The sequence below is a fragment of the Novosphingobium sp. genome (assembly GCF_030699305.1).
Taxonomy (GTDB): domain Bacteria; phylum Pseudomonadota; class Alphaproteobacteria; order Sphingomonadales; family Sphingomonadaceae; genus Novosphingobium.
In genome coordinates this window covers 1-94,125 of the sequence record NZ_JAUYNB010000037.1, presented here as the reverse complement: position 1 = coordinate 94,125, position 94,125 = coordinate 1, and the positions used below count along the sequence as shown (strand labels likewise).

The window sequence follows — 94,125 nt, the reverse complement described above, 5'->3', positions numbered from 1 at the left end:
GTCGTGCGCAGTCGAGACACGCCCGCACCGCGCCAACGTGTCTCGACTGCGCTCGACACGAACGGAGCAGGTGGCTTCACCCCCCGCTACCCATAAGCCGCCCCGCGCAAATCCAGCTCCGGCACTTCGCCTGCGCCCCGCACCAGCCGGGGCCGCGTGTGGGTGGACCATTGCCACGCCCCCACCCGGATGAACGTATGATGCCGCAGCGTGCGCGCGCCCATCCGCTTGTGCGAGAGGATCGCGGGCAGGTTGTAATCGCTCACCCGGCTGAGCGAGTGCGTCAGCCCCCGCGCCGCCATCCAGTCCCCCGTCCCGGCCCACAGCGCGGCAAAGGCCCGCCCCAGCCGGAACTTCGGCGCGATCCACAGGCCGGTATCCCAGCAGCACCCCTCTGGCAGCAGAAAGCTGACCTGGACCTCATCCTCATCATAGCGCCCCGTCCCCAGCCAGATCACGCCGACCAGCTGGTCCTTGCGGTTGAACGCGCCCAGACAGGTCAGCCCCGCCGCGAACCGCAGCGCCTGCACTTCGGCCGCAGCATCGATTCGCTGCCCCCCCTGCACCGCCGCACCCAGCGCCGCCGCGTCCAGCGCCTCCACCCGGTATCCGGCGGGCATGTCCGGCAGGCGCTCGCGCGGCTGCGAGACAATCGCATAGCGGTGAAACGCAGCCACGCCCGATGCCCGCGCCGCGCGGGCGAGGACATAGGAAAACGTGCCGAGCATCCCCAGCAACTGGATCGTCTGTAGCGCCGCCAAGGCGAAGTCTCCGTTCGTGGTGCAGGAATGATGGCAAAATAGTCCTAAAGAACCGCAAACCCCGCCCCCGGTGTGCACAAACCCCGCCTTGCCCTGCACCAGCCCGCCCGGCCCATCCCCCGGCAGGCCTGCGCAAAACCCCCGAACCACGGGCGTTTCGCGCCGCCACGCAGTCCGCGCGGGGTGAGCAAGTTGATGAAAGTCATACGCGAGCCGTGCTGTGCAAACGAAACCTGCACGCCCCCTCAGCGCGCCGGTCAGCGCGGGCAGGATCGGGGCAAGGCAGGGGCGCGGCGACACGGCGAGTCCTCCGATGGACGGGACGGAACTGGCCAGCCTAGCGGGTGCGGGCGGTGTAGGAAAATGGGTTCACGCAGAGGCGCAGAGGAGCCTACCACTTGCCCCCGGCGTCCGCGATCGCCTTGATCAAGGCGCGCTTGGACGCGGTGCGGTTTTCGCCGGAATTGCGGGGCACCGCCACGTCGCCCACCACCGCGCGGCGGCGCTCTACCGCCGCGCCCAGCGCTTCAAGCGTCACGGCCGCGCGCTTCGTCTTCAAGGTCTTGAACGCCATGGCAGCCACCAGTTTCTTCGCGAATGCGGCGTTCCATATAGCCCAGATCGAGCCCGTCGCACAGCGCGAACAAAGCTCGCGCCTGACCGAGCATTTCCGGGGCGCTGCCGGATGCATATTGCCCCATCCGGTCGGCAATGATGTCTTCCGGCGCAATCACCGCGATGGCCCCATCGGGCGCGAGTTCGACGACCTGAACCATCTCGCGATCCGCCATGCCGTCGAGAAGCGTGTCCGACACCACTTCAAACCCCAGCCTCAATTCCGGATGCACCCACCCGCGCGTCGCATTTCCGGGGCCGGACGGGCGAACAAAGCCATGCTGCTGCATCAGGCTTTCCAGCACCTCCTGCCGCCCACAGGCCAAATCGAAGTCCCCGGTATTAACCGCCCCTCGCGTATAGATTTCCACCGCCGCGCCGCCCACCAGCACCGGCGGTCGATAACCGGCTGCATCCATTCCTGCACTGATCCGCGCCAGCAATCGCAGCGCAGCTTCGAATTCCGGGCGATAGGGGGACGCAGGAAACATGGGCGTGGTTATCTTAGCTATGCAAACTAAGCCACCTCGCGGAAGATCAAGAGTGGGGTAATTGCAGCGGCGGCACCGGGCCGTCCTAGAGCCAATCTTACGAGTGGCGCAATCGCATTCGATGCCTGCCCAACCATGCTGTTCATCATACCGACTGGCGCGGCATCTGCCTGAACATTGACCTGCTCGATACCTGCAAAGTCAGGATGCGCACTTAATACACCAAGTACCGCCCATTCTCCCGGCACCTGTACGCCATGCATCAGTACAAGTTCACTAGCGGGAGTAACCATGTATTCTTGTTTTAAAGGGCACCATATGAACTGCGCCGATCCATCAGAACTCACCAACGAGGCGTGGACAGCATGGGGCATGATCTGGATTAGATCGAGCACCATATCCGTTTGATCTTTCTGCTCTTTCGCCGCCGCTTTTTGGGCGGACGTCATATTACCCGTGGGTTTAGTTAGGGCCATACCGGACCGAATCATTCGCTGGAGCGAAGGCAGCTTCCAAGCTTCCTGAAACATCAACAGGTCATAAATGCTCAGCCAGCCCTTGACCAACACAAACTGACCTATCGCCGCTGTGCTGAGGTCACGCTGAATAAGTCCCTTCTCATCAATCACGTCGAGGAACATTCGAGCGTTAGCCCAAAAAGGATCGTAAGATCGCTCAATAGATTCTCCCCCAGCCTCGCCGGGGGACCGCTCAAACCCTAAGTTACCACCACCTAGCAAAGCAACCTGCGCGCCAGCTTCTAGCTTAAAGCCGCGCTTTGCCCCCTTGGTTACAGACTCCCCCTGTTTAATCTCAGTGATCAAACCACTTTGGTCGAATTGAGCAAGAAACGAACCAATCCGCCTGCCGTCATGATAAAGAAAGTCAAAGACGGAATCTGTGACCTGTTCGCCTTGCTCCACTTTTGATGCTTTTCCGCCGCTTTTCGACATACTGACGAACCTCTTCATCGTCGAGGATTGCGCGCTCAACGGCGTTCTCAACCTCGTTGGGGTCTGCTAGAATAGGACGTGCCTGCGCATCGTCAAACCCGATATTTGACAAACCTTTAGGTAATTTTTTTTCTTTCGACGTCACCCGATCAACGCCTTGCTTTTAACGCCGACAAGGGATCCGTCGGCTACCCCAACACCGCCCAGCGTCAGCGCTTTGAACGACTCGATGATTGCCGCGGGCATTTCGAGAATGGACTATGCAATCATCTGCGTCACGCTGATATGGCTATACCAACGACCGTTGATACCTTTTTGAGAAAATCGACGCCAGATTGCCGTTAGTTTCAGTACGGATGCCAACTGTGATGGACGAAGCACAGACAAAATTAGAACCCACACTTCTTCGTTCTGGATCAAGGCTGGCTAGATCGCCTTCCCCCTTCCCCTCCCGCCCCCAAACCCCCATATCCCGCCCATGGCCGAACTCATCATCCGCCGGGGCCTCGAAGAACCCGATACCTCCGGCAACTTCGTGCCGCACAAGCCTGCGCGGCCCGAAAAGGCCGAGGCGGGCAGGCCGTTTCGGATCGTGTCGGAATACCAGCCCGCCGGGGACCAGCCGACCGCGATTGCCGATCTGGTGGAGGGGATTCGGGCCGATGATCGCACGCAGGTGCTGCTGGGGGTGACGGGCTCCGGCAAGACCTTCACCATGGCGCAGGTGATCGAGGCGACGCAGCGGCCCGCGCTGATCCTGGCGCCCAACAAGATCCTCGCCGCGCAGCTGTATGGCGAGATGAAGAGCTTTTTCCCCGACAACGCGGTGGAATATTTCGTCTCGTATTACGACTACTACCAGCCGGAGGCCTATGTCGCCCGGTCGGATACCTACATCGAGAAGGAAAGCTCGGTGAACGAGGCGATCGACCGGATGCGCCATTCGGCCACCCGCGCGCTGCTGGAACGCGATGACGTGATCATCGTCGCGTCGGTGTCGTGCCTCTATGGCATCGGCTCGGTCGAAACCTATTCGGCGATGATCTTTGACATCAAGGTCGGCGAAACGGTCGACCAGCGCGAATTGATCCGCAAGCTGGTGGCGCTGCAATACAAGCGCAACGACGCGGCCTTTACGCGCGGCACGTTCCGCGTGCGCGGCGACAACCTGGAACTGTACCCCAGCCACTATGAAGACATGGCCTGGCGGATCAGCATGTTCGGGGACGAGATCGAGGCGGTGGTCGAATTCGATCCGCTGACCGGCAAGGCGGGGAACACGCTGAACTCCGTGCGGGTCTTTGCCAATTCGCACTATGTCACGCCCGGCCCGACGATGAAGCAGGCCGCCGACGCGATCCGGTTTGAGCTGACCGAGCGGCTGAAGGAGCTGGTCGCCGAGGGCAAGCTGCTGGAAGCCCAGCGGCTGGAGCAGCGCACCAATTTCGACCTGGAAATGATCGCCGCCACGGGCAGCTGCGCCGGGATCGAGAATTACAGCCGCTTCCTGACCGGCCGCTTGCCGGGCGAGCCGCCGCCGACGCTGTTCGAATACCTGCCCGACAACGCGCTGCTGTTCGTCGATGAAAGCCACCAGACCGTGCCGCAGATCGGCGCGATGTCCAAGGGCGACCATCGCCGCAAGATTACGCTGGCCGAATATGGCTTTCGCCTGCCCAGCTGCATCGACAACCGCCCGCTGCGGTTCAACGAATGGGATGCGATGCGGCCCCAGACGGTGGCGGTTTCGGCCACTCCCGGCGGCTGGGAGATGGAGCAATCGGGCGGCGTCTTTGCCGAACAGGTGATCCGCCCCACCGGCCTGATCGACCCGCCGGTGGAGATCCGCCCGGTCGAGGATCAGGTGCAGGACTGCATCGAGGAATGCCGCAAGACCGCCGCGGCCGGATACCGCACGCTGGTCACCACCCTGACCAAGCGGATGGCGGAGGACCTGACCGAGTTCATGCACGAGGCGGGCCTGCGGGTGCGCTATATGCACTCTGACGTCGAGACGCTGGAGCGCATCGAGCTGATCCGCGATCTGCGGCTGGGGGTCTATGACGTGCTGGTCGGGATCAACCTGCTGCGCGAGGGGCTCGACATCCCCGAATGCGGGCTGGTGTGCATTCTGGACGCCGACAAGGAAGGGTTCCTGCGCAGCGAAACCTCGCTGATCCAGACCATCGGCCGCGCCGCGCGCAACGTCGACGGGCGGGTGATCCTCTATGCCGACCGGATGACCGGCAGCATGGAACGCGCCATCGCCGAAACCGACCGCCGCCGCGCCAAGCAGGTGGAATACAACACCGAGCACGGCATCACCCCGGCCAGCATCAAGCGCGGCATCCACGATATCGTCGCCGACACCGCGAGCCGCGACGGGGTGCTGGTGGAAATCGACGATGGCGAGCGCAACAACCTCGTCGGCCACAACCTGCGCGCCTATATCGAGGAACTCGAAGGCCGCATGCGCGCCGCCGCCGCCGACCTGGAATTCGAGGAAGCCGGCCGCCTGCGCGACGAAATCCGCCGCCTCGAAGCCACCGAACTCGGCCTGCCGGACCACGAACACAAAGCGCCCATGGTAGGCCGCAGCAACGAAGGCAAGCCGGGGACGCGCAAGACGCGGTTCGGGAAGAAGCAGCAGAAGTGGGGGCGGTGAGGTTCTTGCCCGGTAAGCGCCGCGCTTACCGCTGACGGCGGTAACCGTCGGACAGTACACAGCCTAGAAGCTGATTGAGACCGCAGACCGCCCATCCACAGCGCATGCCAATTGCGTCAGGAAAGGCAAATTGCGGTCCAGTAATCAAGCGGTAAAGTGACTGTCATGATCCTATCTTTCGCCAATACCAACACGCAGACCGAACGGATCTGGAACGGCTTGCGCAGCAAGCTGCTGCCGCCCGACATCCAGAATCGCTCGCTCGATAAGCTGAAGGTGCTGAACCGTGCCAAGTCGATCGAGGACTTGCGCAATCCGCCCAGCAACCACCTCGAGGCGCTCAAGCGTGATCGGCTGGGCCAACATTCCATTAGAATTAATGACCAATGGCGTATATGTTTCCGTTTCAAGGACGGAAATGCTTACGATGTCGAAATCACCGATTACCACTGATCCCGAATGGCTGCATAACAGCCATGCCGGGGAGCTGCTGGTATCAGAATACATGGAGCCGCTGGGACTGGGCGAGGAAGCGCTGGCTGCCGCACTTGGCATCGTGCCCTCTCGCCTGCGTGACGTGATCTCTGGCGCAAAACCGATGGACGCCGATCTTGACCTGCGCCTTGCCCGCTATTTCGGCATGTCGGAAGGCTTCTTCCTTGGCCTGCAGGACGATTACGAACTGCTCGAAGCCAAGCGCGCGCTGAATGGCGAGCTTGAGCGGATTGTTCCCCGCGCGGCCTGAGCGCTTTACAAGTCTTAACTTTCACCCAAACCCCGCTCGCCCTGAGCTTGTCGAAGGGCTGCTTTTTGCCTTGAGCCAAGCGCTGCGGGGCAAGATAAAGCAGTGCTTCGACAAGCTCAGCACGGGCGGGTTGTGGGAGGGTGCGCCCCCCTACAGCTTCCCGAACTGCGCCTCGAACCCGGCGATGTCCCCGGCGGCGAGGTGTCTGGCCTGATCGATCCAGTTGTCGCGCTTGGGGCGGCCCGCGAAAGCGCCGAGTCTGGTGTCGAGATCCGCCAGGTCCGCTTCGGTCAGCGCGGCGATCTGGGCGTAAGTGCTGATGCCGAGGGTGGGCAGCAGCGCCTGCAGCTTGGGGCCAAGGCCCTTGATCTTCGACAGGTCATCGCCCGCCGCTGGTGCGGGCGCGGCTTCGGCGGCGGCGGCGGCGGCGGCTTCTTCCACCACGTCCTGCGCGCCGATGGCGATGGCTTCGGCAATCCCGCCCATGATCCCGCCGAACGCGGGCGGCACGATCTGGGCCGCCGGGGGCGCGTCGATCAGCGCCTGATTGCGCTGGGCGGGCGGAGCGCCTTCGTCCAGCACATCGGGGCGGCGATCCCGTTTCGGGGTGGTTGAGGCGCGGCCAAACAGCCACCAGGCCACCGCCAGCCCGATCAGCAGCGCCAGCGCAAACGCCACCCAGTTGGCTTCGATCAAGTGCATCATTCCGAACGTCCCCAGATTGCCCAGCCGATCGCCAGGCCCAGCAGATATGTCAGCAGGATAAGCAGCAGCAATTCGATCCACAATGGCATGGCCCATCCTCTATCCCGCACCGGGCGTGTCGATCAGCGTCGGCCGCAGCGACACCGGCGAAACAACCGAAAATTCAATCCGGCGATTAGCGGGATCATCCGCCTCCAGCCCGTCAACCGGGGTGGCCGAGCCAAGTCCGCGCGCGCGCAGATCGGACCGTGCAATCCCGCGCCGGACCAGCGCTTCCCGCACGGTTCGCGCGCGATCAAGGCTGAGCGCGACGTTGGCGTCTTCCAGCCCTTGCGCGTCGGTGTGGCCGGTGATCGCGATGATGCTGCCCGCGCACGGGCGCAGCGCCGCGGCCACTTCATCGAGCAGCCCTTCGCTGACCGGATCAAGCGCCGCGCTGGCTTCGGCAAAGCGGATCGTGCGGGTTTTCAGGATGCCGTCAACGTCGCGCTGGCAATGCATCGCGCCGCCGCTGGGGGCCGCGCTATCCTGGCGGCGCGCCGGATCGGGCGCCCACTGCACGCCGCCCACGCCCGGCACCGCAGCGACTGCGGCGGCGACCCGGCTGCGCTGCGTCGGGGCCAGCGTGCGGCCGCCAGTCAGCACCGGATGGCGCGTCAGCCAACCATTGGCCGTGCGGAACTGCGCCGCTACGCCCGCCCCCCCGGCCGCCGCCGCAGCCTGCGCGGTGCGCGCTTCGAGGGCGGCGATCAGCGGCTGGCCATGCGCGGTCAGGCTGGCGAAGGCCAGCGCTCCGCAAGCCGCGGCTCCGGCCAGGATCAGGGGGGGGATGCGCAAGGGCAAGGGAACGGGCACAGGCAAGGGAATAGCCGGTCTGGCGCGCAGGCTCAATCGCTGCGGGCCGGTTCATCCGCATTCGTGTTCGCCGCGACATTGCGGCGGAACAGCACCCGGTCTTCGGGGCCGAACCCCTTGTGCCAGATCACGAAGCCGTAAACGAACAGGATCGCGGGGATCCCGAACAGCAGCTCGGCCCATTCGGGCAGGAAATAGGTGGCCAGCCAGCCGACCAGCGTGGCCGGGGCGACCGCCCAGACCAGCACCCAGCGCCACGCGTTGACCGGTTCACCCAGAATCCGCGACAGGATCCACGCCTTGGCCACCGAGGCCATCCCCAGCGACAGCATCAACGCCGCCGCCACCACAGCGGCGCGGTAGTTGTCATTCAGCCCCAGCTGCGCGACCAGCATGATCCCGGCGATGGTCAGCACCGCTTGCAGCGCGATTGTCGCCAGTGAAACCCACAAGTTGCGCAGCCGCGCGACATAGACCAGCGCGGCCTCGCTCACCACGGCGGTCGCGGCGGCGACTTCGGCGGCCAGCAGGAACGCCAGCGCGCCGGTCCCGCCGACGAATTCCGGCCCGATCAGGCCCATCACGCCTTCGCCCGGAATGCCCAGCGCCAGCGCGATTCCCGCCTGCGCGGCGATGATCCAGAACCCCACCTGACAGACCTGCCGGGCAATCGCGGAAAGGTTCCCCTCCTTCAGATTCCGGGTGATGACCGGGCCAAGGATCGGCTCGAAACTGGTCTTGAGCTTCTGCGGAAGCGAGGCGATCTGCTGCGCCGCGTAATAGACCCCGACTGCCGCCGGGGTGGCGAAAATGCCCAGCAGCGCGATGTCCAGCTTGCGCGTGCCCCATTCGACCAGGTCCGCCCCGGCCAGCGGCATCGACACCACCGCCAGCCGCCCGATCCGCTGCGGGCGGGGATACCAGCCGCGCGGCAGGCCATACGTGCGCACCAGCGGCCACAGCGCCACCGCCAGCGCGGCCAGCTTGGCCAGAATGAACGACAGCGCCAGCCCGGCAGCGGGCAGGATGAACAGGAACGCCACCGCCGCCAGAGTCTGCGTCCAGGGTTCCACCACCGATCGCGCCCGCACGGTCGCCGCGACGTTGTAGCGATAGGCCAGCGCCGCCAGCGCCACATCGGTCAGCGCGCTGGCGATAATCGCCACCGGCAGCAGGCGGTCCCATTCGGAATAGTGACCGCTGGGAAACATCGGCGCGGGGAACGCCAGCAGCAAGGCGGCCGCCCCCAGTGACAGCAGCAGGGTCAGCGTCAGCCCATCGGCCACGACATGCGCGGCGTCGCGCTCATCCTCGGACAAGCGCTGGGCAAGGCCCCGGCGCTGGCCCAGCGCGCAGAGCTGGGCGACCAGTTCCACCACGACCAGCGCCGAGGCATAACGGCCCAGCGCCTCAACCCCGTAAAACCGCCCCGCGATGAACAGGAACGGCGCGGTCCCGCCCAGCCGTAGCACGAAGCCGAAGAAGTTGGTGCGCCCGCCCTTGGCCAGCGCCTGAATATCCTGTTGCCCCGCCGCGCTCACCCGGCGGGTTCCTGTTCGGGCCTGAGCGGGCGGGCGAGCAATTCGGCCACCACCGCGCGGGCCGGGGCTGCCCCGGTCAGCAGCTTGCACACCGCATCGACAATCGGCATCGCGATGCCATCGCGCCGGGCCAGATCGGCCAGCACCGGCGCGGTATGCGCGCCTTCGGCCACGCTGTTCTTGCCCGCGACCGCTTCGGCCGCGCTCAGCCCTTCGCCCAGCGCCTTTCCGAGCGAGAAGTTGCGGCTGGAGGTGGACGAACAGGTCAGCACCAGATCGCCCAGCCCGCACAGCCCGGCCAGCGTTTCCGCCCGCGCCCCGCGTGCCAGCCCGAACCGCAGCATTTCGGCATAGCCGCGCGCGATCAGCGCGGCGCGGGCGTTCTGGCCCAGCCCCAGCCCGTCGACCACGCCGCAGGCAATCGCCAGCACGTTCTTGACCGATCCGCCGATTTCCGCGCCGATCACATCATCGGAATAATACGGCCGCAGCGCGGGCCGCGAGATCACCGGGGCAAGCCGGTCCCACTGCGCCGGTCCCCCGGAACAGGCCAGCGTCACCGCCGTCGGCAACCCCGCCGCCACTTCATGCGCGAACGTCGGGCCAGACAGCACCGCCAGCTGCGCCGATGGCGCGGCCTGCGCGGCAACCTCGCCCATCAGTCGTCCGGTCCCGGCCTCTATCCCCTTGGCGCAGAGCACCAGATCGCGCTGGCTATCGGGCAAGTCCGCCAGCACGCGGGCCAGATGCTGCGCCGGGGCCACCACCAGCAGCACCGGTAGCGCCGCCAGATCGCCAATCTGGTTCGTTGCCGCTATACTCCGTGCCAGACTGGCGTTCGGCAGGAACAGGCTGTTGGTATGCTGCGCATTGATTTCGGCCACCAGTTCCGGCTCGCGCGCCCAGATCAGCACCGCGCTGCCATCGCTGGCCATACTCTGCGCCAGCGCCGTGCCCCATGCCCCTGCCCCGATCACGCCCACTTGCGCTGTCATGCTTTCACTCCTGCCCCGCGCACCGGCAGCGCATCAGGATCGAGCGGCCAGCGCGGGCGGGCCGCAAAATCGAGCGGATCGGACTGGCCCAGCCGTTCCACCCCCGCCCAGGCGATCATCGCCGCGTTATCGGTACACAAGACCAGCGGCGGGGCGATGAACGGCAGGCCAAATTCGCCCGCCAGCGTTTCCAGCGCGCCGCGCATCGCCTGATTGGCCGCCACCCCGCCCGCCACGACCAGCGCGGTGATCCCTTGTCCGGTCACGCCGGACAGCGCGATCCGGGTGCGGTCCACCACGCAATCAATCGCCGCCTGCTGGAACGATGCGGCCAGATCGGCAGCGCTGTGGGTGCCCGCCTGATGCGCGCGCAGCACGGCGCTTTTCAGGCCAGCGAAGGAAAAGTGCGGTTCACCGCTGCCGACCAGCGGGCGCGGCAGGGGGACGGCGCGCGGGTTGCCCTCACGCGCCAGCCGCTCCACCGCCGGACCGCCGGGATAGCCCAGCCCCAGGATCTTGGCGGTCTTGTCAAACGCCTCACCCAGCGCGTCGTCGATGGTGGTCGCAAGCCGGGAATAGCGCCCCACCCCTTCGACCAGCAGTACCTGGCAATGTCCGCCCGACACCAGCAGCAGCAGATAGGGATAAGCCAGCGCGGCATCCGCCAGCCGGGGCGACAGCGCGTGGCCTTCCAGATGGTTGATCGCGATCAGCGGCTTGCCCGCTGCCATCGCCAGCGCCTTGGCCGTGACCAGCCCGACCATCACCCCGCCGATCAGCCCCGGCCCGGCGGTGGCGGCAATCGCATCGACATCATCCAGCCCCAGCCCGGCGTCGGCCAGCGTCGATTCGATCAGCGGGGCCAGCCGTTCGGCATGGGCGCGTGCGGCAATTTCGGGGACGACCCCGCCATAGGGCCGGTGCGCTTCATCCTGCGAGGCGATGCGCTGCGCAAGAATGCGCCGCTCACTGTCAACCAGCGCGGCTGCGGTTTCGTCACAGGACGATTCAATTCCGAGGACAATCCCCATCGCGTCTTTCCCTTAGAGAGATTGCACAATAGGACAAGCGGCCATGCCCGTGAGTCCACAACCGTCCGCATCCCCGTCCGTCCGGCCGCTGCGCCTTGGCACCCGCCGTTCGCCGCTGGCGATGGCGCAGGCCGAGGAAACGCGCGAGCGCCTGATCGCCGCACATCCCGGCCTGACCATCGAGATCGTCCCCGTCATCGCCAGCGGCGACAAGATCCAGGACCGCCCCCTGGCCGAAATCGGCGGCAAGGCGCTGTGGACCAAGGAACTGGATCAGTGGCTGCTGAGCGGTGAGATCGACTTTGCGGTCCATTCGCTGAAGGACGTCGAAACGATCCGCCCCGCAGCCATCGCGATCGCCGCGATCCTGCCGCGCGAGGACGTGCGCGATTGCCTGATCGGCGCGGAAAGCATCCGCGCGCTGCCGCAGGGCGCGCGCGTCGGCACCAGCGCCCCGCGCCGCGCCGCGCAGTTGCTTCACGCCCGCCCGGATTGCACCGTGGTGATGTTCCGGGGCAACGTCGCCACGCGGCTGGCCAAACTGGCCGCAGGCGAAGTGGATGCCACGCTGCTCGCCCGCGCAGGCCTGAACCGGCTGGGTGAAACCGGCACCGGCCATCCGCTTTGCGCCGACGACTGGCTGCCCGCGCCGGGGCAGGGGGCAATCGCCATCGAATGCCGCGCCGCCGATGCCGCCACCCGCGCCGTGCTGGCCGCTATCGACGACGCGCCCAGCCGTCACGCGGTGTTTGCCGAGCGCGAGCTGCTGGCGGGGCTGGGCGGCAATTGCCACAGCCCGATTGCGGTGCTGACCACGGCGGACGGCGCGGACCTGATCCTGCGCGCGGCGATCTACAGCCCGGACGGCGCGGAACGGATTGAAGCCAGCCAGCGCTTTGCAGCGGGCGATCCGGCCGGACCGGCGCGGCTGGCGGCAGAGTTGCTGAACCGGGCGCCCGAAGCCGTGCGGGTCCACTTTTCCGGCCCGGCGCAAAGCTGACGCGATGGCCCCGCCATGGTCCCGCTAGTCGTCATCCGCCCCCAGCCCGGCTGCAACGCCACGGTCGCGGCGGCGGCGGCGGCGGGGCTGGATGTGCGCAGCCACCCGCTGTTCACGATTGTCCCGTGCAGTTGGCAGGCCCCTGATCCAGCCCGGTTCAGCGCGCTGCTGGCGGGCAGCGCCAACGTGTTCCGGCACGGCGGACGCGGCTTGGCAGCGCTGCGGCACTTGCCGGTCTATGCCGTGGGCGAAACGACCGCCGCCGCCGCGCGCGCCGCCGGGTTCACGGTTGCCGCCGTGGGCAGCGGCGGCTTGCAGGGCGTGATCGACACCCAGGTGCCCGCTGGCGCGCACCTGCTGCGACTGGCCGGGGATGAACGTGTGGCGCTGCACCTGACGCCAGGCCTGCTGATGGAAGAGCGCGTGGTCTATGCCAGCCAGCCCGTGCCGCTGCCTGCGGATCTGGCCGATCTGCTGCGCGCGCCCGCGATCATCGCCGCCCATTCCGCCGATGCGGTCCGCCACCTGACCGCGCAATGCGTGAGCCACGGCATTCGCCGCGCGCCGCTGCGGATCGCGGCGCTGGGCCAGCGCATCGCCGCGGCGGCTGGCGACGGCTGGGGCGAAGTCGCCGTGGCCGCAGCGCCCAGCGATCAGGCGCTGCTGGCCTTGGCCCGCCAGATGTGCCAAGACCCCGGTCCAAAGGGTCGATAGGCAGCAACAGGAGCCGCGCAGCACCATGCCTGATGATTATTTCAACCGCACTCCGGCGGCTTCGGCGCGGCGCAGCGGACCGTCGCTGCGCGCGGTGCTGGGCACTGCGCTGCTGGCCTTCATCGGCGGTGCGGCGCTGGTCGGGTGGCTGGTGTGGGATGGCCGGGTCAGCCTGGATCAGGCGGACAGCCCCGCTGCCAGCGCCCGTCTGGCGACGTTGCCGCAGCCCGGTGAAACCCTTGCGGCAACCCCGTCCGCATCCGCCCCGTCGCCAACCGCTGCGGCCAGCGAAACCGCGCTGGTCGGCGGGCTGGATCAGCGGATTGCCGCGCTGGAGCAGCGCCTGACCCGGCTGGACCTGCAAGCCGCCGCTGCCGATGGCAACACCGCCCGCGCCGAAGCGCTGCTGGTCGCCTTCGCCGCCCGCCGCGCGGTGGAACGCGGCGCGCCGCTGGGCTATCTGGCCGACCAGTTGAAACTGCGGTTTGGCGATGCCCAGCCCAACGCAGTCGGCATCGTGATCGACGCCGCGCAGAACCCGGTCACGCTCGATCAGCTGGTTGCCCAGTTCGATCAGCTCGCCCCGGTGCTGACCAACGCCCCCCGGAACGAAGGCGGCTGGGACCGCCTGACGCGCGAATTTTCAGGCCTGTTCGTGATCCGGCAAGGTGACGCTGCATCAACCCGGCCCCAGCACCGGCTGGACCGGTTGCGGGTGCTGCTGCGCACGGGTCAGGTCGACGGTGCGATCACCGATGTGCAGGCCCTGCCCGGTGCCGCTGGCGGAGCGGAATGGCTCGGCGCGGCCAAGCGCTATGTCGCGGCCCAGCGGGCGCTGGACCTGATCGAGACGACCGCGCTGCTGGAACCGAACCGGTTGCAGGACAGCGCGGGCGACCGGGTGCAGCAGTCCAGCCCGGCAGCACCGGCGGCAAACTCAAACCCGGCCCCAACCCCGGCCCCGACAACAGCGGTCAACCCGGCTCCTGCCGGGGCGATCTAGGCGCGCAGCAGTTCCGGCAATTCGCCGGACATCCCGCGCGCTTCGTCCATGAAGAACTTCTTCAGCCAGCCGGTGCGCTGGACCACGCCCATGCCCAGGCGGCGAACCGCGCTGGGCAGGCGGCCCGGAATGCCGAACAGGCGGACCAGTGCGTCGGTCGCGGCCATCGCGGTGACGCTGTCGAGACTGCGCCAGCGTTCATAGCGCGCCAGCAGCTGGGCATCGCCCGGTTCCAGCCCCAGCCGCATCCCGTCGGCCAGCACCTGCACCAGCGTGCCGACATCGCGCAGGCCCAGGTTCAGGCCCTGCCCCGCAATCGGGTGCATCCCGTGGGCAGCATCGCCCACCAGCGCCAGCCGGTCTGCCACGATCCGGCCCGCGTGATGGAAGTTGAGCGGATAGGCCATGCGCGGCGCGATCAGCCCGATCGCGCCGAAAATCCCGTCCATCCGCCGCGCGATCTCGTTCAGGAACGCCGCATCGGACAGCGCGATCACTCCGGCGGCCTGCTGTTCGCCCACGGTCCAGACCACCGCGCTGCGATGGCGGCCATCGGGCAGATCGAGCAGCGGCAGCAACGCCAGCGGTCCGGCCGGGAAAAAGATCTCCCACGCCACCCCGTCATGCGGGCGTTCATGCGTGATTGCGGTGACCATTGCGCGGTGGGAATAATCCCACTTCGCCGATTTGAGGCCGGATTCCAGCCGGGTCGGCGATTGCCGCCCTTCCGCACCGATCAGCAGATTGCCTTCGAGCACGCGCCCGTCGTTCAGCGTTACCGCCACGCCGTGCGGTCCGCGCTGGCGCGCCGCCGGTTCGACGCCGCTGTGCCAGGCGATTCCCGGTTCGGCCCGCGCGGCTTCGAACAGCGCCAGGCGGATATCGCGGTTGGCATACATCCGCCCCAGCGTGCCTTCGTGCGGTTCGGGCTTGAAATCGATCCGGCCGGGCCGCATCGCGTCGGTCACCGCGATCCCCTCGATCAGGCAGCCCAGCGGCTCCAGCCGGTCCTTCAGGCCAATGTTGCAGAACAGGTTCCAGCTGGCGGTCGAAATGGCCGAAGCGCGGCCATCGACGCCGTCCGCCGTCAGCTCTTCCGGCAGTGCCTTGTCGACGACATGGGCGGTGATCCCCTGCTTCGCCGCCGCCAGCGCCAGCGTCATGCCCACCAAGCCGCCGCCCAGAATCACGAGATCACGCTTGTCCGTCATGGTTCAACCTGCTGCTTGAGTCGGCCCCCTATGTAGGACGGCTTGGCCCCGGTTCGTAGGGCCAAGATCAAATTACCGTCTTTTGGGCAAGTCGGAAGCGGTGGCTCACTTTACCGCGCAGGTATCCGCCGCGCCGCCGTCCAGATCGAGGCAGCGCCCGTCCCATGTGCCCGCCGGAGCCTTGATGCCCACCAGCGCCGCCAGCGTGGGCGCGATATCGACCGTGGCAACCGGCGCGCCTTGCTCAAACGGGGTCAGCCCCTTGCGCCAGAACAGCATCGGCACGCGCCGGTCATAATCGAACGCGCTGCCGTGGGTGGCGATATAGGCACCCGGCATCGGTTCGGGGATCGGGGTGACCGCGCGGTCCAGCAGGATCAGCACATCGCCCGACCGCGCCGGATCGAACGAGGCGCGCACCCGGTCCACCAGGCTCCAGTCCTGGGGGTTGGCGGTGGGCACCGGCATCCGCGCGAGTTCACCGTTGGTATAGACCGCCGCGACTTGCGGGTGCGCGCGGGCAATCATGGTCAGCGCATCAATGACCCTGGCCTTGTCCGGCGCCGAAACACTGCGGCTGACATAAAAGTCACCCGAAGCGCCATCGGCATAGAGCAGCGGCCCCTGCGCAGCAGTCACGCCGGTGCGCGCGGTGATGGCCTTGGCCAGTTCGTTCGGGCGCAGGGCATCATCCACCCGCACAGCGGCGGGCAGCGCCTGCTGGTTCGACCGTTCCGGCGCGTCCAGCCCGCCGTGATCGGCCGTCAGCACCACGGCATAATCGATCCCGCGCGCGTCGAGGTGGGTCAGCAGCTTGCCGATGGCCACATCGACTTCAGCCATCTGGATGCACATTTCCAGCCCTTCGTTGCCCACCGCATGGCCGATGTAATCGGTCGCGGACAGGCTGACCGACAGCAGATCGGGCGCAGCGCCCTGGCCCAGTTTCAGTTCATCGACCAGCCGGATCGCCAGTTCCGCCGTGGCATGGTCCATCCGCGGCGAAATGCGGAACGCGTCTGCCTTGCCGGGTTCGAGCCTGAACCGTCCGGTCCCGACGGCCGACTTGCCCACTGCCACGGCCCGGTCCTGCGCGCCGCACCACGGGCGCGGGTTCAGCGCGGGCGCGCCCGATTTCAGCACTTTGGCCACCGCCGCGTTCTGCGCGACGGCCGCCGGGGACAGTTCGCGGCCCTTGAAGGTGACAAAGCTGCTGCCCTTCCACCAATATGCAGTGTCCAGCTGGTGCCCGCCCATCATTGCCACGGCGCGGTCCTTGGCTGAAACCGCCACGTTGCGGCTGGCGGGGTTGGCGCGCTTCATCCATTCGCCCAGCGTCGGCACTTTCAGCAGGCTGGCCGATACCACCGGATTGCTGGACGTGCTGGCCGGATCGGTCAGGTCTTCGGAACAATAGACCCGCTTGTCGGCCCGCGCGAGGCCCGGATCGAACCAGTTGTTGGCGATGATCCCGTTGCGCGCGGGGTGCGTGCCGGTCAGCAACGTGGAATGGCCGGGGCAGGTTTCGGTCGCCGCGTGGGACTGATAGCCAGAAGGAAACACCGCGCCTTCCTGAAGCCGCTTCAGCCCATCGGTGTAATGGCGGCGATACTGCGCGAACAGATCGGCCGAGAACTGATCGACTGCAATCGCCAGCACCAGCCGGGGCGCCGGCTGTGCAGCGGCGGGGGCCTGTGCCCTTGCCGGAGCCGCGACCGGCGCGGGAGCGGGCACTTCATCAGCCAGCGCGGGCGCGGTCAGGGCGGTGGCAAGCGCAAGGGCGGCAATCAGGCTGAAACGGCGCATCGGGTAATCCTGTTGGGGCGCGGTTTTGCCGGTGCGCCGCTGGCTGCCCGCAGATGGCCCAAGGGCGCGCTTGCGGGACGGCGGCGGCACGGGCAAAGAGCGCACGTGGACTCATCATCAAACCATATGCCCGCCGCCCGATGCACCTGCAAGCGCAGGTCTGGTCACGTGCATGGACAACCGGTTCGACCGCTTTGGCAATGGCTTGTTGCAGTGATGTTGCAACTGCTGGCGCTGGCGGCGTTTACGCCAGCGCACGCGCGCGAGCCGAACATTATCGCCAGCCTGGTGGCCGAAGGTTCGGGTCAGCCGGGCGAAACGATCACGCTGGCATTTCTGATGCAACCCAAGCCCGGCTGGCACGGGTATTGGCAGAACCCCGGCGATGCAGGGCTGGGGATGGGGCTGGAATGGACCCTGCCCACCGGCGCAAAAGCAGGCGCGCCGCAATATCCGGTGCCCGAAACCCTGCTGATCGCGGGGCTGATGAACCATGTCTATGAGCACGACTATGCCGTGCTGGTGCCGCTGACCCTGCCGGCCAATGCCGCACCGGGCCAGCGGCTGCCGATCGCGGTCGATGCCAGCTGGCTGGCCTGCACCGATGAGATTTGTGTGCCCGAACAGGGCCGGTTGACCACCACGGTCACCGTCGGCCCGGGCGCGGCGCGGGATGCCCGGTTCGATGGCTGGCGCGCGGCGCTGCCCGCGCCGCTGGGCAGCAACGCCAGTTTCGCATGGGCTGGCGGCAAAGTCCGGATCGGCATTCCCCTGCCCGCCGCCGTCCGGCTGGACCGGCCGCACGTGTTCCTCAGCGATGACCGCGTGGTCGATTACGCCGCGCCCCAGGCCTTTTTCCGGCAGGGTGACTTGCTGGTGGTGGAACTGGCCCGCGCCAGATTCGCCCCGGCCCAGCCGCCTGCGCTGAACGCGGTCTTGCGGCTGAACGGCGCGGGCGACGGGGTGACGCTGGTCGCCGCGCCCGGTCCGGTGGCGGCTGGCGGCGATCCCGTTGGCGGCGAAGCCAGCACCGCTCCGCTGGCCATGCTGCTGCTGGCGGCGCTGGCGGGGGGCATGCTGCTCAATATCATGCCCTGCGTGTTCCCGATCCTCAGCCTCAAGGCGCTGAGCCTGGCCCGCGCGGGCGAGAGCGAAGCGCAGGCCCGCGCCGAGGGGCTGGCCTATACCGCCGGGATCGTGCTGGCCTGTCTGGCACTGGGCGGGCTGATGCTGGCCTTGCGCGCCGCCGGGCAGGAAGTGGGCTGGGCGTTCCAGTTGCAGGAACCGCTGGTGGTGGCCGCGCTGCTGCTGGTGGCCGTCGCAATCACCGCCAACCTGACTGGCCTGTACGAGTTTGCGGTCCCCGGCTTTGCCAGCGCCGGATCACCGCAGGGTGCGTTCGCCACCGGCCTGCTCGCTGCATTCGCCGCCACGCCCTGCACCGGGCCGTTCATGGCCGCCGCGATGGGGGCGGCGCTGCTGCTGCCGACGCTGCCCGCGCTGCTGCTGTTCGCCGCGCTGGGGCTGGGGCTGGCGCTGCCGTTCCTCGCCATCGCCTTCGTCCCGGCACTGCGGCGGATGCTGCCGCGCCCCGGTGCGTGGATGGTCTGGTTCCGCCGCGCCATGGCGGTGCCGATGGGGCTGACCGCGCTGGCGCTGGTCTGGCTGGCGAGCCGGGTGGCCGGATCGGCCTTTGCCTTTTCCGCCGCGCTGCTGGGTTTCCTGCTGGTCTGCGCGCTGGTCCTGCTCGGGCGGCGGCAACGCCACGGCCTGGGCGGCGGCAAACCGGTGCTGGCAGGCCTGCTTGCCATTATCGGCATCGCCGCGCTGGGCCTGCCGACCGTGGTGCGTGAACCCGGCGCGGCGACTGCCGGACTCCTGCCCGCCCAGCCGTTCAGCCCGGACGCGCTGGCACGCGCCCGCGCCAGCGGCAAGCCGGTGTTTGCGTGGTTCACCGCCGACTGGTGCCTGACCTGCAAGGTCAACGAGCAAGTCGCGATCGAGCGCGAGGACACCCGCGCTGCCTTTGACCGCGCGGGCGTGGTGGTGCTGCGCGGTGACTGGACCCGGCGCGATCCGGCGATCACCCGCTATCTGGCAGCCCAAGGCGCGGCGGGCGTGCCGCTGTATGTCTGGTATCCCGCTGGCGGCGGCGCACCGCAGCAATTGCCGCAAGTGCTGACCCCCGCGATGCTGACCGAGCTGGTGAAGTAGGCACCCGGTCCCAAACCACCACCCCCGTTCGTGTCGAGCGAAGTCGAGACACGAACGGAGCAGGGGGTGGGCTGTAAGACGTGGTTACAGCGCCTGCCCGTCGTCCACCGTCAGCGTTGCGCCGGTCACGCAGGCCGATGCATCGCCGCTCAGGAACAGCAGCGGTGCATCCAGCGCGTCAACCGGGCACATCCGGCGGCGGTGGAAGCTGGCGATCTGGCGCTGGCCGCCTTCGGTCTGGAACCAGTCCCCGGCGATTTCGGTCTGGATATAGCCGGGCTGGATCGTGTTGACATTGATCCCCTGGCGCACCCATTCGCGCGCGAACTGGCGGGCCAGATGCGCCACCCCGGCCTTGGTCGCGGCATAGGCGCTGTCGCCCTGCCCGGTCAGCTCCGCCGTGATCGAACCGATCACCACGATCCGCCCGCGCCCGCTGTCCTTGAAATTCGCCGCGATCATCCGCCGCGCGCCCTCACGCGCGGTCAGGTAGACGCCGTTGAAATTGGTCGCCACGACCGCCGCCATATCGGCCGCCGAAACATGGGTAGAGCGGCCATCGTGGGCGATTCCCGCATTGCAGATCACCGTATCGACCGTGCCAAACTTGGCCTCGGCCGCATCGAAGGCCGCGATCAGCGACGCTTCATCGGTCACGTCCATCGCCAGCGGCAGCGCGGCATCGCCCAGTTCCGCAGCCAGCGCGGCCACCCGCTCCATCCGGCGCGCTCCGATCACCACTTTCGCACCCTCACGCACGAACAGCCGCGCAAAGTGCGCGCCGAACCCGGATGAGGCCCCGGTAATCAGGGCCACCCGGCCCGCCATCGAAAGCTGCATCGCGTTTCTTCCCGTTCTTGTGCTCCCGCCTGCACAAGCAGTCACCCCCGCCAGCGTCAACCCGGGATATTTGTAAGTGCAGCATACAAAAATCTGCAATGTTTGATCTTGGTCAAGGTGCAGCGGGCCGGAACGGGCGCATAACATGGTGCAAGGAAAGGATTTGCCCATGGCCAGCCAAGTTGCACCACCGATTGCACCGCCAATTCCGGGCACGCACATCTTCGATGGCGCTGCCGCGCAAAAGGGCTACGCCCTCAACGCGATGTGCTTTTCGTTCAACGAAGCCGCCAACCGCGATGCCTTCCTGCATGATGAGGACGCCTATTGCGACCGCTTCGGCCTGACGCCGCAGCAACGCGATGCCGTCGCCCAGCGCAACGTGCTGGCGATGATGGCAGCGGGCGGAAACATCTATTACCTCGCCAAGCTGGCCGGGATCTTCGGCCTCAACGTCCAGGACGTCGGCGCGCAGCAGACCGGCATGAGCGTGGACGCATTCAAACAGATGCTGCTCGACAATGCAGCAGCAATCCCCACCAGGGAGACGGCCCGTGGCTAAGGTTATCGGCGGTGTCTTTACGAGCCATGTCCCCGCCATCGGCGGTGCGATCCATCGCGGCGCGCAGAACGAACCCTACTGGAAGCCGTTCTTCGATGCCTGGCCGCCGGTGCGCGAATGGCTCGGTGAACAAGTGCCCGAAGTGGTCATCATGTTCTATAACGACCATGGCCTGAACTTCTTCCTCGACAAGATGCCGACGTTCGCTGTCGGCGCAGCGGCCAAGTACCGCAACGAGGATGAAGGCTGGGGCCTGCCGCCCTTCCCGGTTCCGCCGGGCCATCCGGACCTCAGCTGGGCGATCATCGAAAAGCTGGTCGCGGAAGAATTCGACATCACCACCTGCCAGGACATGCTGGTCGATCACGCCGCTTCGATCCCGCTCGCGCTGGCTTGGCCGGCCGGCGAAGCGCCGGTGAAAATCGTGCCGATTGCCATCAACACCGTCCAGCACCCCCTGCCCAGCGCCAAGCGCTGTCTGGCGCTGGGCCGCGCGGTGGCCAAGGCGCTGGCCGAGTGGCAGGGCGATGAAACGATCATGGTGATGGGCACGGGCGGCCTGTCGCACCAGCTGGACGGAGAGCGCGCGGGCTTCATGAACCCGGAATACGACACGTTCTGCATGGATAATCTGTCGGTCGATCCCGATGCCCTTACGCGGCATTCGGTGCATGAGATCGTCGAACTGTCCGGCACGCAGGGTGTCGAGATCCTCAACTGGATCGCCGCACGCGGGGCGCTGGGCGACAAGGTTCACGAAGTCAGCCGCAGCTATCACATTCCCATTTCGAACACGGCCGCTGCCGTCATGGTCCTCGAGACTGAAGCAGCCCGCGCCGCAGGCAAAGCAGGAGCGGAAAAAACCGCCGAACTTGCCTGAAACGCAACCAGTTCTCCCCACCTGGAGCGGCTGATCCCTCGGGACGGTCGCTCTCTTTTTTTGGCCGGTTGCCAGCGCTCAATGCCAGCAAGCCGCAGCCGCCGCAAGCGCCTTGCGGGAAATCCTCCGAACGCCGATCCCGACCGCATGGAATCGCCCTTCCCCGTGGGGGAGGGCTTTTGCGGAAACACGCACGGCAAGGTAGCGCGCCGGAACTCCGCCCGAAAGATCGCGAGAAAATCAGACGGCCGAACTGAACCGCCGCTGCGATTCCCCACGTCGTCACCCTGAACTTGGTTCAGGGTCCATCGTGCCGCCCACCTGGTGCGCGCAGGAGTAGGCGCAAGCCGCCCGGTTAGACCTGCCAATCGAGCGAAAGCGCCTGCGGCTCAATGGATGCTGAACCAAGTTCAGCATGACGATGCGTCTGATGGGCGGCCCCCTAAACCGCCGAACTGAACCGCCGCTGCGAATCCTGGCGATAGGGATCGAACAGCGCCGCGATGGACCGGGCATAGGGCAGCCCGTCCGGCAGGATCCGCAGGTGGTCCGCTTCCAGCACGGCCAGATCACGCGTCAGGAACGGGGCCAGACGGTCATCGATGCAGGCCAGCAGATCGGGATCAACCCGCGCCGCACCGCTGCACAGCAGTGCCTCGATCACCGCGCCGCGCCGCCGGTCATCCGCGCTGCGCCGCACCCCGCCGGACGCGGGCAGCAAATCCTGCGACAGCAGCATCCGGTACCGCCCGGCGTTCTTTTCATTCTGCCACAACACATCGTCAAAGCAGCTGATCGATGATGCGCCCAGCCCGATCAGGGTGCTGGCGGCGTCATCGGTGAACCCCTGGAAATTGCGCCGCACCCGGCCTTGCGCCGCAGCGCGGGCCAGCGGATCGCCGGGCAGCGCGAAATGATCAAAGCCGATCGGCACGTATCCGGCGTCCAGCAACAGGCGATAGCCGAAATCGGCCATCGCAAACCGTTCGTCCTGCCCCGGCAGCGCGCTGGCATCAATCCGGCGCTGGCGCGGCAGCATGTGCGGCACGTGGGCATAGCCGAACAGCGCGATCCGGTCCGCGCCCAGTTCCACCGTGCGGCGCAGCGTGGCTTCCAGCTGGTCCAGCGTCTGGCCCGGCAGGCCATACATCAGATCATAGTTGAGCGACGTGATCCCGGCCTTGCGCAACATGGCGGTGGCCCGCGCAATATCGCTGTCCGGCTGGACCCGCCCAATCGCCGCCTGCAATTGCGGCGCAAAGGTCTGCACCCCCATGCTGGCATTGGTCACGCCGATCCCGTGCAGCACCTGCCCCCATTCCGCTGTCAGGTTGCGCGGATCGAGTTCGATCGACAGGACCGGATCGGCCAGCGCCATGTGCAGGGTCAGCGCATCGACCAGCCGGACGAAATCGGTCGGCGCGATGGCGTTGGGACTGCCGCCGCCAAACGCGATCCGCCGCACGGCCACCCGGTCATCCAGCCGCGCGCCGGTGAGCGCGATATCGCGGTGCAACGCGTCAAGGTAACTGGCCAGCCGGTGGGTCTTGTTCGCCGCCCCGGTGTTGCAGCCGCAATACCAGCAGATCTTTTCGCAAAAGGGGATGTGAACATAAAGCGAGGCATCGCCGACCGCACCGCGCAGCGCCGCATCGGCGTCCGCTGCGCCCACCGCCGGTGAAAACTCCGCCGCTGTCGGAAAGCTGGTATAACGCGGAACCGGCGTTGCCAGCAGGTCAGGATGATAAGGCCACATTCCGCCTCTTCTGACCGGACCTGGTCGGCGAATCATTGCGACTGCTCAAATTTCCGGAGAATCGCCCGGCTTGCCGCTCCGCTTGCGCGAACAGCCAGAATGGCAGCCTTTGACGCAGCAGCTTGACTGGTCCGGCCCCGGCAGCTGCGAACCGCCCAGCGGCACTTCGACCATGCGCACCACGCCATCGCCGGTACACAGCGGCATCATCATCGTCCCGCCTGCCGCCGGTCCAGCCAGATTGAACGCCGCCGGAACCAGCGCCAGCATCGCGAACTGGACAATCGAGCGCTTCACGCAGCCGTATCCTCTTCATCATCGATCAGGATGCGCGCGGCGGCGCCATCCAGATCCTCAAACTGGCCGCGCTTCAGCGCCCAGAAGAACGTCACCAGGCCGAACAGCCCCAGCCCCAGTGCAATCGGGATCAAGACCGCCAGCCCGTTCATCGCGCGGCCCGCACCAGTCGCAGCGAATTGGCGATCACGATCAGTGAACTGGTCGACATCGCCGCGGCCGCGATCAGCGGAGTAACGAACCCGGCCATCGCCAGCGGCACCGCCAGCACGTTGTAGCCGATCGCCAGCACGAAGTTTTCCTGCACCACGCGCATCGTCCGGCGCGCAGCGCGGATCGTCCGGGGAATCGCGGTCAGGCCGTCGCCCAGAAACACGAAGTCGGCGGTCTGCCGTCCGACATCGCTGGCCGTCCCCGGCGCGATCGAGGCATCGGCAGCGGACAGCGCAGGGCCATCGTTCAGGCCGTCACCCGCCATCAGCACCTTGTAACCGTCCTCCTGCAGCTGCGCGATGGCAGCCTGCTTTTCAGCGGGGGAGGCATTGCCCCGCCCGGCCAGTCCGGTCGCCTGCGCGGCATCGGCCACGGCGTCGGCATTGTCACCCGACAGGATGGCCGGCTCGATCCCCAGCTTGCGCAGCTCGGCCAGCGCAACGCCGGTGTCCGGCCGCAGCCGGTCAGCAAAGGCGAACAGCCGGGTCGGCTGGCCCGCGATGTCGAGCGCGGTCGAAATCCCGCTTGCGGCTTCGGGCCGGTGCAGCGCCACGGGCACGCCGTTCCACAGCGCGCGCACGCCCTGCCCGGCTTCTTCCTGAACGTCAGTCAGCGCGGCCGGGGTGACCCCCCGCGCGCCGAGCGCTTCAACCAGCGCGCGCGACAGCGGGTGGCGGCTGTGCGAGGCCAGCCCCAGCGCCACTTGCCCCGCCTCAGGCGGCAAGGCATCCAGCATCGCCGGATCGGGCAGCGGGCGGCCCATGGTGAGCGTGCCGGTCTTGTCCAGCAGCGCCCGGTCTACAGTTGCCAGCCGTTCCAGCGCGCTGCCGTCCTTGACCATCACGCCCTGCTTCATCAGCGCGCCGCAGGCCACGACTTGCGCCACCGGCACGGCCAGCCCAAGCGCGCAGGGGCAGGTAATGATCAGCACCGCGATGGCGATCACCAGCGACTGGTGCAGCCCTGCGCCTGCAATCATCCAGCCCGCGAAGGTCAGCGCTGCCAATGTGTGGACCGCAGGCGCATAGAGCCGCGAAGCGCGGTCGGCGATCCGGACATAGGCCGAACGGACCTGCCCCGATGCTTCCATCAGCCGGGCGATTTCAGCCAGTGTGGTGCCCTGTCCGGCGGCGGTTACCCGCACATCGACCGGCGCATCGATATTGAGCGTGCCCGCCAGCACCGGATCGCCCACCGCAGCGGCGACCGGCGCACTTTCACCGGTCAGCAGCGACTGGTCGAACCGGCTCGCCCCGGCGATCAGTTCGCCATCGGCGGCCAGCCGTTCTCCGGCGGCGACCCGCATGATCAGTCCGGGAACGAGGTCGGTCGCGGGCAGCCATTCAAGCCCCCCTTCCCGCGATACGACCATCGCCCCCGGTGCCGCCTGGCGCAGCAAGGCATCGACTCCGGCGCGGGCGCGATCGCGCATGCCAGCGTCGAGCGCGCGCCCGACAAGCAGAAACAGCAGCAGCATCAAGGTGCCATCGAACCAGGCGTCCTGGCCGTGGGTCGCCGTCTCGTAAAGGCTGAGCACGGTGGCCAGCGAGACACCGATCGAAATCGGCACGTCCATGTTGGTGGTGCGTTTTTTCAGCGCACCCCACGCCGATGTAAAAAACGGCCGTCCGGCGTAGAGGATCGCGGGCACGCCGATCATCGCGGACAACCAGTGGAACAGGATCTTGGTCGATCCGTCCGCGCCCGACCAGATGCTGACCGACAGCAGCATCACGTTCATGCAGGCAAACCCCGCCACCGCGAGCGGAGCCAGCAGCGGCTTGACCGCCGATGGCGGCGGCGCCAGTTCCTCCCCGCGGGGCTGGCTGGCAAAGCCGACATTGCCCAGCGCGTCCATCAGCGCCGGCATCGTCACGTCCGGTGCGTGCTGCACGCGTACTTGCCGCGCGGTCAGGTTGACGCGCGCGCCGCTGACCCCCGGCACCGCGTCCAGCGCACGTTCGACCTTGGCCATGCATCCGGCGCAGTGCATCCCCGGCACGACCAGCACGGTCGTATCGTCAGGTGCTGTGCCGGGCTGGCGCGACAGGTCGTTCACCGGATATCCAGTTCCGCCCGCCATGGCTGACCAGCGGCATTGCGCGCCGAAATCCTGAGCTTCCAGCGTCCGGCGGCCAGCGGCGTTTCCGACGTGAACTGTTCCGGCCCGGTGGCGACAAACCGCAGCGCCATGTCCGGCTGGCGGCCCAGCGGATGCCGCGCGACCCCCGCCACGGTTACGCCCGGTTCGGTTGCACCGGCCAGCGTCAGGGCAATCCGCCCGTCCGCCTGCTGGCGGGCCGTGGCGGCCCAGCCCAGTGTCTTCTGCCGCTCTGCCGCGTCGAGCCATTTGTTGTAGTTCTGGCTGGCAACGTAGGAGTTAGCGACCACCACCCCGCCGAACGTCGACGTGGCAAAGCGCGCCATGATCAGGTTGACCGTGATCACCACCGCAAAGAACGAGACGATGATCGCGGTAAAGTGCCAGCCGGTCAGCGGCCCTTTGGTAAACGCTTTCATTGTCATTCCTCCGGCGCATCGAAGCGCACTTCACTGGAATCGCCGCCGCCTTCGGCATCGGTGGCCAGCAGCGTGAACGTGAACGATTGCGGCGTGGTATCGTCCGGCGCCACGACATAGACCCGCAGCGCCTTGACCTGATCGGGCGCAGCCGTAACCCGGATGATGCGCGAAGCCTTTTCGCGGGCCATGTCATCAGTCCACATCACCGCGCCAGGCAGGCCTTCCAGCGTCACCTGCATCGGCCGCGGGCGGGCCTGCATGTTGCGCAGTTTCAGCGTGTAGGCGTTGCGGATTTCCCCATCGCTCATCAGCATGAACGGCGGGTTGCGGTCTTTCTGGACCGATACGTCGATCTGGGAACGGACCCCAAGCGCGAACAGCAGGGCAACGCCGATCGCCCCCCAGACGCCCAGGTAAACCAGCGTGCGGGTGTGGAACAGCGCCTTCATGACCGGCTTGGGCGCGCCGCCGGCCCGCTCGATTTCGCAGTCTTCCAGTGTGGCATAATCGATCAGCCCGCGCGGGCGGCCGATCTGCTGCATGACCGTGTCGCAGGCATCGATGCACAACGCGCAGGTGATGCACTGGATGTCCTGCCCGTTACGGATGTCATACCCGGTCGGGCAGACGTTGACGCACTGGTTGCAGTCAATGCAGTCGCCCACGCCGCCGGGGTTCTTTTCCGCCTTCTTGACGCTGCCGCGCGGTTCCCCGCGCCAGTCCTTGTAAGTGACGATCAGCGACTTTTCATCGAGCATCGCCGTCTGGATCCGCGGCCAGGGGCACATGTAGACGCAGACCTGTTCGCGCAGGAACCCGCCGAGCAGGAAAGTCATCACGGTCAGCACGGCGACCGTGCCATAGGCCACCATCGCCGCGTCGCCGGCCCAGAAATCACGGGTCAGCGTCGGTGCATCGGCGAAATACATGATCCACGCGCCGCCGGTCCAGAAGCTGATGACCAGATAGATCGTCCACTTCAGGCCGCGCTTGAAAATCTTCTGCGGACCCCACGGCGCCGCTTCCAGCCGGAGCTGCGCGTTGCGATCCCCGTCGATGAACCGGTCCACGTGCTGGAACAGGTCGGTCCAGACGGTCTGCGGGCAGGAATAGCCGCACCAGGCCCGGCCCACCGCGCTGGTGACCAGAAACAGGCCGATGCCCGCCATGATCAGCAGCCCGGCCACGAAATAAAACTCGTGCGGCCAGATTTCGATCCCGAACATGAAGAACCGGCGGTTGCCAAGGTCCAGCAGGACCGCCTGATCGGGGGCATAGGGGCCGCGATCCCAGCGGAGCCACGGCGTTCCGTAATAGATGGCCAGAGTGACCACCATGACCAGCCATTTGAAGCGGCGGAAGCGGCCGTCTACCGCTTTGGGAAAGACGGCCTTGCGCTTCTCATACAGGTCGAGGTGGCTGGGGGCAGTTTCAGGGCTTTGCATTTCCATTATCCGCTACGGCAGGAGTGGTCGGAGCTTCCGAGAAGTCTTCACCGCCCCCCAGCGAGTGGACATAAACTGCCAGCATCTTGATCGTCACGGCGTCAAGCTTGCCCCCCCAGGCGGGCATGACACCTGCGTGCGCCTTGTAGACGCTGGCCGTAACCTGTTCCTTCTTGCCACCATAGAGCCAGATCGCGTCCGCCAGGTTCGGCGCACCGAACTGGCGCAGACCCTTGCCGTCCGTCCCGTGGCAAACCGCGCAGTTGGCCGCAAACGCGGCCGCGCCGCCCGCGTTGGCCGGAGCCTTGCCCGACAGTGACAGCACATGGCCGGCCACATCATTGATCTGCGCAGCCGTCAGAATGCCGTCCTGGCCGAAGTTCGGCATCAGGCTGGTGCGGGTCTGGTCGTTACCGGGCTGACGGATGCCATGCAGCAGCGTCAGTTCGATGTCCTTGACGTTGCCGCCCCACAGCCAGTCATCGTCGTTCAGGTTGGGATAGCCAATGCTGCCCGCTGCGCCCGAACCGTGGCACTGCACGCAGTTCACGCGGAACGCGGCCTTGCCGCCCGAAATCGCTGCGTTCAGCAGCTTGGGATCGTTCGGTATCTGCTCGATCGGAGTGGCAGCCAGCGCCGCCAGCGTGCTGGCACGGGCGCCTTCGGCAACCTTGGTTTCCTGCGCCAGTTGGCCGCGGCTGGTCCAGCCCCAGACGCCTTCAGTGGCCTTGTTCAGCATTGGCCAGGCCGGATAGACCACCATGTAGCCGATCGAAAACACGATACACAGCACCCAGGTGATGATCCACCAGCGCGGCAGCGGGTTGTTCAGTTCCTCGATGCCGTCCCATTCGTGGCCGACAGTCTCGACACCGGTCGGTTCGTCGATACGCTTATTCGCCATCGTCTTCGTCCTTGAAGATCATGTTTGCGGCCGCTTCGTTATCCTTCCGTGCGCCTGGCCGGAATGGCCAGAGCGCCAGCACCAGAAAGGTCACGACCATCGCGGCCAGCCCCCAGCTGTCGGCAAAGTGCCGCAGCGCGTCATAAGTTGAATGCGTGCTCACCGGCCCTTTTCCTTCGCCAGTTCCTCCTGGGCGGCGGCGCTGTTCACATCGACCAGCGTCCCCAGCATCTGGAGATAGGCAATCAGCGCATCCATTTCGGTCAGGCGCGACGGATCCCCGTCATAGTCACGCGCCTGCGCCTTGGGATACCGCTTGAGCAGCCCGCTCGCATCGGCGTTCGGATCGGCCTGAGCGACCAGATCCGCAGCCGCGTTGTCGACCTGTTCCTTGGTATAGGGCGTGCCGGCGCGGTAGAGCGCAGTCAGCGTGGCTGCCGGATCGCCCGCGTCCAGGTTCTTCTTCGCCAGGAACGGGTATTGCGGCATCACCGATTCAGGCACCACGCTTTGCGGGTTTTTCAGGTGCTGGACGTGCCATTCATCCGAATAACGCCCGCCCACACGCGCCAGATCCGGCCCGGTGCGCTTCGACCCCCACTGGAACGGGCGGTCGTACATCGATTCCGCGGCCAGGCTGTAGTGGCCATAGCGTTCGACCTCGTCCCGGAACGGGCGGATCATCTGGCTATGGCAGACATAACAGCCTTCGCGCACGAAGATGTCGCGGCCCGCTTGCTCCAGCGGCGTGTAGGGGCGCATCCCGTCGACCTTCTCGATCGTGTTGTCGATCCAGAACAGCGGTGCGATTTCGACGATCCCGCCGACGATCACCGCCAGAAAGGCGCCAACCCCGAGAAGCGCGACGTTGCGCTCCAGCTTCTTGTGACGGCCCCAAGCTTCCTTGGGTGCCGGATCCTTGATGGTTTCAGCAGTCATTGGAAGTCACCCTTATTCGGCAGGAACGGCGGTCAGCGGACGATCGGCATTGGCCGAATATTCCGGCTGATACAGCGGTTCTTCCTGACGCAGCCGACCAGCGATGGTCTGCCAGACGTTGTAGGCCATGATGATCCCGCCGGTGAGGTACAGCAGCCCGCCAAACGCGCGCAGCAGATACATCGGGTGCAGCGCGGCCACGGTTTCGGCAAAGCTGTTCACCAGGTAGCCGTCAGCGCCGTATTCGCGCCACATCAGGCCCTGCATGATCCCGGCCACCCACATCGCGGAGGCGTAGAACACGATCCCCAGCGTCGCGAGCCAGAAGTGCCAGTTGATCATCCGCTGCGAATACATCCGGCTGCGGCCCCACAGGCGCGGGGTCAGGAAGTAGATCGCCGAGAAGGTGATCATCCCGTTCCAGCCGAGCGCACCGGAGTGCACGTGGCCGATCGTCCAGTCGGTATAGTGCGACAGGCTGTTGACCGACTTGATCGACATCATCGGGCCTTCGAACGTGCTCATGCCGTAGAAGGCGACCGAGATGACCATCATGCGGATGATCGGATCGGTGCGGACCTTGTCCCAGGCGCCGTTCAGGGTCATCAGGCCGTTGATCATGCCGCCCCAGCTGGGCATCCACAGCATGACCGAGAACACCATGCCCAGCGTCTGCGCCCAGTCGGGCAGCGCGGTATAGTGGAGGTGGTGCGGACCCGCCCAGATATACAGGAAGATCAGCGACCAGAAGTGCACGATCGACAGCCGATAGCTGTAGATCGGGCGTTCGGCCTGCTTCGGCACGAAGTAGTACATCATCGCCAGGAAGCCGGCGGTCAGGAAGAAGCCCACCGCGTTGTGGCCATACCACCACTGCACCAGCGCGCCCTGCACGCCCGACCACAGCGGATAGCTGCGCGAACCGAACGGGTCGACCGGAACGTTGGCGTTGTTCACCAGATGCAGCATCGCCACCGTGATGATGAACGACAGGAAGAACCAGTTGGCGACATAGATGTGCGGTTCGGTGCGCTTCACCAGCGTCATGACGAACACCGCCAGATAGGCCACCCAGACCAGCGTCAGCCAGAGATCGACATACCATTCCGGCTCGGCATATTCCTTGCCCTGAGTCACACCCATGACATAGCCGGTCGCGGCCAGCACGATGAACAGCTGGTAACCCCAGAACACGAAGCGGGCGAGGCCCGGCAGCGCCAGCCGCGTGCGGCAGGTGCGCTGGACGATGTAGAACGAGGTCGCGATCAACGCCGTGCCCCCGAAGGCGAAGATCACCGCCGAGGTGTGCAGCGGCCGCAGCCGTCCGAACGTGGTGTATTCAAACCCCAGGTTGAGGACCGGGAAGGTCAGCTGGAGCGCGATGGTCAGCCCGACAAGAAACCCGACCACCCCCCAAAACGTGGTCAGGATGACGCCCCAGCGAACCAGGTCATCGTCATACTTGCTCTCGTCGGAGGCCAGTTTGCCGAAGCCGGCGGTCGCCAGCTGGTAATTGGTCCCGGTCAGCTTGATCACCAGCCCGGCGAGGGCGGCGAGTGCGAAAACAACCATGTGGATTGCAAACGCGGTATCAACCGCTTTCGCATAAGCCACAATGGCGACAAATAGCGCAACCAGCCACCAGCCAGCGCGTGCTACAACGGATTCCATGAGCCCCTATCCCCTTATCGCAGGGTTAAATCAGAAAAAACTAATATTACCAATTCTGCTTCATTTCAACCTGCTTCTGCATTGCAACATTGACCCGGATCAAATTGCGCCAGCTGCAACAAAAGTTCCCGAAAAAACGCACGAAATTGCGCGAGATCAATGTTCGCAACCGCACCATTGGCGCATTTGGATGCGACGCCGTAAATAACCTTGGTCGCATGGTGCGACCACTGCGGCGCTCGGATGAGGGATAATGAAACAGCTCACCATCGCTGCGGCTCTGGCTGCCGCCACCATGCTGGCATCGCCGGCCCACGCCGCCGACCCGGAAGGCAAGATCCAGGTCAAGCTGCTCGCCACGGGCGTGCTGCCCGATGGCAAGGTCGAATCGGTCAATGTCAACCTGACCGCGGTTCCGACTGCCGCGATCGGCACCACTGCCAACGACAACGTCGTTCCCACGCTGGCGATCGAATACTTCGCCACGCCGAACGTCTCGGTCGAAACGATCTGCTGCTTCACCCAGCATCATGTAACCGGCACCGGCGGAATCGCTGGCGCGGATATTGCTCAGCATGTGCTGATCCTTCCCGCCACGGTTACCCTGAAGTATCACTTCAATGCCGGTGGGATCAAACCCTATATCGGCGCTGGTCCGGCGATGTTCTTCTACTTCGACGAAAAGCCCGGTGCGACTGCACTGGCGCTGGGTGCCACGAAGCTGAAAATGGACAACAAGCTGGGCGTGGCCGTGCAGGCCGGCGTGGACGTGCCGCTGGGCGACTCGGGTCTGGGCATCTCGCTCGACGCGAAGCGCTATTTCATGAAGGCGAAGACCCACTTCTTCTCCGCCGGCGGCGTTGAAGTGCTGTCGACCACGCACAAGCTGGACCCGTGGGTTATCTCTGGCGGCGTTTACGCCCGCTTCTGATCCCCATGTTGGCCGGGGCAGGTCAACCTGCCTCGGCCAACAGGCTTTCACGGTCGATGATGATAACTTCGCGGCGTGACGGCAGGTCGATGATCCCATCGGCCTTGAGCCGGGTAAACTGGCGGCTGACCGTTTCGATGGTCAGCCCCAGTACATCGGCGACCTGCTGACGCGAAAACGGCAGCGCGAGACTGCGCAGCGGCAAATCGGGCGCATCGATGCAGCCCGGCTGGACCAGCCGTTCCGACATTTCGAGCAGGAAGCTGGCGACCTTTTCGCCGGCCGACTTGCGCCCCAGCAGCAACATCCAGCGGCGCGTGCGGTCCAGTTCGGCCAGCGTGCGCTGCAACAGCTTGTGTTCCAGCGCGGGATGATCGCGCGCGAACGCATCGAAATCCTTGCGGCTGAACACACAGACCCGCGCATCGGTGAGTGCGGTTACCCCGTGACCGGACGTCGCCCCGAACGGGCGGCCGATGAAATCGGATGGATAGACGACGCCGACGATCTGTTCGCGCCCGTCTTCGGTTCCTGTCGAGAGCTTGAGCACGCCTTCGATGACATTGGCGACAAGGACCGAATCCTCCCCCTCCCACATCAGTGATTCGCCGGGCGTCAAGGTGCGCCGACGCCCGATATTGTTCAGGGCTTTCAGCTCATCCACGTCAAGGGAAGAACAAATGGCGCGGTTGCGCACCAGGCAGGTATCGCAGGCGGTCATGGCGAGAGGCTATGCAGCGGCGCGCGCGGCTGCGCAAGACTAGATGACATCGGCCACGTCGGCGAGTTCAGTTCTCAGCCGGTCCAGCGCCTGTGCTTTCAGCTGGTGGACGCGCGGCACCGACACCTGCAGCGCCTGCGCGATTTCCGCGAGGTTCAGTTCCTCGACGAAATAGAGCTGGATCACCAGTTGCAGGCGCTCCGGCAGTGCGGCAATCGCGGCGGCGACACTGGTGCGCAGCTCCTCGTCCTCCAGCAGGGCCAGACTGTCGGGACGCGTGTCGGCAAACGCCATGTCGGATTCGCTGTCGATTTCGTCGATCGGCTCGAACCGGACCGGCTCGCTGGCGGACTGCAACGCGTGCAGTTCCGCTTCGGCCAGACCCATCGCTTCGGCCAGTTCCGCCGCCGTCGGATCACGGCCCAGCCGCCCGCGCAGCTGGGTCTGCTGGTCGCGCAGGTGCCGCCGCCGCTCGGTCGAACCCCGCGACAGCGGGATGTGGCGGCGGATCAGATCGACCATCGCCCCGCGCACCCGCAGCTTGGCATAGGCGGCAAACTCGTCCTCGGTCGGTCCGGAGTGGCGCTGGGCGGCCTCGGTCAAGGCGACCATTCCGGCCTGCATCAGGTCTTCCAGCTCGATCCCCGGCCGCCCGCCGCCGTGGACGTGCCAGGCGATCCGGCGGGCCATCGGCACGAACCGGCGGACCCGTTCCGTCGCATCGGGGCGATAGGCACCGGCGGCGGCAAAGCTGCGATGATCGTGTTTCATGCGGCAACACTTTCTGCTTCAGACAGGACTTGGGAGTGCGGGAGCGCGGCAGGCTGGCCAGGGGGCCGCGCAGGCGCGGGGCCGCCGATCACGGCGACCACCTCGATCGCCTGCGACACCGGCAGCTCCGCAATCGACAGCACCAGGCACGACGGCGCGCGCAGTTTGAGCAGCGCGTCCAGCGCGCGGCGGGCGCGCGGCTGGACGATCAGCGCCAGCGGCGGCGCGGGCGATCGCGGCCTGCACATCCGCACGGACGGAGCGCCCGGCAGGTTTGGCAGCAGCAGTAATGGACGGTGTCTGGCTCAAGCCGAATTCCCGGTGCGAATGATCGTCACCGGGGTTTCAGCAAGGGGCGTGCCAATTCAGCTGCGGCTGCCCGCACAGGCATAGGCGGCGCGGGACTTGCCCGGCGCGTTGTACAGCGCCGGACTGCCGGTCAGCGCGTCCAGCCGGGCCGCGACATTGGCCGCGATCAGGTTGCGAACCTGCCGGTTTACCTCGTTCAGGCGGCGCGCGGCATCAAGCATCCCGCGGCATTCGTCGTCGATCTGGCTGGCATCCGCGAACGGGCCGCAATCGTCCAGCGTGCCGCACAGCGCGACCTTGTCCTGCGCGCAGCCCATGATCGCATCCAGATCCAGCCCGGCAAGAGCCTGCCGTTCGGCCTGCAACACGGCAATCATCTGCCGCAGGTTTTCGCGCATTGCGGTGGTACCGCTCATTTTCCGCTCCTCAGCAGCAGGCCCGCTGCGATCATGGCATCGGCCGCCCGCATCGGGATCACCGGGTAGTTACCCTTGTCGATCGCCTTGCGGATTTCCGACACGCGGTCGGCATCGACCGGCGCGGCGCCCGCATCCAGTGCCGCGCTCCGCTCGACCGCGGGGGCTGCACTGGCCGGGACGGTGCCCCTGGCCGATGGACGGGTATCAGGGCGCGCCGCCCGGACATCCACCGCGCCAACGGCGCGGGCCGGTTGGAGGCCTTTCGGCCCGTATTCGATGAAAGGCATGGTGCCGCTCCTGGTTGATCGTTCAGCCCCAAGAACGGCATTGGCGGCCCGCGCTTAAGGGCGGGCGGCAAGCATTTTCCGGCTTACGGCAATTCCATTCCGACCACGCCGGGACGGATCACCCGCGCAACCGGCGGATCTCTATCCTGTTGATGCGTCAAACCGCTGCGAAGCCCCCTCCCCTGAAGCGGAGGGGGGAGACAAGCTCCTCTGCCTCTGCCACTTTGCCGCGATGCACATTGCCTTTCTGCTGTTCCCCGGCGTCACCCAGCTGGACCTGACCGGTCCGGCGCAGTTTCTCTCGCGCCTGCCAAACGCGAAAGTCGATCTGGTCTGGGACAGCCTTGATCCGGTGCCGACCGACGCGGGCTTTTCGATCCTGCCGACCGCGACTTTTGCCGATGTCCCCCGCGCGGACTTGCTGTGCGTGCCGGGCGGGATGGGCGTGGCCAGCGTGATCGACCACCCGCGCGCGCTCGATTGGGTGCGGCAGGTGGGGGCCGATGCGCAGTGGGTAACCAGCGTCTGCACCGGGGCCATGGTGCTGGGCGCGGCGGGGCTGCTGAACGGTTACAAGGCAACCACGCACTGGGCCTGGCACGATCTGCTCGCCCTGTTCGGGGCAGAGCCGGTGCAGGCCCGCACCGTGATCGACCGCAACCGCGCGACCGGCGGCGGAGTGACGGCGGGGATCGATTTTGCGCTGACGCTGATGGCCCGGATCGCCGGGGATGATGTGGCCCGCGCGGTCCAGCTGGCGCTGGAATACGATCCCGCCCCGCCGTTCGACAGCGGCTCCCCCGCCAAGGCCGGTCCGGACCTGGTGGACATCTACACCGAGCGCGCCAACCGCCTGGCCCCGGCCCGCCGCACCGATCTGATTGCAGCGGCACGCCGACTGGGCTTCCAACCCGTCTGAACCCGTGCCACAATCCGTTACAGGATAAAACGGGCAGCGGCTGACGCGGTGCGGAAATGATGCCCGAAAACAGCGCTCTGGTTCAGGGTTAAGAGGAAAACATCACGTGCAGTTTGACGACGTAATCAATGGCCGCCGCTCGATCCGGGGCTATCTCGACAAGCCGGTGCCGAAGGAACTGATTGCCGAAGTGCTCAGCCTGGCGATGCGCAGTCCATCGTCGATGAATTGCCAGCCCTGGCACTTTCACGTCATCACCGGCGAGCCGCTCGACCGCATCCGCGCCGGGAATACCGAACGCAACCTCGCGGGCGTGCCGCACAGCCGGGAGTTTCGCACTGGCCACGCCTTTGAAGGGGTCCACCGCGACCGTCAGGTCGGCGTCGCCAAGCAGCTGTTCTCCGCCATGAACATCGCCCGCGATGACAAGGCCGCGCGGCTCGACTGGGTGATGCGGGGCTTTCGCCAGTTCGATGCCCCGGTCTGCGTGATCATCACCTATGACCGCGAACTGGCCGACAGCGATGACACCCCGTTCGATTGCGGCGCGGTCACCACCATGCTGGTAAACGCCGCCTGGTCGCGCGGACTGGGCTGCGTGATCAACAGCCAGGGCATCATGCAAAGCCCGGTCGTGCGCGAACACGCGGGCATCCCGGACGGTCAGGTGATCATGAAAGCCGTCGCGCTGGGCTGGCCGGACGAAAGCTTTCCGGCGAACGCCGTGGTGTCGGAGCGCAAGTCGCTGGAAGAAGCGGCGGTGTTCGTGGGGTTTGATGATTGATTTGAATCCTTGTCTGGTGCGGTCAGACGCCCGGGCCGTGCCCGACGAGGACTTCACCGCCAGTTCGCGCACCCGCTGAAGCATATTCGTTACTTCCGCCAGCGCGCCTTCGGCGGTTCGCGCAGGATGCTAAGGCGCGGCGGCAAATTTTTGCCGGACGGGCAAGTTCCCGCCGCCGGATCGCTAAGTGTTTGCCCCTCCCCTTAAATTACCGGTCCGTTTGACGTTCTGCGCGCAAAAGTCCCTCACGACGGATGGTTAACAACGGGGACCAGAATGATGACGGCACTGGCTTACAGCGACAGCGTAGCGCGGCAGCACGCCCCGCTGGTGCAGCGCGCGGTCGCGATCACCGGCGCGGTGGCGATGGGTGCGGCGGCGCTGCTGCGGGCATCGACCGATCCGCTGCCGCCGGGTCCGGGGGCCTGCATCACGCTGGACCGGGGCAACCTGAACCAGCTGCGCCGCGATGATGCGCGCGGGCGCTATATGCTGGCCTACCGCGATCCCGCCAGCACCGCCGCGCTGGCCGCGCTGCTGGCTGCGCTGGCCGAACCGGGAATGCCGATTGCCGCCGACCCGGAAAGCCTGTCGGTGATGGCGCTGGCCGAGCGGCTGGCCGCCAGCGAAATCCCCGTCCTCATCAACGGCCCGACCGGCACCGGCAAGGAAGTGCTCAGCCGCTTCATCCACACCCACAGCCCGCGAAAGGCCGCCCCGTTCATCGCGGTGAACTGCGCCGCCATGCCCGAAACCATGCTGGAAGCGCTGCTGTTCGGCCACCAGAAGGGTGCGTTTACCGGCGCTACACATTCCAGCGAAGGGTTCTTCCGCGCGGCCGACGGCGGCACGCTGCTGCTCGATGAAATCGCGGAAATGCCGCTGGCGCTGCAAGCCAAGCTGCTGCGCGCCTTGCAGGAAGGCGAAGTCGTGCCAATCGGTTCGACCCAGGCGATCAAGGTGGACGTGCGGGTCATCGCCTGCGCCAACCGCGATCTGCCGACCGAAGTGGCCGAAGGCCGGTTCCGCGCCGACTTGTATTACCGGCTCAACGTGTTCCCGCTGGCGCTGCGGCCCTTGCGTGACCGGGCCGGGGATATTGCCCCGCTGGCCTTCGCGCTGGCGCTGCGCCACACGCCGCCCACCCGCCCCGTGCCGTGGATTTCCGAAGCCGCGCTGGCCATGCTGAAGCTGCACGGCTGGCCCGGCAACGTGCGCGAACTGGAAAACGTCATCCGCCGCGCGCTGCTGCTGGCAGACGGCAGGGACGAGATTACGCCCGCTGATATCGTGTTCGACAGCCCGGCCCGGCTGGTCCCCGCCGACGGCGTGATTCTGCCGCCGCAGCCATCCGAAACCGAACGCCGCCTGTCCAACATCGTCCAGCTGTCCGAAGCCCGTGCGATCATGGAAACACTGGAAGCCTGCGGCGGTAGCCGCGTGGCTGCCGCGCGCCAGCTGGGCATTTCCGAACGCACGCTGCGCTACCGCCTCGCCTCGTTCCGTGAAGCCGGGATGGCCGTGGCCGGAGGCCGGCGATGAGCGGGATCGGCGGCATTGGGGCTGCAGGTGCGGATGGAAGAAAAGCTGCGCGGGCAGCTCGACACCTTGCTGACCCCGATTCTGGGTCAGGGCAATTTCACCAGCGAGATCCAGCTGGAACTCGACATGGATGACGTGACCTCGGCGCGACGGGCGCGTGCTGATGTGGCTGAGAAAGCATGAGCTGGCGATCCGCAGCGCAATCCTGATGGTGCTCGCCAAAGGACGCGGGGAAAAGGCGCTGGCGATGCGCGAACTGGCCGCTGAGCTCGGCGTGCCGACGCTGGAATATCCGGCGCTGGCGCGCTCGGTCCATTTCACCACGCGTGAAAATCAGGTGATCCGCGAGGAGCTCTATGCCGCCGTCGCGGGCGTGCTGGCCTTCATGTTTTCGCTCAAACGCGGCGAGCGGATCGCCCCGCCGCCGATCGAGGTGCCGGTCGCGCTGCGGTTCGATGCCGATGGACGGCTGGACCCCCGGGCGAATGCTTAAGTTCGTCCGCGCGCTGCCGTTCTAATAGACATGCCCAGCACCACATCCGCAACCAGCTCGATCATCGCCACGCTCGGCGCGGGCAGCAGCGTCGACTTTGCCGCGCTGGCCAGTGCCCAGACGCTCACCACCCCGCCGCTGGCCGCCGCCACCAGCCCGACCGGATCGGGCACGCTGACGCTGCGCTTCGGCACGGTCGCCAGAGCGGGCTTTACCGCCGATCCGGCGCAGGCGGCGGTCGACATCACGATCGCCAGCGGCGCAACACTGGCCGACGTGGCGGGCGCGATCAACGGCGCGAATGCGGGCGTTACCGCCTATGTCGCCAACGGGGCCAATGGCGCGCAACTGGTGCTGAAGGGCAAGGAAGGCGCGGTGAACGGCTTCGTGCAGGAAGCGACCGAAACCGTGGGCGAGGAAGAGCTGGCCGCGCTGGCCTGGACACCCGCCGCCGCCCCGAAGCGCCTTTTGGCCAGCGCGGGTAATGCCGCCTACAAGCTGGACGGGGCGGCGATGACCGCCGCATCCAACACGATCAACGAGGCCGCACCGGGCCTCAACCTGAAGCTGACCGGGACCAACGCGGGCTCACCGACGCCGATCCGGTTCAGCGAGCCGACTGCGACCGTCACCACGTTCATGCAGGACCTGACCGCCGCGCTCAACGAGCTGGTCGGCGGGCTGAATGACGTCGTCAATCCCCAGACCGGCGATCTGGCCCGCGATTACGGCGCGCGGGCGCTGCGCCGGTCGCTCTCATCGCTGGCGGGCGGTATCGTGATGCCGGGCGCGGCGCAGGGTACGCCTGCGACGCTGGCCGACCTCGGCCTCGCCACCAACCGCGACGGCACCTTCCGGCTGGATACCGCGCGACTGAACGCGACGCTGAAAGCTTCCCCCGACGGCGTGTCGGCGATGTTCACGACCGGACTGTTCGGGGTCTATGCCACGCTCGACAAGCTGGCGCGGACCACGTTGGCCACCAGCGATCCGGGATCGCTGGGCGGGTCGATCACGCGCTATACCGCCAGGCAGACGCAGGTCAGCGCCGACCAGACCAAACTGATCGAATCGCAGGAAAAGCTGCGCGCGCAGCTGGCCCAGCGCTTTGCCGGGGTGGACAGCCGCGTGGGCGCGTTCCGGTCAACCCTGACCTTCCTGCAAAACCAGATCGACGCCTGGAACGCGTCGCGGAATTAAACCATGCTGATGCTGCGTTCCCCGCATGAGGCCTATCGCAAGGTCGATTTCGACGCCCGCGTGGCGGGTGCCACCCCGCAGCCGCTGGTCGCGCTGTGTTACGAACAGCTGATCGGTGCGCTGGGCAGCGCGCAGTTTGCGCATGAGCGCGGCGACAACCGCCTGAAAAGCCAGTCACTGACCCGCGCGATGTCGGCGCTCACCGCGCTGCAACTGGGGGTCAGCCCCGAAGCAGCGGTCGGCCCGGCGCTGATCCAGCTGTACGAAGCGGCGCGGCGGACGGTGCTCGACAGTGTGCTGAGTTTCAATCCGGCGGCGTTGCAGACGATCCGCAGCGATTTCATTGACATTGCGCGGGCGATGTCCGGGCAAGTGCACAACTCCGATCAGTCGCTGCAATAGCACCCAATTTATAAGCATTTGAAATTCGGTTACTTATCAAATTTTAGGACCGCCTGTTCCGCACAATTTGCGCACAATCCCCCAGTAAGTAAACAAACCCCAATAAACCATATCTGTCGAAAATGGATACAAATGCACCCTGAAATGGATGCACTTCCAGATTACCCCTACGGAAAAACCGGTAGTATCGTGACCATGACCCAGCGAACAAACCTCTCCCTTGTGGACAACGACCTTCGTCGCCGCGCATCGATCAGTCATGCCTTGGCGGGCACCCCGATCCACGTCGAACCGTTTGAACATCTGGACGAACTGGTCGCCCGGTGGCCGCGCGACGGGTTGATCCTGATCCATGATGATGGCCAGAACGTGCAGCGCGCGATCAAGATGATGACGGACCTGGGCCAGTGGTTGCCGCTGGTGGCCTATGGCGCCAATCCAGGGACCAACCAGGTGGTGCAGGCCGTGCTCAATGGGGCGATCGACTATCTGGAATGGCCATTCGGCCTTGCCGAGGTCAGGCAGGCGCTGATCGTTGCAGAAGAAAGCAGCGGATCGCTGGGCACGGTCAAGCTGCGCGAAGCGATGGCCCGCAGCCGGGTTCAGCGCCTGACCAAGCGCGAACGCGAAGTGCTGGCAGGGGTCGCCGATGGCCTGTCCAACCGGCTGATCGGGGAACGGCTGGCGATCAGCCCGCGCACGGTCGAAATCCACCGCGCCAACATGCTGAACAAGATGGGCGCCAACCACACCTCCGAAGCGATCCGCATCGCGATCGAGGCGTCGCTGGTCGGCTGATCCACGCGCAATCAGGCCCGATCAGCGCGACTGGCGGGCAACCTCCAGCGCGCAGCGGGCAAAGCCCTGCGGATCGTCTTCCTGCACGAAATGCCCGCCATGCAGGGTCGTGTGCGCCTGACCCGCCGTGCCGGGAACGCGCCCGATAAAGCGTTGATCCCCGCCGCGCGTGATCGGATCGCCATCGCTGAAGCAGCACAGGAACGGCTTGTCCCAGGTTTCGAACACAGCCCATGCCGCGCGCTGGTCCGGCACGGCCACGTTATCGCCAAACGGCACATAGCTGGGAAAAATCCGCGCGCCCGCCTTATAGCGGCCATCCGGAAAGGGCGCATCATAGGCCGCGATTTCAGCCGCGCTGAGCGACCGTTTGGTGCCCGCGTTGACGATCCGGCCAATCGGGAACAGCGGACTATAGCGCGAAAACGCCCGCCAGATCCGGAACGCGCGCGGGGCCGGATCGCCTTCCGGCAGGCCGCCGTTGGCAAGGGCCACCCCGGCGAACCGGTCCGGCATCGCCGCCGCCAGCCGCAGACCCACCAGCGAGCCCCAGTCCTGACAGACCAGCGTGATCCTGCGCAGATCGAGCTGCTCAACCCAGCTGCGCATCCACGCAACATGGCGGGCATAGCTGTAATCGCCCTGCGCGGCGGGCTTGTCGGATTTGCCGAACCCGATCAGATCGGGCGCAACCACGCGAAAGCCCGCGTCCACGACCGGGCCGATCATGTGGCGATAGAGGTAACTCCACGTCGGCTCGCCATGCATCATCAGCACCACCGGGGCGTCCTGCTGCCCTTCATCGATGTAATGGACCCGCAGCACGGTGCCGTCCTGCGGATCGGTGACCTCGGCATAGCGGGGCGCGAACGGAAAATCGGCGATCCCGGCAAAGGCCGCGTCGGGTGTGCGAAGGACTTTCATGGCAATTTCCCCCCTCCGGTCCCGGCTGTGCTCCGGGTTCCGGCTGCTGGCGATGATGGCAGATTGGCGCGTAGTTGCAACGACCGGGATCAGGAGCGCTGACCCCGCGCTTACCAGCTGCCGGTATTGGCCATGCTCGCCCAGGGTTCCTGCGGCGGCAGATGCCCGTCCTGCAGCAGTTCGACCGAGATCCCGTCGGGCGATTTCACGAACGCCATGTGCCCGTCGCGCGGGGGGCGGTGGATCACGTGGCCGGCCGCTGCCAGCGCCGCGCAAGTTTCATAGATATTGTCCACCCGGTAGGCGAGATGCCCGAAATTGCGCCCGCCGGTATAGCTTTCCTGCGCCCCGTCCTCTGGCGGCCAGTTATAGGTCAGCTCAACCTCGGCCAGTCCTTCCTGCCCCGGTGCGGCCAGGAAGATCAGGGTGAAGCGGCCCGGATCACTGGAAAAGCGGCGCACTTCATCCAGCCCGATCAGCTTGAAAAAGGCTATGGTCGCATCCGGATCGGTCACGCGGATCATCGTGTGCAGAAATTTGGTCATCGGTTCGCCCAACGGTTGATCGACAAAAAAGAACGGTTCATCGTGCAGACAGCTGGCGCGGCGCACTGTTCGCCCAGCCAACAGGGAGAATCCCCCATGTCCGACTCTAGCCTCGATCCGTCCGCCACCGCCACCGCATTCTGGCGCGACCGGCCAACGCAGCGCTACCTCGCCAGCGCCGGGGTGCTGGCCATCGGGCTGATCGTGGGCGGTTACCTGCTGGGCAACGGGCTGGTCCGGGCCAAGGAAGCCGATCGCGCGGTCACCGTGCGCGGGCTGGCCGAACGCAATGTGACCGCCGATCTGGCCACCTGGACGCTGTCATTCAGTTCCACCGCGACCGATCTGGCCACCGCCCAGGCCGGCGCTGACCGCGATGGCGCGGCGATCCGGGCGTTCTTCAACCAGTCGGGCTTCCCCGCCGCCGATCTGCAACCGACCGGCGTCAACGTATCGCAATATACCGACAACGGCGTGCCGCGCTTTACCGTGCGCCAACGCTTTGCCTTGCGCACTACCGATATCCAGCGCGCCCAGACCGCCGCCAAGCGGCAGTTCGATCTGGTCCGGCAGGGCGTGGTGCTGGAAGACGGATCGGGCATCAATTACAGCTTCACCGGCCTGAACGCGATCAAGCCTGCGATGATCGCGGCAGCGACCAAGGACGCGCGCGCCTCGGCCGAACAGTTCGCCAAGGACAGCGGCACCAGCGTGGGCAGCATCCGCAGCGCCACGCAGGGCTATTTCTCGGTCATGGACCGCGATGCGACCAGCGGCGATGACAGCGGCGGCGGCAGCTGGGGCATGGCTGACACCCCGTTCAAGAAAGTGCGCGTGGTCACCACGGTCCAGTTCTCGCTCGACTGAACCGGCCGGACCCCTGAAACGACACGGCCCGCCCCGGATTTTTCCGGGACGGGCCGCATTGGTGCGTGTGTCTTATCGGTCGATCAGAACGCGAACTTCAGCGTGCCGACGACAGCGTCGTTCGAGAAGCTGCTGATCGAGGTGCCGTCAACGCCGATATAGCTGACGCCGACCGACAGGTTCTTGGTCACGGCATAGCTGGCCCCGACCGAGTAATCCCAGCCGCCGCCAAGGCCCGCGCCGGTCAGCACCTTGGGCGACAGCGCGCCATCGGTGTAGCCGATGTGGGTCGACAGGCTCAGCGGGGTTTCCGGAATGGCCAGCGACAGATCGTTGTAGAGATACAGGTTGTCGTCACCGCCCAGCGAGTTCTGCTTCCAGGCATAGGCAACGCCGACCTTGGCGGTCACCGGGCCGATTGCGCCGGTGATCGAGGCATAGGGTTCGAACACGTTGGCATCGCCAACCGTGCCGTTCGGGTAGACGTAATACAGCAGGCCGACATCGGCGGTCACGCCGGAGGCGACTTCACCGGTCCAGCCGGCATAGACGTCGACTTCGGTGCTGCCGTAAACGGCCGAATCTTCAAGGCTGGACGCCCACACGCCAGCGTAGAACCCGCTGGAGTGATTGACGTTGATCGTGCCCTGCACGGCGAAATCGCCACCGCTGAGCGACAGCCCGCGGAACCGGTAGTCGGTGACCAGAGCAACGTTGCCGGACACCGTCACATCGCTGGGCGGGTCGGTTTCGTCGGCAAAAGCGGGAGTAGCGGCCAATCCGCAGCCGGCGAGGATAGTAGCGGCGACAATACCGCGGACGGACGTGAGCATGTCAATCTTCCTTACGATTGTTTGGTGCTTCGTCCCACCTGCATCCGCCCCGTTGCCCCTCGTTATTCGGAGGCAATCACTGCGGACAAACGATCCTCAACATGTTTTTGCTGCACCGCACAAGGGGAAAAGCGCACAAAGATTGCGCAAAGGCCGCACAGTGTGGTTTTATGGCAACGCCGCCCGCGTGCGGCGGGCCTGAGCCTGTGCGCGCATAGTTGCCGTTGTTCGGCAACCCCGCGTTCGCTATATGGTGCAGCGCAACACCAAGGTTCCGATGCTTTCCAGGCTGCGTTCATTGTTTTCGGCCCGTCCGGCCGCCCCGGCTGCCGCGCTGCCCGATGGCCAGCGCGCCTATGCCGTGGGCGATATCCACGGCCGCGCCGATCTGTTCGCCGCGCTGGCGCAAGCGGTCGATGCCGATGACACCGCGCGCGGCGGGGCGCAGACCACGGTGGTCCTGCTGGGCGACCTGATCGATCGCGGCCCCGACAGCGCCGGGGTGGTCGCGCGGGCGCGGGCCTGGCAGGCGGCGCGCACCGTGCGCGTGCTGATGGGCAATCACGAGGAGATGTTCCTCGACAGTCTGGAAAAGCCCGAAGTGCTGCGCCACTTCCTGCGCTATGGCGGCAAGGAAACCGTGCTCAGCTATGGCGTGGACGAGGACGCCTATCAGGCCGCCGACCTGACCGAAACGCAGGCGCTGATGCGGGCCGCAATTCCCGCCGGAGACATCGCCTTCATCCGTGCGTTCGAAGACACGATTGCGCTGGGCGATTACCTGTTCGTCCACGCCGGGATCCTGCCCGATCTGCCGCTCGATCAGCAGCGGATCAGCGATCTGCGCTGGATTCGCCAGCCCTTTCTGGACCATCCCGGCAGCCACGGCGCGGTGGTGGTGCATGGCCATACCATTTTCAAACAGCCGGACGTCCGGCATAACCGCATCGGCATCGATACCGGCGCCTATGAGACCGGCGTGCTGACCGCACTCGGCCTCGAAGGGGCAACCCGCTGGCTGATCGAGGCGCGGATGGAAGACGGCGCGGTCCGCGTCGCGCAAAGGAGCATTTCATGAAGATCGCAATGGTTGGTTCCGGTTATGTCGGGCTGGTTTCAGGTGCCTGTTTTGCCGATTTCGGCCACGATGTGGTCTGCATCGACAAGGACCCGGCCAAGATCGACAGCCTGAAAGCCGGGATCATGCCGATCTATGAGCCGGGGCTGGCCGAACTGGTCACCTCAAACGTCAAGGCCGGGCGGCTGTCGTTCACCACCGATCTGGCCGAAGGAATCGACGGCGCGGGCGCAATCTTCATCGCGGTTGGCACCCCCAGCCGCCGGGGCGATGGCCACGCCGACTTGTCCTATGTCTATGCCGTGGCCCAGGAAATCGGCGAGCACCTGAGGCACCCCGCCGTGATCGTCACCAAATCGACCGTCCCGGTCGGCACCGGCGATGAAGTGGAACGGATCCTGCGCGAAGCGGGATCAGGCGTGCAGGTCGCGGTGGCCTCCAACCCCGAGTTCCTGCGCGAAGGCGCGGCGATCAGCGATTTCAAGCGGCCGGACCGGATTGTCGTGGGCACCGAGGATGAATGGGCGCGCGGGGTGATGAACGAGGTCTATCGCCCGCTGTTCCTGAACAAGGCGCCGATCCTGTTCACCTCGCGGCGCTCGTCCGAGTTGATCAAGTATGCCGCCAATGCGTTTCTGGCAGTGAAGATCACGTTCATCAACGAAATGGCCGACTTGTGCGAAAAGGTCGGCGCGAACGTGCAGGACGTGTCGCGCGGGATCGGGATGGACGGGCGGATCGGGTCCAAGTTCCTCCATGCCGGGCCGGGCTATGGCGGATCGTGCTTCCCCAAGGACACGCTGGCGCTGCTCAAGACGGCGGAAGATTACGAAGCGCCGACCCGGATCGTCGAAGCGGTGGTCAAGGTCAACGATGCCCGCAAGCGCGCCATGGGCCGCAAGGTGATCGACGCGCTGGGCGGCATGGATGAAGCGCGCGGCAAGCAGGTTGCGCTGCTGGGCCTGACCTTCAAGCCCAATACCGACGACATGCGCGATGCCCCGTCGATCGCCATCGCGCTGGCGCTGCACGATGCCGGGGTAAAGGTTGCCGCCTATGACCCCGAAGGGATGGGCCACGCCGCGCCGCTGATGGCCAACGTGGCGATGAAAGACAGCGCCTATGCCGCGATCGAAGGCGCGGACGCGGTGGTGATCGTGACCGAATGGGACGCCTTCCGCGCGCTTGATTTTGACCGGGTGAAGAAGCTGGCCAGGGCGCCCGTGCTGGTTGACCTGCGCAACATCTATGACCCGGCGGAAGTGCGCGCCAAGGGGTTCCAGTATTCCAGCATTGGCCGCCCCTGAAGGCGCGCCGCCCCAGTTCAGGCCCCCGCTCAGGCCCCAGCTCCGGCGGAGCGGGGGGATGCTTGTGCGGGGTGATTCGCCAGGGGGCCTGTAAGCCGGGTTCTGTAGCGTGGACGGTATCCCAAAAGAGACCGTATCCGCACTGGCAGCCATTCCTCTAGGCCAGGCATTGCTGCCTGGCTCAAGCAACCAACCCGGGCGGTCGATGCGAAACACATCTGCTGTCAGGCCCGAAGGCCCTCGGCGCGCCGCCCCTATTCGGTCTTGCTCCGGGTGGGGTTTACCATGCCGCGCCTGTTGCCAGCCGCGCGGTGCGCTCTTACCGCACCCTTTCACCCTTACTCCGTCGAGTCCGCTCATCCTGAGCTTGTCGAAGGAGCGGTCTGCTCTCTGTGGCACTTTCCCTGAGGTTGCCCTCGGCGGGCGTTACCCGCCACCCTTGTTTCGTGGAGCCCGGACTTTCCTCGGCATAGCAAGCTATGACGCGGCTGCCCGGCCCCCTGGCGAAGCGCCTACCTAGTCTTTCCGGTGTCGCGATCCAACAACAATCCGAACAGGATCGCCGAACTTTCGCCGTCGACCACGCCGTCGATCCGGTGCGGCCGCCAGCGGCGCTGGAATGCCCGGCAAGCGGCGGCGGTGTCCGAGATGTCATAGCCGAACCGTTCCAGCGCCAGAAAGAACGCGCCGTCGTTCTCATACGGGCTGGGCACCAGCAGGCGCGGGCGGCGCAGCACCAGCCGGTGCGCGGCCAGCAGATCCCAGTCGAACAGTTCGCCGGGATCATCCTTGCGGGCCGGCGCGACGTCCGAATGGCCGAGCACGTTGGCGCGCGGGATGTCGTGGCGCTGGACCATGTCGGCCAGCAGCGGCAGCAGCGCGGCCAGCTGTTCATCGGGAAACGGGCGATACCCGAACTCGTGCCCCGGATTGACCAGTTCGATCCCGATACTGGCCGAATTGATATCGGTCACCCCGCGCCAGAACGATTTGCCCGCGTGCCAGGCGCGCCGGTCTTCACGCACCAGCCGGTGGACGGTGCCGTCCTCTTCGATGCAGTAATGCGCCGATACCTGCGCTTCTGGATCGCACAGCCGGTCGAGCGCGGCGGCGGCGGTTTCCATGCCGGTATAGTGCAGCACCACCATCGAGATCGGCAGCAGCCGCTCGTTCCAGTTGGGTGATGGCGTTTCGCTGTGGATCAGTTCCGACATCGCGGCCGCGCCCTTATGCTTCGGGCAGCACCGCGCCCATCACCAGCGCTTCATCGCTGAGCGCGAACTGCACGCCGCCGCCGCGCACGCTGGCCAGCTGGTGGATCATCCACGCCGGGGCGGTGCGGCTGGTCAGCCCATCGGGATCGAGCGAACCGTCCAGCGCCCGGCCGATTTCCGGATCGAACGCGATTTTCGCGCCCGCCGCGCGGACCACGATCTCGCTCGCCCCGTCGCGGCTTTCCGCGCCGATATCCAGTGTGCCGCCGCGCACCAGCGCGTCCATCCCGATCATCGCCAGGTTGAGCAGCACCTTGACCGCAGGTTTAGGCAGGGTCGTCCAGTTGACCGATACACGCGCATTGTGGCTGACCAGCGCATCGACCAGCGCGCGCGGTTCATCGACCAGCACCTGTTCGCCAAATCCGCCCGCCGCGCCGAACGCCAGCCGGAAAAACTTCAGCTTGTCCGCACTGGTTCGGGCGCTTTGCTCCAGCAGCTCCATGCAGCGCTTGCGCATTTCGGGATCTTTTTCCTCGGCCAGCAGTTCCAACCCGTTATTGAGCGCACCAACCGGGCTAAGCAGGTCATGGCACAGGCGCGAACACAGCAGAGCAGCAAGATCGAGCGAGGATTGAGTCATGGGTCGGCAGGCTTCCGCAACAAGGGGTATGGTTTCGATCCTCTTACCCTGCCGCGACTCGCAGGGGAAGCGGTTCAAAGCCATCCGGCGTATCGCGCCACAGCTGCACCGTTCCGCCCGCAATGATCGCCCAGATCCGCCCGTCCCCGCTGGCCGCCGCGCGGTCGGTGGCCGATGGCTGCGCGCTGCCGGTGGGGTGCGAATGGTAATAGCCCAGCACCGCCAGCCCGCCAGCCCGCGCGGCGCGGTGCGCGGCGATCAGGGCGGCGGAATCGATCTCGAAATGGCGCGCCGGTTCGGGATGGACATTGGCCGCAGGCACGGCGCGGGCAATCGCCCCGTCCCCCATCAGCAGCCCGCAACACTCCTGCGGATGGGCGCGCGTCGCTTCTTCCAGCAGTGTGGCCAAAACGCCACTTGTCACCGTGATTGCCATCCCCAAGTTCCTAGCGATGATTGAGGGGGAATCCATCATTTCCGGCGTGATCGCCAGCGGCGGCCAGCGGCTCGACAAGGCACTGGCCGATGCCAGCGGGCTGTCGCGTGAGCGGGTCAAGGCGCTGCTGGGTGAAGGCCGGATCGCGCTGGACGGGAAAGCCGCGACGTCGGGTTCGGTCAAACCGGCGGAAGGCACGCCCTTCACCATCACCGTCCCCGCCGCGATCCCCGCCGAGGCGCAGGCGCAGGACATTGCGCTGACCGTTGCCTATGAGGACGAATACCTGATCGTGGTCGACAAGCCCGCCGGGCTGGTCGTCCACCCCGCCGCCGGGAACCTTGACGGCACGCTGGTCAATGCGCTGCTGCATCACTGCCGGGGGCAGCTGTCGGGGATAGGCGGGGTGGCCCGCCCTGGCATCGTCCACCGGATCGACAAGGATACCTCTGGCCTGCTGGTCGTCGCCAAGACCGATGCCGCGCACGAAGGGCTGGCCGCGCAGTTTGCCGATCATTCGATCGAACGCGCCTATCTGGCCGTGGTCGGCGGACTGCCTGCTCCCATATCGGGCACGATTCGCGGCGCGATTGCCCGGTCGAATCACGACCGCAAGAAGATGGCGCTGGTCGAAGATGGACGCGGCAAGCACGCCGTCACCCACTACAAGTTGCTCGAACGGCTGGATTCTGCCGCACTGGTGGAATGTCGGCTGGAAACCGGGCGAACCCACCAGGTGCGCGTTCATATGGCGTCAATTGGTCATCCTTTACTGGGTGATCCGGTATATGGACGCACACCTTCACGGCTTCGCCCCTTGCTCAACCAGCTTCACTTTCACCGACAGGCCCTGCACGCTGCCGTGCTGGGCTTTACCCACCCGGTCACCGGAGCAGCGGTTCGCCTTGAAAGCACGCTGCCCACCGACATGGCGGGGCTGTTGGTCGAATTGAGGGCACCAAGCTGATGCATTGGTGTAAATAGAAAGCCTGTGTGGCCGCCGCCGGGGGATGCCTCTAAAGGGTCCTGCAAAGGTGGGCCGACGTTGAAAGGACGAGAGAGTCTTATGCCCGAACGCAAACGTAACCTGCCAGCCAGCAGCGGTCGTTCCACCCTGCCCAGCCTGGGCGGGGAACAGAGCCTCAACCGCTATCTGACAGAGATCAAGAAGTTCCCGGTGCTGACCGCTGAGCAGGAATACATGCTCGCCAAGCGCTATGCCGAACATCAGGATCCCGAAGCGGCCGCCCAGCTGGTCACCAGCCACCTGCGGCTCGTGGCGAAGATCGCCATGGGTTACCGCGGCTATGGTCTGCCGGTGTCGGAACTGATTTCCGAAGGCAACATCGGCCTGATGCAGGGCGTCAAGAAATTCGAACCCGATCGCGGTTTCCGGCTGGCGACCTATGCGATGTGGTGGATCAAGGCGTCGATGCAGGAGTTCATCCTGCGGTCGTGGAGCCTGGTGAAAATGGGCACCACCGCTGCCCAGAAAAAGCTGTTCTTCAACTTGCGCCGGATGAAGAAGAACCTCGACGCGTATGAGGATTCCGATCTTCACCCCGAAGACGTGAAGACCATCGCGACCAAGCTCGGCGTGTCAGAGACCGAAGTGGTCAACATGAACCGCCGGATGATGATGGGCGGCGATGCCAGCCTCAACGTCTCGTTCAACGAAGACGGCGAAGGCCAGTGGCAGGACATGTTGCAGGATGATCGCCCGCTGCAGGATGAAACCGTGGCCGAAGGGCAGGAAGCCAGGATCCGGCACGCCTTGCTGACCGAAGCCATGTCCAGCCTGAATGAGCGCGAACGCCACATCCTCACCCAGCGCCGCCTGATCGATGAACCACAGACGCTGGAAGAATTGAGCCAGGAATACAGCGTCAGCCGCGAACGCGTCCGCCAGATCGAGGTGCGCGCCTTTGAAAAGCTGCAAAAGGCGATGCTGCGGATCGCGGACGACCGCCGCCTGCTGCCCGCCGCCTGATCCCGCCACCTGATCCCGATGCCCAGCCGCCCCTGCCCGTGTGGACCGGGGGCGGCGGGTTCGGGAATTGAGCATTGCTGCATCGTGCGCTAAGGCCGCTTCGCGCCCCGCTCCCCAGGAAAGCCAGCCCACTCGTGGAAGACCAGATCGCAGTTCCCGCTCCGACCACCCCCGCCGCACGCCCCGCGCGCGCAGACGGCCACGATGGCCGCTCGACCCGGTCGGACAACATCAGGCTCGCCGGGCTGGAAGGCATCGTCGGCCTGCACCTGGGGATCGGCCATTCGCTGCTGGTCCAGCGGCTCGATCCCAAACTGAAAGCGCTGGGGCTGACCGCCAAGCAGGTCACGATCATGTGGCTGGTGGAAGCCAACCCGGACATCACCCAGATCGAGATCGGCCGGTTCCTGGCGATCGAACGCTCGACCATCCACCAGTTCACCCGCAGCCTGTTGAAAAACGGGATGATCGAGGTGGTGCAAAGTGAAACCGATGGCCGCTCCAGCCGGATCGAACTGACCGGCAAGGGCCGTGACAGTCTGGCCCGCGCGCGCAAGGTGATCGTCGCGCACGAAGCGGAAAACACCGCCCAGCTGACCCCGATCGAACGCCGCCTGCTGCTCGACCTGCTGTTCAAGCTGGGCGGCGCGATGACATCGGGTTAAGCCACGGCCCGATGCTGCGCTTCCTGAAACCATCCCGCCCCCGCGCCAGTCAGGGCATGGCCTATCGCGCGGGCTGGATTCTGGGCCGCGCGATCATCTGGTTCCTGGTCATCAGCGTGGGCCTGACCGTGATCTACAAATGGGTGCCGGTGCCGATCACCGTGACCATGATCGCTGACCCCAACGGTTTTACCAGGGACTGGGAACCGCTCAGCCGGATTGACCGCAACATGGTCGCCGCGGTGATCGCGGGCGAGGACGCGAAGTTCTGTGCGCACAACGGCTTTGACGCCGAAGCGATCGAACAGGCGATGGAGCGCAACGCCAGGGGCGGCCGCCTGCGCGGCGGTTCCACCATCAGCCAGCAGACCGCCAAGAACGTGTTCCTGTGGCAAGGCACCGGCTGGACCCGCTATGCCCGCAAAGGGCTGGAAGTGTGGTTCACCTTCCTGATCGAACACATCTGGGGCAAGCGCCGGATCATGGAAGTGTACCTCAACGTCGCGGAAACCGGGATCGGCACCTACGGCGTCGAAGCGGGGGCGCAGCGCTATTACAACAAGGGTGCCGCCCGCCTGAGCCGGGTCGAAGCCGCCCGCATCGCCGCCGCCCTGCCCGCGCCCAAGCGCCGCGCCGTCACCGGCGCCACCGGCTTCACCCGCCGCCACGGCAACGCCATCGCCGCACGCAGCAGCGTGGTCCGCAACGAAGCGCTGGACGCCTGCGTTTACGACTGAACGTTAGCTGCCTGGATCGCCAAGCTTGATGGCCACCAGCACCAGCCACAGCGCCAGCATCAGGCCGAACAGAACCCATTCGGCCCGTTTGCTGCGCGGGGGATAGGCCTCGAGCGAGCGACGCTCCTCCATGAAGCGCTCCGCAGCACCGCTCTGCAACTCTGCCAACCGCCGGGCATGATTCCGGCGCCTGCGCTGATTCAGCACAGGCCCGGCAATGATTACGGCCAGGTAAGCCAGCAAGAACATCCACGAATCAGCCATTTACCATTCGTATGTCGCGCGCACCCGCGCCGCAAGCGCACAAACAAAAAGGGGCAGCACCGCAGTGCCGCCCCTTCGCATTGGGTTGGTTCCGGTCCCGGCGGGATCAGAACTTGAACACCACCGTGCCGCTGACCGTGCGCGGAGCGCCGATCTGGACGAAGCCCGGCGAGCCGTAGGACGACACACCCGTGGTGCGGTTGAAGGTGTTCGACTGCACCAGACCGCCGCCGAAGCCGCCGACGTAGAAGCTGTCGGTCAGGTTGTAGACGTTCAGCTGCAGATAGGTCTGGTCGTTCAGGCCCAGCCCTTCGAGGCTGAGGCGCATGTCGAGGTTGACCAGCCAGTAGGCCGCAGCCGTCGCGCCATAGATCTGGCCGGTGGCAGCAGACTGCGCATTGCTCAGCGACGGCGTCAGGCCGGTGCTGGTCTTCGCGCCCAGCGGCACGAACGAGCCCTGGAAGGTGGCTTCGTTGGTGTCATAGACATAGCGTTCGCCGGTGCGCTTGGCAGTCAGGCCGATTTCCATCGGGCCGAACTTGCCGCGCACGGTGCCGCCCCAGCTGTACTTCGGCGCGCCCGCTTCGCGCTTGCCCGCGGTCGGGGCATAGATCGGCGAGCCATCGGTGTTTTCACCGATCACGATGTTGTCGCGAATTTCCGACTTCATCACGCTGCCGAACGCATAGAGCGTCAGGAAGTCAGCCGGCTGATAGGCGACATAGCCGTCCACGCCATACTTCTTCACGTTGCCCAGGTTGCGATAGACGTTCTGGTCCAGCACCGGATCATAGGCGCTGGCAAGGCGGTTGCGGAACTGGTTGTAGTAACCAGAGACCGACGCCTGGATCTTGCCCGAGCGATAGCGCAGGCCCAGATCGAAGTTGTCGGTGGTTTCCGGCAGCGGCTTGGTTCCGGCGGTGCCCGGCGCGAAGTAGAACGCGTTGTAAAGGCTGTCCGTGCCCGGAACCGACAGGCCCTGCGAGAAGTTCGCGAACACGCTCAGGTCATCGACCACGCGATAGGTGAACCCGACGTTCGGCAGGATCTTGCTGAAGTTGAACACGCGCTGTTGCGGACCGCTGACGGCCGGGTTCAGCGTGGCATAGGCTGAATTGAGCGCGCTGTTGGTGCCGAAGCAGTCCAGGAACCCGCCCGCCGAGGTGGTGAAGCAGTTCTGGTTCAGATCGCGGCGGAAGAACGGGGCACGCACCCCGGCGGTCACGGTCAGGCGATCATCCATGAACTGGCCGCGATATTCACCCGACACCTGATGCAGCACCGCATAGGACAGGCGATCACGCTTTTGCAGGATGGCACCAGTCGAATCCTTGAGCCCGGCGTTGACCGGGAACACGTCGAGCGGCTCACCCGTATAGGCCACCATCCCGACTTCACCGGTCTGGCGGTGACGCGCACGGTCGAACGTGTAGGTCAGGCGCAGCGTGTTGGATTCGTCCATTTCGTACCGCAGACCGGCGATCACACCGATGCGGTGCGTCTGGGTCTGGCTGGGGGCCAGCACGGTGACGCTGTCGAGCATGTCGCCATCGCCGTTGATGTCACGGCCGAAATACGGACGACCGCCGATATAGCCGGTAACGCAGTTGTTGGTCGCGCTGGTCGGCGTGGTCCGGCAGGCTGCCAGGTTGGCGGTGCCGCCAGCCGGGTTGATGTCGCGCAGGCCCTCTTCGCCGGTCACGGTGCCGCCGCCGTTGGCCTTCACATACTGATAGCTCGGCTCAACGTTGAGGATCAGGTTGTCAGCCAGCGTCAGACGCAGCTGGGCGCGGACGTTGCCGGTGTTCGACGGGTTGTAGCGCCGATCGAATTCGGTGCCGCAGTTGCTGGCCGCCTGTGCCGTGCCGTTGACGCCATCGGGGATCATGCAGGGTGCGTTGATGGTGTAGAAGCGTTCCAGCTTGGTGATCGGAAAGCGGTTGCCCGACAGCGGGCCGGCATTGCGGCCGGTCTGGTTGGCAATGCTCTGCGTGGTGTCGGTGCGCAGCGGCAGCGAACCGAAGAAGTTGTTGCGGTTCTGGTTGTAGTGGCCCGACAGCGAGAAGAAATCGTCGCCGCCCAGCGGCTGATAGATCTTCGCGTTGTACTGCTGCTTGGCAACCTTGCCATAGTTGTTGAACGGGTTGTCGTTGGTCGCGCGGCTGGCCGACGCGAACGCCCGCAGGCCGCTTTCGGTCAGATCGCCGGTTTCCACCTTCACGAAGATGCGCATGAAGTCGAACTCACCGGCCGAACCCGACAGCATGATGCCCATGTCGTGATCCGGCTTCTTCGAGCGCAGGTTGACGGTGCCGCCAACGGCCGAAGCGGTCGGGCTGTCAACATCGGTGGTGCCCAGGTTGACGTTGACCTGTTCGATCAGTTCCGGGTCGATCTGCTGGTTCGAATAGATCGCATAGTTGCCCGAATCGTTCAGCGGCACACCGTCAAACGTCAGGCTGATGCGGTCGGACGAGAACCCGCGGATCGAGAGCGTGCCGCCCGCCGAACCGTAAGCGTCGTTGTTCTGGAAGTTCACGCCCGGGATCTGGTTGATCGTGTCCAGAATGGTCTGGCCGGGGTTCTGGCGCTGGATATTCTCGGCCGTCAGAACGGCCTTGGCCTTCGACGTGTCGGGAGCGGACACGCCGCCAACTTCCTGGGTGCCGCTGCGGGTCCCGGTAACGATGATTTCCTTTTCGAAATCGACGGAACCGACCGACTGGGCGAACGCCGGGGTGGCAAGAGCGGCGACACCGATGGCAAGGCCACTGGTGGCGGCAGTCAGGGCAATGTTGAGACGCATGGCGAGGTAAATCCCTGTTATGGAACACTGAAACTGGCAGGACAGCCGCTCCGCGAATCGCAGATAGGCGCGGTCTGGCGACGCTCATACAGGCGCTGCGGGGTGGCTAGACACCCCCAATGTTACAGTTATGTGACGACCACGACCCCCGGATTGGCGGGAAATTCGGCAATCCTGAAACGTCATTTCGCGACACGCCTGCATGACGTAATGATCGTGCGCAAAGGCAGTCCGATCCGTGCTTTTCCAAACTGCGGGGCAAGTGCCGCTCGCGACGATTCTTGCTGCACTGCGGTATTTGTGCAACGCTGGCGGCGAAGGGGCTTAACTTGGCTGCGATCCACCATCACCACGCGGATGACAATCCGCACGCATCCGTGCCGGGGCTAGGCCATCACCACCACCCGCCGCCCGGCAATCACGGCCCCGCGTTCGCCATCGCGGTGACGCTGAATGCCGCGTTCGTGGTGGCCGAAGTCATTGCCGGATACATCAGCGGATCGACCGCGTTGCTGGCGGACGCCGGACACAACCTGGGCGATGTCCTGTCGCTGCTGCTGGCGTGGGGGGCCAGCGTCCTGGCGGCGCGGCCTGCGCCTGAGCGCTATACTTACGGCTTCAAGAACACCTCGATCCTCGCGGCGATCGCCAATGCGGCGCTGCTGTGGTTTGCGCTGGGCGCGGTGCTGGTCGAAACGCTCCGCCGGCTGTTCGATCCGCAACCGGTGGCGGGCGGGATCATGATGATCGTGGCGGCCGTGGGCATCGCGATCAACCTGGGTTCTGCGCTGCTGTTCATGCGCGGCAGCAAGGGCGACCTGAACTTGCGCGCGGCGTTCCTGCACCTGCTGGCCGACGCAGTGGTTTCGGCCAGCGTGGTGTTTGCCGGCCTCGCGATCCTGCTGACGGGACTGAGCTGGATCGACCCGGTGGCCAGCCTGATCATCACCGTCGGGCTGGGCTGGACCAGCTGGGATTTGCTGCGCGATGCGGTCCGCATGGGCCTGCTGGCGGTACCGCGCCACATCGATGAAGCGGCGGTGCGCGCGGTCCTGCTGGAACAACCCGGTGTGACCGCGCTGCACGATCTGCACATCTGGCCGATGAGCACGACCGAAACCGCGCTGACCGCGCACCTCGTGATGCCGGGTGGCCATCCCGGCGATGCGTTCCTGCGCGAACTGGGTGAAGTGCTGGCGCACGGTCACCGGATCGATCACGCGACGATCCAGATCGAATGCAGCGCCGCCGATTGCGCATTGGTCCGCCACCACCCACATTAGCCGGAAGGTTGCATAAGGATCCTGGAATGACTTCACGTTTCTGGCTGGCCGCCGGCCTTGCCACGGTTGCCATCACCGCCCCCGCTCTTGCTCAGGATGACCACAAGCCCCTGTTCCAGGCCCGCTATACTGAACTGCGCACCGCGCTTCAGGCGAAGGACACGGCCACCGCCCGCGCGATCCTGGCGCCGGGATACGAGTTGACCGATATTCGCGGCGAAGTGCAGAACGCCGATGCCATGCTGGAACGCACAGGCCGGATGCCGGGCGGCGCATCGCCCTCGTTCGCCACCGAAGTTCTGGCCGCCACGGTCAATGGCCCGCTCGCCACGGTCGAGCAGAAGCTGAGCGCCGGGATGACCCGCCCCGGCAGCGATGCCAAAATGGAACTGGAAGTCACGTCGACCGACACCTGGGTCCGGCAGGGTGAAACATGGCTGCTGTGGCGCAGCAAGCAGACCGAAATGATCGTCAAGCGTGACGGCGAAGTGATGTTCAGCCAGAAAAACTGAAGCGCCGGGTTTTAGCGGGTGGCCGCCGTGGACGGTCGAGGCGGCGTCAAGCCGCCTCTTCCTGGGCCTTCACCACGCGGATCGGCTCCTTGCGCCCTTCGACCACGTCCTTGTCCACCACCACTTCGGCGATGTCCGTTTCGGTCGGGATATCGAACATCGTGTCGAGCAGCAGCCCTTCGACGATCGAGCGCAGCCCGCGTGCGCCGGTTTTCCGGTCGATCGCCTTTTTCGCGATCGCTTCCAGCGCGTCGTCGGTAAACGTCAGCGTGACGTCTTCCAGTTCGAACAGCTTGGCATATTGCTTGATCAGCGCGTTCTTCGGTTCGCGCAGGATCTGGACCAGCGCCTCGATGTCGAGGTCTTCCAGCGTGGCGATCACCGGCAGACGGCCGACGAATTCGGGGATCAGGCCGAACTTCAGCAGATCTTCCGGCTCAGCCTTTTGCAGCAGTTCGCCGACTTTGCGCTTTTCCGGATCGGCCACATGCGCGCCGAACCCGATCGAGCGCTTTTGCAGCCGGTCGGAGATGATCTTTTCCAGCCCCGCAAACGCCCCGCCGCAGATGAACAGGATGTTGGTGGTGTCCACTTGCAGGAACTCCTGCTGCGGATGCTTGCGCCCGCCCTGCGGAGGCACGCTGGCGGTGGTGCCTTCCATCAGCTTGAGCAGGGCCTGCTGCACGCCTTCGCCCGACACGTCGCGGGTGATGCTGGGGTTTTCCGCCTTGCGGCTGATCTTGTCGATCTCGTCGATATAGACGATCCCGTGCTGCGCCTTCTCGACGTTGTAGTCGCTGGCCTGGAGCAGCTTGAGGATGATGTTTTCGACATCTTCGCCGACATAGCCCGCTTCGGTCAGCGTCGTGGCGTCGGCCATCGTGAAGGGCACGTCGAACGTCTTGGCCAGGGTCTGCGCCAGCAGCGTCTTGCCGCACCCGGTCGGCCCGACCAGCAGGATGTTGGACTTCGACAGTTCAACTTCGCCGCCCTTGCCGCTGTGCTTGAGGCGCTTGTAGTGGTTGTGCACCGCCACCGACAGCACGCGCTTCGCCCGGTCCTGCCCGATCACGTAATCGTTCAGTGTTTCGAAGATGTCCATCGGGGTGGGAACGCCGCCGTCCTTCTTGCCGGCGATGCCCGCTTTGGTCTCTTCGCGGATGATGTCGTTGCACAGTTCAACGCATTCATCACAGATGAACACCGTCGGGCCGGCAATCAGCTTGCGCACTTCGTGCTGCGATTTGCCGCAGAAGCTGCAATACAGCGTGCTCTTGGCGTCAGATCCGGTCAGTTTGGTCATGCGCTTTCCTAATGCCCCTCGCCCGGAAGGGACTCGCCCCGGAGTGTAGCCCGGCGCGTTCAATTTTCAATCCTGCGCCGTAGCGCGTGTCATATTGCGGTCACCTGAAGCGGCACGGTGGACGAATCGTTACCGTGCCGCGTCGGGGTTACCGCTCGGTTCAGTCCGGCGCGCCGCCCGTGCCAGACTGGATGCCCACCGCATCGCTATCCGGACGTGCTTCAAACACCTTGTCGACCAGACCAAACGCCAGCGCCTCGTTCGCGTCGAGCCAGTTGTCGCGGTCCACGGCGGCTTCGATCTCTTCCAGGCCCTTGCCGGTATACTTGGCATAAAGCTCGTTCAGCCGCTTGCGCAGCCGCAGGATTTCGCGGGCCTGGATTTCGATGTCGCTGGCCATGCCGCGCGCGCCGCCAGACGGCTGGTGGATCATGATCCGCGCCTGCGGCAGCGCAATGCGCATCCCCGGTTCGCCTGCCGCCAGCAGGAAGCTGCCCATCGAACAGGCCTGACCGATGCACACGGTCGACACGCGCGGGCGGATGTATTGCATCGTGTCATGGATCGCCAGACCCGCCGTGACGACGCCGCCCGGCGAGTTGATGTACATCGAAATATCCTTGCTAGGATTTTCCGATTCCAGGAACAGCAACTGCGCGACGATGACCGAGGCCATATGGTCCTCGACCTCACCGGTCACGAAAATGATCCGTTCACGCAGCAGGCGCGAATAGATGTCAAAGCTACGTTCGCCGCGGCTGGACTGTTCGACCACCATCGGGATGAGCGCACCGGTAATGGGGTCGCGGGTGAACTTGCCTTGGGCGCTGGGCGAACCGAACAGATCGATCATGGGTTTCCTCGTTGATTGGCCTGCCTATGTCGTCCCTGTCGCGCCGATGTTCAAGGGCGTTAACCGATTGTCTCACGCGGTTCCCGGCTGACCGGGCGGAGATCGTCCAATCGACTGCTCGACACCGCGCCGACGGCAAACTAGCCTGCACCCCAGACAAGGGGGCGTCCGATGCGTTATCATATCCTGCCGTTGCTGGCTGTGTTGTCCGGCTGCGCGGCGCTGCCGGTGGTACCGCGCAGCGATCTGTCCACGCCCACCGGGCAGGTTTCAGCCTATCTCCAGCGGATCGAGGCGGTGGATGACACCGGCCCGGCGATTGGCGCGGTCATCGCGATCAACCCCGACGCCCTGAAACAGGCGCAGATCGCGCAAGGCATGGCCGGAGCGCTGGCGGGCAAGGCGGTCTTGTTCAAGGACAACATCGAAACCGCCGATCCGATGCCCACCACTGCTGGCTCACTGGCACTGAAGGACAACGTGACCGGGCGCGATGCGCCGCTGGTCGCGCGGCTGCGCGAACGGGGCGTGGTGATCCTGGGCAAGACCAACTTGTCCGAATGGGCCAACATCCGCTCCCCCAATTCGCAATCGGGGTGGAGCGCGGTCGGCGGGCAGACCCGCAACCCCCATGCGATTGACCGCAACCCGTGCGGATCATCCAGCGGCAGCGGCGCGGCGATTGCGGCGGGGATGGCGTGGGCCGCAATCGGGACCGAAACCGACGGTTCGATCACCTGCCCTGCCAGCGTCCACGGGATCGTCGGGTTCAAGCCCACCGTCGGCCTGATCAGCCGCACCCATATCGTGCCGATCAGCCACAGCCAGGACACGCCTGGGCCGATGACCACCACGGTCCGGGACGCCGCGCTGCTGGTCAGCGCCATGGCCGGGTCCGATCCGCTTGATCCCGCCACCGCCCGCGCGGACCTGCATGCCGGGGATTTTGCCGCCGGGATCGAGGCTGCCAGTCTGGCGGGCGTGCGGATCGGGGTGCTGCGCAAACAGGCCGGTAACGACGCGCGGGTGCTGGCGGTGTTCGATTCTGCGCTGGCGGACCTGACCGCCGCCGGGGCGGTGCTGGTCGAGGTGCCGTTTGAATGGGACAACGCCCTGTTCCGCGATGAAGGGCTGGTGCTGTTTTATGAACTCAAGCACGATCTGACGGCCTATCTGGCGGGGCTGCCGGGCAATCCGCCGGTGCGTTCGCTGGCCGACGTGATCGCGTTCAACACCGCCAATGCCGCCACCGAACTGCGCTGGTTCGGGCAGGAAACGTTTGAACGATCGGACAAGCTGACGGACCGGGCGGCCTATGCCAAGGCGCGCGAAAATTCGCTGCGGCTGGCGGGCAAGGACGGGATCGACAAGCTGCTGGCCCAGCATCAGGTGACGCTGCTGGTCACGCCGACCGAAGGCCCGGCCTGGCCGATCGACTATGTCACCCGCGCCAGTGCCCTGCCGGGCATCGGGGCCGGTTCGCTGGCCGCAGTGGCCGGCTATCCGCACCTTTCGGTGCCGATGGGGGCCGTTGAAGGGATGCCGGTGGGCCTGTCGATCATGGGGGCGCAGTGGCAGGACAAGGCCGTGCTCCACGCCGGCGCCGCCTATGAACGCGCGCGCACCGCCGCCATTCCGGTCGCCACCTTGAAACGGTGGGGTGAATGAGCGCACTGCGCATCCCGCAAGGCACGGTGCTGTTCCGGCCAGAGGCGGAATGCGCCGGGTTCGTGCTGGTCCACGCCGGTTCGGTCAAAGTATCGCTGACCGCTGAAAATGGCCGGGAGATCGTGCTCTATCGCGTCCGGCCGGGTGAGATCTGCCTGCAAACCTTTGGCTGTCTGGTCAATCACACCCGCTATTCTGCTGAAGGGGTGGCCGAAACTGACCTGGAACTGGAAGTGATCCCGGCGGGCGAGTTTCGCCGCCGGGTGGCGGAGGACAGCCCGTTCCGCGAACACCTGTTCACCGCCGTCGCCGCCCGCTTTGCCGATCTGGAGCGGCTGGTGGAAGACGTTGCCCTGTCCAGCGTGACCGAACGGCTGGCCCGCGCACTGCTGCGGATGGCGGGCGACAGCATGATGATCGATGCCACCCACGAAGCGCTGGCAACCGAGATCGGCTCTGCCCGCGCGGTCATCAGCCGCCAGTTGGGGGCGTTCCAGCGCGACGGCCTGATCGAGATCACCCGCGGCCATATCGCGCTGCGCAATCGCCCGCGCCTGCAAGACCTCGCCCATCTGGCCGACTGAAATATATTTCGCGCTGTGTGACTATGTCACCGACACCGCCGCCCGGCCATGCCACAACCACCGTGTCGCAATTCAAGAAGGGTGAACACCATGGCTCGCAACGAAGGCTCCATCGACCGCGCAGTGCGGATTTTCCTCGGCATTTTCCTGATCGGCATGGCGCTGTCCGGCGTCACCGCATGGGGCTGGGTTGGCGTGGTGCCACTGCTGACCGGGCTGATCGGCGTTTGCCCGGCCTATGCGATCTTCGGGATCAACACCTGCAAGGTCCGCTGATCCGGAGGGGCGCCCTGGGTCGCACCGGCACAGCAGAACGGCCTGGCGCAGGGTAACCCGCGCCAGGCCGTTCGCTTGTTCGTTCGGCCGAATGGCCGGAAGCTTACTTCTTCGGCGCAGCCTTCTTGGCGGGAGCCTTCTTCGCCGGAGCGGCTTCAGCGTCGCCTTCAGCCTTGGCAGCAGCCTTCTTCGGCGCGGCCTTCTTGGCGGGCTTGGCTTCTTCGGCAGCGGCTTCAGCCGGAGCGGCTTCAGCTTCGGCCTTGTCAGCCTTCTTCTTGGCCGGAGCCTTCTTCGCGGGCTTGGCCGGAGCGGGAGCCGCACCGTCTTCCGCTTCGATTGCGGCCTGCAACTCGTCGCGGGTCACTTCGCGTTCCGTGACTTCGGCCTTGTCGAACAGGAAGTCGACGACCTTGTCTTCATACAGCGGCGCGCGCAGCTGGGCGGCGGCGAGCGGGTCCTGCTGGATGTATTCGGCAAAGCGCTGGCGGTCTTCCGGGCGATACTGCTGCGCGGCCTGCGCCAGCAGCATCTGCATTTCCTGCGCGGTCACTTCCACGCCGTTGGCCTGGCCGATTTCCGACAGCAGCAGGCCGAGACGGACCCGGCGCACCGCGATTGACTGATAATCAGCCTTTTCGGCTTCGATTTCCTTCAGCGCGGCTTCGGTGTCTTCCTCGTTCTGCGCTTCCTGGAGCAGCTGCTGCCAGATCTGGGCGAATTCGGCTTCGACCATGCTGGGCGGAACTTCGAAGTCATGACCGGCGGCCAGCACGTCAAGCAGCTGACGCTTCATCTGGGTGCGGGTCAGTCCGGCCGTTTCCTGTTCAAGCTGGCCGCGCAGCAAGCCCTTGAGCTGCTCCATGCTTTCCAGCCCCAGGTTCTTGGCGAACTCGTCGTCCAGCTTGGCTTCGCCGGCAACCTTCACCGCCTTGACGGTGATGTCGAACGTGGCGTCCTTGCCCTTGAGGTTTTCCGCCGGATAATCAGCCGGGAACGTCACGGTGATGGTCTTTTCCTCACCTGCCTTTGCGCCCACCAGCTGCTCTTCGAAGCCGGGGATAAAGCGGCCAGCGCCCAGTTCCAGCGCGGTGTCCTGAGCGGCACCGCCGTCGAATTCCACGCCGTCCAGCTTGCCGACGAAGTCGATCACGACCTGATCGCCGGTTTCGGCCTTCTTGCCCTTCTTGGCATCGACGAAGTTCTTCATGCCCGAAGCCAGACGTTCCAGCTGCTCGGTCACTTCGGCGTCAGCCACGGCTACGGTCAGCTTTTCCAGCTTCAGCCCATCGAGCGAGGGCGCGGCGATGGTCGGCAGCACTTCCAGGCTGACGGTCAGTTCGGCGTCCTTGCCTTCTTCATAGCCTTCGCCCAGCGCAACTTCCGGCTGGGTGGCGGGGCGCAGCTTGTGGTCGGCGACCAGCTTGTCCATCGCATCGCGGATCGAGGTGTTCAGCGCTTCCTGGTGGATCGCCGGACCGTGCATCTTCCGGACCAGATTCGCCGGCACCTTGCCGGGGCGGAAACCGGGCATCCGCACTTGCGGAGCAATCTTGGTCACTTCGCCCTCGATCATGGCGGCGATGGCGCTCGCCGCGATCGTCACCGTGTAGGCGCGCTTCAAACCCTCGTTGGTGGTCTCGACAATCTGCATGACAATAGAAGCCTTCTCAATCACATCCGTCCCGCCGGAAATGGCCGGGCATACTGGTGCGGGCGAAGGGAATCGAACCCCCACATCTTACGATACTGGTACCTAAAACCAGCGCGTCTACCAGTTCCGCCACGCCCGCAGCCGACGAGAGCCCAAAACACCGGCCGCTGGGCTGCGGCCAGAAAAATCCGGAATCAAGCGCCGCCCCTTAGTGGCAAGGTTGCCAAAGGGCAAGCGCGCAAGGTGCCTAAGGCGCCAGCCCGAACAGCACCGCTGCCCGTTGCAGCAGCGACAGCGGCTCAGGCGCGGCCGTGCGGACCGTCGGCACCGGGCATTCCAGACAATAGGCCTGCGCCCCGCGCGTCCCCATCAGCCGCACCAGCTGATCGGCGGCCCGCGCGAATTGGACCTGCTGGCGCTCGGCTGCCAGTCCGGCAAAGTCACGCACCAGCACCCGTCCGCCGGCTTCATCATCGCCGCCCAGCCGTTCCAGCAGCGAGGCATAGGGATCGGCGGCGGTGCCATAATGGCGCGCGTGCCATTCGGTCAGCTTGGCCTGCCCGGCCACCCAGGCCACGGCATCGTCCAACCCGCCAAAGGCATCGACCAGCCCGGTCTGGCGCGCCGTGCCGCCATCCCAGACGCGGCCCTGCGCCAGCGTATCGACCTGCTCCACCGTCTTGCCGCGCGCTTTGCCGACCAGGGTCAGAAAGCGCGTGTAATTGCTTTCGATATTGGCCTGCAGCATCTGATCGACTTCCGGGGTCAGCCCGCTCAGCAAGTCCGGCTGGCCCGATAGCGCCGTGGTCCGCACGCCGTCGCCCTTCACGCCGTATGCGGCCAGCGTGCGTTCAAAGCTGGGCAGGATGGCGAAAATCCCGATCGAGCCGGTGATCGTGGCCGGTTCGGCAAAGATCCGCTGCGCCGGGGTGGATACCCAGTATCCGCCGCTGGCCGCGACATTGACCATCGACACGGCAATCGGCTTGCCCTTGGCCTTGAAGCGGTTGACCGCCGTGCGGATCTGTTCGGAGGCCATGACCGAGCCGCCGGGCGAATCGACCCGCAGCACCAGCCCGGCCGGATCATCCTCGGCAGCGGCATCGATCAGCGCGGCGATCCGTTCGCCGCCAGCCGTGCCGGGTCCGGCATCGCCATCGACGATCTCGCCCGCCACGGTCACCACCGCCACGGCCTTGCCGGGTTCCTTCTCCGGATGCGCCGCCAGCAGCGCAGCGGGCCGGGAATGGGCGAACGCACCGGGCAGGTCATCCATAGGGTCCTTGCCCGCAAGGGCCTTGACCCGCTCACCAAATGCCACCTGATCGCCGATCCGGTCGACCAGCCCCGCCGCCAGCGCGGCTTGTGCGGCATCGCCGCCGGATGCTTTCAGCCAGCCGACCGGATCACCCGTGACCCGGGCGATATCGGCCTTGGGGCGGGCCTTCTTCACATCGGCCTGCCAGGCCTCCCAGATCGCGGCATAGATCGCGCGGCGGGCCTGCTTGGATGCTTCGGACTGGCTACCGTAAAGGTAAGGCTCCACCGCGTCCTTGAACGTGCCGACGCGGTAGACGTGGGTGTTGATCTTCAGCTTTTCGAGCAGCGGCCCGAAATAGAGGCGGTTGCCGCCCGGCCCCATAACGAACGCGCCGCCCAGCGGATCGACCCAGACTTCGCTGGCATGGGCCGCCAGCATCACGCCGTCGTCGCTGTAGCCCACTGCCCAGGCCAACACCGGCTTTTTGGCGGCGCGAACCGTGTCGAGCGCTTCACCCAGTTCCTGCATGTGAACCAGCCCGCCGCCCGTAAACCGCGACAAATCGAGCACCACGGCCTTGATCCGGTCATCGGTGGCTGCCAGCCGGATCGCGCGGGCCAGATCGCGAGCGCGATATTCCTTCATCGGCGCGTCACTCGACAGCAGCGCCTCAAACGGGTCCTGCACGCTGGGTTCTTCGACCACCGCGCCGTCCAGTTTCAGCAGCAACGCGCCGTCCTGCACCCGTCCGGCGCTGGGCCGCGCGGTCAGCACGGCGTAAAGCCCGAAGAAAAACAGCAGCATCAGCAGCAGGACCAGCGCGTCCTTGATTGCGACAAGCAGGTGCCAGACCTTGCGGGCAAAAACCATCCGGGTTCCTTAGGATTGCGTCGCATCCGCCATAGCACCCACGGGCCCAATGGCGAGTCCACCATCGACCAAGCGCAATTGTCCACCGGCAAAGGGGTTTTTGGTGCTTGAGCCAAGCCGCTGCGGTGTCTATTACACCGTCTTCAATGACATCGCCAGATACCCGCCCGCACCAAGGCAGCCCGGACCGCTATCCAGCCGGTTCCGCCGCCTTCCCGCACCGTGACCTGACGGGGCTGGCCGGACTCGCCCCGTGGGAGCTGCTGTACCTGCTGGATGAGGCGCAGCAGTGGGTCGAACTCAACCGCCAGTCGCACAAGCGGGTGGACCGGTTGAAGGGGCTGACGATCATCAACGCCTTCTTCGAAAACTCCACCCGCACGCTGCTGTCGTTCGAGATTGCAGGCAAGCGGCTGGGCGCGGACGTCGTCAATATGCACGCCGCGCAATCGAGCGTGAAAAAGGGCGAAACGCTGATCGACACGGCGATGACGCTGAACGCGATGCACGCCGATGCGATCGTGATCCGGCACCAGTCATCGGGCGCGGTCCAGCTGATCGCGGACAAGGTCGATTGCCCGGTGCTCAACGCCGGGGACGGCCAGCACGAACACCCCACGCAAGGGCTGCTCGATGCGCTGACGATCCGCAACGCCAAGGGCGAGATCGCCGGCCTGAAAATCGTGATCTGCGGCGATATCCTGCATAGCCGGGTCGCGCGGTCGAACATTCACTGCCTGACCACGCTGGGCGCCGACGTGCGCGTCTGTGCGCCCCCCGCGCTGATGCCCGCCGATATCGAGGCGCTGAAAGTCACTCCGTTCCACGATTTCAATGCGGCGCTGGCCGGGGCCGACGTGGTGATGATGCTGCGGCTGCAACAGGAACGGATGGAGGGGCAGTTCATCCCCTCCCCCCGCGAATACCGCCACCTGTTCGGGTTGTCGCTGGATCGGCTGGCCCGGGCGAAACCCGATGCGATGGTCATGCACCCCGGCCCGATGAACCGCGGGATCGAGATCGACAGCAATGTCGCCGATCTGGCTGACCGCTCGCACATCACCCGGCAGGTCGAAATGGGGGTCGCCATCCGCATGGCCTGCCTTGACGTGCTGACCCGCAAGGCGCGCGGGCTGGAGGGCTGGGCATGAGCAATCCGGGGCCCATCACTTTCACCACTGGCCGGATCGTGCTGGCCAGCGGCGAACCCGTATCCGGCGCGCTGCGCGCGGCTGACGGACGGATCGTGGCGCTGGGCGATGTCGCGCCCGAACCCGGCGATACGGTCATCAATGCCAGGGGCGCACTGATCGCGCCGGGGCTGGTCGATCTGGGCGTGTTCACGATCGACAAGCCCGCGTTTCACTTTGGCGGGATCACCCGCGCAGCGCTGATGCCGGACCAGAACCCGCCGCTCGACCGGCCTTCGACCGTGCGTTACGCTGCGCAATCGGGCAAGCCGGACTTGTGGGTTCACCCGCTCGCTGCCGCGACGCGCGGACTGGAAGGGCGCGAGCTGGCCGAACTGGCGCTGATGCGCGAGGCTGGTGCCAAGGCCGTCTCGACCGGGCGGCGCTGGATTGCGGATTCGGGCACGATGCACCGCTTGCTGTCCTATTGCGCGATGCTGGGCCTCACCGTGATCACCCATGCCGAGGATGGCGGGCTGACCGGCCACGCCGTGGCGACCGCAGGCGAAATGGCCACCCGGCTGGGTCTGCCCGCTGCCCCGCCAGAGGCTGAGGCGCTGGCGATTGCGCGTGACCTGACGCTGGCCGGGATGACCGGCGCGCGGCTCCATTTCCGGCAAGTCACCACCGCCCGCGGCCTGGCGCTGGTGCGCGCAGCCAAGGCGCGCGGATTGCCGGTGACGGCGGGCGTCACCCCCGCGCATTTCATGCTGTCAGACATTGCCATCGGTGATTTTCGCACCTTCACCCGCCTGTCCCCGCCGCTGCGCAGCGAGGCCGACCGGCAGGCGGTGCGCGCCGCACTGGCCGACGGGACCATCGACGTGATCGCATCGGGCCACGATCCGCGCGGGCCGGAAGACAAGCGCCTGCCCTTTGCCGATGCCGAACCGGGCATGGCTGGCGCAGAAACGCTGCTGCCGCTGACGCTGGGGCTGGTCCGCGATGGAGTGATCGACATGGCCCGCGCCTTTGCGCTGATCGCCACCAACCCCGCGCGGCTGCTGGGGGTCAACGCCGGGCAGCTGGTGGCCGGGGCCGAGGCTGATATCGCCCTGATCGATCCGGACCGCCCGTGGGTGGTCGATTCGGACAAGATGGCCGCAGCGGCAGGCAACACCCCGTTCGACAAACAGGGCGTGCAAGGCCGCGTCACCGCGCTGTTCAAGGGCGGCAGCCCGGTCGGCTAGAGCAACGCAAAACCCCCGCCGCAATGCGACGGGGGCCTTGATGATCGCTAAGAAAAACGTCCGATCAGTGGCGACGGGCCATGGCCAGACCGTTGGGGTTCTTGGCCGGGGCGGGAGCGGCCTTCTTCGGCGCAGGCTTGGCGCGGGCCAGCATCGGCGCAGGCGCCTTGCCAACGGCGTTCGGCTGGGTTGTGTAAGCAAAGCACACGCCGCCGCGCGCCTTGACGCTGGAGCACATCCCCTGCGCGCCGGACGCGTTCAGTCCGGCGGCGGCAACGCGCCAGTAATCGCGGCCCTTCACCTTGGCGGGTGTGATGACCATGCGGAAGTTCTTCAGCTCCGGATTCTTGGCGGCATAGTAACCCCAGGCGCGGCGCGCGCCCTGCGGGCTCTTGAAGCTGCCCAGCTGGACCGCGTGTGCGCCGCCGGTGGCAGCCGCCATGCGATAGGCCGGAGCCGCCTTGGGCGCGGCCTTGGCCGCGGCCATCGTGCGCGGAGCGGCTTTGGCCTGATAGCGCGTCGGCAGCGCCTGCACGACCGGGTTGGAAACAAACGTCATCCCCGCCTGCTGCACCGCCGCCGGGGCAGGCGCGGCATAGACCGGGGCTTCGGCCGGTGCAGCGGGCACGGCTTCGACCGGTGCATAGCTGGCCAGTTCGGCTACTGCGGCCGGCGAAACATCGGCCACGGCCGGCAGTTCGGCCGGTGCGGCGGCATAGGCCGGGACCGGCGCGGGCGCAGCGGCCGCCACCAGCGGCGCGGCGCTGCGTTCGGCGGCAAGCTGTTCGGCCGCCGCGCTGTTCGCCAGCGCCAGCGTAGCCGGCTGGCCCGGATCGGCGCGCAGCGGGGCGCTCAGCAGTGCGGCGATGCGCAGTTTGTGATCTTCCGGCCTGGCCTTCATCGCCCAGTCCGAAATGCGCCCATCGACCAGATTGGCGGGAACGTCCTGCGCCACCATCGTGCGCGCTTCGCGCCAGCGGCCATCCAGCGCATAGGCATAGGCCAGGTTCTGGCGCACCTTGACGGAGTTTTCACCGCCACGCAGCGCGTCGGCCAGCACGGCCACCCCCCGGCTCGATTCGCCCGACAGCGCCAGCGCCAGCCCCAGGTCGCTGGCCGGAATGGCATCGCGCCAGTCATCCAGAATGGCCACGGCCGCGCGGGAATTGCCTGCCGCAACGTTCGCCAGCGACAGCGCCAGCGCGGTCTTGCCGGTGTTGTCGCCCAGCTTCATCGCATCGTCCAGCGTGGTCACCGCCGATTCGAACCGCCCGGCCCGCAAGTAGGCCTGCCCCAGCAGCGCCCGGTAGGACGGCTCGCGCGGGTTGCCCGCGACCGCCGTTTCGGCCAGCGCAATCGCCTTGTCGATCTGGCCCTTGCCCAGCGCCACTTGCGCGGCAGCCAGCGATTTGTCCGGGCTGGGCTTGGCGACCACTGCGCCGGAAAACGATCCGCCCGCAATGGCGATTGCGGCGATGGCGCCGACAAGTCCAAGCGGCAGGGCGGTGCGACGGATGCGATTGACAGTCATGGGAAATCTCCCCTTTTCGTCCAGAAGTCGTTAGCTGCGCTGTTGCTTGACCAGTTGAGCGGCCAGCGCGGAAATATCGGGCAATTCATCAAGCAGGCGATCGAGTGCATCGGTCACCAGCTGCTGCGCACTGCGGTTGCGAACCGTGCAGGCCAGCCGCAGTTTGAGGTGACGTTCGGCATCGACCCGCAGCGTGAACGCGGCGCGGCGGCCGTCGGCCAGCGCTGACCGGCGCGGCTTCGCCACCCGGCGCACCGCTTCGCGCTGCTGCCGCACCACTTCGGGCACGGCTGGCGCAGGAATCGGCGCTTCGGGCACGATGGCGACAATGTCTGCCTGGACCGGAACATCGCGCGGTGCCGCTTCAACGGCGGGCGGCACGTCATGGCCCATGTCGTTCCAGCCCAGATCGTCCAGCTGCCGGGCAGCCGAATCCTGGCTGAACGCCGTATCGTGGATGAGCGGCCCAAGCTGCGGACGCATCGCCGGGCGGGCTGCACCCTTGCGGGCCAGCAGGCGCGGGCTGAGTGAAGCAAAGGCTTTCGGTTCGGTCATGCCCCCCGGCACTCCGATCAGGAACCGGCCACGCGGCGGCCGAAGCCACCAGCGGGACGGTGCGCACCGGGAACCATCGTCATGCTGGTCGGCGCGGCGAACACGGTCCGGCGGAAGTTCTTTTCCAGGCGATCCGAAATGTAGCTCCACAGCGCGGTGACTTCCGCTGCGCTGCGGCCGTTGGGATCGACTTCCATCACCGTGCGGCCATCGATCATCGAGGCGGCGAAATCGGTGCGGTGGTGCAGTGTGACCGGGGCCACGGTGCCATGCTGCGACAGCGCAACGGCGGCTTCCGATGTGATCTTGGCCTTGGGGGTCGCCGCGTTGACCACGAAGATCAGCGGCTTTCCGGCGCGTTCGCACAAGTCCACCGTCGCCCCCACAGCGCGCAGATCATGCGGGCTGGGCCGGGTCGGCACCACGATCAGTTCGGCGACCGAAATCACGCTCTGGATCGCCATCGTGATCGCGGGCGGGGTATCGATGACGGCCAGCTTGAAGCCCTGCTGGCGCAGGACCGCCAGATCCGCCGCCAGCCGCGCCACTGTGGTCTGGGCAAAGGCGGGATATTCCGCCTCACGCTCGTTCCACCAGTCGGACAGCGAACCTTGCGGATCGATGTCGATCAGGACAACCGGGCCGGCGCCAGCGCGCTGGGCCTGCACGGCGAGATGCCCGGACAAGGTTGTCTTGCCTGATCCACCCTTCTGCGATGCCAATGCGAGTACGCGCAAAACCAAATCCCCCTTAACTGCGGCAATTCCAAATAGACCTGCCGAGAGGGATCGCAGAACGTTCCTAATTTAGGGTTAACACGCGACTGGTCCGATTGGGGAAGACCCTCATCCGTTACCAGAAAACATCTGTTAACCCGGCCTTCACTATGCCAGTTAACCCTGACATCAGGGCGATGGCTTACCATCGGTCGTCCGGGGCGCCCGCAGGGGTTAACCGGCAGCACCAGTTACGGGGATTTCGGCATGAACCGCAAAATCGCATGGAGCGCCGCACTGGCCGCCGCCGGGGTGATTCTCTCACCCGCCGCGCTGGCTGATACCAAGGCCGGGGTCGATGCCTGGACGCGCGGTGATTTTCCCGCTGCGGTCAAGCAATGGCAGGCCAGCGCCGCGCGCGGCGATGCCGATGCGCAGTTCAATCTGGGTCAGGCCTACAAGCTGGGCAAGGGCGTCAAACCGGATCTGGTTCGGGCCGAAGAATACTTTGGCAAAGCCGCCGCGCTGGGTCATCTGCAGGCGTCGGACAACTATGGACTGCTGCTGTTCCAGCGGGGTGAACGCCGACAGGCGCTGCCGTTTATCCGGGCAGCGGCGGATCGCGGCGATCCGCGCTCGCAGTACCTGCTGGGAATTGGTCATTTCAATGGCGATATCGTGCCCAAGGACTGGGTCCGCGCTTATGCGCTGGTCAGCCTGGCCCAGCAATCCGGGCTGGAACAGGCCCGCACCGCGCTGACCCAGATGGATCAGCATGTCCCGCTGGCGCAGCGCCAGGAAGCGGTTGCGCTGTCTGCCGAACTGCAAAGCCAGACCGAGGCCACCCGCGCCCGGCAGTTCGCATCGGCCGATCTGGGCAATTCGATCCCCAATGTCGCGGCGGCTCCGCCCGCCAGTGTGGCGCCCGTCACCGTGCCGCGCGCGCCCACCGTTGCGGCAGCAACGGACGCAGTCGCCCATGCCAGCCGCGTCGCCGGAACCGATAGCCCCGCTACCGCCGGGGCAGACTATGCCCGCCCGGCAGCAGCCACCCCGCCCCCGGCCACCACGGCTGTCCGGCCAGCCATACAGCCGCCCCGGCCGGTCACCGCGCCCGTTGCTGCGCCGACCACCGCCAGCGGCCCATGGCGCGTCCAGCTGGGTGCGTTCGGGGTTGCGGCCAATGCCGATGCGCTGTGGGCACGGCTGCGGCTGCGTCCGGAACTGGCGGGACATCCCCGGATCAACGTGGCGGCAGGTGCGGTCACCAAGCTTCAGGCGGGCGGGTTCGCCAGTGAGGCCGCCGCCAGGGCAGCATGCACCAAACTGGTCGCCAGCGGCTTTACCTGCATCCCCGCGCGCAACTGACCTGAGCGGACGCGCAAATGCCAGTTGCTATTGCGATCTATTCGCATTACACCGTCGCGACTCTACAAAAAGAGGGCTGCGATGTTCATCTGCGTCTGCAATGCCATTCGTGATACCGACTTGCGCGCCACCGCGCGGCAGTGCGCTGGCGGCGTCGATGCCGTCTATGCCTGCATGGGCAAGGCCCCGCAGTGCGGGCAGTGCCTCGACGAAGCCGCCGAAATCCTGATCGAAGAACGGGAACTGGCCCGCGCGGAGCAATTGACACCCGCCTGACCAGCGCGGGCCACGGCCTTCCACTGCGTATGCCCCTGCTCTCTGCCCCTTGCCCCTGACCGCAGCGGGGCGCATATTCACGTCATTCCCGATCACAGGAGCATCCCATGAAGGGCGACCCGCAGGTCATCGAATTCCTCAACAAGGCGCTGCAGAACGAGCTGACCGCCGTCAATCAGTACTGGCTGCATTACCGGATGCTCGACAACTGGGGCGTGTCGAAACTGGCCGCGCACGAACGCCACGAATCGATCGACGAGATGAAGCACGCCGACCAGCTGGCGGAACGCATCCTGTTCCTGGGCGGCCTGCCCAATTTCCAGTCGATGGGCCGGCTGCGGATCGGCGAGACGGTCGAGGAAATCCTGAAAGCCGATCTGGCGCTGGAACACGATGCCCTGCCGCTGCTGAAAGACGCCGTGGCGCATTGCGAAACTGTGCGCGACTATGTCAGCCGCGACCTGTTCGGTGCGATCCTTGCGAGCGAGGAAGAGCATGTCGATATGCTGGAAACCCAGTTCGAGATGATCGAACGGATGGGCCTGCAGAACTACATCCAGCTGAACAGCGCCCCGCCGGAGGACTGATCCAGACCTATTTCTTCGTCGCGAACGGGTTCTTGGCGGTGCGCAAGGTCAGCCGCACCGGAACCGCATCAAAGCCCAGTTCGCGGCGAATGCCGTTGATCAGATAGCGCTGATAGCTGGTCGGCAGTTCATCCAGCCGGGTGCCGAACAGCACGAAGCCGGGCGGGCGGGTCTTGGCCTGCGTGATATAGCGCAGCTTGATCCGCTTGCCGCCGGGGGCGGGCGGCGGGTTCTTGGCCAGCGCATCGTCGAACCAGCGGTTGAGCGCCGCCGTGGGCACGCGCTTTGACCACGCGGCGCGCAGTTCGAACGCCGCCGCGATCAGTTCATCCAGCCCTTTGCCGGTCCGCGCCGAAACCGCCAGCAACGGCAGCCCGCGCACTTGCGCCAGTCCTTCGTCGAGCGCGGCGCGCACGCCATTGTACAGGCCCGATGCCCCTTCGGCGACATCCCACTTGTTGATCGCGATGATCAGCGCGCGGCCTTCTTCCAGCACCATCGACGCGATTTTCAGATCCTGATGTTCCAGCCCGCGCGTGGCGTCGAGCAGCAGCACGACCACTTCGGCAAAGTCGATCGCGTGGCGCGCATCGGCCACGGCCATCTTTTCCAGCTTGTCGATCACTTGCGCTTTCTTGCGCATCCCGGCCGTGTCGATCAGCCGCACCGGGCGTTCCTCGCCGCTGGCGGGATCGGTCCACATCCAGTCGACCGCGATCGAATCGCGCGTGATCCCCGCTTCCGGGCCGGTCAGCAGCCGGTCCTCGTGCAGCATCGCGTTGATCAGCGTGGACTTGCCCGCGTTCGGACGCCCGACGATTGCCAGCTTGAGCGGCGCGGACGGATCATGCTCTTCGCCGTCCTCGTCCACTTCAAACGGCTCGAATTCGGGCTGCTTGTCGTCGAGATGCGGCATCAGCGCCTCGAACAGGTCGGCCAGACCCTGCCCGTGTTCGGCCGACAGCGGCACCGGATCGCCCAGCCCCAGCGCGAAGGATTCATACAGGCCATGGTCGCCCGCCTTGCCCTCGGCCTTGTTGGCAACCAGCACCACCGGCACGGTCGACTGGTGGAGATAGCGGGCGATTTCCTCGTCCAGCGGGGTCAGCCCGGCGCGCGCGTCGATCACGAACAAGGCAAGGTCCGCGCCCTGCAAGGCGGCTTCGGTCTGCTGGCGCATCCGGCCGGGCAGACTGGCCTCATCCTCGTCCTCCCACCCGGCGGTGTCGACGATGATGAAATCCAGCCCAAGCAGGTGCGCCTCACCAAACCGGCGGTCGCGGGTGACCCCCGGCTGATCGTCGACCAGGGCGAGTTTCTTGCCCACCAGCCGGTTGAACAGCGTGGATTTGCCCACATTCGGGCGACCAATGATGATTACTTGCGGCAATGCCATGCGCCGCACCTGACCGCACCGGCAACAATTTGCAAGGATTTGCAGCGCCACCGACAAATCGTTGCCGGTTTGTTTACCAAACCCCGCAGGCAGCCCCTAACCTTGTCCTGCCATACCCGTTGGCATGACGGGAAGATTTCTACTTGCGACAGGACTGGCAATCGCGGCGCTGGCAGCGCCCGTTTCAGCCGTGTCGGTCGGATTTGACGACAGCCGGCTGGTTTCCGGCGGGGGCAGCAGCCAGTTGCCGCCCTATCTGCAATGCGTGCCCTATGCGCGGCAGGTATCCGGGATCATGATCTTTGGCGATGCCCACACCTGGTGGGGTCAGGCCGCGGGCCGTTATGCGCGCGGGTTCACGCCCAAGCCGGGTGCGGTGATCGCATTCAAGCCGCACGGCAATTCGCGGCTGGGCCATGTCGCCGCCGTCAGCAGAATCGTCGATTCGCGCACCCTGCTGATTCGTCACGCCAACTGGAGCCCGATCAACGGGCGGCGCGGGCAGATCGAAAACGACGTCAAGGTGATCGACGTGTCACCGGACAACGACTGGTCGGCCGTGCGCGTCTGGTATGCTCCGCTGGGACAGCTGGGCGGCACCCACTGGCCGGTGGAAGGGTTCATCTATCCGGCAAAGGCCAGGCAGGCTGAACGTCTGGCGATTCGCAACGTGGCGACCACAAGCCAGCGCAGCAACGATCCGATTGCCGATATCATCCGCCGGAAACTGGGCTTCTGAACCGGCGGCCAGCGCCTCGGCTCAGGCCTTGGCGACCGGCGCGCCCTCACCCAGGTCTTCGAACCAGGCTTCGACCGGGCCGTTGAGCTTGAGCGTCAGCGGCTGGCCCTTGCGGTCCATCGTCTTGCCGGCCTGCACCCGCACCCAGCCTTCGGAAATGCAATATTCCTCGACATTGGTGCGGACCACGCCCTTGAACCGGATTCCGACGCCGCGCTGCAGCTTGTCGGAATCGAAGTATTCGCTGCGCGGGTTGATCGCCAGACGATCAGGCGGAAGGTCGGGGCTGGCCGGGACGGCGGGCGCATCGGTGGGTGCGGGAGCGGGTGTGGTTTCTTCGGTCATGATTTGCGCCTCTAGATACTCATCGTGGCTTGTCAATTCGCACGAGCCTGTCTAATGGCCCGCTTCTCAAACGGAAGTGGGCGCGTAGCTCAGTGGTAGAGCACACCCTTCACACGGGTGGGGTCGCAAGTTCAATCCTTGCCGCGCCCACCATAAATGCCCTTGAAATATAGGGAATTTATGGATGGACCCACTTCCATTCCTCGGTCGCTCGCGACGTTTGGCGGCAAAAAAGGGGTCAATTCGACCCTCGCTCGTACAAAATCCGTACAACGTCAGGGCTCCTTTCTGAGCTTGAGCTTCGTCTTAATCTCGGCCTTCATGAGACCTCGCCTGAGCGCCTCATTGATCTTGGTCTCGGTGTCCTCGGCGTGCGTGTAGGTGTTCCGCATCAGGTTCAGGTCGGACCAGCCACCGAACGCGCCGGCTGCTTTCTCATCGACCTTCTCGCGAACATTCATCTCCTGGCCAAAGCCATGTCGCCCTGCCGGGTGAAATGGAATCTGCTCGATGCCCGCAGCCTTGCAGGCCTTGGCCCAAAGCTTCCGTGGCCCGCCACGGTCAGCATAACCAAACAGTCGGAGGTTCTCTGGCTTTCGCGACCAATCACGTGGGTAGATCTCGGGAAGTGCTGTGAGCTCTGCCATCACTTCGTCGGGCACGCGCAGCCAGCGATCCCCGTGGCCCTTGGCTCCGGGAATGCAGACCATGCCCTTGGCTTTGTTGATGTGCTTGCGGGGATGCATGGAGACGGCTTGGCTGATGCGCGCACCTGTCACGAACATGAGCAAGGCCAAGGCTCCCAAGCTCGGCGAAGCCTTCTGTCGAAACTTCAGCAGCCATTCCCAGCTCCCCGGCGGGTACTTCTTCCGGCCCGTGCTCTTGCGCTTGATGTCCTGCGCGACTTTCTCCTTCGGAGTGTAGCCACGCACCCGGAAGGCGATCCCGCTTTCGCTGTCGTTGATGTTGTTCAGAACCGCCCTGACCGGCGTCACGACCTGACGGGTCCAAGTGTCCGTTGAGCAATCCGGGTAAAGCTTCGGCCCGAGCTCTCGGACGACTTTGGGGCTGATGTCCTTGATTGGTGTGGCGCCAATCTGCTCCGTTATCGGTACGAGATATGCCGCCTCCTTGGGCTTGGCGTCATATTGGAGGACGGCGTCGGCGAAGGTGATGGTCTTTTCTTCCGGATCCTCGCCTAGCAGGTGGATGCGGATGACCCTTTGCTCTTCCTTCCGGCACCAGTCCCAAGCGCCCGGTTCCTCAGATGCACCAGTGCTGCATCGGTAGTATTCGGTGATCGGCGCGCCATTGTATTCGACACGGCCGCGCGCCCACCAGACCGCGCCGCGGGGATAAGGTTCGAGGGGCATTTCTTCTGGCTTTCGATGATGTGATCGAGCTGTTCAGGGGTGATCAGCATGACCCGGCCCACCTTGTGGCAAGCGCCCCAACGATGGGCCAAGTCGCGGAGTGTGCGCGGTTTGAGGATGATGCCTTTCTCGGCAAGCAGCTCAATCCATGCTTCGGGCGTTTTGGCGCGGTCCAGGATGGGTGTAAGCGTGGTCATTGCCCCGCTCCCTTCACCGAATTGCCCTGCGCTATGATGGACGGCATTTTGCTAAAGCGCTGCATGAGTGGCCTCCGGCTCGATCATGTTCGTCTGCACGAACTCCTCGACCGCATTTTCGGGAAGGAGAACCAAGCCATCGAGTTTGACGTGGCGGAGCTTTCGCCCGGCAATAAGTCGACGGATGCGGCCTTCGGGCCAACCTGAGCGCTGAACCATTTCGCGGACAGTCAACATTTGCATAGGGGTCAGATCCTTCGTATTCTGTGACATTGCCGCAGAAGGCGGTGATTAACCATGATTCGCAGCATAATACCCCTATAGTGGTATTTGGCAATATGGGTGGGCAGTGATGACGGTTGGCCAACGGATGTACGAAATTCGCCGCGATACCGGCCTCAACCAGACAAAATTCGGCAAGCTGGTCGGAATGTCGCAATCCGCTGTCGGCGTTTATGAAAGTGGCGAGCGTGATCCACCTGTGAGTGCAGTCGTGCGAGCCTGCCAGACGCGCGGGGTAGACCCAAACTGGCTGCTGTTTGGGTCCGGGATCATGTATCGGGAGACACAGTTAGAGCTGCTCGACCGCGCCATGCGACTGGGGAAGGACTTCACTATGAAGTATGAAGTCAATCCTACACGTGAAGGCGAAATCGAGCTGACAAAACTCTACTTCCAGTACCTGTTGGAGAATGGCACAATCTCAAACGAGATGGCCGACCGGCTGGCAAGGAGGGTTGCGGTCAATGAATGACAATGATCCGTTCGGCCCTGCCGAGCAACGCCTGCACAGCTTCATCGAGGACAGGTATCCCGACCGCGCTGCTGCCCAACGGACCATTGTTCGTCAATCGATCCATCAACGCACGCAACGAGAGCACGTCCGTTTCATTCTGCGGCTCTACGCTTCGATCATGAAGTGGATGAAGCCTTTGGTGCTGGCGATACTCTTTTTCGCCTCGGCCAGCTATTTTCTGCGCCTGTCTTCGCACGGGCTGTCGGCAATCATTCCAGCCGGTGACGAAGCATTGGCAGTCTTCCTCTTCGTGATCCTGTATACCTTTGAGCAGGTCTTCGGCCGTCTCGTTCGCCACGGTCAATTCTGGAATTTCAAGGAAGGTTGGCATCTTGAATTGAGCCCGGCATTCAAGCGAATGTATCGGGCCAGCCACCATTTGGTCCAGACGCGGCGAAGAGAGGGAACTCGCTGAGCTCCTGTAAAAACAGGCGCGTCTCCAAGTCCGAGCTTTGGAATCCAGGCAATTCGCACGGATCAACATTCAGATCCGCTAGCCCACCATTGACGAGAGCATACCGGTTTTGACCGCCGCACTCCGGACACCGGCGCGTTCGTTCTCGAACGCCTTTCAGGGTGAGGCGGTGACCGAACCACACGGCCAAATCCTTCGGCGCCGCCATCAATGTATAGCATCCTGCCCGGCATGCGATCTGGAGGTGCAGATCAACCGCTTCAGCCTCCTTGAGCGAAAGCAGGAGCAGTCGCGCCCGTTGCATCCGCCGCAAACTCGACTCGGTAAGAATTCTGGATTGCTCAGGCCAAGTGTTGAACAGCCGAGCGCCAGAGCGAAGCAGCCTCTGAGCCCATACCGTCTCGGCAAGCATGCAATCGATCCGGTTTGTATGGGTCTCAAGTACCCGGAACAGCGGCCAGGCGCCACGGCTGATCAGTCTGGCCATGTAGTGATATAGCTGTGCGTGCTCGGGATCTGGCCGAATTGCCTGACGCAAGTGCGATCGGATCCTACTCTTGAGTTCCGATGTCTGGCCAACATAGATCGCTGCGCCCGGCAAAATCCGCTCCAGATCGGCCGTCGTTGGATCGATGATTACATAGTTGGCGTAGGCCGAGGGCGGCACAAGCTCTGCGGTTTCAGTCGCTATCGCTTGGAATTTGGCGCGCAGTCCGTCCGAAATCAGAGGGGGCTTCGAGTGCATGCGATGATCCTTCTCGAGTTGTTGAACTCGACCTCATCATCGCCCCCTCCACTCCCGAACTTACCGCCGCCACGGCGACGGTGGGCAGTCTAATCGTTTTCAGGATACCGAGACTGATAGCGTTCGACAGGCGTGCGCCAGTTCAGGAAGAAGTCCAAAGGATCTTGTGTCCCGAGAAATTGTCGCGCGAGTGCCAGTCGATCCTGAACCCGTAGGCGCTCATCTGGGGAAAGCTGCTCTGCGCGTTGCTCGACCCCAGCCAGAAATCGCTCAACGGCCACGACCTCGCTCCAAGTTCCGATGATCGTCCGCAGGTCAGTGTCGCTTTCAACCTCTGATTGTCGGATCCGCCTTTTGTCTTCCTCGCGGTTGCGGCGGTCCTCTTCGATCAGCCATTGCTGATGCCTGATCTCCGCCTCGCGTTCCGCCTTTTCAAGCTCTTGAGCCAGTTTGGGAGCCATCGCCTCGATTTCTTGAGCAATCGCTTTGAGCTTCGGCCGCAGAGAGGCGGCTTTCGTTTCATCCCAGGTCCGTGAGAGGTTTACCCAGTGATACGGTGAATAGGCGAAGATCCGAAATCGTCCCGACGGAAGCTCTCTGGTGGTTGTCCAACTCCGATGGGAATTGCGGGAATGACGCCGTTCGAGCTCGACAGTGTCGCGCACATACTTGCCATTGAGATACCGGAGCGTGGCATTCTCCGGATATTCGAAAATGATCAGGCCGATGGCAATAGACCCGACGTACACAACCGTGGGCCGGTACGGCGACCAGTATCTCGTATGGTGCCAGTAATCGACCGCCGGCGTGTCGACATTGATCCGCCGCATCGATTCTTGGGTCGGCGCCATGACTACGCGATGCCCAATGGATTCGAGGGCGTTGAACAGGTCGTTTGCCAACGAAAGCCCCTTGTCGAGCCCCTCGCTCGACGTCACCACGTCGACCAGAAGCTTCTTGTAGGGCTTCAGATAATCCCATTCATCTATCTGCCTCGTTTTTTCGAAGTGCGCCTTGGCGCCACGAATGAGCCCATGGGTCCGGTCGCGGGGGATGCTCGGTTTCTTTCCGGAAGGCACCGGCGGCTTAGGCGGTTCCGACTTTGCCACCGGCGATCTCTCCCCTTCCTTGCTCCAATGGAGAGGATCGCCCGGTAGCGCGGCAGGCAACGGGGGCTGAGCCGGGGCCTTGCCGACAGCCACCTTTGCCCAGTAACCGCGCTCTGGCCGCGGCACGTTCAGCAAAGTGCACATTCTCGCCAGGTAGCTGCCAGACACGTCGAAGCGGGTAGCAACCTTGGTCATGGGCTCGGCCCAGACCAGCTTGTAGAGTTCTTCACGGGAGATCATGCGATTGCCTCATTGGCGGTGGTGCGGGCGCGATGGTATTACCGAGTGACGTAATGCAGCCCAAGCAACTCAAGTTGAATTTGAGCGGTAGCCGCGTAGAAAGTGCAGCCTGCCAATCCGCAGGCTGAAAAGTCAGCAGCCGAAGGGGCTATGGTCATTGGCAGCGTGGAGTTCTGATGGCCGGGGATTGGAGCGACGAACAAAATGACGCAATCGTCGCGGACTATTTCGCGATGCTCGCAGACGATCGAGCTGGCCGCAGCTACAACAAGGCCGCGCACAACCGGGTTGTGCAAGCCAAGACTGGGCGACCACGGGGCTCGATCGAATATAAGCACCAGAATATCAGCGCGGTCTTGAAGGCCCTGGGTGAGGACTGGATACCCGGCTACAAGCCAGCATTCAATTTTCAGACCTCGCTGATCGATGCCGTTGTGCGCGGACTTGATCGTGCGCCCGTGCACCTAACCAAAGAGACCCGTGCGCCGTCTTCCGTCATGGAAACACCAACGCTTTGGATCGGACCGCCGCCGACATTGAGCAATATGCCTCCGCCAGACGAACTGGAACAGATGTCGTCGATCGCGAGAAAATTCGATGTTGCCGGAAGGGATGCGCGAAATCGTGCACTCGGCCTCGCTGGTGAAGAGCGCGTGCTTGAGCATGAACGAGCCACGCTACGGGCTGCGGGTCGAACGGATCTGGCCGAACGGATCCGTTGGGTCTCCCACGTTGATGGCGACGGTGCAGGCTACGATATTCTTAGTTTTGAGCCCAACGGTCGTGACAGGCTCGTCGAGGTCAAGACGACCAATGGCTGGGAGCGGACGCCCTTCCACATTTCGCGCAACGAGTTAACCGTAGCTGAAGATCGGCGCGAGCATTGGACGCTGGTCAGGCTCTGGAACTTCAGTCGCGAACCTCGCGCATTTGAACTCCGCCCACCACTTGAAGCCCATGTTTCGCTTATGGCGACCAGTTTCCAAGCGAGTTTCCTATAAATCGGCCATATATGGCCACTAATATTGACATTTGAAGGGTTAACGGCCATATATGGCCGATGATTCTTACACTCAAAGATCAGATGACGGGCCTTGGAAGGCGGATTCGAGAGCGCCGCCTTGCCCTTGATCTTACCCAGCAAGCGGCAGCTGCAAAAGCAGGTGTAGCTCACAGAACGTGGCGACGGATGGAAGCTGAAGGCAAGGCTTCCATCGAGGACCTTGTGCGCGCCGCCATAGCCCTTCGGTGCGATGAAGGCATTGTCGGGCTATTCCCGGCGATGGCCGCAAACAGCATGGAAGATTTGCTAGCGCAGCAACGCAACGCAACCAAGTCGCAGCGGCAACGCGCTGGGGGGGCGAGGCCATGAGGCTTGCACCGGGAACGCCACTCACCATTGGACTTCTGAGCGATGCGAAATCCCCGCCGCGTTCAGTCGGCAGACTCGCGATGGCTGGCGGACTTGCGCAGCTCGAATGGTCGGCTGAAGTCATCGCCGAAGGCCTGACAATCTCTCCTCTGCGCTACCCGGTTGAGCCTGGCCTGCACCCCGCTCGCAGCCGGGCATTCGATGGCCTCCATGGCTTCCTATCGGACTGCCTGCCCGACGCTTGGGGAATGCTGTTGTTGAAGCGCCGGCTCCAGCAGATGGGGCACCGGATCGCAGACCTCGATCCGGTTGATCGGCTTGCCTTAGTGGGCACGAGAGGTCGAGGTGCACTCATCTTCCAGCCTGAAGCGCTCGCTGGCGAGGCCCCGGACAGTATCGATCTTGACGCCCTGGCCGAAGAGGCCCGCCATGTGCTGCTGGGTGAGGAGACCGAATTAGAAGCGCTCTTGGCTCGCCTGGGCGGCGGCTCTGGCGGTGCGCGGCCGAAGGTCCACGTTGCAATCGGGGCAGACGGTAGCCTGCGCGCGGGGGACGAACTGACTGTCGCGGGAGATGGCGAAATCAGTGAAGAATGGATCGTCAAATTTGCGGCGACCAACGACCCTGCTGATATCGGGCCGTTGGAGGAGGCCTACGCCAAGATGGCCCGCGCCGCGCAGATTGACATGGCTGAAACAAAGTTGATCTCTTCGGCGACCGGGCCTGGCCATTTCGCCACCAAGCGCTTCGATCGACCAACTCCAGGCAAAAGGCTTCATATGGTCAGCCTGGGCGGGGTGCTCGAAGCATCACCGCATATGCCGAGCGTCGACTACGATGGTTTCCTGAAGGCGACATTGGCAATCACCCATAGCATGGCAGACGTCGAGCAAGCCTTCCGCCGCATGCTCTTCAATGTACTCTCGCGAAATCGGGACGATCATGTCCGCCAGCATGCCTACCTCATGGATGATCGGGGAGATTGGCGGCTTGCACCCGCCTTCGACCTCACGTTCTCAAATGGCCCCGGCGGCGAACACTACATGGCGGTTCAAGGCGAAGGGCGCACGATCACGCGAGAGCATGTTGAGACATTGGGAAAAATTCACGGAGTTTCAGCAAAGCGTATTGCGGCCATCATTGAAGATGTACGCGCCGCACTCGCCGATTGGCCGACACATGCACGCGAAACCGGAGTGACGGAGTCCATGGCCACGGTGTCGGAAGGTTTGGATTCAGTGGCCCAACAGTTCGGCTGAACGATCAGATTTCGACCACCAGTTCGGGTTTGAATTCATCATTCTCGATGGCCCCACTCCGCGACTGCGGACCGTACCCCTTCGGGTTGCAAACGACGCGCGTGTTCCCCGCCATATAGTCGCAGCTCGTGTGCGTATGACCGTGAACCCAAAGCGCGGCCCCCGAATTTTCAACGAGGTGAGACAGGTCACTGCAGAACGCCGGCGTCACCGGATCATCCGCATATTGCGCATGGACAGAACGGGGATGCGGAAGGTGATGGGTGACGACGACGGTTTTGCCGTCAAACTGCTCGCGAAGCTCTTCCTCAATCCAGAAGCGCGACTCCATGTGCCACCGCAGTGTCTGTTCGGGTGAAAGAGCCTGTCGCAAGTGAGTTGGGAAAATGACCCTGAAGTCGTTCATCCATTTGCCGGCATTTCGCATTCCCAGGCGCCCGTTCCCGAAAATTTCGAAATCGGTCCACAGCGTGCTGCCGAGGAAACGAATACCGTCGATCGTGACCGAGGCATTTTGAAGCAGATGAACGCCGAGTTCGTCGGCCAACTCCTGCGCCCGCAGTGCCTCGTCCTGCATCGTGAAGCGCTGGCGATAGGCGTACCACTCATGATTTCCAGGCACATAGATAACCGGGCGACCGCCTGAACGCTCGGCCAACCAGCGAACCCCCGCGTTGAGCGGATCGTGGATATCGCCTGCGGCGATCAGCACATCGAAGTCAGGCTGCGGATCGGGCAGATCCCAGTGGCTTTGCTCAATATGAAGGTCCGAGAGTATCCAGGCACGCATGCTGGGTGCATATAGGCTGATGGAGAAATTAGCTATGTGAAGCGGCGGACTCACTGAAATAATTTTATGCAGTAACATCATTCAAGCATTGAAATCTACGGATGGCATGCGCATATAGTGCTGTATGCCCGATATTGCACTTTCAAAGATTCGCCTTAACGACGTTGCCGAGGTCCGCTCCGGCTTCCCGTTTCGAGGCGCAATTGACTCGCTTCCCCCGGGCGATGTGATGGTGCTTCAGGTTCGAGATGTCACTGTGAACGGCTCGCCTGAGTGGCCAAACCTACTCCGCAAAGAACTACCGAATTCACGGGCTCCTGACTTCCTTCGCGGAGGTGACGTGCTCATCACCACTAGGGGCCGCCGGAACGATGCTCTGGCACTTCCAGTTCCGCCGGGTGAAGCAGTCGCAGCTACCAACCTGTTCGTTATTAGAATACTGGAACGCACACCTCTGCTGCCTGCCTTCCTCGCCTGGCAAATTAATCAAAGGCCCGCGCAAGACTTCCTTATGGCTGCAGCCACGGGTTCCCACATCCTCAACCTTACGCGCCCCGCGCTAGAATCGCTGCCGATTGTCCTGTGTGACCTTGAGCAACAGCAGCAGATTGTAGATCTAGCGAGCAGTATTGCGCAGGAACAAGTCGTTCTTCAGCGCCTAATCGAAAATCGCCAGGAGCAGATGGATGCGCTGGCGTCCACATTTCTGACAGGAAAGACCATCGCATGAACGACCAGATCAAACAGGATACAGTGAACAGGGCTGCCTGGGCAGCGTGTGGCACGTTCCGTGGAACGGTCGATCCGGCAATCTACAAGGACTACATCCTTGTGATGCTATTCCTCAAGTACGTCAGCGACGTGTGGCAGGACCACCATGACGAGTATGCCCGTGAGTATGGCAATGAGCCGGCGCTAATTGCCGAGATGATGAAGAACGAGCGCTTCGTCCTTCCCGATGGCGCCACCTTCTCTGCCCTGCATGCACGCCGCCACGAGCCGGGCAATGGAGAGCGGATCGACAAGGCTTTGTCCGCGATCGAGGATGCGAACCTCGGCAAGCTCAATAACGTCTTTCAGGACATCAGCTTCAACGCCAACAAACTTGGTGAAGAAGCTCAGAAGAACGACCTGCTTCGCCAGTTGCTAGAGGACTTCGCCAAACCCGAACTGGATATGCGCCCGTCACGCATCGGCAACCTCGATGTGATCGGCAACGCCTACGAATACCTCATCAAGAACTTCGCTTCAGATGCTGGACGCAAGGCCGGGGAATTTTACACACCGCCCGAAGTGTCCGAGCTCATGGCCATCCTGATGGATATGCGGGAGGGCGAAGAAGCTTGTGACCCCGCCTGCGGTTCCGGCTCGCTTCTGATGAAGTGCGGTCGCCGCGTGCAGGAAAAGTACGGCAGCAAGAAGTATGCGCTGTACGGCCAGGAGTCGATTGGTAGCACCTGGGCCTTGGCCAAGATGAATATGTTCCTCCACGGCGAGGATAATCACCGCATTGAATGGGGCGACACCATTCGCAACCCCAAGCTGCTCGACGGTGACGACAAGCTCAAGCATTTCGACGTTGTGGTCGCCAACCCGCCCTTCAGCCTCGACAAGTGGGGTCAGGACACCGCTGAGAGCGACAAATTCAAGCGCTTTCGTCGTGGGCTACCGCCCCGGACGAAGGGCGATTACGCCTTCATTCTGCACATGGTTGAAACGATGAAGCCGCGCACCGGCCGCATGGCGGTTGTCGTGCCGCACGGGGTGCTCTTCCGTGGCGGGGCAGAGGGCAAAATCCGGCAAAAGCTGATCGAGGAAAACTTGCTTGATTGCGTGATCGGCCTGCCGGAAAAGCTGTTTTACGGGACCGGCATTCCCGCCGCGATTCTGATCCTGCGCAAGTCAAAGCCTGACAAGGACGTGCTGTTCATCGATGCGAGCCGCGAGTTCAAATCGGGCAAGAATCAGAACCAGCTGACTACTGGCCCCGACAGCAACCTCGCCAAAATCATTGCAACGGTCGAGGCCGGCCAGAGCGTGCCGAAGTACGCTCACCTCGCTACGCCGGAAGAGATCAAGGCCAACGAATTCAATCTCAACATCCCACGCTATGTCGATACCTTCGAAGAGGAGGCCGAAATCGATCTGGTGGCAATCCGCACCGAGCGGCTGAAGCTGAAGGAAGAGTTGGCGGCCCTTGAGGTGAAGATGGACGGCTACCTGAAGGAGCTTGGCTTCTGATGGCTGGCGAGATCATCCTCTACACCACCGAGGACGGGATTGGGCAGGTTGGCCTGAAAGCGGTGGACGGCAATGTCTGGCTGACCCAGGCTCAAATGGCGACGCTATTCCAAACGTCGATCCCGAATATCAACCAGCATATCAAGGCGATCCTGGCCGATGGAGAGCAGCCCGAGGCAACTCTTAAGCCGTACTTAATAGTTCAACCTGAGGGTGACCGCATGGTTGAGCGCAAGGTGACGCACTACAACCTTCCAATGATCATGGCGGTCGGCTTTCGCGTGCGATCAGCGCGCGGCATCCAGTTCCGCCAGTGGGCCGCTGCACAGCTCAGCGAATATCTGGTCAAGGGCTTCGTCATGGATGACGCCCGCCTCAAGGAACCAGGCGGCGATCCCTACTTCGACGAGCTGCTCGAGCGCATTCGCGACATCAGGGCCAGCGAGAAGCGGTTCTATCAGCAGGTTCGTGACGTATTTGCCGCCACCAGTTCCGACTATGACGCCAAATCCGAAGCCGCGAGCGCGTTCTTCAAGACTATCCAGAACAAGATGCTTTACGCGGTCACCGGTAAGACGGCGGCTGAGCTGATCGTCGATCGCGCTGATCCGGCAGCACCCAACATGCAGCTCACCTCGTGGAAAGGCAGCCGCGTCCGCAAGGGCGACGTGACGATTTCCAAGAATTACCTGACCGAAGCCGAAGTTCGAGAACTCAACCGGCTGACCACGATGTTCCTCGATTTCGCCCAGGATCGTGCAGAGCGCCGGAAGCAGACGCTCATGGCCGAATGGATTGAGCAAACCGACCGTTTCCTGACCTTCAACGAGCGCGGCGTGCTGACCGGCAAGGGCAATATGTCACACGAAGCAATGGAGACGATTGTTGGCAAACGCTATGCCACGTTCGATGCCCAGCGCCGTGAGGCCGAACGGCTGACCGCTGAGCAGGACGATGCGGCTGAGACACTCAAGGTAATTGAAGGCGTCAGTAAGCGTATCCGCAAGCGCAAAGGGGATCAGGAATGACACCCGAAGGTTGGACTGAAACCCGCTTCGGCAATGCCTTTGCCAAGCGGGCTGAGCGCGGCAAAGCTGGCCTGCCGACCATGTCGGTCACGATCAACGATGGCCTGGTTTTCCGAGATTCCATCGACAGAAAGATGGATACGAACCTTCTCGCGGAAGAGCACCTGCTCGTGCGGAAGGGCGACATTGCCTACAATATGATGCGCATGTGGCAGGGAGCCTCTGGCCTTGCCGAGGCCGATGCGCTGGTAAGTCCCGCCTATGTGGTTTTGCGTCCGACTGCAGCCATCGACCCGCTGTTCGCGGCATACCTCTTCAAGCATCCTCGGACGATTTACCTCTTCTGGGCATATTCTCATGGCCTGACCGAAGACCGGCTCAGGCTCTATTTTGATGATTTCTCGCTTATTCCGATATGCCTTCCCCCTATCTCCGAGCAACGCAAGATCGCGGAGATCTTATCAGTATGGGATCGATCCATAGAAACGGTGGAGGCGCTGGTCCAAAATGCCCGCAATCAGAAGCAAGCCCTGATGCAATCTCTTCTCACCGGCAAAAAGCGTCTGCCAGGCTTTTCGGGTGAGTGGAAGACAATAAGGCTTCGGGATATTGGGCGCTGCTACAATGGCGTTACATATTCCCCGGATGACATTGTCGATGAAAGCGGACTGTTAGTTCTAAGATCTTCAAATGTTCAAAGAGGACGCCTAGCATTTTTAGATAATGTATATGTTAATCCATTGATTAAATTTTCCTGCCTTACGATGGAAGGGGACATTTTAATTTGCGTGCGAAACGGAAGCCGAAATCTAATAGGCAAAACAGCCAGAATTGGCACAGATGCGGTTGGTTATGCGCATGGTGCTTTCATGTCCCTGTTCCGCTCAACCGATCCTGAATTCGCGTATCACCTGTTTCAATCGGACACTTACGAACAGCAGGTGAAACTTAACCTTGGAGCTACGATAAACTCGATAAACACGAGTGATCTCCACAAATTCAAATTTCTCCTGCCACCAAAAGCTGAGAGAGACCGGATCGCTGCACTTCTGAACGATGCCGATGGCGAATTGAAAATTCTGGAAACGCAGCTCGCCCACCTACATCAGGAAAAATCGGCGCTGATGCAGCAGCTCCTCACTGGCAAGCGGCGAGTGAAGATTGGTGGAGACTTTGCATGACGAAGACTCGCTCGTTTTCCATCTTCCTTTTGAAGGACGGCGTAGATGCAACGAACGCACTGAAAGACGATCACGCGCTTGAAGAGGGCGTAGCGAGCGAAAACCTTCCAGAAGGCGCCGTTCTTTACGTCTTGGATAACGTGCCCCGCCCACCGTGGTGGCGGGCATACTTCGGTGTCCAAAAGGACCTGAATCAGGTTTCAAAAGGTGCGCTTGTGTTTCTGCAGGCTTCAGGTCGCTGGTTCGCGTTGTCGTTTGGCCATGTGTTCCATAACCTCAAAGACAGCAGCTACGAATATGACTTCGGCTTGCGGGTCACACTCAACTGCGTCGATCCGGCGAAATTGCGCAGCACGGATATCTTGGAACCGAGCGGGGCAAAGCGGCAGAGAACGCAGTTGCCCACCGCCGGTGACCTCACCTTCTTCGATGTCGATGCGGATAGTACAATCCTGAAGAGCCTGACCGGCAAGGTGAAGGACGAGCATCAGGATTTGTTCAAAAGCGCGACCGGCTCAAGCAACATCCGGATTTCATCAGCGATCGAACCTGCCGGCCTGGTTGGGCTGTGCGAGCAGCTGCTCAACCTCTACGACGATGACACCTACAAAACTGCGTTCCCTGACATTCAAAATATTGCGCCTGTCCGCGACCCAAGCGTGATCGCGCAGCTCAACGGTCAATTGCTGACAGCTTTCCAAGCAAGGGATGAAGCACTGGCTTTATCCGTGCCTGACATTGTTGATTTCGGTGATGGACTCTGGGGTACGTTCACGGGCGCCAACAGGGGGGATGTGTACGACGACATCTTCATGCATCGCTACTACGAGTATCTCGATGCCGCTGGCGCCGATCTCAATGCGTTTGGGATCGACGATCTAAAGCGGCACCAGCTTGTATTGACGAATGAAGATGGCAGCGTGGTTCGAGATCGACATTCGATTTTCAAGAGCCTGATCTACGATACGACCATGAACGGCGGTGCTGATAACTACCACTTCTGCGAAGGCAATTGGTACCTGGTCGATAGCGGTTACGTGAACCGGCTGCGGACATATCTCGATCCGCTTTGCAAAGATACGACGCTCCCCGACTTCAACCACGATGACGAGGGCGCCTACAACATTGCTGCATCGGCGGCGGCAGCCGGGCGCGTTTGTCTCGACAAAACCAATATTTCAATCGTCGGCCAAAAGCAGGTCGAGCCTTGCGATATCTACGAAGTCGTTGATGACCAGGCCGTCCTGCACTGCGTGAAAATCTCGACGCTATCAGCGCAACTTAGCCACCTGTTTAATCAGGGGACTAACTCGGTGAATCTCATGCGTTCTGAGCAGCAAGCCTTGGAAAACATGAAAGCGCTCGTTGGCGCGGGTCGCCCCGATCCTGAGCGGGACGCGCTTGTTGCTCCACTCGCGAACAACAAATTTCGCGTCGTCTTCGGCATCGTAACGCACAAGGACAAAGCCGACCTTTCAAATAACCTGCCCCTGTTTTCTCGCATCAGCCTCATGAGGTGCATGAAGGAATTGCGGAGAATGGGCGTGGACGCTGAGTATTGCTTCATCCCCGACACCTCGCCGGCGACCGCAGGTAAGACCCGCAAGCGGAAGAAGAAGGCCGCCGAGCCGGAGGCGGGTGAAGAATGACCCCCAACACCGACGAACTTTCCACCTCTCACATCCCGGCACTTGCTACGTTGTGTGCGCTAGGCTGGCGGTTTCTGGCCCCTGCTGATTGCTTGGAGCAGCGTGGTGGCGAAGGCGGTGCGTTGCTTCGCGCGGATCTGATCGCGCATCTCTCTCGTCACCGATTTGACCATCGGGGAGTGCTGCACCCGCTTTCGACCAACTCGATCGATTTCATCGTTCGAACACTGTCGGCACCGCCTCTGCAGGATGGGCTGCTCGCGGCGAACCAGCGCGTGTATGACTGGCTGACTCTCGGCATAACTGTCACCGAATTCGTTGATGGCAAAAAGCTGTCGATCACGGTTCCGCTTATCAATTGGCAGGATGTGGAAGCGAACCGCTTTGTGGTGACGGAAGAGCTCGCCTTCACCACCAGCGATGGCACCCGGACGCGCCGGCCGGACATAGTCGGCTTTGTGAACGGCATCCCCATGATTGTCATCGAGGCCAAGCGTCCCGTGAGCGGCGGATCACAGCGAATGGTCGAAGAGGGCATCAGCCAGACGATCCGCAACCAGAAGGCGGATGAAATCCCGCAGCTGTTCGCCTTTGCCCAACTTCTTTTTGCCGTGTCGGGCTCCGACGGACGCTATGGAACGACCGGCACGCCGCGGAAGTTCTGGGCGTCCTGGCGCGACGAAGAGTTCGATGAAGCACATTTTCTGGCCGTCAAAAACGGCACCGCCGCCGAGGATCAAGAGAGCCTTCTGACGAACCGTGTACGCGACGTTCGCGACGGGCTGTCGCGGCGCTGGTCTTCCGAGATGGCGGTAAACGAGCAAGATCGCCTACTGATCGGCCTGGCAACCCCAGCTCGACTCCTCGAATTTGTGCGTTTCTTCATGTTCTTCGACCGGAAGGTTGGAAAGATCGCCGCGCGCCACCAACAGATGTTCGGCATCCGTAAGCTGATTGCCGAAATCTCGAAGGTGCGGCCTTCGGATCATCCCAAGGGGCCGGGGCGCGAAGGCGGCACGATCTGGCACACAACCGGCTCAGGCAAGAGCTTCACTATGGTGCTGCTCTGCAAGGCACTGTTGCTCCATTCGGATCTTGCCGAATGCCGAGTCATCGTTGTTACCGATCGGACTGATCTCGAAAAGCAACTGGCCGGCAACTTTCTGACTGCCGGAGCCTTTGGAACGTCGCTCTCCGACAAAGAAGGCGGTCGATCCAAAGCGAATTCCGGTCGCGACTTGGCCAAGCGGATCGGCAAAGGCACTGACCGGATAATCTTCACCATTATCAATAAGTTCGCCAGCGCCAGCAAACTTCCCGATTGCCGCAATGACAGCCCCAACATGATCGTGCTGGTCGATGAAGGACACCGCAGCCAGGGCGGTGAAAATCATGAGCGGATGAAGAAGGCTCTGCCCCAGGCAAGCTATGTCGCGTTCACCGGCACGCCGCTGCTGAAGGGCGAAAAGACCGAAGGCCGGTTCGGCAAGATCATCCACGCCTACACAATGCGCGACGCCATTGACGATGGAACCGTCACCCCGCTGCTCTATGAAGAGCGCAAGCCGGTGCTCGACATCAACGAGCGCGCTATCGACAGTTGGTTTGACGTCATCACGCGCGGTCTGAGCGACGAGCAGAAAACCGATCTCAAGAAGAAGTACGCCAGTAGAGGGCAGGTCTATGGCGCAGAAGGGCGAATCCGGCGCATCGCCTGGGATATTGCCACCCATTTCCGAACCAATTTCAAAGATCTCAAACTCGGCTTGAAGGGCCAAATTGCCACCGACAGCAAGCTTTCCGCAATCCGCTATAAGAAGGCGCTGGACGAGACCGGGCTAGTTTCCAGTGCCGTCGTTATCTCCCCTCCTGATACCCGTGAGGGACATGAGGACATCAACGAGAGCGAATTGCCTGAAGTTCAGCAGTGGTGGGCTGCAAACGTCAAAGGCGACCCAGAGGATAACGAAAAGCAGATTGTCGATGATTTCTCAACTGAAGGCCGACCGGACCTGCTTATCGTCGTCGACAAATTACTCACAGGCTTTGATGAGCCACGCAATGCGGTCCTCTATATCGACAAGCCCCTCAAGGCTCACAACCTTATTCAGGCCATTGCTCGCGTGAACCGCCTTCATGATGCCAAGCAATTCGGATTTCTTGTCGACTACAGAGGAATTTTGAAGGAACTGGATACTGCCATCGGAGAATATCAAGACCTCGCCGAACGGACGCAGGGTGGGTTTGATATCGCCGATCTCGACGGGCTTTATCGGGATGTTTGCACTGAATATAAACGGCTTCCCGGCTTGCATGACGAACTGTGGAGGATCTTCGATTGTGTTCACAATCGAGCTGACGAGGAGCAGTTTCGGCAGCTTCTCGTTCCGCGATATTCCGATGCAGAAGGCGGCGAACGCTATGATCTTAACCAGAAGCGCCGCGAGGACTTTTACGACGCACTGACAGCCTTTGGGATGTGCCTGAAGACGGCGCTGTCGTCGCGATCCTTCTTTGAGGACGGGGCATTCAGTGAAAAGCAAATCGCCGAATACAAGCGCGACCTGAGATTTTTTACCGCACTGCGGCAACAAGCGAAGCAGGATGCCTTTGAAACTGTCGATTTCTCACAATACGAGAAGCAAATCCGTAAGATGATCGATGCGAACGTGATCGGTGAGGAGATTGACGCTAACGGTCAACTGCTCCCGGTTGTGGGATTGGGAGCAACGGCCGATCCAGACACTTGGAGTGAGGAAAAGACTAGAAACGAGACGGATATTATCCGCAGTCGTCTGACCCGGACCATCGAGCATGATTTGGCCGATGACCCGTATGCTCAAGCTCACTTTTCCGACCTGCTACGCAAAGCGATCGCCGAAGCCGCCGCGCTGTTTGATCATCCCAGGCAACAATATGACCTCTTCGATGGCCTTGAGAAAGCTGTCTCCAGCGCAGCCATGCCGGAAATCCCTCCGCAGCTGGCGCATCACTCCCACGCACGAGCGTATTATGGCATTTTCCGTATGTACGGCGAGGAAGCGACACATACCTGGACCGACAAGCACGTGGAAGCAGCTCGCACAATCGAGAAGTTGGTTGTTTTGGCCATCGCTGAGAACTCCCTAAATCCGGCTAGTATCGAGGCTGCAATCCGCAAGGGAGTATTGCCGACACTATTTGGTCTCTTTGGTTTGGACAAAGCGAAGCTAATGACCGACGAGATCGTCAACGTTACGCGCATTGGGCTCGCCAGTGGCAAAATTAGCTGACGCGCTGCCACTGGAAGGCACCTTTCAATATGGCGAGAGCACAATTCCTTACCGGATCACATGCAGCGAACGACTTGCAGCTCGCATAAGAGTACACATACATCCGGATGCCACGATCGAGATAGAGTGTCCGCCTGATACCATTAAGCCTCAAATCGATCTCGTAATCGCGCGACGGGCGCGTTGGATTTGGCGAAATCTTTCAGAGGTACGCGAAGGCCGTCAGCATGTTCGGCCTCGTGAATTCGTATCTGGTGAAACGCACTTCTATCTGGGGCGCAGACATCAACTGAAAGTCATTCCAGAGAGCTCTTCTGCGTCATCCGTCCGACTGACGAGGGGTTCGCTGGAGGTAAGACTCCCCGTCAATGATCCTTCAGCGGTCCGACGCCGGCTAAACGCTTGGTATCGTCATAGAGCCGATGTGTATCTTAGCGAACGACTCCGCATCATTTGCGCAGACCTGCCTTGGATCGCTCGGGTTCCGCCGATGATCTTGCTTAAGATGAGAAAGCAATGGGGAAATTGTTCTCCTGACGGAAGGCTGACCCTCAACCCTGCGCTGATCAAAGCTCCGCGCCCATGCATTGACTACGTTCTTAAACATGAACTCTGCCATTTGAATGAGCACAACCACAGTCCACGATTTTACAGCCTGCTCGATCGTTGCGCACCAAATTGGCGAGCCGAGAAAGCAGAACTAGATCAACTGGCAGAGTTGCTGCTGGCCGACACCTGAACGCAGTATATGCATGCCACCCACTGATTGAACGTCTCTCGGACGTTCAGGTGTGAAATCAACTCAAGCCCAACGAGAATGCGTGGGTTCAGGTGTAGAGAACAGATCTCGACGGATCTTCTCACACATATGCTATTGCATATATATCATGAAGAATATATGCAATAGCATATCAATGAGCAGAAAAATCGACGAGATAGCGGCTGTTGAGTAGCGCTGAGAATTGACCCAGGATTATCACTGAGAGTTGACCCGGGTGGGTGTGGGTTATGTGCTGCCCACGAGAGGCCCGGTCAAGAGTTGGGTTTATCCTTTTCTGGATTGGGGTGTGGCGGAGCTGGCCCT

General features: G+C 64.1%; 98 protein-coding genes, 2 tRNA genes, 1 other RNA gene and 1 pseudogene. 51 read left to right on the top strand and 51 right to left on the bottom strand.

Annotated features, from left to right (window positions below; all coding sequences use genetic code 11):
* Positions 1-86 precede the first annotated feature (86 nt).
* From Q8Q53_RS14685 to Q8Q53_RS14670, 4 genes are all read right to left on the bottom strand, one after another.
* Positions 87-761, bottom strand: coding sequence for a hypothetical protein (locus Q8Q53_RS14685; protein WP_305702532.1), 675 nt, complete (start codon positions 759-761; stop codon positions 87-89).
* Positions 762-1,152: 391 nt separating this feature from the next.
* Positions 1,153-1,299, bottom strand: coding sequence for a hypothetical protein (locus Q8Q53_RS14680; protein WP_305702531.1), 147 nt, complete (start codon positions 1,297-1,299; stop codon positions 1,153-1,155).
* Complete coding sequence (locus tag Q8Q53_RS14675) at positions 1,289-1,819, bottom strand: hypothetical protein (RefSeq protein ID WP_371136572.1); 531 nt, start codon at positions 1,817-1,819, stop codon at positions 1,289-1,291. The genes Q8Q53_RS14680 and Q8Q53_RS14675 overlap by 11 nt, the downstream gene beginning before the upstream one ends.
* A gap of 74 nt (positions 1,820-1,893) precedes the next feature.
* The gene (locus Q8Q53_RS14670; RefSeq protein WP_305702529.1) at positions 1,894-2,838 is read right to left on the bottom strand and encodes a hypothetical protein; all 945 of its coding nucleotides are present in this window, start codon (positions 2,836-2,838) and stop codon (positions 1,894-1,896) included.
* Between the two features lie 460 nt (positions 2,839-3,298).
* Between Q8Q53_RS14670 and uvrB the strand changes: the two genes are divergently transcribed.
* The 3 genes from uvrB (at position 3,299) to Q8Q53_RS14655 (ending at position 6,230) form a co-directional block, all read left to right on the top strand.
* Complete coding sequence (uvrB, locus tag Q8Q53_RS14665) at positions 3,299-5,485, top strand: excinuclease ABC subunit UvrB (protein ID WP_305702528.1); 2,187 nt, start codon at positions 3,299-3,301, stop codon at positions 5,483-5,485.
* Positions 5,486-5,650: 165 nt separating this feature from the next.
* Entirely contained in the window at positions 5,651-5,938 is a 288-nt protein-coding gene (locus tag Q8Q53_RS14660) for a type II toxin-antitoxin system RelE/ParE family toxin (protein ID WP_305702527.1), read from the top strand.
* Positions 5,913-6,230: a HigA family addiction module antitoxin gene (locus tag Q8Q53_RS14655; protein ID WP_305702526.1), complete on the top strand. Its 318-nt coding sequence runs from the start codon at positions 5,913-5,915 to the stop codon at positions 6,228-6,230. Before Q8Q53_RS14660 ends, Q8Q53_RS14655 begins: the two co-directional genes overlap by 26 nt.
* A 150-nt stretch (positions 6,231-6,380) precedes the next feature.
* Here the strand turns inward: Q8Q53_RS14655 and Q8Q53_RS14650 are convergent, their stop codons facing one another.
* The 5 genes from Q8Q53_RS14650 to tsaD form a co-directional block, all read right to left on the bottom strand.
* A complete protein-coding gene (locus Q8Q53_RS14650; protein ID WP_371136571.1) occupies positions 6,381-6,932 on the bottom strand; it encodes a hypothetical protein in 552 nt (183 codons plus the stop codon).
* Between the two features lie 102 nt (positions 6,933-7,034).
* On the bottom strand, positions 7,035-7,772 hold the full coding sequence (locus Q8Q53_RS14645; RefSeq protein ID WP_305702524.1) for an OmpA family protein: 738 nt from the start codon (positions 7,770-7,772) through the stop codon (positions 7,035-7,037).
* Positions 7,773-7,822: 50 nt separating this feature from the next.
* Positions 7,823-9,331 (bottom strand): lipopolysaccharide biosynthesis protein, encoded by a 1,509-nt coding sequence (locus tag Q8Q53_RS14640; RefSeq protein ID WP_305702523.1) that lies wholly within the window; start codon positions 9,329-9,331, stop codon positions 7,823-7,825.
* Complete coding sequence (locus tag Q8Q53_RS14635; RefSeq protein ID WP_305702522.1) at positions 9,328-10,326, bottom strand: NAD(P)H-dependent glycerol-3-phosphate dehydrogenase; 999 nt, start codon at positions 10,324-10,326, stop codon at positions 9,328-9,330. The genes Q8Q53_RS14640 and Q8Q53_RS14635 overlap by 4 nt, the downstream gene beginning before the upstream one ends.
* Complete coding sequence (gene tsaD / locus Q8Q53_RS14630; RefSeq protein WP_305702521.1) at positions 10,323-11,357, bottom strand: tRNA (adenosine(37)-N6)-threonylcarbamoyltransferase complex transferase subunit TsaD; 1,035 nt, start codon at positions 11,355-11,357, stop codon at positions 10,323-10,325. Before tsaD ends, Q8Q53_RS14635 begins: the two co-directional genes overlap by 4 nt.
* Positions 11,358-11,400: 43 nt before the next feature.
* On the opposite strand from tsaD, the gene hemC reads away from it, so the two are divergent.
* The 3 genes from hemC to Q8Q53_RS14615 are packed head-to-tail and all read left to right on the top strand — an operon-like array spanning position 11,401 to position 14,074.
* A complete protein-coding gene (gene hemC, locus Q8Q53_RS14625; protein WP_305702520.1) occupies positions 11,401-12,357 on the top strand; it encodes a hydroxymethylbilane synthase in 957 nt (318 codons plus the stop codon).
* Positions 12,358-12,372: 15 nt separating this feature from the next.
* Positions 12,373-13,071 carry a uroporphyrinogen-III synthase gene (locus Q8Q53_RS14620; RefSeq protein ID WP_305702519.1) on the top strand — a complete coding sequence of 233 codons (699 nt, stop codon included), beginning with the start codon at positions 12,373-12,375 and terminating at the stop codon, positions 13,069-13,071.
* A 25-nt stretch (positions 13,072-13,096) separates the two neighbouring features.
* Positions 13,097-14,074 (top strand): hypothetical protein, encoded by a 978-nt coding sequence (locus tag Q8Q53_RS14615; protein ID WP_305702518.1) that lies wholly within the window; start codon positions 13,097-13,099, stop codon positions 14,072-14,074.
* Here Q8Q53_RS14615 and Q8Q53_RS14610 read toward each other — a convergent pair.
* Complete coding sequence (locus Q8Q53_RS14610; RefSeq protein WP_305702517.1) at positions 14,071-15,285, bottom strand: FAD-dependent monooxygenase; 1,215 nt, start codon at positions 15,283-15,285, stop codon at positions 14,071-14,073. The two genes, Q8Q53_RS14615 and Q8Q53_RS14610, sit on opposite strands and share 4 nt — an antisense overlap.
* Before the next feature lie 105 nt (positions 15,286-15,390).
* The gene (locus tag Q8Q53_RS14605; RefSeq protein WP_305702516.1) at positions 15,391-17,091 is read right to left on the bottom strand and encodes an alkaline phosphatase family protein; all 1,701 of its coding nucleotides are present in this window, start codon (positions 17,089-17,091) and stop codon (positions 15,391-15,393) included.
* A 216-nt stretch (positions 17,092-17,307) separates the two neighbouring features.
* On the opposite strand from Q8Q53_RS14605, the gene Q8Q53_RS14600 reads away from it, so the two are divergent.
* The gene (locus Q8Q53_RS14600; RefSeq protein ID WP_305702515.1) at positions 17,308-19,305 is read left to right on the top strand and encodes a protein-disulfide reductase DsbD; all 1,998 of its coding nucleotides are present in this window, start codon (positions 17,308-17,310) and stop codon (positions 19,303-19,305) included.
* Positions 19,306-19,389: 84 nt separating this feature from the next.
* On the opposite strand, the gene Q8Q53_RS14595 is transcribed toward Q8Q53_RS14600, so the two are convergent.
* Positions 19,390-20,145: an SDR family NAD(P)-dependent oxidoreductase gene (locus Q8Q53_RS14595; RefSeq protein WP_305702514.1), complete on the bottom strand. Its 756-nt coding sequence runs from the start codon at positions 20,143-20,145 to the stop codon at positions 19,390-19,392.
* Positions 20,146-20,314: 169 nt separating this feature from the next.
* Here Q8Q53_RS14595 and Q8Q53_RS14590 point away from each other — a divergent pair, with 169 nt between their 5' ends.
* Both Q8Q53_RS14590 and Q8Q53_RS14585 read left to right on the top strand, forming a co-directional pair.
* Positions 20,315-20,707 (top strand): protocatechuate 4,5-dioxygenase subunit alpha, encoded by a 393-nt coding sequence (locus tag Q8Q53_RS14590; RefSeq protein WP_305702513.1) that lies wholly within the window; start codon positions 20,315-20,317, stop codon positions 20,705-20,707.
* A complete protein-coding gene (locus Q8Q53_RS14585) occupies positions 20,700-21,587 on the top strand; it encodes a class III extradiol dioxygenase family protein (RefSeq protein ID WP_305702512.1) in 888 nt (295 codons plus the stop codon). The genes Q8Q53_RS14590 and Q8Q53_RS14585 overlap by 8 nt, the downstream gene beginning before the upstream one ends.
* A 442-nt stretch (positions 21,588-22,029) precedes the next feature.
* Here the strand turns inward: Q8Q53_RS14585 and Q8Q53_RS14580 are convergent, their stop codons facing one another.
* The 10 genes from Q8Q53_RS14580 to ccoN form a co-directional block, all read right to left on the bottom strand.
* Positions 22,030-23,343, bottom strand: coding sequence for a radical SAM protein (locus Q8Q53_RS14580; protein WP_305702511.1), 1,314 nt, complete (start codon positions 23,341-23,343; stop codon positions 22,030-22,032).
* Between the two features lie 45 nt (positions 23,344-23,388).
* Complete coding sequence (locus tag Q8Q53_RS14575; protein ID WP_305702510.1) at positions 23,389-23,640, bottom strand: hypothetical protein; 252 nt, start codon at positions 23,638-23,640, stop codon at positions 23,389-23,391.
* Positions 23,637-23,792, bottom strand: coding sequence for a cbb3-type cytochrome oxidase assembly protein CcoS (gene ccoS / locus Q8Q53_RS14570; RefSeq protein WP_305702509.1), 156 nt, complete (start codon positions 23,790-23,792; stop codon positions 23,637-23,639). Before ccoS ends, Q8Q53_RS14575 begins: the two co-directional genes overlap by 4 nt.
* Complete coding sequence (locus tag Q8Q53_RS14565; protein ID WP_305702534.1) at positions 23,789-25,846, bottom strand: heavy metal translocating P-type ATPase; 2,058 nt, start codon at positions 25,844-25,846, stop codon at positions 23,789-23,791. The genes ccoS and Q8Q53_RS14565 overlap by 4 nt, the downstream gene beginning before the upstream one ends.
* A 62-nt stretch (positions 25,847-25,908) precedes the next feature.
* The gene (locus Q8Q53_RS14560) at positions 25,909-26,373 is read right to left on the bottom strand and encodes a FixH family protein (protein ID WP_305702508.1); all 465 of its coding nucleotides are present in this window, start codon (positions 26,371-26,373) and stop codon (positions 25,909-25,911) included.
* Positions 26,374-26,375: 2 nt separating this feature from the next.
* The gene (gene ccoG / locus Q8Q53_RS14555; RefSeq protein WP_305702507.1) at positions 26,376-27,821 is read right to left on the bottom strand and encodes a cytochrome c oxidase accessory protein CcoG; all 1,446 of its coding nucleotides are present in this window, start codon (positions 27,819-27,821) and stop codon (positions 26,376-26,378) included.
* A complete protein-coding gene (gene ccoP / locus Q8Q53_RS14550) occupies positions 27,808-28,725 on the bottom strand; it encodes a cytochrome-c oxidase, cbb3-type subunit III (protein ID WP_305702506.1) in 918 nt (305 codons plus the stop codon). Before ccoP ends, ccoG begins: the two co-directional genes overlap by 14 nt.
* Entirely contained in the window at positions 28,715-28,888 is a 174-nt protein-coding gene (locus tag Q8Q53_RS14545) for a cbb3-type cytochrome c oxidase subunit 3 (RefSeq protein WP_305702505.1), read from the bottom strand. The genes ccoP and Q8Q53_RS14545 overlap by 11 nt, the downstream gene beginning before the upstream one ends.
* A complete protein-coding gene (ccoO, locus tag Q8Q53_RS14540) occupies positions 28,885-29,664 on the bottom strand; it encodes a cytochrome-c oxidase, cbb3-type subunit II (RefSeq protein ID WP_305702504.1) in 780 nt (259 codons plus the stop codon). Before ccoO ends, Q8Q53_RS14545 begins: the two co-directional genes overlap by 4 nt.
* Before the next feature lie 12 nt (positions 29,665-29,676).
* Complete coding sequence (ccoN, locus tag Q8Q53_RS14535; protein WP_305702503.1) at positions 29,677-31,335, bottom strand: cytochrome-c oxidase, cbb3-type subunit I; 1,659 nt, start codon at positions 31,333-31,335, stop codon at positions 29,677-29,679.
* Positions 31,336-31,424: 89 nt separating this feature from the next.
* Here ccoN and Q8Q53_RS14530 point away from each other — a divergent pair, with 89 nt between their 5' ends.
* Together Q8Q53_RS14530 and Q8Q53_RS14525 are read left to right on the top strand one after the other, a co-directional pair.
* Positions 31,425-31,589 (top strand): hypothetical protein, encoded by a 165-nt coding sequence (locus Q8Q53_RS14530; RefSeq protein ID WP_305702502.1) that lies wholly within the window; start codon positions 31,425-31,427, stop codon positions 31,587-31,589.
* Complete coding sequence (locus Q8Q53_RS14525) at positions 31,589-32,266, top strand: OmpW family protein (protein ID WP_305702501.1); 678 nt, start codon at positions 31,589-31,591, stop codon at positions 32,264-32,266. Before Q8Q53_RS14530 ends, Q8Q53_RS14525 begins: the two co-directional genes overlap by 1 nt.
* A 22-nt stretch (positions 32,267-32,288) precedes the next feature.
* On the opposite strand, the gene Q8Q53_RS14520 is transcribed toward Q8Q53_RS14525, so the two are convergent.
* From Q8Q53_RS14520 to Q8Q53_RS14500, 5 genes are all read right to left on the bottom strand, one after another.
* Positions 32,289-32,987, bottom strand: a complete 699-nt coding sequence (locus tag Q8Q53_RS14520; protein ID WP_305702500.1) for a Crp/Fnr family transcriptional regulator — start codon at positions 32,985-32,987, stop codon at positions 32,289-32,291.
* A gap of 39 nt (positions 32,988-33,026) precedes the next feature.
* Positions 33,027-33,758 (bottom strand): sigma-70 family RNA polymerase sigma factor, encoded by a 732-nt coding sequence (locus tag Q8Q53_RS14515; RefSeq protein WP_305702499.1) that lies wholly within the window; start codon positions 33,756-33,758, stop codon positions 33,027-33,029.
* Positions 33,755-34,006, bottom strand: coding sequence for a hypothetical protein (locus Q8Q53_RS14510; protein WP_371136570.1), 252 nt, complete (start codon positions 34,004-34,006; stop codon positions 33,755-33,757). The genes Q8Q53_RS14515 and Q8Q53_RS14510 overlap by 4 nt, the downstream gene beginning before the upstream one ends.
* Before the next feature lie 117 nt (positions 34,007-34,123).
* Positions 34,124-34,483, bottom strand: a complete 360-nt coding sequence (locus Q8Q53_RS14505; protein ID WP_305702498.1) for a flagellar protein FlgN — start codon at positions 34,481-34,483, stop codon at positions 34,124-34,126.
* Positions 34,480-34,773, bottom strand: coding sequence for a flagellar biosynthesis anti-sigma factor FlgM (locus Q8Q53_RS14500; protein ID WP_305702497.1), 294 nt, complete (start codon positions 34,771-34,773; stop codon positions 34,480-34,482). Before Q8Q53_RS14500 ends, Q8Q53_RS14505 begins: the two co-directional genes overlap by 4 nt.
* A gap of 232 nt (positions 34,774-35,005) precedes the next feature.
* Between Q8Q53_RS14500 and Q8Q53_RS14495 the strand changes: the two genes are divergently transcribed.
* Together Q8Q53_RS14495 and Q8Q53_RS14490 are read left to right on the top strand one after the other, a co-directional pair.
* Positions 35,006-35,692, top strand: coding sequence for a DJ-1/PfpI family protein (locus Q8Q53_RS14495; protein ID WP_305702496.1), 687 nt, complete (start codon positions 35,006-35,008; stop codon positions 35,690-35,692).
* 106 nt (positions 35,693-35,798) lie between these two features.
* On the top strand, positions 35,799-36,476 hold the full coding sequence (locus Q8Q53_RS14490) for a nitroreductase (RefSeq protein WP_305702495.1): 678 nt from the start codon (positions 35,799-35,801) through the stop codon (positions 36,474-36,476).
* Between the two features lie 15 nt (positions 36,477-36,491).
* Here Q8Q53_RS14490 and Q8Q53_RS14485 read toward each other — a convergent pair.
* A pseudogene (locus Q8Q53_RS14485) lies at positions 36,492-36,599 on the bottom strand (flagellin); the annotation flags it as partial.
* Positions 36,600-36,755: 156 nt separating this feature from the next.
* Between Q8Q53_RS14485 and Q8Q53_RS14480 the strand changes: the two are divergent.
* The 6 genes from Q8Q53_RS14480 to Q8Q53_RS14455 all read left to right on the top strand — a co-directional run bounded on the left by Q8Q53_RS14480 (position 36,756) and on the right by Q8Q53_RS14455 (position 40,911).
* Entirely contained in the window at positions 36,756-38,018 is a 1,263-nt protein-coding gene (locus Q8Q53_RS14480; RefSeq protein WP_305702494.1) for a sigma-54-dependent Fis family transcriptional regulator, read from the top strand.
* 15 nt (positions 38,019-38,033) lie between these two features.
* Positions 38,034-38,201: a hypothetical protein gene (locus tag Q8Q53_RS14475; RefSeq protein WP_305702493.1), complete on the top strand. Its 168-nt coding sequence runs from the start codon at positions 38,034-38,036 to the stop codon at positions 38,199-38,201.
* The gene (locus tag Q8Q53_RS14470; protein WP_305702492.1) at positions 38,182-38,511 is read left to right on the top strand and encodes an EscU/YscU/HrcU family type III secretion system export apparatus switch protein; all 330 of its coding nucleotides are present in this window, start codon (positions 38,182-38,184) and stop codon (positions 38,509-38,511) included. Before Q8Q53_RS14475 ends, Q8Q53_RS14470 begins: the two co-directional genes overlap by 20 nt.
* A gap of 30 nt (positions 38,512-38,541) precedes the next feature.
* Complete coding sequence (fliD, locus tag Q8Q53_RS14465) at positions 38,542-39,711, top strand: flagellar filament capping protein FliD (protein WP_305702491.1); 1,170 nt, start codon at positions 38,542-38,544, stop codon at positions 39,709-39,711.
* A gap of 3 nt (positions 39,712-39,714) precedes the next feature.
* On the top strand, positions 39,715-40,113 hold the full coding sequence (gene fliS / locus Q8Q53_RS14460; protein WP_305702490.1) for a flagellar export chaperone FliS: 399 nt from the start codon (positions 39,715-39,717) through the stop codon (positions 40,111-40,113).
* Positions 40,114-40,308: 195 nt separating this feature from the next.
* Positions 40,309-40,911 (top strand): response regulator transcription factor, encoded by a 603-nt coding sequence (locus Q8Q53_RS14455; RefSeq protein ID WP_305702489.1) that lies wholly within the window; start codon positions 40,309-40,311, stop codon positions 40,909-40,911.
* Between the two features lie 21 nt (positions 40,912-40,932).
* Here the strand turns inward: Q8Q53_RS14455 and Q8Q53_RS14450 are convergent, their stop codons facing one another.
* Together Q8Q53_RS14450 and Q8Q53_RS14445 are read right to left on the bottom strand one after the other, a co-directional pair.
* Positions 40,933-41,835: a haloalkane dehalogenase gene (locus Q8Q53_RS14450; RefSeq protein ID WP_305702488.1), complete on the bottom strand. Its 903-nt coding sequence runs from the start codon at positions 41,833-41,835 to the stop codon at positions 40,933-40,935.
* A 110-nt stretch (positions 41,836-41,945) separates the two neighbouring features.
* The gene (locus Q8Q53_RS14445) at positions 41,946-42,380 is read right to left on the bottom strand and encodes a VOC family protein (RefSeq protein ID WP_305702487.1); all 435 of its coding nucleotides are present in this window, start codon (positions 42,378-42,380) and stop codon (positions 41,946-41,948) included.
* 96 nt (positions 42,381-42,476) lie between these two features.
* Here Q8Q53_RS14445 and Q8Q53_RS14440 point away from each other — a divergent pair, with 96 nt between their 5' ends.
* Positions 42,477-43,247 (top strand): SIMPL domain-containing protein, encoded by a 771-nt coding sequence (locus tag Q8Q53_RS14440; RefSeq protein ID WP_305702486.1) that lies wholly within the window; start codon positions 42,477-42,479, stop codon positions 43,245-43,247.
* 83 nt (positions 43,248-43,330) lie between these two features.
* On the opposite strand, the gene Q8Q53_RS14435 is transcribed toward Q8Q53_RS14440, so the two are convergent.
* The gene (locus Q8Q53_RS14435; protein ID WP_305702485.1) at positions 43,331-44,080 is read right to left on the bottom strand and encodes a TorF family putative porin; all 750 of its coding nucleotides are present in this window, start codon (positions 44,078-44,080) and stop codon (positions 43,331-43,333) included.
* Between the two features lie 253 nt (positions 44,081-44,333).
* On the opposite strand from Q8Q53_RS14435, the gene Q8Q53_RS14430 reads away from it, so the two are divergent.
* Together Q8Q53_RS14430 and Q8Q53_RS14425 are read left to right on the top strand one after the other, a co-directional pair.
* Positions 44,334-45,158 (top strand): metallophosphoesterase, encoded by an 825-nt coding sequence (locus Q8Q53_RS14430; RefSeq protein ID WP_371136569.1) that lies wholly within the window; start codon positions 44,334-44,336, stop codon positions 45,156-45,158.
* Positions 45,155-46,465 (top strand): UDP-glucose/GDP-mannose dehydrogenase family protein, encoded by a 1,311-nt coding sequence (locus Q8Q53_RS14425; protein ID WP_305702484.1) that lies wholly within the window; start codon positions 45,155-45,157, stop codon positions 46,463-46,465. Before Q8Q53_RS14430 ends, Q8Q53_RS14425 begins: the two co-directional genes overlap by 4 nt.
* A 75-nt stretch (positions 46,466-46,540) precedes the next feature.
* Here Q8Q53_RS14425 and rnpB read toward each other — a convergent pair.
* The 4 genes from rnpB to Q8Q53_RS14405 form a co-directional block, all read right to left on the bottom strand.
* Positions 46,541-46,969, bottom strand: an RNA gene (rnpB, locus tag Q8Q53_RS14420) — RNase P RNA component class A.
* Between the two features lie 8 nt (positions 46,970-46,977).
* Positions 46,978-47,679, bottom strand: a complete 702-nt coding sequence (locus Q8Q53_RS14415) for an N-acetylmuramoyl-L-alanine amidase (RefSeq protein WP_305702483.1) — start codon at positions 47,677-47,679, stop codon at positions 46,978-46,980.
* A 13-nt stretch (positions 47,680-47,692) separates the two neighbouring features.
* A complete protein-coding gene (locus Q8Q53_RS14410) occupies positions 47,693-48,322 on the bottom strand; it encodes a histidine phosphotransferase family protein (RefSeq protein WP_305702482.1) in 630 nt (209 codons plus the stop codon).
* A 43-nt stretch (positions 48,323-48,365) separates the two neighbouring features.
* Positions 48,366-48,758, bottom strand: a complete 393-nt coding sequence (locus tag Q8Q53_RS14405; protein ID WP_305702481.1) for a M67 family metallopeptidase — start codon at positions 48,756-48,758, stop codon at positions 48,366-48,368.
* A 16-nt stretch (positions 48,759-48,774) separates the two neighbouring features.
* Between Q8Q53_RS14405 and Q8Q53_RS14400 the strand changes: the two genes are divergently transcribed.
* The 4 genes from Q8Q53_RS14400 to mtgA all read left to right on the top strand — a co-directional run bounded on the left by Q8Q53_RS14400 (position 48,775) and on the right by mtgA (position 52,150).
* A complete protein-coding gene (locus tag Q8Q53_RS14400; protein ID WP_305702480.1) occupies positions 48,775-49,725 on the top strand; it encodes an RluA family pseudouridine synthase in 951 nt (316 codons plus the stop codon).
* Positions 49,726-49,824: 99 nt separating this feature from the next.
* Positions 49,825-50,748 carry an RNA polymerase sigma factor RpoH gene (gene rpoH / locus Q8Q53_RS14395; protein WP_305702479.1) on the top strand — a complete coding sequence of 308 codons (924 nt, stop codon included), beginning with the start codon at positions 49,825-49,827 and terminating at the stop codon, positions 50,746-50,748.
* A gap of 134 nt (positions 50,749-50,882) precedes the next feature.
* On the top strand, positions 50,883-51,413 hold the full coding sequence (locus Q8Q53_RS14390; RefSeq protein ID WP_305702478.1) for a MarR family winged helix-turn-helix transcriptional regulator: 531 nt from the start codon (positions 50,883-50,885) through the stop codon (positions 51,411-51,413).
* 56 nt (positions 51,414-51,469) lie between these two features.
* On the top strand, positions 51,470-52,150 hold the full coding sequence (mtgA, locus tag Q8Q53_RS14385) for a monofunctional biosynthetic peptidoglycan transglycosylase (RefSeq protein ID WP_305702477.1): 681 nt from the start codon (positions 51,470-51,472) through the stop codon (positions 52,148-52,150).
* Positions 52,151-52,153: 3 nt separating this feature from the next.
* On the opposite strand, the gene Q8Q53_RS14380 is transcribed toward mtgA, so the two are convergent.
* Positions 52,154-52,414, bottom strand: coding sequence for a hypothetical protein (locus Q8Q53_RS14380; protein WP_305702476.1), 261 nt, complete (start codon positions 52,412-52,414; stop codon positions 52,154-52,156).
* Positions 52,415-52,520: 106 nt separating this feature from the next.
* Positions 52,521-55,220: a TonB-dependent receptor gene (locus tag Q8Q53_RS14375; protein ID WP_305702475.1), complete on the bottom strand. Its 2,700-nt coding sequence runs from the start codon at positions 55,218-55,220 to the stop codon at positions 52,521-52,523.
* 329 nt (positions 55,221-55,549) lie between these two features.
* On the opposite strand from Q8Q53_RS14375, the gene Q8Q53_RS14370 reads away from it, so the two are divergent.
* Complete coding sequence (locus Q8Q53_RS14370; protein WP_305702474.1) at positions 55,550-56,503, top strand: cation diffusion facilitator family transporter; 954 nt, start codon at positions 55,550-55,552, stop codon at positions 56,501-56,503.
* A 26-nt stretch (positions 56,504-56,529) separates the two neighbouring features.
* Positions 56,530-57,015 (top strand): nuclear transport factor 2 family protein, encoded by a 486-nt coding sequence (locus tag Q8Q53_RS14365; RefSeq protein WP_305702473.1) that lies wholly within the window; start codon positions 56,530-56,532, stop codon positions 57,013-57,015.
* 46 nt (positions 57,016-57,061) lie between these two features.
* On the opposite strand, the gene clpX is transcribed toward Q8Q53_RS14365, so the two are convergent.
* Together clpX and clpP are read right to left on the bottom strand one after the other, a co-directional pair.
* Positions 57,062-58,318 carry an ATP-dependent Clp protease ATP-binding subunit ClpX gene (gene clpX, locus Q8Q53_RS14360; protein WP_305702472.1) on the bottom strand — a complete coding sequence of 419 codons (1,257 nt, stop codon included), beginning with the start codon at positions 58,316-58,318 and terminating at the stop codon, positions 57,062-57,064.
* Between the two features lie 160 nt (positions 58,319-58,478).
* Positions 58,479-59,171, bottom strand: a complete 693-nt coding sequence (clpP, locus tag Q8Q53_RS14355; RefSeq protein WP_305702471.1) for an ATP-dependent Clp endopeptidase proteolytic subunit ClpP — start codon at positions 59,169-59,171, stop codon at positions 58,479-58,481.
* Between the two features lie 171 nt (positions 59,172-59,342).
* Between clpP and Q8Q53_RS14350 the strand changes: the two genes are divergently transcribed.
* The 3 genes from Q8Q53_RS14350 to Q8Q53_RS14340 all read left to right on the top strand — a co-directional run bounded on the left by Q8Q53_RS14350 (position 59,343) and on the right by Q8Q53_RS14340 (position 61,699).
* Entirely contained in the window at positions 59,343-60,839 is a 1,497-nt protein-coding gene (locus Q8Q53_RS14350) for an amidase (protein ID WP_305702470.1), read from the top strand.
* Complete coding sequence (locus Q8Q53_RS14345) at positions 60,836-61,423, top strand: Crp/Fnr family transcriptional regulator (RefSeq protein WP_305702469.1); 588 nt, start codon at positions 60,836-60,838, stop codon at positions 61,421-61,423. The genes Q8Q53_RS14350 and Q8Q53_RS14345 overlap by 4 nt, the downstream gene beginning before the upstream one ends.
* 90 nt (positions 61,424-61,513) lie before the next feature.
* Entirely contained in the window at positions 61,514-61,699 is a 186-nt protein-coding gene (locus Q8Q53_RS14340; RefSeq protein WP_305702468.1) for a DUF2892 domain-containing protein, read from the top strand.
* Between the two features lie 103 nt (positions 61,700-61,802).
* Here Q8Q53_RS14340 and tig read toward each other — a convergent pair whose 3' ends face one another.
* The 3 genes from tig to sppA all read right to left on the bottom strand — a co-directional run bounded on the left by tig (position 61,803) and on the right by sppA (position 65,481).
* The gene (tig, locus tag Q8Q53_RS14335; RefSeq protein ID WP_305702467.1) at positions 61,803-63,350 is read right to left on the bottom strand and encodes a trigger factor; all 1,548 of its coding nucleotides are present in this window, start codon (positions 63,348-63,350) and stop codon (positions 61,803-61,805) included.
* A 54-nt stretch (positions 63,351-63,404) separates the two neighbouring features.
* Positions 63,405-63,489 (bottom strand) — tRNA-Leu (locus tag Q8Q53_RS14330).
* A 108-nt stretch (positions 63,490-63,597) separates the two neighbouring features.
* Positions 63,598-65,481: a signal peptide peptidase SppA gene (sppA, locus tag Q8Q53_RS14325; RefSeq protein WP_305702466.1), complete on the bottom strand. Its 1,884-nt coding sequence runs from the start codon at positions 65,479-65,481 to the stop codon at positions 63,598-63,600.
* A gap of 146 nt (positions 65,482-65,627) precedes the next feature.
* Here sppA and Q8Q53_RS14320 point away from each other — a divergent pair, with 146 nt between their 5' ends.
* Together Q8Q53_RS14320 and Q8Q53_RS14315 are read left to right on the top strand one after the other, a co-directional pair.
* The gene (locus Q8Q53_RS14320) at positions 65,628-66,632 is read left to right on the top strand and encodes an aspartate carbamoyltransferase catalytic subunit (protein WP_305702465.1); all 1,005 of its coding nucleotides are present in this window, start codon (positions 65,628-65,630) and stop codon (positions 66,630-66,632) included.
* Positions 66,629-67,861, top strand: coding sequence for a dihydroorotase family protein (locus Q8Q53_RS14315; protein ID WP_305702464.1), 1,233 nt, complete (start codon positions 66,629-66,631; stop codon positions 67,859-67,861). Before Q8Q53_RS14320 ends, Q8Q53_RS14315 begins: the two co-directional genes overlap by 4 nt.
* Positions 67,862-67,925: 64 nt before the next feature.
* Here the strand turns inward: Q8Q53_RS14315 and Q8Q53_RS14310 are convergent, their stop codons facing one another.
* The 3 genes from Q8Q53_RS14310 to Q8Q53_RS14300 are packed head-to-tail and all read right to left on the bottom strand — an operon-like array spanning position 67,926 to position 70,684.
* A complete protein-coding gene (locus Q8Q53_RS14310) occupies positions 67,926-69,392 on the bottom strand; it encodes a lipopolysaccharide assembly protein LapB (RefSeq protein ID WP_305702463.1) in 1,467 nt (488 codons plus the stop codon).
* Positions 69,393-69,422: 30 nt separating this feature from the next.
* A complete protein-coding gene (locus tag Q8Q53_RS14305) occupies positions 69,423-69,947 on the bottom strand; it encodes a hypothetical protein (RefSeq protein ID WP_305702462.1) in 525 nt (174 codons plus the stop codon).
* Positions 69,948-69,964: 17 nt separating this feature from the next.
* Entirely contained in the window at positions 69,965-70,684 is a 720-nt protein-coding gene (locus tag Q8Q53_RS14300) for a ParA family protein (RefSeq protein ID WP_305702461.1), read from the bottom strand.
* Between the two features lie 246 nt (positions 70,685-70,930).
* On the opposite strand from Q8Q53_RS14300, the gene Q8Q53_RS14295 reads away from it, so the two are divergent.
* From Q8Q53_RS14295 to bfr, 3 genes are all read left to right on the top strand, one after another.
* The gene (locus Q8Q53_RS14295) at positions 70,931-72,031 is read left to right on the top strand and encodes an SPOR domain-containing protein (RefSeq protein WP_305702460.1); all 1,101 of its coding nucleotides are present in this window, start codon (positions 70,931-70,933) and stop codon (positions 72,029-72,031) included.
* Positions 72,032-72,112: 81 nt separating this feature from the next.
* Entirely contained in the window at positions 72,113-72,307 is a 195-nt protein-coding gene (locus Q8Q53_RS14290; RefSeq protein WP_305702459.1) for a bacterioferritin-associated ferredoxin, read from the top strand.
* 107 nt (positions 72,308-72,414) lie between these two features.
* The gene (gene bfr / locus Q8Q53_RS14285) at positions 72,415-72,894 is read left to right on the top strand and encodes a bacterioferritin (RefSeq protein ID WP_305702458.1); all 480 of its coding nucleotides are present in this window, start codon (positions 72,415-72,417) and stop codon (positions 72,892-72,894) included.
* Positions 72,895-72,901: 7 nt separating this feature from the next.
* Here bfr and der read toward each other — a convergent pair whose 3' ends face one another.
* Positions 72,902-74,290, bottom strand: coding sequence for a ribosome biogenesis GTPase Der (gene der, locus Q8Q53_RS14280; protein ID WP_305702457.1), 1,389 nt, complete (start codon positions 74,288-74,290; stop codon positions 72,902-72,904).
* 124 nt (positions 74,291-74,414) lie between these two features.
* Between der and Q8Q53_RS14275 the strand changes: the two genes are divergently transcribed.
* The gene (locus tag Q8Q53_RS14275; RefSeq protein ID WP_305702456.1) at positions 74,415-75,029 is read left to right on the top strand and encodes a CHAP domain-containing protein; all 615 of its coding nucleotides are present in this window, start codon (positions 74,415-74,417) and stop codon (positions 75,027-75,029) included.
* 21 nt (positions 75,030-75,050) lie between these two features.
* Here the strand turns inward: Q8Q53_RS14275 and Q8Q53_RS14270 are convergent, their stop codons facing one another.
* Positions 75,051-75,374: a DUF3297 family protein gene (locus Q8Q53_RS14270; RefSeq protein ID WP_305702455.1), complete on the bottom strand. Its 324-nt coding sequence runs from the start codon at positions 75,372-75,374 to the stop codon at positions 75,051-75,053.
* Between the two features lie 78 nt (positions 75,375-75,452).
* On the opposite strand from Q8Q53_RS14270, the gene Q8Q53_RS14265 reads away from it, so the two are divergent.
* Positions 75,453-75,527: transfer RNA gene (locus tag Q8Q53_RS14265), tRNA-Val, on the top strand.
* Between the two features lie 122 nt (positions 75,528-75,649).
* Here Q8Q53_RS14265 and Q8Q53_RS14260 read toward each other — a convergent pair.
* Positions 75,650-76,747 carry a tyrosine-type recombinase/integrase gene (locus Q8Q53_RS14260; protein WP_305702454.1) on the bottom strand — a complete coding sequence of 366 codons (1,098 nt, stop codon included), beginning with the start codon at positions 76,745-76,747 and terminating at the stop codon, positions 75,650-75,652.
* Between the two features lie 20 nt (positions 76,748-76,767).
* On the opposite strand from Q8Q53_RS14260, the gene Q8Q53_RS14255 reads away from it, so the two are divergent.
* From Q8Q53_RS14255 to Q8Q53_RS14245, 3 genes are all read left to right on the top strand, one after another.
* A complete protein-coding gene (locus tag Q8Q53_RS14255; RefSeq protein ID WP_305702453.1) occupies positions 76,768-77,151 on the top strand; it encodes a hypothetical protein in 384 nt (127 codons plus the stop codon).
* A gap of 163 nt (positions 77,152-77,314) precedes the next feature.
* On the top strand, positions 77,315-77,698 hold the full coding sequence (locus Q8Q53_RS14250) for a helix-turn-helix domain-containing protein (RefSeq protein WP_305702452.1): 384 nt from the start codon (positions 77,315-77,317) through the stop codon (positions 77,696-77,698).
* Entirely contained in the window at positions 77,691-78,155 is a 465-nt protein-coding gene (locus tag Q8Q53_RS14245; protein WP_305702451.1) for a hypothetical protein, read from the top strand. The genes Q8Q53_RS14250 and Q8Q53_RS14245 overlap by 8 nt, the downstream gene beginning before the upstream one ends.
* Here the strand turns inward: Q8Q53_RS14245 and Q8Q53_RS14240 are convergent.
* Positions 78,091-78,900 (bottom strand): GIY-YIG nuclease family protein, encoded by an 810-nt coding sequence (locus Q8Q53_RS14240; protein ID WP_305702450.1) that lies wholly within the window; start codon positions 78,898-78,900, stop codon positions 78,091-78,093. The two genes, Q8Q53_RS14245 and Q8Q53_RS14240, sit on opposite strands and share 65 nt — an antisense overlap.
* A gap of 89 nt (positions 78,901-78,989) precedes the next feature.
* Positions 78,990-80,249: a hypothetical protein gene (locus tag Q8Q53_RS14235; protein ID WP_305702449.1), complete on the bottom strand. Its 1,260-nt coding sequence runs from the start codon at positions 80,247-80,249 to the stop codon at positions 78,990-78,992.
* Positions 80,250-80,425: 176 nt separating this feature from the next.
* Between Q8Q53_RS14235 and Q8Q53_RS14230 the strand changes: the two genes are divergently transcribed.
* The 3 genes from Q8Q53_RS14230 to Q8Q53_RS14220 are packed head-to-tail and all read left to right on the top strand — an operon-like array spanning position 80,426 to position 82,880.
* A complete protein-coding gene (locus Q8Q53_RS14230; RefSeq protein ID WP_305702448.1) occupies positions 80,426-81,250 on the top strand; it encodes a DUF3883 domain-containing protein in 825 nt (274 codons plus the stop codon).
* 59 nt (positions 81,251-81,309) lie between these two features.
* Positions 81,310-81,621, top strand: a complete 312-nt coding sequence (locus Q8Q53_RS14225) for a helix-turn-helix domain-containing protein (protein ID WP_305702447.1) — start codon at positions 81,310-81,312, stop codon at positions 81,619-81,621.
* Complete coding sequence (locus Q8Q53_RS14220) at positions 81,618-82,880, top strand: type II toxin-antitoxin system HipA family toxin (RefSeq protein WP_305702446.1); 1,263 nt, start codon at positions 81,618-81,620, stop codon at positions 82,878-82,880. Before Q8Q53_RS14225 ends, Q8Q53_RS14220 begins: the two co-directional genes overlap by 4 nt.
* 4 nt (positions 82,881-82,884) lie before the next feature.
* Here Q8Q53_RS14220 and Q8Q53_RS14215 read toward each other — a convergent pair whose 3' ends face one another.
* Complete coding sequence (locus Q8Q53_RS14215) at positions 82,885-83,670, bottom strand: metallophosphoesterase (RefSeq protein ID WP_305702445.1); 786 nt, start codon at positions 83,668-83,670, stop codon at positions 82,885-82,887.
* A gap of 124 nt (positions 83,671-83,794) precedes the next feature.
* On the opposite strand from Q8Q53_RS14215, the gene Q8Q53_RS14210 reads away from it, so the two are divergent.
* The 7 genes from Q8Q53_RS14210 to Q8Q53_RS14180 are packed head-to-tail and all read left to right on the top strand — an operon-like array spanning position 83,795 to position 93,780.
* Entirely contained in the window at positions 83,795-84,400 is a 606-nt protein-coding gene (locus tag Q8Q53_RS14210) for a restriction endonuclease subunit S (protein WP_305702444.1), read from the top strand.
* Positions 84,397-85,911 carry a type I restriction-modification system subunit M gene (locus tag Q8Q53_RS14205; protein WP_305702443.1) on the top strand — a complete coding sequence of 505 codons (1,515 nt, stop codon included), beginning with the start codon at positions 84,397-84,399 and terminating at the stop codon, positions 85,909-85,911. The genes Q8Q53_RS14210 and Q8Q53_RS14205 overlap by 4 nt, the downstream gene beginning before the upstream one ends.
* The gene (locus tag Q8Q53_RS14200) at positions 85,911-86,939 is read left to right on the top strand and encodes a virulence RhuM family protein (RefSeq protein ID WP_305702442.1); all 1,029 of its coding nucleotides are present in this window, start codon (positions 85,911-85,913) and stop codon (positions 86,937-86,939) included. The genes Q8Q53_RS14205 and Q8Q53_RS14200 overlap by 1 nt, the downstream gene beginning before the upstream one ends.
* On the top strand, positions 86,936-88,120 hold the full coding sequence (locus Q8Q53_RS14195; protein WP_305702441.1) for a restriction endonuclease subunit S: 1,185 nt from the start codon (positions 86,936-86,938) through the stop codon (positions 88,118-88,120). Before Q8Q53_RS14200 ends, Q8Q53_RS14195 begins: the two co-directional genes overlap by 4 nt.
* Entirely contained in the window at positions 88,117-89,769 is a 1,653-nt protein-coding gene (locus tag Q8Q53_RS14190) for a DUF6119 family protein (RefSeq protein ID WP_305702440.1), read from the top strand. The genes Q8Q53_RS14195 and Q8Q53_RS14190 overlap by 4 nt, the downstream gene beginning before the upstream one ends.
* Positions 89,766-93,041, top strand: a complete 3,276-nt coding sequence (locus tag Q8Q53_RS14185; RefSeq protein WP_305702439.1) for a type I restriction endonuclease subunit R — start codon at positions 89,766-89,768, stop codon at positions 93,039-93,041. The genes Q8Q53_RS14190 and Q8Q53_RS14185 overlap by 4 nt, the downstream gene beginning before the upstream one ends.
* Positions 93,025-93,780 carry a M48 family metallopeptidase gene (locus Q8Q53_RS14180; protein ID WP_305702438.1) on the top strand — a complete coding sequence of 252 codons (756 nt, stop codon included), beginning with the start codon at positions 93,025-93,027 and terminating at the stop codon, positions 93,778-93,780. The genes Q8Q53_RS14185 and Q8Q53_RS14180 overlap by 17 nt, the downstream gene beginning before the upstream one ends.
* The last annotated feature ends 345 nt before the right edge of the window (positions 93,781-94,125 follow it).

Coding starts and splice junctions, on each gene's coding strand:
- Q8Q53_RS14670 (WP_305702529.1), bottom strand. CDS start 2,838: ATGAAGAGGTTCGTCAGTATGTCGAAAAGCGGCGGAAAAGCATCAAAA.
- uvrB (WP_305702528.1), top strand. CDS start 3,299: ATGGCCGAACTCATCATCCGCCGGGGCCTCGAAGAACCCGATACCTCC.
- Q8Q53_RS14660 (WP_305702527.1), top strand. CDS start 5,651: ATGATCCTATCTTTCGCCAATACCAACACGCAGACCGAACGGATCTGG.
- Q8Q53_RS14655 (WP_305702526.1), top strand. CDS start 5,913: ATGTCGAAATCACCGATTACCACTGATCCCGAATGGCTGCATAACAGC.
- Q8Q53_RS14650 (WP_371136571.1), bottom strand. CDS start 6,932: ATGCACTTGATCGAAGCCAACTGGGTGGCGTTTGCGCTGGCGCTGCTG.
- Q8Q53_RS14635 (WP_305702522.1), bottom strand. CDS start 10,326: ATGACAGCGCAAGTGGGCGTGATCGGGGCAGGGGCATGGGGCACGGCG.
- tsaD (WP_305702521.1), bottom strand. CDS start 11,357: ATGGGGATTGTCCTCGGAATTGAATCGTCCTGTGACGAAACCGCAGCC.
- hemC (WP_305702520.1), top strand. CDS start 11,401: ATGCCCGTGAGTCCACAACCGTCCGCATCCCCGTCCGTCCGGCCGCTG.
- Q8Q53_RS14620 (WP_305702519.1), top strand. CDS start 12,373: ATGGTCCCGCTAGTCGTCATCCGCCCCCAGCCCGGCTGCAACGCCACG.
- Q8Q53_RS14615 (WP_305702518.1), top strand. CDS start 13,097: ATGCCTGATGATTATTTCAACCGCACTCCGGCGGCTTCGGCGCGGCGC.
- Q8Q53_RS14610 (WP_305702517.1), bottom strand. CDS start 15,285: ATGACGGACAAGCGTGATCTCGTGATTCTGGGCGGCGGCTTGGTGGGC.
- Q8Q53_RS14605 (WP_305702516.1), bottom strand. CDS start 17,091: ATGCGCCGTTTCAGCCTGATTGCCGCCCTTGCGCTTGCCACCGCCCTG.
- Q8Q53_RS14600 (WP_305702515.1), top strand. CDS start 17,308: ATGTTGCAACTGCTGGCGCTGGCGGCGTTTACGCCAGCGCACGCGCGC.
- Q8Q53_RS14595 (WP_305702514.1), bottom strand. CDS start 20,145: ATGCAGCTTTCGATGGCGGGCCGGGTGGCCCTGATTACCGGGGCCTCA.
- Q8Q53_RS14590 (WP_305702513.1), top strand. CDS start 20,315: ATGGCCAGCCAAGTTGCACCACCGATTGCACCGCCAATTCCGGGCACG.
- Q8Q53_RS14580 (WP_305702511.1), bottom strand. CDS start 23,343: ATGTGGCCTTATCATCCTGACCTGCTGGCAACGCCGGTTCCGCGTTAT.
- ccoS (WP_305702509.1), bottom strand. CDS start 23,792: ATGAACGGGCTGGCGGTCTTGATCCCGATTGCACTGGGGCTGGGGCTG.
- Q8Q53_RS14565 (WP_305702534.1), bottom strand. CDS start 25,846: ATGCACTGCGCCGGATGCATGGCCAAGGTCGAACGTGCGCTGGACGCG.
- Q8Q53_RS14560 (WP_305702508.1), bottom strand. CDS start 26,373: ATGAAAGCGTTTACCAAAGGGCCGCTGACCGGCTGGCACTTTACCGCG.
- ccoG (WP_305702507.1), bottom strand. CDS start 27,821: ATGCAAAGCCCTGAAACTGCCCCCAGCCACCTCGACCTGTATGAGAAG.
- ccoP (WP_305702506.1), bottom strand. CDS start 28,725: ATGGCGAATAAGCGTATCGACGAACCGACCGGTGTCGAGACTGTCGGC.
- ccoO (WP_305702504.1), bottom strand. CDS start 29,664: ATGACTGCTGAAACCATCAAGGATCCGGCACCCAAGGAAGCTTGGGGC.
- ccoN (WP_305702503.1), bottom strand. CDS start 31,335: ATGGAATCCGTTGTAGCACGCGCTGGCTGGTGGCTGGTTGCGCTATTT.
- Q8Q53_RS14525 (WP_305702501.1), top strand. CDS start 31,589: ATGAAACAGCTCACCATCGCTGCGGCTCTGGCTGCCGCCACCATGCTG.
- Q8Q53_RS14520 (WP_305702500.1), bottom strand. CDS start 32,987: ATGACCGCCTGCGATACCTGCCTGGTGCGCAACCGCGCCATTTGTTCT.
- Q8Q53_RS14515 (WP_305702499.1), bottom strand. CDS start 33,758: ATGAAACACGATCATCGCAGCTTTGCCGCCGCCGGTGCCTATCGCCCC.
- Q8Q53_RS14510 (WP_371136570.1), bottom strand. CDS start 34,006: ATGTGCAGGCCGCGATCGCCCGCGCCGCCGCTGGCGCTGATCGTCCAG.
- Q8Q53_RS14505 (WP_305702498.1), bottom strand. CDS start 34,483: ATGAGCGGTACCACCGCAATGCGCGAAAACCTGCGGCAGATGATTGCC.
- Q8Q53_RS14500 (WP_305702497.1), bottom strand. CDS start 34,773: ATGCCTTTCATCGAATACGGGCCGAAAGGCCTCCAACCGGCCCGCGCC.
- Q8Q53_RS14495 (WP_305702496.1), top strand. CDS start 35,006: ATGCACATTGCCTTTCTGCTGTTCCCCGGCGTCACCCAGCTGGACCTG.
- Q8Q53_RS14480 (WP_305702494.1), top strand. CDS start 36,756: ATGACGGCACTGGCTTACAGCGACAGCGTAGCGCGGCAGCACGCCCCG.
- Q8Q53_RS14470 (WP_305702492.1), top strand. CDS start 38,182: ATGTGGCTGAGAAAGCATGAGCTGGCGATCCGCAGCGCAATCCTGATG.
- fliD (WP_305702491.1), top strand. CDS start 38,542: ATGCCCAGCACCACATCCGCAACCAGCTCGATCATCGCCACGCTCGGC.
- fliS (WP_305702490.1), top strand. CDS start 39,715: ATGCTGATGCTGCGTTCCCCGCATGAGGCCTATCGCAAGGTCGATTTC.
- Q8Q53_RS14455 (WP_305702489.1), top strand. CDS start 40,309: ATGACCCAGCGAACAAACCTCTCCCTTGTGGACAACGACCTTCGTCGC.
- Q8Q53_RS14450 (WP_305702488.1), bottom strand. CDS start 41,835: ATGAAAGTCCTTCGCACACCCGACGCGGCCTTTGCCGGGATCGCCGAT.
- Q8Q53_RS14445 (WP_305702487.1), bottom strand. CDS start 42,380: ATGACCAAATTTCTGCACACGATGATCCGCGTGACCGATCCGGATGCG.
- Q8Q53_RS14440 (WP_305702486.1), top strand. CDS start 42,477: ATGTCCGACTCTAGCCTCGATCCGTCCGCCACCGCCACCGCATTCTGG.
- Q8Q53_RS14435 (WP_305702485.1), bottom strand. CDS start 44,080: ATGCTCACGTCCGTCCGCGGTATTGTCGCCGCTACTATCCTCGCCGGC.
- Q8Q53_RS14425 (WP_305702484.1), top strand. CDS start 45,155: ATGAAGATCGCAATGGTTGGTTCCGGTTATGTCGGGCTGGTTTCAGGT.
- Q8Q53_RS14415 (WP_305702483.1), bottom strand. CDS start 47,679: ATGTCGGAACTGATCCACAGCGAAACGCCATCACCCAACTGGAACGAG.
- Q8Q53_RS14410 (WP_305702482.1), bottom strand. CDS start 48,322: ATGACTCAATCCTCGCTCGATCTTGCTGCTCTGCTGTGTTCGCGCCTG.
- Q8Q53_RS14405 (WP_305702481.1), bottom strand. CDS start 48,758: ATGGCAATCACGGTGACAAGTGGCGTTTTGGCCACACTGCTGGAAGAA.
- Q8Q53_RS14400 (WP_305702480.1), top strand. CDS start 48,775: ATGATTGAGGGGGAATCCATCATTTCCGGCGTGATCGCCAGCGGCGGC.
- rpoH (WP_305702479.1), top strand. CDS start 49,825: ATGCCCGAACGCAAACGTAACCTGCCAGCCAGCAGCGGTCGTTCCACC.
- mtgA (WP_305702477.1), top strand. CDS start 51,470: ATGGCCTATCGCGCGGGCTGGATTCTGGGCCGCGCGATCATCTGGTTC.
- Q8Q53_RS14380 (WP_305702476.1), bottom strand. CDS start 52,414: ATGGCTGATTCGTGGATGTTCTTGCTGGCTTACCTGGCCGTAATCATT.
- Q8Q53_RS14375 (WP_305702475.1), bottom strand. CDS start 55,220: ATGCGTCTCAACATTGCCCTGACTGCCGCCACCAGTGGCCTTGCCATC.
- Q8Q53_RS14365 (WP_305702473.1), top strand. CDS start 56,530: ATGACTTCACGTTTCTGGCTGGCCGCCGGCCTTGCCACGGTTGCCATC.
- clpX (WP_305702472.1), bottom strand. CDS start 58,318: ATGACCAAACTGACCGGATCTGACGCCAAGAGCACGCTGTATTGCAGC.
- clpP (WP_305702471.1), bottom strand. CDS start 59,171: ATGATCGATCTGTTCGGTTCGCCCAGCGCCCAAGGCAAGTTCACCCGC.
- Q8Q53_RS14350 (WP_305702470.1), top strand. CDS start 59,343: ATGCGTTATCATATCCTGCCGTTGCTGGCTGTGTTGTCCGGCTGCGCG.
- Q8Q53_RS14345 (WP_305702469.1), top strand. CDS start 60,836: ATGAGCGCACTGCGCATCCCGCAAGGCACGGTGCTGTTCCGGCCAGAG.
- Q8Q53_RS14340 (WP_305702468.1), top strand. CDS start 61,514: ATGGCTCGCAACGAAGGCTCCATCGACCGCGCAGTGCGGATTTTCCTC.
- tig (WP_305702467.1), bottom strand. CDS start 63,350: ATGCAGATTGTCGAGACCACCAACGAGGGTTTGAAGCGCGCCTACACG.
- sppA (WP_305702466.1), bottom strand. CDS start 65,481: ATGGTTTTTGCCCGCAAGGTCTGGCACCTGCTTGTCGCAATCAAGGAC.
- Q8Q53_RS14320 (WP_305702465.1), top strand. CDS start 65,628: ATGACATCGCCAGATACCCGCCCGCACCAAGGCAGCCCGGACCGCTAT.
- Q8Q53_RS14315 (WP_305702464.1), top strand. CDS start 66,629: ATGAGCAATCCGGGGCCCATCACTTTCACCACTGGCCGGATCGTGCTG.
- Q8Q53_RS14310 (WP_305702463.1), bottom strand. CDS start 69,392: ATGACTGTCAATCGCATCCGTCGCACCGCCCTGCCGCTTGGACTTGTC.
- Q8Q53_RS14305 (WP_305702462.1), bottom strand. CDS start 69,947: ATGACCGAACCGAAAGCCTTTGCTTCACTCAGCCCGCGCCTGCTGGCC.
- Q8Q53_RS14295 (WP_305702460.1), top strand. CDS start 70,931: ATGAACCGCAAAATCGCATGGAGCGCCGCACTGGCCGCCGCCGGGGTG.
- Q8Q53_RS14290 (WP_305702459.1), top strand. CDS start 72,113: ATGTTCATCTGCGTCTGCAATGCCATTCGTGATACCGACTTGCGCGCC.
- bfr (WP_305702458.1), top strand. CDS start 72,415: ATGAAGGGCGACCCGCAGGTCATCGAATTCCTCAACAAGGCGCTGCAG.
- der (WP_305702457.1), bottom strand. CDS start 74,290: ATGGCATTGCCGCAAGTAATCATCATTGGTCGCCCGAATGTGGGCAAA.
- Q8Q53_RS14275 (WP_305702456.1), top strand. CDS start 74,415: ATGACGGGAAGATTTCTACTTGCGACAGGACTGGCAATCGCGGCGCTG.
- Q8Q53_RS14270 (WP_305702455.1), bottom strand. CDS start 75,374: ATGACCGAAGAAACCACACCCGCTCCCGCACCCACCGATGCGCCCGCC.
- Q8Q53_RS14260 (WP_305702454.1), bottom strand. CDS start 76,747: ATGCCCCTCGAACCTTATCCCCGCGGCGCGGTCTGGTGGGCGCGCGGC.
- Q8Q53_RS14250 (WP_305702452.1), top strand. CDS start 77,315: ATGTACGAAATTCGCCGCGATACCGGCCTCAACCAGACAAAATTCGGC.
- Q8Q53_RS14245 (WP_305702451.1), top strand. CDS start 77,691: ATGAATGACAATGATCCGTTCGGCCCTGCCGAGCAACGCCTGCACAGC.
- Q8Q53_RS14240 (WP_305702450.1), bottom strand. CDS start 78,900: ATGCACTCGAAGCCCCCTCTGATTTCGGACGGACTGCGCGCCAAATTC.
- Q8Q53_RS14235 (WP_305702449.1), bottom strand. CDS start 80,249: ATGATCTCCCGTGAAGAACTCTACAAGCTGGTCTGGGCCGAGCCCATG.
- Q8Q53_RS14230 (WP_305702448.1), top strand. CDS start 80,426: ATGGCCGGGGATTGGAGCGACGAACAAAATGACGCAATCGTCGCGGAC.
- Q8Q53_RS14225 (WP_305702447.1), top strand. CDS start 81,310: ATGATTCTTACACTCAAAGATCAGATGACGGGCCTTGGAAGGCGGATT.
- Q8Q53_RS14220 (WP_305702446.1), top strand. CDS start 81,618: ATGAGGCTTGCACCGGGAACGCCACTCACCATTGGACTTCTGAGCGAT.
- Q8Q53_RS14215 (WP_305702445.1), bottom strand. CDS start 83,670: ATGCGTGCCTGGATACTCTCGGACCTTCATATTGAGCAAAGCCACTGG.
- Q8Q53_RS14210 (WP_305702444.1), top strand. CDS start 83,795: ATGCCCGATATTGCACTTTCAAAGATTCGCCTTAACGACGTTGCCGAG.
- Q8Q53_RS14205 (WP_305702443.1), top strand. CDS start 84,397: ATGAACGACCAGATCAAACAGGATACAGTGAACAGGGCTGCCTGGGCA.
- Q8Q53_RS14200 (WP_305702442.1), top strand. CDS start 85,911: ATGGCTGGCGAGATCATCCTCTACACCACCGAGGACGGGATTGGGCAG.
- Q8Q53_RS14195 (WP_305702441.1), top strand. CDS start 86,936: ATGACACCCGAAGGTTGGACTGAAACCCGCTTCGGCAATGCCTTTGCC.
- Q8Q53_RS14190 (WP_305702440.1), top strand. CDS start 88,117: ATGACGAAGACTCGCTCGTTTTCCATCTTCCTTTTGAAGGACGGCGTA.
- Q8Q53_RS14185 (WP_305702439.1), top strand. CDS start 89,766: ATGACCCCCAACACCGACGAACTTTCCACCTCTCACATCCCGGCACTT.